General features: G+C 54.1%; 110 protein-coding genes, 2 pseudogenes and 2 riboswitches (1 of these 114 running past the window's edge). Of the genes and pseudogenes, 93 read left to right on the top strand and 19 right to left on the bottom strand.

Annotated features, from left to right (window positions below):
- On the top strand, positions 1–513 hold the end of the coding sequence (locus FHS18_RS23975) for a cohesin domain-containing protein (RefSeq protein ID WP_183602910.1). 780 nt of this gene lie to the left of the window's left edge; the window shows 513 of its 1,293 coding nt (coding positions 781–1,293); its start codon lies off the left edge, out of view; the stop codon is at positions 511–513.
- A gap of 100 nt (positions 514–613) precedes the next feature.
- Here the strand turns inward: FHS18_RS23975 and FHS18_RS23970 are convergent, their stop codons facing one another.
- Complete coding sequence (locus FHS18_RS23970) at positions 614–1,741, bottom strand: glycosyltransferase family 4 protein (protein ID WP_246427868.1); 1,128 nt, start codon at positions 1,739–1,741, stop codon at positions 614–616.
- A 239-nt stretch (positions 1,742–1,980) separates the two neighbouring features.
- On the opposite strand from FHS18_RS23970, the gene FHS18_RS23965 reads away from it, so the two are divergent.
- The 3 genes from FHS18_RS23965 to FHS18_RS23955 all read left to right on the top strand — a co-directional run bounded on the left by FHS18_RS23965 (position 1,981) and on the right by FHS18_RS23955 (position 4,927).
- Positions 1,981–3,246 (top strand): ATP-binding protein, encoded by a 1,266-nt coding sequence (locus FHS18_RS23965; RefSeq protein WP_183602908.1) that lies wholly within the window; start codon positions 1,981–1,983, stop codon positions 3,244–3,246.
- 179 nt (positions 3,247–3,425) lie between these two features.
- The gene (locus FHS18_RS23960) at positions 3,426–3,893 is read left to right on the top strand and encodes a DUF6376 family protein (protein WP_183602907.1); all 468 of its coding nucleotides are present in this window, start codon (positions 3,426–3,428) and stop codon (positions 3,891–3,893) included.
- Between the two features lie 176 nt (positions 3,894–4,069).
- A complete protein-coding gene (locus tag FHS18_RS23955) occupies positions 4,070–4,927 on the top strand; it encodes a class II fructose-bisphosphate aldolase (RefSeq protein ID WP_183602906.1) in 858 nt (285 codons plus the stop codon).
- Positions 4,928–5,036: 109 nt separating this feature from the next.
- Here the strand turns inward: FHS18_RS23955 and FHS18_RS23950 are convergent, their stop codons facing one another.
- Complete coding sequence (locus FHS18_RS23950; protein WP_183602905.1) at positions 5,037–5,381, bottom strand: DUF2512 family protein; 345 nt, start codon at positions 5,379–5,381, stop codon at positions 5,037–5,039.
- Positions 5,382–5,574: 193 nt separating this feature from the next.
- Between FHS18_RS23950 and FHS18_RS23945 the strand changes: the two genes are divergently transcribed.
- From FHS18_RS23945 to FHS18_RS23935, 3 genes are read left to right on the top strand one after another with little or no spacing between them, the layout of a single operon-like run.
- Positions 5,575–6,678, top strand: a complete 1,104-nt coding sequence (locus tag FHS18_RS23945; RefSeq protein WP_183602904.1) for a GerAB/ArcD/ProY family transporter — start codon at positions 5,575–5,577, stop codon at positions 6,676–6,678.
- A 42-nt stretch (positions 6,679–6,720) separates the two neighbouring features.
- Positions 6,721–8,289 (top strand): spore germination protein, encoded by a 1,569-nt coding sequence (locus FHS18_RS23940; protein ID WP_183602903.1) that lies wholly within the window; start codon positions 6,721–6,723, stop codon positions 8,287–8,289.
- The gene (locus FHS18_RS23935) at positions 8,289–9,464 is read left to right on the top strand and encodes a Ger(x)C family spore germination protein (RefSeq protein ID WP_183602902.1); all 1,176 of its coding nucleotides are present in this window, start codon (positions 8,289–8,291) and stop codon (positions 9,462–9,464) included. Before FHS18_RS23940 ends, FHS18_RS23935 begins: the two co-directional genes overlap by 1 nt.
- 33 nt (positions 9,465–9,497) lie before the next feature.
- Here the strand turns inward: FHS18_RS23935 and FHS18_RS23930 are convergent, their stop codons facing one another.
- The 3 genes from FHS18_RS23930 to FHS18_RS23920 form a co-directional block, all read right to left on the bottom strand.
- Complete coding sequence (locus FHS18_RS23930) at positions 9,498–9,725, bottom strand: YczF family membrane protein (RefSeq protein WP_183602901.1); 228 nt, start codon at positions 9,723–9,725, stop codon at positions 9,498–9,500.
- Positions 9,726–9,877: 152 nt separating this feature from the next.
- Entirely contained in the window at positions 9,878–10,492 is a 615-nt protein-coding gene (locus tag FHS18_RS23925) for a PH domain-containing protein (protein ID WP_183602900.1), read from the bottom strand.
- Between the two features lie 298 nt (positions 10,493–10,790).
- Positions 10,791–11,507: an AAA family ATPase gene (locus FHS18_RS23920; RefSeq protein WP_183602899.1), complete on the bottom strand. Its 717-nt coding sequence runs from the start codon at positions 11,505–11,507 to the stop codon at positions 10,791–10,793.
- A gap of 210 nt (positions 11,508–11,717) precedes the next feature.
- Here FHS18_RS23920 and FHS18_RS23915 point away from each other — a divergent pair, with 210 nt between their 5' ends.
- Both FHS18_RS23915 and FHS18_RS23910 read left to right on the top strand, forming a co-directional pair.
- Complete coding sequence (locus FHS18_RS23915; RefSeq protein ID WP_183602898.1) at positions 11,718–12,728, top strand: TIR domain-containing protein; 1,011 nt, start codon at positions 11,718–11,720, stop codon at positions 12,726–12,728.
- Positions 12,721–12,915, top strand: coding sequence for a hypothetical protein (locus FHS18_RS23910; RefSeq protein WP_183602897.1), 195 nt, complete (start codon positions 12,721–12,723; stop codon positions 12,913–12,915). Before FHS18_RS23915 ends, FHS18_RS23910 begins: the two co-directional genes overlap by 8 nt.
- 54 nt (positions 12,916–12,969) lie before the next feature.
- On the opposite strand, the gene FHS18_RS23905 is transcribed toward FHS18_RS23910, so the two are convergent.
- Positions 12,970–13,728, bottom strand: coding sequence for an MBL fold metallo-hydrolase (locus FHS18_RS23905; protein ID WP_183602896.1), 759 nt, complete (start codon positions 13,726–13,728; stop codon positions 12,970–12,972).
- Positions 13,729–13,889: 161 nt separating this feature from the next.
- Between FHS18_RS23905 and FHS18_RS23900 the strand changes: the two genes are divergently transcribed.
- The 11 genes and pseudogenes from FHS18_RS23900 (at position 13,890) to FHS18_RS23850 (ending at position 23,569) form a co-directional block, all read left to right on the top strand.
- Positions 13,890–14,489: a TetR/AcrR family transcriptional regulator gene (locus tag FHS18_RS23900; RefSeq protein ID WP_183602895.1), complete on the top strand. Its 600-nt coding sequence runs from the start codon at positions 13,890–13,892 to the stop codon at positions 14,487–14,489.
- 144 nt (positions 14,490–14,633) lie between these two features.
- Entirely contained in the window at positions 14,634–15,854 is a 1,221-nt protein-coding gene (locus FHS18_RS23895) for a copper amine oxidase N-terminal domain-containing protein (protein WP_183602894.1), read from the top strand.
- A 417-nt stretch (positions 15,855–16,271) separates the two neighbouring features.
- Positions 16,272–17,210 carry an aldo/keto reductase gene (locus FHS18_RS23890; RefSeq protein WP_183602893.1) on the top strand — a complete coding sequence of 313 codons (939 nt, stop codon included), beginning with the start codon at positions 16,272–16,274 and terminating at the stop codon, positions 17,208–17,210.
- Positions 17,211–17,250: 40 nt separating this feature from the next.
- Positions 17,251–18,099, top strand: a complete 849-nt coding sequence (locus tag FHS18_RS23885; RefSeq protein ID WP_183602892.1) for an NAD-dependent epimerase/dehydratase family protein — start codon at positions 17,251–17,253, stop codon at positions 18,097–18,099.
- 3 nt (positions 18,100–18,102) lie between these two features.
- Complete coding sequence (locus tag FHS18_RS23880; RefSeq protein WP_183602891.1) at positions 18,103–19,005, top strand: EamA family transporter; 903 nt, start codon at positions 18,103–18,105, stop codon at positions 19,003–19,005.
- Positions 19,006–19,214: 209 nt separating this feature from the next.
- Positions 19,215–19,703 carry a CBO0543 family protein gene (locus FHS18_RS23875; RefSeq protein WP_246427867.1) on the top strand — a complete coding sequence of 163 codons (489 nt, stop codon included), beginning with the start codon at positions 19,215–19,217 and terminating at the stop codon, positions 19,701–19,703.
- 33 nt (positions 19,704–19,736) lie between these two features.
- Positions 19,737–19,955, top strand: a pseudogene (locus tag FHS18_RS23870) (response regulator); the annotation flags it as partial.
- A 219-nt stretch (positions 19,956–20,174) separates the two neighbouring features.
- Positions 20,175–21,302 (top strand): thiolase C-terminal domain-containing protein, encoded by a 1,128-nt coding sequence (locus FHS18_RS23865; RefSeq protein WP_183602890.1) that lies wholly within the window; start codon positions 20,175–20,177, stop codon positions 21,300–21,302.
- Between the two features lie 15 nt (positions 21,303–21,317).
- Positions 21,318–21,623 carry a Zn-ribbon domain-containing OB-fold protein gene (locus FHS18_RS23860; RefSeq protein WP_183602889.1) on the top strand — a complete coding sequence of 102 codons (306 nt, stop codon included), beginning with the start codon at positions 21,318–21,320 and terminating at the stop codon, positions 21,621–21,623.
- Between the two features lie 297 nt (positions 21,624–21,920).
- Complete coding sequence (locus tag FHS18_RS23855; RefSeq protein WP_246427866.1) at positions 21,921–22,601, top strand: TerC family protein; 681 nt, start codon at positions 21,921–21,923, stop codon at positions 22,599–22,601.
- A 161-nt stretch (positions 22,602–22,762) separates the two neighbouring features.
- The gene (locus FHS18_RS23850; protein WP_183602887.1) at positions 22,763–23,569 is read left to right on the top strand and encodes a ChbG/HpnK family deacetylase; all 807 of its coding nucleotides are present in this window, start codon (positions 22,763–22,765) and stop codon (positions 23,567–23,569) included.
- Between the two features lie 94 nt (positions 23,570–23,663).
- Here FHS18_RS23850 and FHS18_RS23845 read toward each other — a convergent pair whose 3' ends face one another.
- Positions 23,664–24,527, bottom strand: coding sequence for a M15 family metallopeptidase (locus tag FHS18_RS23845; protein WP_343060653.1), 864 nt, complete (start codon positions 24,525–24,527; stop codon positions 23,664–23,666).
- A 263-nt stretch (positions 24,528–24,790) separates the two neighbouring features.
- On the opposite strand from FHS18_RS23845, the gene FHS18_RS23840 reads away from it, so the two are divergent.
- The 4 genes from FHS18_RS23840 to FHS18_RS23825 all read left to right on the top strand — a co-directional run bounded on the left by FHS18_RS23840 (position 24,791) and on the right by FHS18_RS23825 (position 26,703).
- Positions 24,791–25,318: a hypothetical protein gene (locus FHS18_RS23840; RefSeq protein ID WP_183602885.1), complete on the top strand. Its 528-nt coding sequence runs from the start codon at positions 24,791–24,793 to the stop codon at positions 25,316–25,318.
- A gap of 67 nt (positions 25,319–25,385) precedes the next feature.
- Positions 25,386–25,853, top strand: a complete 468-nt coding sequence (locus FHS18_RS23835) for an SDR family NAD(P)-dependent oxidoreductase (protein WP_183602884.1) — start codon at positions 25,386–25,388, stop codon at positions 25,851–25,853.
- Entirely contained in the window at positions 25,854–26,042 is a 189-nt protein-coding gene (locus tag FHS18_RS23830) for a Rossmann-fold NAD(P)-binding domain-containing protein (protein ID WP_183602883.1), read from the top strand.
- 13 nt (positions 26,043–26,055) lie between these two features.
- Positions 26,056–26,703: a ThuA domain-containing protein gene (locus FHS18_RS23825; RefSeq protein ID WP_183602882.1), complete on the top strand. Its 648-nt coding sequence runs from the start codon at positions 26,056–26,058 to the stop codon at positions 26,701–26,703.
- 91 nt (positions 26,704–26,794) lie between these two features.
- Here FHS18_RS23825 and FHS18_RS23820 read toward each other — a convergent pair whose 3' ends face one another.
- Positions 26,795–27,682 (bottom strand): LysR substrate-binding domain-containing protein, encoded by an 888-nt coding sequence (locus tag FHS18_RS23820; RefSeq protein ID WP_183602881.1) that lies wholly within the window; start codon positions 27,680–27,682, stop codon positions 26,795–26,797.
- Between the two features lie 125 nt (positions 27,683–27,807).
- Here FHS18_RS23820 and FHS18_RS23815 point away from each other — a divergent pair, with 125 nt between their 5' ends.
- The 17 genes from FHS18_RS23815 (at position 27,808) to FHS18_RS23735 (ending at position 47,656) form a co-directional block, all read left to right on the top strand.
- Entirely contained in the window at positions 27,808–29,295 is a 1,488-nt protein-coding gene (locus tag FHS18_RS23815; RefSeq protein WP_183602880.1) for a carboxylesterase family protein, read from the top strand.
- Positions 29,295–30,071 (top strand): sulfite exporter TauE/SafE family protein, encoded by a 777-nt coding sequence (locus FHS18_RS23810; RefSeq protein WP_409348566.1) that lies wholly within the window; start codon positions 29,295–29,297, stop codon positions 30,069–30,071. The genes FHS18_RS23815 and FHS18_RS23810 overlap by 1 nt, the downstream gene beginning before the upstream one ends.
- A 170-nt stretch (positions 30,072–30,241) precedes the next feature.
- Entirely contained in the window at positions 30,242–30,805 is a 564-nt protein-coding gene (locus tag FHS18_RS23805; protein ID WP_343060652.1) for a GNAT family N-acetyltransferase, read from the top strand.
- Positions 30,806–30,807: 2 nt separating this feature from the next.
- Positions 30,808–31,998: a phosphotransferase gene (locus FHS18_RS23800; RefSeq protein WP_183602877.1), complete on the top strand. Its 1,191-nt coding sequence runs from the start codon at positions 30,808–30,810 to the stop codon at positions 31,996–31,998.
- 207 nt (positions 31,999–32,205) lie between these two features.
- Complete coding sequence (locus tag FHS18_RS23795; protein WP_183602876.1) at positions 32,206–33,147, top strand: methylenetetrahydrofolate reductase; 942 nt, start codon at positions 32,206–32,208, stop codon at positions 33,145–33,147.
- A 138-nt stretch (positions 33,148–33,285) separates the two neighbouring features.
- A riboswitch (cobalamin riboswitch) is annotated at positions 33,286–33,482 on the top strand.
- 199 nt (positions 33,483–33,681) lie between these two features.
- Entirely contained in the window at positions 33,682–39,501 is a 5,820-nt protein-coding gene (locus FHS18_RS23790) for an S-layer homology domain-containing protein (protein WP_183602875.1), read from the top strand.
- Between the two features lie 90 nt (positions 39,502–39,591).
- Complete coding sequence (locus tag FHS18_RS23785; RefSeq protein ID WP_246427865.1) at positions 39,592–40,683, top strand: DUF4430 domain-containing protein; 1,092 nt, start codon at positions 39,592–39,594, stop codon at positions 40,681–40,683.
- Positions 40,683–41,576 carry an energy-coupling factor transporter transmembrane component T gene (locus FHS18_RS34610; RefSeq protein ID WP_183602874.1) on the top strand — a complete coding sequence of 298 codons (894 nt, stop codon included), beginning with the start codon at positions 40,683–40,685 and terminating at the stop codon, positions 41,574–41,576. The genes FHS18_RS23785 and FHS18_RS34610 overlap by 1 nt, the downstream gene beginning before the upstream one ends.
- Positions 41,549–43,237, top strand: a complete 1,689-nt coding sequence (locus tag FHS18_RS23775; RefSeq protein WP_183602873.1) for an energy-coupling factor transporter ATPase — start codon at positions 41,549–41,551, stop codon at positions 43,235–43,237. The genes FHS18_RS34610 and FHS18_RS23775 overlap by 28 nt, the downstream gene beginning before the upstream one ends.
- A 17-nt stretch (positions 43,238–43,254) precedes the next feature.
- Entirely contained in the window at positions 43,255–43,947 is a 693-nt protein-coding gene (locus FHS18_RS23770; RefSeq protein ID WP_246427864.1) for an ECF transporter S component, read from the top strand.
- A 43-nt stretch (positions 43,948–43,990) separates the two neighbouring features.
- Positions 43,991–44,254, top strand: coding sequence for a DUF2164 domain-containing protein (locus tag FHS18_RS23765; RefSeq protein WP_183602871.1), 264 nt, complete (start codon positions 43,991–43,993; stop codon positions 44,252–44,254).
- A gap of 128 nt (positions 44,255–44,382) precedes the next feature.
- A complete protein-coding gene (locus FHS18_RS23760) occupies positions 44,383–45,078 on the top strand; it encodes a hypothetical protein (RefSeq protein ID WP_183602870.1) in 696 nt (231 codons plus the stop codon).
- Between the two features lie 25 nt (positions 45,079–45,103).
- Positions 45,104–45,376 (top strand): hypothetical protein, encoded by a 273-nt coding sequence (locus FHS18_RS23755; RefSeq protein WP_183602869.1) that lies wholly within the window; start codon positions 45,104–45,106, stop codon positions 45,374–45,376.
- Between the two features lie 63 nt (positions 45,377–45,439).
- Positions 45,440–46,069 (top strand): hypothetical protein, encoded by a 630-nt coding sequence (locus FHS18_RS23750; RefSeq protein WP_183602868.1) that lies wholly within the window; start codon positions 45,440–45,442, stop codon positions 46,067–46,069.
- Between the two features lie 111 nt (positions 46,070–46,180).
- A complete protein-coding gene (locus FHS18_RS23745) occupies positions 46,181–46,606 on the top strand; it encodes a GNAT family N-acetyltransferase (RefSeq protein WP_183602867.1) in 426 nt (141 codons plus the stop codon).
- Positions 46,607–46,616: 10 nt separating this feature from the next.
- Positions 46,617–47,120, top strand: a complete 504-nt coding sequence (locus FHS18_RS23740) for a GNAT family N-acetyltransferase (protein ID WP_183602866.1) — start codon at positions 46,617–46,619, stop codon at positions 47,118–47,120.
- Between the two features lie 14 nt (positions 47,121–47,134).
- Positions 47,135–47,656, top strand: a complete 522-nt coding sequence (locus FHS18_RS23735) for a hypothetical protein (RefSeq protein ID WP_183602865.1) — start codon at positions 47,135–47,137, stop codon at positions 47,654–47,656.
- Between the two features lie 76 nt (positions 47,657–47,732).
- Here the strand turns inward: FHS18_RS23735 and FHS18_RS23730 are convergent, their stop codons facing one another.
- The 4 genes from FHS18_RS23730 to FHS18_RS23715 form a co-directional block, all read right to left on the bottom strand.
- The gene (locus tag FHS18_RS23730; protein WP_183602864.1) at positions 47,733–48,425 is read right to left on the bottom strand and encodes a hypothetical protein; all 693 of its coding nucleotides are present in this window, start codon (positions 48,423–48,425) and stop codon (positions 47,733–47,735) included.
- Positions 48,426–48,557: 132 nt separating this feature from the next.
- Positions 48,558–49,571 carry a bifunctional glycosyltransferase family 2/GtrA family protein gene (locus FHS18_RS23725; protein WP_246427863.1) on the bottom strand — a complete coding sequence of 338 codons (1,014 nt, stop codon included), beginning with the start codon at positions 49,569–49,571 and terminating at the stop codon, positions 48,558–48,560.
- Between the two features lie 34 nt (positions 49,572–49,605).
- Positions 49,606–50,634, bottom strand: a complete 1,029-nt coding sequence (locus tag FHS18_RS23720; protein WP_183602863.1) for a phosphodiester glycosidase family protein — start codon at positions 50,632–50,634, stop codon at positions 49,606–49,608.
- A gap of 215 nt (positions 50,635–50,849) precedes the next feature.
- Positions 50,850–50,990 carry a hypothetical protein gene (locus FHS18_RS23715; RefSeq protein ID WP_183602862.1) on the bottom strand — a complete coding sequence of 47 codons (141 nt, stop codon included), beginning with the start codon at positions 50,988–50,990 and terminating at the stop codon, positions 50,850–50,852.
- Positions 50,991–51,398: 408 nt separating this feature from the next.
- On the opposite strand from FHS18_RS23715, the gene cysC reads away from it, so the two are divergent.
- From cysC to FHS18_RS23700, 3 genes are all read left to right on the top strand, one after another.
- Positions 51,399–52,031 (top strand): adenylyl-sulfate kinase, encoded by a 633-nt coding sequence (gene cysC, locus FHS18_RS23710; protein WP_281378844.1) that lies wholly within the window; start codon positions 51,399–51,401, stop codon positions 52,029–52,031.
- A 25-nt stretch (positions 52,032–52,056) separates the two neighbouring features.
- Entirely contained in the window at positions 52,057–52,788 is a 732-nt protein-coding gene (locus FHS18_RS23705) for a Stf0 family sulfotransferase (protein ID WP_183602860.1), read from the top strand.
- Between the two features lie 116 nt (positions 52,789–52,904).
- Entirely contained in the window at positions 52,905–53,897 is a 993-nt protein-coding gene (locus tag FHS18_RS23700; RefSeq protein ID WP_183602859.1) for a phosphotransferase, read from the top strand.
- A gap of 212 nt (positions 53,898–54,109) precedes the next feature.
- On the opposite strand, the gene FHS18_RS23695 is transcribed toward FHS18_RS23700, so the two are convergent.
- Positions 54,110–54,562 carry a MarR family winged helix-turn-helix transcriptional regulator gene (locus FHS18_RS23695; RefSeq protein ID WP_183602858.1) on the bottom strand — a complete coding sequence of 151 codons (453 nt, stop codon included), beginning with the start codon at positions 54,560–54,562 and terminating at the stop codon, positions 54,110–54,112.
- 178 nt (positions 54,563–54,740) lie between these two features.
- Between FHS18_RS23695 and paiA the strand changes: the two genes are divergently transcribed.
- The 4 genes from paiA (at position 54,741) to FHS18_RS23675 (ending at position 57,577) form a co-directional block, all read left to right on the top strand.
- Positions 54,741–55,268, top strand: coding sequence for a spermidine/spermine N(1)-acetyltransferase (gene paiA, locus FHS18_RS23690; protein ID WP_183602857.1), 528 nt, complete (start codon positions 54,741–54,743; stop codon positions 55,266–55,268).
- Positions 55,269–55,469: 201 nt separating this feature from the next.
- Complete coding sequence (locus FHS18_RS23685; RefSeq protein WP_183602856.1) at positions 55,470–56,063, top strand: spore coat protein; 594 nt, start codon at positions 55,470–55,472, stop codon at positions 56,061–56,063.
- Positions 56,064–56,203: 140 nt separating this feature from the next.
- Complete coding sequence (locus FHS18_RS23680; protein WP_183602855.1) at positions 56,204–56,869, top strand: HAD family hydrolase; 666 nt, start codon at positions 56,204–56,206, stop codon at positions 56,867–56,869.
- A 237-nt stretch (positions 56,870–57,106) separates the two neighbouring features.
- Complete coding sequence (locus FHS18_RS23675; RefSeq protein ID WP_183602854.1) at positions 57,107–57,577, top strand: DinB family protein; 471 nt, start codon at positions 57,107–57,109, stop codon at positions 57,575–57,577.
- Positions 57,578–57,606: 29 nt separating this feature from the next.
- Here FHS18_RS23675 and FHS18_RS23670 read toward each other — a convergent pair whose 3' ends face one another.
- Complete coding sequence (locus tag FHS18_RS23670; RefSeq protein ID WP_183602853.1) at positions 57,607–58,023, bottom strand: DUF1284 domain-containing protein; 417 nt, start codon at positions 58,021–58,023, stop codon at positions 57,607–57,609.
- A gap of 338 nt (positions 58,024–58,361) precedes the next feature.
- Between FHS18_RS23670 and FHS18_RS23665 the strand changes: the two are divergent.
- From FHS18_RS23665 to FHS18_RS23655, 4 genes and pseudogenes are all read left to right on the top strand, one after another.
- Positions 58,362–60,662, top strand: a pseudogene (locus FHS18_RS23665) (rhamnogalacturonan lyase); the annotation flags it as partial.
- Positions 60,636–61,499 (top strand): cohesin domain-containing protein, encoded by an 864-nt coding sequence (locus tag FHS18_RS35265; protein ID WP_343060659.1) that lies wholly within the window; start codon positions 60,636–60,638, stop codon positions 61,497–61,499. The pseudogene FHS18_RS23665 and the gene FHS18_RS35265, both read left to right, overlap by 27 nt.
- A 279-nt stretch (positions 61,500–61,778) precedes the next feature.
- On the top strand, positions 61,779–62,339 hold the full coding sequence (locus tag FHS18_RS23660) for a hypothetical protein (protein ID WP_183602851.1): 561 nt from the start codon (positions 61,779–61,781) through the stop codon (positions 62,337–62,339).
- Between the two features lie 62 nt (positions 62,340–62,401).
- The gene (locus tag FHS18_RS23655; RefSeq protein WP_183602850.1) at positions 62,402–62,821 is read left to right on the top strand and encodes a DUF1801 domain-containing protein; all 420 of its coding nucleotides are present in this window, start codon (positions 62,402–62,404) and stop codon (positions 62,819–62,821) included.
- On the opposite strand, the gene FHS18_RS23650 is transcribed toward FHS18_RS23655, so the two are convergent.
- On the bottom strand, positions 62,818–63,840 hold the full coding sequence (locus FHS18_RS23650) for a GNAT family N-acetyltransferase (RefSeq protein WP_183602849.1): 1,023 nt from the start codon (positions 63,838–63,840) through the stop codon (positions 62,818–62,820). The genes FHS18_RS23655 and FHS18_RS23650 overlap by 4 nt on opposite strands.
- Positions 63,841–63,978: 138 nt before the next feature.
- Between FHS18_RS23650 and FHS18_RS23645 the strand changes: the two genes are divergently transcribed.
- From FHS18_RS23645 to FHS18_RS23605, 9 genes are all read left to right on the top strand, one after another.
- Positions 63,979–64,962 (top strand): BadF/BadG/BcrA/BcrD ATPase family protein, encoded by a 984-nt coding sequence (locus FHS18_RS23645; protein WP_343060651.1) that lies wholly within the window; start codon positions 63,979–63,981, stop codon positions 64,960–64,962.
- A 320-nt stretch (positions 64,963–65,282) separates the two neighbouring features.
- Positions 65,283–66,437 carry a serine hydrolase domain-containing protein gene (locus FHS18_RS23640; RefSeq protein WP_183602848.1) on the top strand — a complete coding sequence of 385 codons (1,155 nt, stop codon included), beginning with the start codon at positions 65,283–65,285 and terminating at the stop codon, positions 66,435–66,437.
- Positions 66,438–66,496: 59 nt separating this feature from the next.
- Positions 66,497–67,702, top strand: a complete 1,206-nt coding sequence (locus tag FHS18_RS23635; RefSeq protein WP_183602847.1) for a serine hydrolase domain-containing protein — start codon at positions 66,497–66,499, stop codon at positions 67,700–67,702.
- Entirely contained in the window at positions 67,699–68,511 is an 813-nt protein-coding gene (locus tag FHS18_RS23630) for an ABC transporter permease (protein ID WP_183602846.1), read from the top strand. The genes FHS18_RS23635 and FHS18_RS23630 overlap by 4 nt, the downstream gene beginning before the upstream one ends.
- Positions 68,508–69,290, top strand: a complete 783-nt coding sequence (locus tag FHS18_RS23625) for an ABC transporter permease (protein ID WP_183602845.1) — start codon at positions 68,508–68,510, stop codon at positions 69,288–69,290. Before FHS18_RS23630 ends, FHS18_RS23625 begins: the two co-directional genes overlap by 4 nt.
- 135 nt (positions 69,291–69,425) lie before the next feature.
- Positions 69,426–70,448, top strand: coding sequence for an ABC transporter ATP-binding protein (locus tag FHS18_RS23620; protein ID WP_183602844.1), 1,023 nt, complete (start codon positions 69,426–69,428; stop codon positions 70,446–70,448).
- Between the two features lie 272 nt (positions 70,449–70,720).
- Entirely contained in the window at positions 70,721–70,897 is a 177-nt protein-coding gene (locus tag FHS18_RS23615; protein ID WP_183602843.1) for a hypothetical protein, read from the top strand.
- Between the two features lie 109 nt (positions 70,898–71,006).
- Positions 71,007–71,243, top strand: a complete 237-nt coding sequence (locus FHS18_RS23610) for a hypothetical protein (protein WP_343060650.1) — start codon at positions 71,007–71,009, stop codon at positions 71,241–71,243.
- Positions 71,244–71,500: 257 nt separating this feature from the next.
- Entirely contained in the window at positions 71,501–71,779 is a 279-nt protein-coding gene (locus tag FHS18_RS23605; protein ID WP_183602842.1) for a hypothetical protein, read from the top strand.
- Positions 71,780–71,929: 150 nt separating this feature from the next.
- Here the strand turns inward: FHS18_RS23605 and FHS18_RS23600 are convergent, their stop codons facing one another.
- Positions 71,930–72,676, bottom strand: coding sequence for an alpha/beta hydrolase (locus tag FHS18_RS23600; protein WP_183602841.1), 747 nt, complete (start codon positions 72,674–72,676; stop codon positions 71,930–71,932).
- A 367-nt stretch (positions 72,677–73,043) separates the two neighbouring features.
- On the opposite strand from FHS18_RS23600, the gene FHS18_RS23595 reads away from it, so the two are divergent.
- Together FHS18_RS23595 and FHS18_RS23590 are read left to right on the top strand one after the other, a co-directional pair.
- Positions 73,044–73,286, top strand: coding sequence for a hypothetical protein (locus FHS18_RS23595; protein WP_246427862.1), 243 nt, complete (start codon positions 73,044–73,046; stop codon positions 73,284–73,286).
- Positions 73,287–73,493: 207 nt separating this feature from the next.
- A complete protein-coding gene (locus FHS18_RS23590) occupies positions 73,494–74,489 on the top strand; it encodes a sigma-70 family RNA polymerase sigma factor (protein WP_183602840.1) in 996 nt (331 codons plus the stop codon).
- A 77-nt stretch (positions 74,490–74,566) separates the two neighbouring features.
- On the opposite strand, the gene FHS18_RS23585 is transcribed toward FHS18_RS23590, so the two are convergent.
- Positions 74,567–75,397: a PPK2 family polyphosphate kinase gene (locus tag FHS18_RS23585; RefSeq protein ID WP_183602839.1), complete on the bottom strand. Its 831-nt coding sequence runs from the start codon at positions 75,395–75,397 to the stop codon at positions 74,567–74,569.
- Between the two features lie 194 nt (positions 75,398–75,591).
- Here FHS18_RS23585 and FHS18_RS23580 point away from each other — a divergent pair, with 194 nt between their 5' ends.
- Both FHS18_RS23580 and FHS18_RS23575 read left to right on the top strand, forming a co-directional pair.
- Positions 75,592–76,041, top strand: a complete 450-nt coding sequence (locus tag FHS18_RS23580) for a hypothetical protein (RefSeq protein ID WP_183602838.1) — start codon at positions 75,592–75,594, stop codon at positions 76,039–76,041.
- 214 nt (positions 76,042–76,255) lie between these two features.
- The gene (locus tag FHS18_RS23575; RefSeq protein ID WP_183602837.1) at positions 76,256–77,239 is read left to right on the top strand and encodes a diaminopimelate dehydrogenase; all 984 of its coding nucleotides are present in this window, start codon (positions 76,256–76,258) and stop codon (positions 77,237–77,239) included.
- 104 nt (positions 77,240–77,343) lie between these two features.
- Here FHS18_RS23575 and FHS18_RS23570 read toward each other — a convergent pair whose 3' ends face one another.
- Entirely contained in the window at positions 77,344–78,108 is a 765-nt protein-coding gene (locus FHS18_RS23570; protein ID WP_183602836.1) for an SDR family oxidoreductase, read from the bottom strand.
- Between the two features lie 342 nt (positions 78,109–78,450).
- Here FHS18_RS23570 and FHS18_RS23565 point away from each other — a divergent pair, with 342 nt between their 5' ends.
- The 11 genes from FHS18_RS23565 (at position 78,451) to FHS18_RS23515 (ending at position 93,309) form a co-directional block, all read left to right on the top strand.
- Positions 78,451–79,422 carry a bifunctional helix-turn-helix transcriptional regulator/GNAT family N-acetyltransferase gene (locus FHS18_RS23565; RefSeq protein WP_183602835.1) on the top strand — a complete coding sequence of 324 codons (972 nt, stop codon included), beginning with the start codon at positions 78,451–78,453 and terminating at the stop codon, positions 79,420–79,422.
- 143 nt (positions 79,423–79,565) lie between these two features.
- A complete protein-coding gene (locus tag FHS18_RS23560; RefSeq protein ID WP_183602834.1) occupies positions 79,566–80,636 on the top strand; it encodes an acyl-CoA dehydrogenase family protein in 1,071 nt (356 codons plus the stop codon).
- A 206-nt stretch (positions 80,637–80,842) separates the two neighbouring features.
- On the top strand, positions 80,843–83,458 hold the full coding sequence (ppsA, locus tag FHS18_RS23555; RefSeq protein ID WP_183602833.1) for a phosphoenolpyruvate synthase: 2,616 nt from the start codon (positions 80,843–80,845) through the stop codon (positions 83,456–83,458).
- Positions 83,459–83,689: 231 nt separating this feature from the next.
- Positions 83,690–83,777: riboswitch (cyclic di-GMP riboswitch) on the top strand.
- Between the two features lie 129 nt (positions 83,778–83,906).
- Complete coding sequence (locus FHS18_RS23550; RefSeq protein ID WP_183602832.1) at positions 83,907–87,752, top strand: RCC1-like domain-containing protein; 3,846 nt, start codon at positions 83,907–83,909, stop codon at positions 87,750–87,752.
- Between the two features lie 210 nt (positions 87,753–87,962).
- On the top strand, positions 87,963–88,877 hold the full coding sequence (locus FHS18_RS23545) for a DMT family transporter (protein WP_183602831.1): 915 nt from the start codon (positions 87,963–87,965) through the stop codon (positions 88,875–88,877).
- Between the two features lie 140 nt (positions 88,878–89,017).
- Entirely contained in the window at positions 89,018–89,407 is a 390-nt protein-coding gene (locus FHS18_RS23540) for a VOC family protein (protein WP_183602830.1), read from the top strand.
- Between the two features lie 53 nt (positions 89,408–89,460).
- Positions 89,461–89,949, top strand: a complete 489-nt coding sequence (locus FHS18_RS23535) for a GNAT family N-acetyltransferase (protein WP_183602829.1) — start codon at positions 89,461–89,463, stop codon at positions 89,947–89,949.
- 251 nt (positions 89,950–90,200) lie between these two features.
- Positions 90,201–90,701 (top strand): NUDIX domain-containing protein, encoded by a 501-nt coding sequence (locus FHS18_RS23530; protein ID WP_246427861.1) that lies wholly within the window; start codon positions 90,201–90,203, stop codon positions 90,699–90,701.
- 223 nt (positions 90,702–90,924) lie between these two features.
- Positions 90,925–91,608 carry an HAD family hydrolase gene (locus FHS18_RS23525; protein WP_281378845.1) on the top strand — a complete coding sequence of 228 codons (684 nt, stop codon included), beginning with the start codon at positions 90,925–90,927 and terminating at the stop codon, positions 91,606–91,608.
- 140 nt (positions 91,609–91,748) lie between these two features.
- Positions 91,749–92,687: a phosphotransferase enzyme family protein gene (locus FHS18_RS23520; RefSeq protein WP_183602827.1), complete on the top strand. Its 939-nt coding sequence runs from the start codon at positions 91,749–91,751 to the stop codon at positions 92,685–92,687.
- Between the two features lie 85 nt (positions 92,688–92,772).
- The gene (locus tag FHS18_RS23515; RefSeq protein ID WP_183602826.1) at positions 92,773–93,309 is read left to right on the top strand and encodes a P-loop nucleotide/nucleoside kinase family protein; all 537 of its coding nucleotides are present in this window, start codon (positions 92,773–92,775) and stop codon (positions 93,307–93,309) included.
- Positions 93,310–93,442: 133 nt separating this feature from the next.
- Here the strand turns inward: FHS18_RS23515 and FHS18_RS23510 are convergent, their stop codons facing one another.
- Positions 93,443–94,996, bottom strand: coding sequence for an SMI1/KNR4 family protein (locus tag FHS18_RS23510; protein WP_183602825.1), 1,554 nt, complete (start codon positions 94,994–94,996; stop codon positions 93,443–93,445).
- Between the two features lie 224 nt (positions 94,997–95,220).
- Between FHS18_RS23510 and FHS18_RS23505 the strand changes: the two genes are divergently transcribed.
- From FHS18_RS23505 to FHS18_RS23425, 17 genes are all read left to right on the top strand, one after another.
- Positions 95,221–96,000 (top strand): MerR family transcriptional regulator, encoded by a 780-nt coding sequence (locus FHS18_RS23505; protein ID WP_246427859.1) that lies wholly within the window; start codon positions 95,221–95,223, stop codon positions 95,998–96,000.
- On the top strand, positions 95,997–96,998 hold the full coding sequence (locus tag FHS18_RS23500; RefSeq protein WP_183602824.1) for an alpha/beta hydrolase family protein: 1,002 nt from the start codon (positions 95,997–95,999) through the stop codon (positions 96,996–96,998). Before FHS18_RS23505 ends, FHS18_RS23500 begins: the two co-directional genes overlap by 4 nt.
- 131 nt (positions 96,999–97,129) lie before the next feature.
- A complete protein-coding gene (locus tag FHS18_RS23495) occupies positions 97,130–97,315 on the top strand; it encodes a hypothetical protein (RefSeq protein ID WP_183602823.1) in 186 nt (61 codons plus the stop codon).
- Between the two features lie 207 nt (positions 97,316–97,522).
- Positions 97,523–98,086, top strand: a complete 564-nt coding sequence (locus tag FHS18_RS23490; protein ID WP_183602822.1) for a sigma-70 family RNA polymerase sigma factor — start codon at positions 97,523–97,525, stop codon at positions 98,084–98,086.
- A complete protein-coding gene (locus FHS18_RS23485; protein ID WP_183602821.1) occupies positions 98,067–98,759 on the top strand; it encodes a hypothetical protein in 693 nt (230 codons plus the stop codon). Before FHS18_RS23490 ends, FHS18_RS23485 begins: the two co-directional genes overlap by 20 nt.
- A gap of 203 nt (positions 98,760–98,962) precedes the next feature.
- Positions 98,963–100,096 carry a multiple monosaccharide ABC transporter substrate-binding protein gene (gene chvE / locus FHS18_RS23480; RefSeq protein WP_183602820.1) on the top strand — a complete coding sequence of 378 codons (1,134 nt, stop codon included), beginning with the start codon at positions 98,963–98,965 and terminating at the stop codon, positions 100,094–100,096.
- A gap of 102 nt (positions 100,097–100,198) precedes the next feature.
- Entirely contained in the window at positions 100,199–101,722 is a 1,524-nt protein-coding gene (gene mmsA, locus FHS18_RS23475; protein WP_183602819.1) for a multiple monosaccharide ABC transporter ATP-binding protein, read from the top strand.
- Between the two features lie 6 nt (positions 101,723–101,728).
- Positions 101,729–102,892, top strand: coding sequence for a multiple monosaccharide ABC transporter permease (gene mmsB / locus FHS18_RS23470; RefSeq protein ID WP_183602818.1), 1,164 nt, complete (start codon positions 101,729–101,731; stop codon positions 102,890–102,892).
- 206 nt (positions 102,893–103,098) lie between these two features.
- Positions 103,099–104,109: a substrate-binding domain-containing protein gene (locus FHS18_RS23465; protein WP_183602817.1), complete on the top strand. Its 1,011-nt coding sequence runs from the start codon at positions 103,099–103,101 to the stop codon at positions 104,107–104,109.
- Positions 104,110–104,145: 36 nt separating this feature from the next.
- Positions 104,146–105,990, top strand: a complete 1,845-nt coding sequence (locus FHS18_RS23460; RefSeq protein WP_183602816.1) for a cache domain-containing sensor histidine kinase — start codon at positions 104,146–104,148, stop codon at positions 105,988–105,990.
- On the top strand, positions 105,980–107,179 hold the full coding sequence (locus FHS18_RS23455; RefSeq protein WP_183602815.1) for a response regulator transcription factor: 1,200 nt from the start codon (positions 105,980–105,982) through the stop codon (positions 107,177–107,179). Before FHS18_RS23460 ends, FHS18_RS23455 begins: the two co-directional genes overlap by 11 nt.
- 174 nt (positions 107,180–107,353) lie before the next feature.
- On the top strand, positions 107,354–108,502 hold the full coding sequence (locus FHS18_RS23450; protein ID WP_183602814.1) for a GntR family transcriptional regulator: 1,149 nt from the start codon (positions 107,354–107,356) through the stop codon (positions 108,500–108,502).
- A 751-nt stretch (positions 108,503–109,253) separates the two neighbouring features.
- The gene (locus FHS18_RS23445; protein ID WP_183602959.1) at positions 109,254–110,507 is read left to right on the top strand and encodes a glycoside hydrolase family 125 protein; all 1,254 of its coding nucleotides are present in this window, start codon (positions 109,254–109,256) and stop codon (positions 110,505–110,507) included.
- Positions 110,508–110,735: 228 nt separating this feature from the next.
- Positions 110,736–112,052 carry an ABC transporter substrate-binding protein gene (locus tag FHS18_RS23440; protein ID WP_183602958.1) on the top strand — a complete coding sequence of 439 codons (1,317 nt, stop codon included), beginning with the start codon at positions 110,736–110,738 and terminating at the stop codon, positions 112,050–112,052.
- A gap of 71 nt (positions 112,053–112,123) precedes the next feature.
- The gene (locus FHS18_RS23435; protein WP_183602813.1) at positions 112,124–113,011 is read left to right on the top strand and encodes a carbohydrate ABC transporter permease; all 888 of its coding nucleotides are present in this window, start codon (positions 112,124–112,126) and stop codon (positions 113,009–113,011) included.
- 12 nt (positions 113,012–113,023) lie between these two features.
- Positions 113,024–113,947: a carbohydrate ABC transporter permease gene (locus FHS18_RS23430; protein ID WP_183602812.1), complete on the top strand. Its 924-nt coding sequence runs from the start codon at positions 113,024–113,026 to the stop codon at positions 113,945–113,947.
- Positions 113,948–114,102: 155 nt separating this feature from the next.
- Entirely contained in the window at positions 114,103–115,239 is a 1,137-nt protein-coding gene (locus FHS18_RS23425) for a glycoside hydrolase family 76 protein (RefSeq protein WP_221401433.1), read from the top strand.
- Positions 115,240–115,343 lie beyond the last annotated feature (104 nt).

The raw sequence follows: 115,343 nt of genomic DNA, 5'->3' as shown, positions 1-115,343 counted from the left end.
CTGGTCACATATGATCAGGAGGCTTTGACGTTCGTAGGCGCAGCGTCGCTTGATGAGGAACGGCTGCAGCTGCTCGATTACGAGGTGGCTGAAGCTGGCGTGCGGATAATTAGCGCCCATACGAATACGGAATATCCCGAGCCGAACGCACAGTATCTCAAACTGACGTTCAAGGTCAACAATCAAGCCTCGGCGAATCAGGTGACGGTCTTGATCGGATCGCTCCAAGTTGCGGACGGCAAAGGGAACGAGTCCGAGATCCAAGGCGCTTCGCACATCATTGAACTGTCGACCGACACGCCGTCCACTGGCGATATGAACGGCGATGAGCGGTACAGCATCGGCGACCTCGCGATGATTGCGGCGCATTATGGCGCAACATCGGCAGATCCGGAGTGGGCGGTCGCCAAGCCGGGCGATCTCAACAATGACGGCAAAATCGACCTGCTGGACTTGACGCTGTTGGCCTCGAAGATTCTGCAGCATGACAGCAGCGAGGCTCCAAGCCAATAACAGGCAAGGCCCGATACCGTGAGTGGTATCGGGCCTTTGTTGTATTCGGCCGCCAGTCGGCCTGGTCTCGTCTGGCCTGGCATGACCTGAGATATGCCGCCTAAAGTTTGCTTCGATAATAGGCTTTCAGATTAGCGACAGCCTTGTTCCAGCCGAAGCGGGAGACGACGCGCGAGCGGCCGCCGCCGGCCAGCCGCTTGGCCAAGGCGGGGTTCGTCAGGATTTGGCCGATTGCCTCGGCGAACGCCTTGGGGCTTTTGTAAGACTTAACAAGGAGACCGCTGCGCCGATGCTGCACGACTTCAAGGATTCCGCCGCGAGCCGAAGCGACCAACGGAATGCCGGATGCCATCGCTTCCGAATTCACGCAGGCGAAGCCTTCCTGGAACTGGGTAGGGCATACGAACACGTCGCCGAGGTGGTACATCTCGTGGACACGCTTCGGCGGCACATAGCCCATGAATCGGAGCGGTACGCCTAGCCGTTTGGCCAGCCGCCTCACTCTCTTCATATAAGGGCTTTCCCGCTTGACGCCCGGCCAAGAAGCACCGACGGCCACGACCGCTATACGTTTGTTCGTTCTTCTAAGAATGGCGGCCGCTTCAATTAGCGTGTGAAGCCCTTTCCTTGGGATGATGCGCCCGACAAACAACAAATTATAGCTGTCGTTCAGACGATACTTGGTGCGGATTCTTGCCTTGTAGGCACTGGATCTCGGCCGGAATTGAGCTGTGTCTACGCCGAGCAGCATCGGCCTGAATTTGCGTGCGTGCTGCGGATACATGTTCTTGAAGGTGCTTGTCAGCGACTTCACGACACAGGTGACGCCGTCCGCTTGGGCTAGCGCTGCACCCCCTTGCCGACGGGATAACCGCGATAGAAAATGCAGCGAGTGCAGCGATAGGATAATCGGGGTCGCCGGGAAGGCGCGGCGAATGGCCGGAACGAACGCCGGCCGGTTATCGACCTGGATGAGGTCGAAGTTTTGCTTGCTCAACGTATCCAGGGCGGCCTTGATGTAGGCCTGGCCGTTCCGGTACGGGAACCGGCGGATCGTCAGTTTGCCGGCTAGGCTGCGGTTCGGCAATGCCGGATGGGTGCAGCTGGCCATCGTAACGCGTTCCGTTCGAGCCAACCGGGAAAAGAACTGATACATGACGGTTTCAACCGATCCGCCCTTAATAGGAGGCAGCGGTAACCGATCAGGCGCAATCGCCAATATTTTCATGGGTCTCATCCTTTCGTCTTCTGTGCAGGTAGACGTTGTCATCATATGTATCCAACGGAAGGAAAGTTGAGGGCGCTTACCGCTGTACAACTGGTATACACCATGTACAATATAGCCGCTGAGAAGGGGGATTTGCAGTTGGCGTCGAATCAAATAGAGTAGATCGCGAAATTTAGGGGCAACGGATAAGTTGATTCCGGCTTTCGCAAGTCCCAACATGAGGTAGGTCATCTTGTACTATGGATGTTATTAAAGACTTTCTGCTGCAGATCGCACTTGTTGCCATGCCCGTGTTCGGCTTTCAATTGCCTTGGGAGAAGAACAAGAAGCTAATCATGGTCCTGTTATGGGGACTTACGCTGCTCATCTGCATGTCTTTCCCCATCTATTATGGCGAGGGATACCGGCTTGACCTGCGTGTCATTCCGCTTATGCTTGCCTTCCTGTACGGAGGAACGGGCAGCGGGGCTCTCTTGGCCGCGCTGTTGATCCTCTACCGACTATATATCGGGTTCGATGCCGGGTTCATCACGTCGATGCTGACCCTATTGACCGGCGTTCCTCCGATGATTCTGATGCGTAAGACGTTCAGTAAGGCGAACGCCGGCCGCCGCGTCGTGCTGGCTATCCTGCTCGCTGCCACCTACAGCGTCATGGGGATTGGCTGGACCGCACTCTTGCGGGGGAGCTATCTCGACGTCTTGTCCGTCCAGCTCATTCAACTGACCTGCGTGTTGATCATGACCGGCGTTGTCGTCCGCATGAACGAATTTATCTACCATATGCAATTCATGCGGCTGGAAGCCGAAAGGCTGCGCACGATCAGCGAGCTAACGAGCTTATTCGCCCATGAGATCCGCAACCCGATGCAGACGACGAGAGGATTCCTGCAGCTGCTGGACAGTCCCGAGCTGTCTTCCAAGAAGCGGCAGTTCATTAAGCTGTCCATCGACGAATTGGACCGCGCCAACTCGATTATTAGCGACTACCTCGCCGTGGGCAAACCCGCCTCGGAAGAACGGCAGCGGATTGAACTGGCTAGCGAGTTGAGCCGAGCGGCGAATGTCATCGAAGCCTACGCGGCCAATCAAGGGGTCAACATCAAGATCGAAGCCGTATCCGAATGCTGGATTAACGTGAACCCGCAGCAATTGCGCCAATTGCTCATTAACTTGCTCAAGAATGCGATTGAATCGATGCCGGACGGAGGCAGCATTCACACGAGCGTGATGAAGGAAACGGGCAACTATGCGATTCGGATCAAAGATGAAGGCGTCGGCATGACGCCCGAACAGGTGAACAAGCTGGGATCGCCGTTCTATTCGCTGAAGTCGACCGGCACAGGATTAGGGATGGTCGTGTGCTACCAGATCGTCAAACAATTCGGCGGCGATATGCTGGTGAGCAGCGAGCTGGGCAGCGGAACGGAGGTTATCGTTCAGTTGCCGAATTTTGAGTTCGCCGCGGAAGCCAGAGGCTGGAGGCGCCCGAGAGCGAACGGATAGCGCCAACGGATAGAAGAAGGGCCGGTTGCGCGCGCAGCCGGCTTTTTTGGGCATGGTGAAATTTCGTTTCTTCACGGCGTGCGAACTTCGGGCATAAGAAAAAGGAACCGCGCCATGCCTTGGGGAGTAATAGGAGGGTAGGAATGCAATTCGAATGAGGAATGGAGGCATGAATAACCATGAAAGTACGAAAGAAGCTGACACGCCCCGTCTTGCTGATGCTCCTGCTGGCCGGCGCATTGTTCACTGCCGGCTGCTCGCTGTGGAACACGATCGACAGCTCGCTGGATTACGTGAACGAGGCGACCTCGTATGTGAATGATGCGACCGCCTTTGCCCAAGGACTTCCTGACTTGGCCCAACAGGCTGTGCTCGATCCGGCTGCCCGCGATCAATTAGAACAATCCTTCGTGACGATGAAAGACAATATTACGGCATTCAACGGACTGACGGCGCCCGAGTTCGCCAGCGAAATCCATCAGAAACTGCTAAGCTACAACGAGACGCTGCTTGCCGAGATCAATACGTATCTGGAGCAGCTGAAGACGAACGTTATCGATCTGGAGGCTCTGCAGCAATCGCCGATGATGCAGACGCTGTCGAATATTACGGATACGTTAGGCCAGCTGAAAGAGCTTGGCCAATAACGAAAAATGTCCTTTTCGGGAATATTTCCTGTAATGAATGCGATTACAAGAAAAAAGATGCATTTTCTTACGTCAAACCTCGCTATAAGGGTTCGATATTGGACAAATATATGTGTATAATAAACTTTGCAAAGATCGAGTCTTAGCAGTAGTTATTTTGAGGGAGGATTTTTAAGATGGCATTAGTTTCGATGAAGGACATGCTCAACAAGGCTCTTAAGGAAGGTTATGCTGTTGGTCAATACAACATCAATAACCTGGAATGGACACAAGCGATCCTTGCTGCAGCAGAAGAAGAGAAGTCCCCGGTTATCCTGGGCGTTTCCGAAGGCGCAGCTCGTTATATGGGCGGCTTCACGGTTGTAACAGCAATCGTTAAGTCCCTGATCGAAGAAATGAAGATCACGGTTCCAGTTGCAATCCACCTGGACCATGGCTCCAGCTTCGAGAAATGTAAAGCAGCGATCGACGCAGGCTTCACGTCCGTTATGATCGACGCTTCGCACCATCCGTTCGAAGAGAACGTTGAAACAACTTCCAAAGTTGTTGCTTACGCTCACGAGCGCGGCGTTTCCGTTGAAGCCGAGCTGGGTACAGTCGGCGGCCAAGAAGACGACGTTGTAGCTGACGGCGTTATCTACGCAGATCCAGCTGAGTGTAAAGAGCTTGTTGAGCGCACAGGCATCGACTGCCTCGCGCCAGCGCTTGGCTCCGTTCACGGCCCTTACAAAGGCGAGCCGAAACTGGGCTTCAAAGAAATGGAAGAGATCTGCCAAACAATCAAACTTCCATTGGTTCTGCACGGCGGCACAGGTATTCCTACTGAGCACATCAAGAAATCCATTTCCCTGGGCACAGCAAAAATCAACGTGAACACAGAGAACCAAATCGCGTTCACGAAAGTCGCTCGCGAAATCCTGACGAAGGACCTTGAAGTTTACGATCCACGTAAATTCCTGACACCAGGCCGCGATGCAATCAAAGCAACCGTTGCTGGCAAAATGCGCGAGTTCGGTTCCGCAGGCAAAGCTTAATATTGTACACCGCAGCAAGAACCGGGCCCTTACGGGGGTCCGGTTCTTTTGTTGTTCGGACGCCGAAAACAGGCCATCCTATTGAATGGCCTGTTGCTTGTCGCTGCTGCTATGCGCGCTCGCGCTCGCTATGGTCGCTAAGCATAAAACGATGGAACACGAATTCGAATATTCCGAGCATCAAGCAAGTAAAGAAGAGCTCGTCGAGCGATAAACCCCAATCCAGAAAATCAGCTACAACATACAGATAGGCCGCGCTAAGACCGAAGTCCACGATCGTCGCGACAATATTGTTGGTCTTGCGCAGGATAAGCTGGTCCCCGATGATATAGGCGACAATCGTTAACCCCGTTGCTGCGATCGCGGCTTCAGTTAAGGTGGCTTCTGTATAATACATCATCAGCGAGATCACGATCGCGCCGTTAACCAGCCACTTGAATACGAATTTGGCCATATGTCCTCCCTTGAAGTCACTGTGATTTTTCTGCGCCAGAGGCTCACATTCGTTGTAACGATAGGTTGTCCGTTAATCTTCATGGTCATTCCGTACGGATGCGGACAGCTTCAGGGATAAGAATGCCCTTATTATGGAAAGCTATCATCAAGTTTGCAGCAGAAAATGAACCAGTCTGAAAGGTGATCGAGACATGTCCAAGTCGTCCGCGATCAGTCCGACTCAATTATTCGCCATGATCATTCTGTTCGAATTCGGAACCGCGCTCGTTCTGCCGATCGGCCTGACCTCCGCGCAGAATTCATGGCTATCCATCCTTCTTGCCATGCCTGCGGGCATGATTTTCTATTGGCTGCTGATGTATTTGCACAGGCGGTATCCGGCCTTAATTCTCAGTGCCTATATCCGGCAGATCGTCGGGCCTTACATCGGGCTGCCGATCGGTTTGATGTACGGCATTTATTTTATGTACATCTCCGCCCGGAATTTGCGCGAGGCCGGGGATCTATTGATCACCACCTCGTATGACCAGACGCCGATCGTAATCGTACATGCGGCGATGATCGCAACGGTCATCTATATCGTGCACAAAGGCGTCCAGGTCCTGTTCCGGCTCGGCGAAATCTACATCATCTTCATTATCGCTTTAGGCCTCCTGAGCGATATGGCCGTTCTGCTGTCCGGAACGATCGAAATCCGGGATCTGCTGCCGATCTGGGGGGAAGGCGTCGGGCCTACGCTTCGGAGCGCGTATCCGAATATCTTCTTGTTTCCTTTCGCGGAAGTGATTACGTTCGCAACGGTGCTGCCCCATCTGAAGCAGAATCAGGCTGCGGGCAAGATCGGCATGCTGGCTATACTGGCCAGTTCCGTCATGTTAAGTATGACCCATGCCATCGAGGTGTCCGTCATCGGCAAAGATATGTATTCGCGTTCGACCTTTCCCTTGTTTACGGCCATCACGACCGTTGAGGTCGCCGAGTTCGTCGAGCGGCTGGACGCGCTTGTCATTCTGGCGCTCATTATCGGGGTATTCTTCAAAATGACGATGTACGCGTATGCGGCAACCTCAATCGTAGCCGATGTTTTCCGAATAAAAGAGATGAAGCAGATGGCCTATCCGATCGGAAGCACCATCTTCCTGGTCTCCATCATGTCGGCTTGGAGCTTCCCTGAGCATGGCGCGGAGGGAACCAAAAGTTTCACGACCATACAGCCGATCTTCCTGATCTACATTCCGGTTCTTCTGTTCGTCGTACAGTTGGTTAGGCAGAAGTTCAGCCGTCCGTCTTCATGAGCGGCCATACGGACGGCTATTCCATGCGAGAAGGTGTAGCGGATGTTCTTCAACAACTCGAATCGGAGCCGCTCGACATTGGACGAGCATAAGGGGGATACCCAAGCTGCGCAGGCGCCTAAGCAGATCGCCGCAAGCCTGGAGAGCAACATCGCTTATATCGTTCAGATGCTGGGCGACAGCCCGGACATCGTAATCCGGCGTTTCGAGATCGGGGCAGACAAACGGCAAGTGGCTGCGATCTACACCGACGGCATAACGGATAAGCAAACGGTGAGCCAGTTTATTCTCCAGTCGTTAATGTCGGATGACTCGTTCGACCCGGCTCCCGGACAAAGCTTGCTCGATTACGTCCTTGCCCGTACGCTTGCGATTAGCGAGATCTGCGCCAAGTCGGATTGGGACGGCATTCTGCTTGCGCTGTTGTCCGGCGATACCATTATCTTCATCGAAGGGTGCACGGATGCGCTATGCGGGGATACCAAGGGCGGAGAGCAGCGAGCGGTCACGGAGCCTTCGACCCAGGTGGTCGTGCGCGGCCCGAAGGAAGCATTCACCGAATCGATCGGGACGAATGTAGCGCTTGTGCGCCGTAAGATAAAAAGTCCGAACATCCGGCTGGAGGCTTACAAGATCGGCTCGATCACGCAGACGAACGTGGCGATCATGTACCTGGAAGGAAAAGCCGACCCATCCTGCGTGAAGACGATTCGCGATCGGATTCATCGGTTGTCGGTCGAGACGCTGGAGGGCTCAGAGCATCTGGAGGAGCTCTTGTCCGATCAGCGGAAGACGGCATTCCCGACGATCATGAACACGGAACGGCCGGATATGGTTACCCGCAACTTGTTGGACGGGCGCATCACCATTTTCATCGACGGAACGCCTTTCACGCTGATCGCCCCGTTCACGTTCTTCAAGGGTTTGATATCGGCAGAGGATTATTACCAGCGTCCGGAGTCGGCATTTGCGGTGCAGGCATTGCGTTACGCGGCCTTGATCATCGCCTTGTTCGGCCCCTCGATCTATATTGCCGCGATTACGTTTCATCAGGAGATGATCCCGACGCCCTTGCTGCTCAGTCTCGCTTCCCAGCGGGAAAGCGTGCCATTCCCCGCGTTCCTGGAGGCGTTCCTGATGGAGGTGACCTTCGAGGTCATTCGCGAGGCGGGCATTCGCATGCCGCGGGCGATCGGACAGGCCGTATCGATCGTAGGCGCGCTGGTGCTCGGACAGGCGGCGGTGGAAGCCGGCATTATTTCCTCGGCCATGGTTATCGTGGTTGCGCTTACCGGTATCTCGAGCTTTGCCAACCCTTCGTATAACTTGGCAACGACCATCCGTATCATCCGGTTCACCATGATGGTGGCGGCTGCAATCTTCGGTTTCTATGGCATCGCGATCTTCAGCATATTCTTAATCGGGCACATGTGCGGGCTGCAATCGCTTGGCATCCCGTATATGTCGATTCGCTACCCATACGTTCCGGAAGAGGAACGATATACGTTATACGGGCTTCGTCTGGGAGCCGGCGGTACCCATGCGCAAGGACAGGCCGCTCCCCAATCTTCGGAAGCGCCGGGTAAGACAACAGATGGAAGTGATCCTTAATGCGAAAGACGATTGCGGTCCTCTTCGTCTTGCTCCTGGGAACGATGTTCCTTGCGGGCTGCTGGAATAGCAGGGAGCTTCGGAATCTGGCCATTGTGGTCGGGATCGGCATCGATAAAATCCCGAATTCCGAGCAGTATCGCGTGTCGTTCCAAATCGTCAATCCGCATGGGGCTTCAGAGGGCAAAGCCAGAGGCAGCAGTTCGGGCGAAGCCCCGCATATCGTTTATACCTCCGTCGATTATTCGATCTTCAGCGCCTTGCGCAAAACGACGCAGAAAGTGCCAAGGCAGCTGTTCTTCGCCCATGCGCAATTGCTGGTGATCGGCGAAGCGCTAGCCAAAGAGGGTATTCAGGAGCTGTTCGACTTCTATGAACGATCGCATGAACTGAGGCTCAATACATCGGTAGCGATCGCAAGAGGGACGAGCGCGGAGTCTGTCCTGAAAGTATTGACCCCATTGACCACGTCGGATGCGACGGCAATCTCGAGCAGGCTTAAGATCACTTCCGAAATATGGGCGCATAACGTCGATCAGGACATCAGCTCCATCATTAAGCAGCTGGCCGGCGGCGGCGAACCGGCGATAAGCGGGGTAAGGATCGTCGACAGCAATTCGACGCCGACTTCCAACCTGGAGCTCAAAGGCATTGCGCTGCTCTCGAAGGGCAAGCTTGCCGGGTGGATGGACGGCAGGACCGCGCGCGGCGCGGTGTGGGCGCTTAATCAGATGAAGAGCACCAATGTGAACCTCGATTGCGGCGAAATGAAGAATGGCATCTCTATCGAAGTGATCCGTTCGTCGACGAAGGTACGGGCGCATGTCGTCGAAGGCAAGCCAGCCTTTACGATCAAGGTGAAGGAGGAGGGAAGCTTAAGCGAAGCGCGCTGCTCGATCGATCCCGGATCGAAGGAAGCGATGCTTAAGCTGCAGCAGCAGCTGGCGGATGAGACGAAGCAGGAGATTGAGCTGGCGGTGCAGGCTGCTCAAGCGAAGAAGAGCGACAGCTTCAATCTATGGGCGGAATTGAAGCGGACGCAGCCTAAGCTGTGGGAACGAATTCAGAAAGAATGGCCGGACATCTTCGCGGGCTGTGAAGTCAAGGTGGAGGTCGAGGCTTTCATCCGGAGAACGGGAATGCGCGGCAAGACATTCACCCAGCCGCAGGATTGAATGGTTCCGATGAGGTGGAAGGCAGGCTGCCGGCTAGCGCTGGCGTTTGCGCTTGGCGCTCCATCGGGCCAAGAGGGGCATGTAGAGCGGTAAGCTGCATCCGAATATGACAACGACTCGTTCGAGGAGCGTCGTGACGTCGAACGATCGCAGCAAGGTGAGGAGCGCCTCTCTCGGGGTCTCACCGTTCAGAATGTCTGCCATCATGAGGAATAGCAGGCTGATGGCGAGGATTGTGATATAGGCAAGCGGGACTCTCATAGCAGGAACTCCTTCCGGTTTAAGGAGGTAGTGTGCATTAGCATTGCCAATTATGGGCAGCTCCATCCCATCATATCGGCGCTCTGCACCATGGAAGCGAATTACCCCCTTGGGCGGGTGGCCCAAGGGGGTAACGTTTACTTATGCTTGTTTTATTGGTTGATATAACGCTCGAATACGGAGGAGAAGTCCTTCACCTTGTATTGCTTCTGCGTATTGACGAGCCAGTCGAAGGCGGATTGGTTGATGGCGTTGAATTGCGCGGACAGGTTCATCTCTGCCTTATGCACTTGGCTGACGGTGTTAGCGGCCATATCCAAGCTCTGGCGGGCAAACCCGATCGCCAATTCATTCTCGTGCGTAATCTCCGCGATCCGGATCAGCGCTTTATATAAGTCCTTCACTTCTTCGATATGCTTCTTATGCACGTCGATCGAGAATGCCGCGCCGCCGATCGTGAATTTGATCTCGACGTCGAGGTCGACCGTGCCGGCCGTCTCGAGCGTAACGTTGGAGATGTGGTGCGTGCCGTACGTATAGCGGATGAGCGTCCGTTTCTTGCTCATGGCGCTCGTGCCGTTCAGATGGATGAGCGCGAGGTTCGTGAAGCAATATTCGTCGGATTTGGATTTAATGAGGAAGAAAATTTTCTCGTTGTCTTCATGGAAGACGTAATCGTCTGCGTCGACCTTATCGTAATTCTCCGGGCGAATAACGCTGCCTACATCGCTCAAACCGAGCACATCTGATGCTATTTTACCAAACAATGCGCGTTCCTCCTTATTTAAGCCTGCTAGAATTTCCCTGTTCCATTATAACACAGCGCCTTAGCGTTCCGGGCTTGGCAGCGCCATTCCTAACCAAATATTTAGGTTACGTTCCTTGTAAGTCACAATCGTTGCATTAGAAGTCACAAGCGTAGTAGTCGTCCGAAGCGAGTGCTTCTTACAATGAAGGGGAGGGGAAGAGCAGCAACTGAGGAGGCGACGACAAACAGCCAAACATGATAAACGGTCATGGTTGGCTGTTGTTTCATTATCGGCGCGCGTGACTTAGGACTTAGCGTCAATCGTCCTCGAACAGTTCGTCCAGCATGGCTTGTCGGTTCTCCAGAAATTTGCGCGTAACGACGTAATGAAGCGTGTCCTCATACCGGATCTCGGAGATCGGCTGCGTATCGAAATTGAAGATCTGGGCGCCCGGATAGCCGAGCAGGATAGGCGAGTGCGTCGCGATAATGAATTGCGCGTCCCGCTCCAGATCTTTGATGATCCGCAGCAGCGCCAGCTGCCTGGCTGGCGACAACGCCGCCTCGGGTTCGTCGAGCAGATAGATCGCTTTGCGCCCGAATCGGTGCTGGAAGAGGGAGAGGAACGCTTCGCCATGCGACTGCTCATGCAGCGATTTGCCGCCGTAAGCGGGCAAGCTGCCCGGCATGCTGTCGATATGGGAGGCGAACTGATAGAAGGTCTCCGCCCGCAGGAAGAATCCGTTCGTCACCTTCGGCAGCCATGACAGGCGGACGGCCTGACCCAACGCCGATTCGGCAGCGTCCACCTCGTAGGCATTGTTCCGGCCGCCGCCGGCCGTGTTGAATCCGCATTGATAAGCGATCGCCTCGAGCAGCGTCGACTTGCCCGAGCCGTTCTCCCCGACGAAGAACGAGACATGCGTCCGGAACGACAGTTCATCCAATGAACGGATGGACGGGATCGAGAACGGGTAGCGCTTGGATGTTGATGTGCCAGAGGGGCGCAGGACGGATAGATTTCGCAGGAACATGGGCTTTCAACTCCTGTTGGTGATCGAATGAATAGGGATAATAGTGTCCGCCCCATCTTATCATAACTCGACGTTCATCATGAATGGACCCCATAGCCGTGTACGAAAAAGATCACTTCAAGAAGCGAACGTACTTTCCCCTAAGATAGCGAGGTTGTATACTACTATTAATAGTGAAGGACATTCATTGTTAGAGGGGAAGAGTTCATCATGACAACCCATCGAAGACCGAATGTATTCATCGGTTGTTCGCGCGAAGCCATCCATTATGCTCGCGCAGTGAGCGCTCAGCTCGAGTATCATGCGCAAGTTAATCCGTGGTATGCCGGGACCTTTCAAGCGAACGATTTTACGATGGAGGCGTTAGAGCGGGAGCTGGACGCGAACGATTTTGCCGTGTTTATTTTCGCTGCCGACGATGTAGCGTTAATTCGGCAAAAGCCCGTATTCATAACACGGGATAATACGGTATTCGAAATGGGGCTATTCTGGGGAAGGCTTGGCAGAAAACGTGTTTTTGCAATCATCCCTCGAGATCTTCCAAGCAGAAGCGACCTCATTGCGAATACCGATGTGTCCGAGTTCCATGTGCTTTCGGATCTAGCGGGTTTGACCCTGCTTAGTTATGGGCAAAGGACAGATGGCAAATATGCGGCTGCCGTAGACAATGCTTGCGGGGAGATTTTATCCGCCATTCAAAAGGAAGAGCTGTTCAAGGATCCAAGAGTCGAACTCGAGCGAAAACAAAGCGTCCTGCATTTCTTCTGGGAGTATAATCGAAATTTGATCTTGGGCAAAGAGGTCGACCGTTACGCGGCGTTCGCCGAAGCTATCCGCAATTCCCTGTTAACCCCTTCAGGATTTCGGGTAACGGGCGCCGCAATATGGAAGCAAATCGGCAATCGCATTATGCAAGTCGGAGGGAATGTCGGCAGAGGCCGAACGTTCCGTATGGATGACAATGAGCGCAAGGGAAAAGAGGAGCAACGAATCTACCTTCTCGATGTTCTTAATGGTGAAAAATGGACGTTCTTTAAACGCAGAGAGATTGCCGAGGTATATGTGTTATGTTATCCTCTTAGTAACAAGCATGCTCTTTCCGTACATATTGCGGGTAATCGAACATTAAGTCATGAACACCTGACGACGCTTGTGGAAGTGCACAATGACGAGCTGCTGATGACCATCAATGATTTGGTAGGAGGGATTCGGAATGAATAAACGTCCTGTTAGCGGGTCTGACCGCTTCGGATCTTTGAATGGCCGCCATCGCATGACTGGTCACAAACGCGGAGAAGCTGTTGCGCAAGATATCTATATCGGTCCATCGGAAGATGGCGGCGATAAGGAATATATTAAAGTCGTAAGCGGCAAGATTAGCGTTAGAAAACCATCGTTTGCGCAATAAATAATGTATGTGATGTAAACAAGGCAGCCGGATTTTCAACCGGCTGCCTTGTTTTTATTCGAGGGTAAGCAATTCCCCGTCCTCCGGCACGTCAACCTTATGCGCTAGGAGACGCTCTTGCAGGAAAGCCCGGAGGTGCCGCCGCTTGAACGTGCAATGGCTGATCGCATCCATATGGACGGCGATGAGCCGCGTATTCGGTGCTAAGTCCGCGATCCGGACGATGTCTTCGGCTGTCATCGTGATGATGGTCCCGAGCAGCATCTGCGCGCGCGGCGTATTAAGGACGGCCACATTCGGCTGGTATTGCCGGAAGGTTTCCTCGATCGCAGGGGTGAGAATGCAGTCGCCGGCGATATAGATCGAACCTTCGTTCGGGGTGCTTAGCACATAGCCGGACACGGGACCGAGCAGCCGGGCGGCGAAGCCTGGCGCATGCCGGCCGGGAATCCGTTCGATGCGGATTCCGTTCCACTCGAGCGAGCTCGCGATGGGATGGATATGGACGAATCCGGCCGCACGCAAGAATGCTTCGTCCTCAGGCTGGCACAAGACGGGCATGGTTTTGTTCAGAACGGACAAGGCTTTCTTATCGAGATGGTCAAAATGGCGATGTGTTAGCAGCACGGCATCCATGTCGTCGAAGTATTGCAGCGGCACCGGGAGCGGAGTCAGCGGATTGCGGCGCAGCGTTCGCGTGAACGGAACCGGCGGGAGCTCGCCGACATCGCTTAACATCGGGTCGATCAAGAGCTTCTTGCCATTCAGGGTTAGAACCGATGTCGCGTTCCGAATATGTTGAAAAGACATCATCCTTCATCATCTCCCATTGTTAAAATAATACCGACCGGTCTGTTTTAAACTAGCATGGTAATTCGCGCAGATCAAGCATAATTTTCCAACGGGCGATTGAACGGGGTTCGCGAGTATGATAATTTAAGACCAATCGGTATTTTTTTGGAGAGGGGATCGGGATGAAAAAGGGGCAAGCGACCAAAGAACATATCATTCGTGAATCCGCCGCGCTGTTTAATACGAAAGGGTATGCCGGTACCTCGCTATCGGAGATTATTGAGCGGACTCATATTCGTAAAGGCGGCATCTATAACCACTTTGAAAGCAAGGACGATATTGCGCTTGGCGCGTTCGACTATATGGTGGCGCAGCTGAAAAGTCTGCTAGCAGAGGCGATGGCCGAGCAGCCCGAACCAGCGGCCAAAATCCAGGCGATCTGCGAGGTGTACATCCAACTGGTCGAGCGCAAGCTGTGGGAAGGCGGCTGCCCGATCATGAATACGGCCGTGGAAAGCGATGATGGTCATCCGTTGTTGAAACAAAGGGCGCAATCGGCCATGGGCGAGCTGATGTCCGGCTTAAAAGGAATCCTCGCGGATGGGATCGCGCGGAAGCAGTTTCGAAGCGACATCGATGCGGAGGCTGCGAGCAGCGTCATCATTGCCCTGATCGAAGGGGGTGTCATGCTCAGCAAACTGTACGACGACCCTGTCTATATTCGGCACTGCACGGCGCAAGTCCAGAGCTACATAGATAGGGAGTTGGCTGTTCAATCTTAGCAGAAGATAGGAAGCAAAAAGTAACAGACTTTGGTAAACACGCCAGAGTCTTTTTTGACTTCCGCCATTGACGATGCGGGCTTCTATACGTTAATCTAGCAACGATTGAGAGATTAACTATCCGATTTAAGAGGAGCTGTTCCCTTGAAAAAGTTCATGATGAAGCGTAGTTCCGCCCTGCTGCTAGGCGCCGCATTGACGTTGTCGTTCGCACAACCTACCCTGGCAGCCCAACCTTCCGCCACCCAAGTGCAAAAACCGATCAAGGTTGTGCTTAACGGCGAGGAATTACAGTTCAGAGTCGCGCCTGTCGTTCAGTCGCAGACGGTGTATGTCGAGTTCCGCAGCCTGTTCCAAGCGCTCGGCTACGAAGTCGGCTACGACGCGGCTACGAAGACGATCACAGGCATCTCGGACTCCACGCACATTCAAATGCAAATCGGAACGACGAATACGTTCGTGAACGGCCAAGCGCTTGCAACTGCGGTCAAGCCGATCGCAGTGAACGGCAGCACGCTGGTGCCGCTGCGCTTCGTCGGCGAAGCGTCGGGACTCGACGTAAAGTGGAACAGCAGCACGCGCGTCGTGGAGTTATCCTATCCGGAGCTATCCGAGCAAGATGCGGAGGCGCTCTCTGATCTGATCGGCCAACTGGAAACTGCCGCGTCCAATGAGGACGAAGCGGGCTATCTGGCGCAATTTGCTTCCAATTCGCCGCAATTGGCGGACCTGAAGGCGCAGTTCGAGGCGGATAGCGAAGGCGATATCCGTACGGACATCGTATTCGACAACATCGAGCTGCTTGATTACAATCGTTCTACGGCTGTATTATCCGTCGAAGCCATTACGACCAAAGAAGAGGGCGAATCGCGTTTCTACCTGGAGCAGAACGACTTGCTGACGATTACGGCTTCGCTGCAGGCAGACGGCTCGTGGAAAGTGTACGAGATCATTGTGGAAGACACGATCTATCCGGGTGCAGAGGAAGCCATTAAGCAGCAGCCGACGGTTCCGGATGCGGATAAGGCGGCGGTCCTCGCCGTGCTCGAGGCGAACGTCAAGGCGCTTAACGACGAGAATGTGGCGGATCTGGTGGCGACATACAGCCTGACATCGTGGGAGAAGGAGCAATTCGAAGCGTACTATACCGATTTCTTCGAGCAGTACGACGATAAATTCTCGCACAGCAATGTGACCATTTTCGCTTATGAAGATGGCGTTGCACATGTGTCCTTCCAAGAGGCAGAGGTGGGCGAAGACGCTCGTTACAACACGCACTATATTTATACGATCGAGAAGTCGGCGGACGGTAAGTGGCTGATTAATCCGGACGTGAAGGTGATTACCTCCGAACAGGTGGAATAACGTAACTTAGGCTGAAGCTGTTCATAACGCCCCATATGCAAGGACGAAAAAATGAGACCCGGCGATGATGTCGAGTCTCTTTTTCATGCTTCTTATTGAATGGTCAGGTTGAAGCCGCTCTGGAGGTAATACAGGCCCGGTACGCGACATTCTTCGTCGTAAGGTTGTTAAAGGTCGCCGCGCCGTTGCCCGTATACGTGAAGATGACTTGTACGAGAACGTGTTGTTTACGCCGGCAGGCGGTTTGTTACGGAGTCGTCGGGATGCGTCATGAAGGTACTATACCGGAGTATAGCTAGTACCCTTGCCATCAGATATTGAAAGTTTTTTCACTTCTTTCCATCCCTACGGAACTGCACTAGAATGAAGTTTGAGTCTGTGCTTATTCGAAATCATATCCATAGGGAGGAATGTTTCGTGAAGTATCGCAAATTAGGCGGGACAGGTCTGAAGGTTAGCGAGATCAGCTTGGGCAGCTGGCTTACATATGGCGGTTATGTGGAACGGGAGAATGCGATCAATGCGATCAAGACGGCGTACGAGCTTGGAATTAACTTCTTCGATACGGCGAATGTGTATGAGCGGGGCGCGGCAGAGGAGTTGGTCGGCGCAACGTTGAAAGCGTATCCGCGCAGCTCGTACGTGCTCGCGACCAAAGTATACGGCCAGATGGGCGACGGCCCGAACGACCGCGGGTTGTCCCGCAAACATGTCGTCGAGCAGGCGAACGCAAGCTTGCAGCGCCTTGGCCACGACTATATCGATCTGTACTATTGCCACCGTCACGATCCGGAGACGCCGATCGAAGAGACGCTGCGGGCGATCGACGATTTGGTACGTCAAGGCAAGGTGCTCTACGTGGGCGTCAGCGAATGGCAGGCTTCCCAGATGGCCGAGGCGCTGGGCGTCGCGGACCGTTACCTGCTGGACCGAATCGTCGTGAATCAGCCGATCTACAACATGTTCGAACGTTATATCGAGAAAGAAGTCATTCCGTTCAGCGCGCGGAACGGCATTGGGCAAGTGGTGTTCTCCCCGCTCGCTCAAGGGCTGCTGACCGGCAAATATACGTCCGCATCCGCGCTGCCGGAAGACAGCCGCGCGGCGAAGCTGGAGTGGGTTCGCAAAGGCATCACCGAAGAGCGCATCGCCAAGGTGAAGCAGCTCGAAGCCGTCGCCGCCGAGCTGGACCTGTCGGTCGGCAATCTGGCGCTCGCCTGGATTTTGCGCCAGCCGAACGTAGCTAGCGCCCTGGTCGGGGCAAGCCGTCCGGATCAAGTGACGGAGAACGCGAAGGCATCCGGAGTCGAACTGGATGCGGACGTGCTGAGCCGCATCGAAGAGATTTTGCAATAGTCATCATCCAACACAGTCCGCATACAAGGGAGAGCTCACAATGGCTAAAGTTGTCGTAACAGGAGGAAGCGGGATGCTCGGACGCTGGGTCGTCCGGCATTTCGTCGAGCAAGGATACGAGGTACTAAGCGTCGATAACCGCCAGCCGGAGGAAGCGCTATGTCCGACGCTGGTCATCGATCTGGAGGATCTGGGACAGACCTATGGCGCCCTGGCCGGGGCAGACGCGGTTGTCCATATGGCGGCGATTCCGCGCGCAGGCATGACCTCGCCGGAAGTCACGTTCCGCAATAACGTGATGTCGACGTACAATGTGCTCGAGGCTGCCGCAGGCCTCGGCATCCGCAAAGCCGTAATCGCCTCGAGCGAATCTTCGTACGGCATCTGTTTCGCGGTGCACCCGATCGGTCCGCAGTACGTGCCGATGGACGAGGCGCATCCGCAGCTGCCGCAGGATAGTTATGGCTTGTCCAAAATCGTGAACGAAGCGACCGCGGACATGTTTCACCGCCGCACGGGCATGCAGGTCGTATCGCTTCGGCTCGGGAATGTCATCCCGCCGGAATGGTATGAGCGCTTCCCGTCGTTCATTCACAATCCGGAGGAACGCGAGCGGATCCTGTGGAGCTATATCGATACCCGGGACGCTGCGGAGGCGTGCCGTCTGGCGATCGAAGCGGAAGGTCTGGGCTCGGTTGCGCTTAATCTGGCCTCGGACGAGACCAGCATGGACATCACGAGCCGCGAGCTGATGGCGGCCCGTTACCCGGGGGTGACCGACTTCCGCGCGCCGCTCGAAGGGCATGAGTCGCTGCTGAGCAGCGAGAAGGCCAAGCAGCTGCTCGGCTGGCAGCCGAAGCATTACTGGCGCGAACAGCTGGGCCGGTAGCAGGTGAGCTATGTATTGCTCCTGCTCGCGACGATCGCCTGGAGCTTCGTCGGCGTGCTCGTGAAGACGGCGTCTACGATGGTAGACAGTCCGATCATCACGTTCTCGCGATTCTTCTTCGGCGTCGTCTTTCTCGGTATCTTCCTGCTGCTGAAGGATCGCCGCATCCAGCTGCGGGCAGCGCTTGCTTGGATATGGATCGGCGCGATCGGGAAGTCGGCGAACTATATTTTCGAGAACATCGGGATCTCCATCGGGTACGCGTACGGCAATATTCTGGTGCAGCCGGTACAGACGATTACGCTGTTGTTCGCGGCGATGCTGTTGTTCCGCGAGCGCATCTCGGCGCGCGGCTGGATGGCGGCCTTGTTATGCGTGATCGGCGTCATCGTGGTCGGCTGGAACGGTCTGCCGCTCGACGCGCTGCTGGATGGCAGCGGTCTGACGACGCTTCTGTTCACGCTGGCCGGGATCGGCGCGGCGGTGCATGTACTCAGCCAACGGATGCTGATGCGGGATATGGATGCGGGCAATATGAATTTCTCGGTTTTCCTATGGAGCTCGATTCTGGTAGCCGTCCCTGTGCCATTCCAATCGGAGGGCTTTCACGGCGAGGTTACGCTTGCGGCGTGGATGGCGCTCATTCTGCTCGGCGTCATCACGGGGCTCAGCTTCCTCTGGTTCGCCAAGGCGATTCAGAAGGTGCCGTTCACGATCGTGGCCATCGTCGGCAACAGCTCGGTACTGTTTACGATTCTATGGTCGTATCTGTTCTTCCGCGAGCCGATTACGGGCTATGTCATCGGCGGAACCTGTATATTCGTGGCAGGTTTCCTGCTGCTTAATTTTCCCGTGCCTCGCAAGAAAACAACGTCTGACAAGGCCCAGATGCAAGGCGAAGGTTAGATCTTCGTGTTCTGCTAACCAAGCCCGCTCTTTATTCGAGAGCGGGCTTTTTGGCGTTTTTTATACGCGCCATCTGCTGTCGACATAATCTGCCGGTAAATGGGAAATTTAAAGCGGATTGGTTTGCATCTCCAACCAAAGTTGGAGATGCAGCATTCCGCTTAAGCGGATTGGTTATATTCCACTGTTTGCAGGAGGAGGTGACGTGGTTGTCGGAGATAGCGATGGATCGAGTGTTGCTCATCTCGATTAATTTGATTACAGCGGTGATCCTTGTATTCGCCGTGCCCAAGGACAAGCTGCGCGAGGCCATAGTCATTTTCCTCTTCAAACAGACGATGACGTGGAGCTTCGGCCTGCTTGTCGTGGAATGGGGACTCATCGAATATCCGATCCGCGAATTCGTCAAAGCCAGCGCGACCAGTTTTTCCTTCGAGTATTTTATTTATCCGTCGTTGTGCGTCCTGTTCAATCTTCATTATCCGAATCGCAATCGGTGGAAGAAGCTGGGGTGGATCCTCGTCTTTCCGACGGTCATGACAATTGTCGAGGTGATCATCGAGCGCAATACGGAGTTGATCCGGTACATTCACTGGAACTGGTACTGGTCGTGGATAACGTTATGGTTAACGTTCATGATATCGAGAGTCTATTTTGTATGGATGTACAAGCAAAGCGGAAAAGGCTACCGTTGGTAATCAATACGTGCGATACGGGGGTATGTGGACAATGAGTTGAAGCCCGATCTCGTAACGATGGACATTACGATGCCCGAGATGGACGGCATTGAAGCGGTGAAGCGGATCAGGGCGATGGATGGCAGCGCCCGAATCATTATGGTATCGGCAATGGGCCAGCAAGGTTTGGTGCTCGATGCGATCTCAGCCGGGTCCAAAGATTTCGTCGTCAAACCATTCCAACCGGACCGCGTTGTCCAATCGATCAAAAAGTGCTGTCTTAACCTGTCGGAAAGCAAAAATTATTGCCGAGGAAATAATTCTGCTTCACTAACAACCCCGGCATCTCTGCCAAGTTAGCGCCACCTCATCGCGAGGAGGTGCTTCTTGGCGTTCGCTCGCAGAACCGATAACTTCCCGAACAATTCCGGCATATATGCGCATCATTGCGATACATTGACAATAGAAACCCCTTATAAGGAGGTTGCCTTGATGAGAGCAGTGTCGGTTACAGGGACGGGGATGACGCGATTCGGCAGGCAGGGGGACACGTTGAAATCGCTGGCGTTAGCCGCATGCCGCGAAGCATTGCGTACGGCTGGTCATCCGAGGATTGGGGCGGTCTATGCCGGCAACTTTCTTGGCGGGCAGCTCGCGGGCCAAGAAATTATCGGCTCGATTCTGGCCAAGGAGCTGGGGCTCGGACCGATTCCAGCCGTAAAAATGGAGGGGGCCTGCGCTTCAGGCGGCATTGCTTTCCGTCAGGCTTATTTGATGATCGCGGCAGGCGTCTATGACACGGCGCTCGTCGTCGGCGTGGAGAAGATGACGCATGCTGCGGCCAGTATCGTCACCGAAGCGCTCAACTCAGCGATGGACAATGATTCTAGCGAAGGGATGTCCGGCCTTACGTTCCCCGGTTTCTTCGGCGTCGTCGCCAATCGGTACATGCATGAATTCGGGGCAGGGCGAGAGCATCTATCCATGGTCGCATTAAAGAATCGCAGCTATGCGCAGCACAATCCCCATGCCCAATTCCGCAAACCGGCTACCCTGGACGAGATTCAGCAGGCGCGGCTCATTACCGATCCGCTGGGCCTGTATCACTGCTCGCCGATCACGGATGGCGCAGCCGCGGTCGTGATTGCGGCAGGTGCCGGCGGCATTCGAGTATTGGCCTCCGGGCAAGCTTCGGGACCGCCGCTCATGCAGGATATTCCGGACTTGCTCACGATCGAGGCCATTCGGCAAGCGGCGCAGCAAGCTTATGCGCAAGCAGGAGCAGGGCCGGAGGATATCGATGTGGCGGAGGTGCACGACTGCTTCGCGATGACGGAGCTGCTCGCGGTGGAGGATTTGGGCTTCTTCGCCAAAGGGACGGCATGGCAGGCGATCGAGGCAGGCAAGCTTCAGCATGGCGGGGAGATTCCGGTCAATACGAGCGGCGGCTTGCTCTCGCGCGGACATCCGATCGGGGCGACGGGCGTGGCGCAGATTGTACAAATTGCGAAACAGCTGCAGGGTCAGGCCGTGAATCAGGTGGAAGGAGCGAGACTCGGCTTGGCGCAAAATCTCGGCGGTACAGGCGCGTACGCAACCGTTCATATTTTCGGGAAATGAGGAGGCAGGCTTACGATGGAGATGACACTATATGATTGTGAACAGTGCCAGACGAGGTCTGTCCCGCCCCGCTATGTCTGTCCGAAATGCGCCGGCAGCGGGCTGACCGCGATACAAGCCGATGGGGCAGGTACGATCTATTCCTGCACGACGATCTACGTCGCTCCCGAGCGGTTGGCGGCAGAAGCGCCGTACGCGATCATTCTCGTCGACCTTGACGAAGGCCCGCGCGTAACTGCGCGGCTCGCGCAGGGCATACCGAAGATCGGGCAACGGGTTGTTTTTAACCGGTACGAGGATGGCGTGTATTGGTTCGAGTAACTGGCGAGCGGTTAAACCGATAGCTAGACATGCGGCAGTGACTGTATGGATCTCATGACTCCAACAGCCATTGCCGTATTCGCGTGCGATCTTACGGCCAGGATCAGTCTAGGCGCAGCCGTCTTGTTGGGACAAGCATTCAACTACTGGAGAGTGGGTGCTTCTTCAATACACGAAAGAATAGATTCATCATGAAGCAGGAAATTTTTATTTTCTGTTTAATAAGTACAAGTGGTAGAATAAAAGACCGACATTAGTAGCAAGGGAAGGGGAACGAAGATTTTGGATTTTTTCTCAATGGAATTTTGGACAGCACTGATCACGATTGTGTTCATCGACCTTATCTTGGCGGGCGATAACGCGATTGTCATCGGGATGGCGGCGCGCAGCTTGCCAAAAGAACAACAGAAACAAGCGATTATCGGCGGAACGATCGGAGCGGTAGGCATCCGGATTCTGGCGACGGTGCTTGTGGTGTATTTGCTTATGATTCCTTGGCTGCTGCTTATCGGCGGCGTAATGCTGCTGTGGATTGCATATAAGCTGCTCGTACAGGAAGATTCCCACGGGGAACTCAAGGCCGGCAATACGATCTGGGCTTCGATCCGGACGATTATTATCGCCGATGCGGCGATGGGTCTGGATAATGTCATCGCGGTCGCAGGCGCGGCCCACGGCAACTTCCTCCTCGTCGTGCTGGGCTTGCTCATCAGTATTCCGATCGTCGTCTGGGGCAGCACCTTGTTCATCAAGCTGATCGAGAAGCTTCCTTGGATTATGTATGTCGGTTCCGGCGTCCTTGCCTACACGGCAGCCAAGATGGTCACGCATGAGCCGAAGATTGAAGGATGGTTCGACGAACGCGAGGCTGTAAGATGGGCGTTCCTGATCGTAATGGTCATCGTCGTCATTGCAGCAGGTCTGTTGACCAACAAGGTCAAAAAGAAAAAGGAATCCGCGCAGCATCAAGCGGCATAACTTTACTAAAAATAAGTCAGGAGAAACCGGAAGGCGATTGCCCTTCCGGTTTTTTCTATGTGTACTGCATCGGTGCGAATTATTGAAGTTCTGTGAGTCTGCCGTGTTGTTTTAACGATAGATGGAAATAATGTGGAAATAATGAACAGGGAGGCAAAAGGATGGCAGCAGACACCATACGCATCATTGCCCGCGGCGATGACGCGGGGAGTAGCGTGACGGCGAACAGAGCGATTCAGGAAGCGATCTCGTGCGGCTTCCTCCGGAATGTCTCCCTGATGGCGTGCTGCGGGGCGATTGAAGATGCAGCGGACCGATTCGCGCCTCATGCGGAGGTCTGTTTCGGTCTTCATGCCACATTGAATGCAGAATGGGACGATGTGAGGTGGGGGCCGGTCCTGCCGCCAGAACACGTGCCTTCCTTGGTTGACAGGGAAGGGATGTTCTTCCAGACCGTTGCCGCGTTAGCTGTCCATGGCCCCCAAGTGGAAGAGGTTATGGCTGAGCTGCAGGCGCAGTTGAACCGGCTTCGCGCGTTGGGCTTCCACATCTCTTATGCGGATATGCATATGGACTTCAGCAAGGCGATCCCCGGATTCGAGGCTGAGTTCGATGACTGGTGCTCGCGCGAGGGCTTGATTAATGCCATTCCTTACTACCGGAATTGGATCACGACGGTGTACGCCCATCTGACTCCTTATGCAATCGAGCGGAACGATGACCCGATCGGTGCGGTCATTCATGAGCTGGACCAACTGAAACCAGGTGAGTATCTGATTGTCGGTCATCCCGCTTACGATAACGCCGAGATGCGTAATCTCGGACATGCAGGTTACACTGGAGATCGGGTATCGTCTGGCCGCCATTGGGAGCGTCTGTTATTCACTGACCCGCGGATCCTCGCCTTCGTGCAGGCCAAAGGAATTGTCCCGATTCGTTATGACGAGGCGGAAGACGGATCACGTTAAGCGGAAAAAGACCTGTATAGCTGCAGACGGGAGCAATCCCGCTTACGGCGATACAGGTCTTACGTCTAATAATTGATTGTTACTTGCCTCATCTCTACCCGGCTATATTCGATGCCTCCAGGACGCCATCATACTCCTCCAGCGTCAGCTGCTGCTTGTAAATTGCCGTAGCTGCCACCACGCCTACATACCGCAGATGCCACGGCTCGTATTTATACCCGGTAATGACTTCTTTGCCTTTCGGATAACGAATAATGAAGCCGTACTCATGAGCATGATCGGCTAGCCAGCGCGCTTCGGACGTATCGCCGAAACAGTCGGTTGCGCTGCATTTGCCGTCCGCGCCGGTCACGTCGATCGCGAGCCCGGTTTCATGCTCGCTGGTCCCGGGATACGCGCTATAGGTGAGCGCCTTCTCCAATCCGTCCCGCTTGACATACGATTCGAATAATGTTTTCTGCCGAGCGTGCGAACGATACGCGGATACGCCTGCAAGCGGCTCGCCGTCTTCGATTGCTGCGGCGAACAGCTGCTCGATCGCATCGGCGGCTATTCGTGCCATCATGCGTTTTTCGACTTTCTCCTGGAAAGTGAATTTGATATCCGGATAGATCAGGTCGCTTGGCGAATAGTCCTCCGGCAGTCGATTGTTCTTATTGACGAGCACGGTAACGGAGGCAGCATTCGCTACGGTCTTAACGGCATCGGGCTTCTGCTCGGGTGTCTTCTGCGGCTTGTCCTCTGCCACAGGAGGTTTCGCGGTGCTAGCTGGGGTGCTGCCTGCGCTCCCCCCGCTGCTGCTTGGTTTAGCGGCTGCGCCGCTGCTCGTCGATTGGATCGGAAGCTGCTCGGCGGCGCTCTCCCCGGATTGGGAGGAAGGATTGATGTTCTCTAGACTGCACGCGCTGAGCGTAACCGTGGCAAGGATAAGAATAAGAAGTGCTGGGCGTTTGTACACGTTGAAGTTCTCCTTTACCATGATGCGAATGTCGAATTGTGTAAGTTCGGATGTTCTTCTTCAAGTGTAAAGGGTGCTTGTTTCAAAATAATGAACAATTGTAAACATCGTGAGGCAATATTGTGTCGAAAATGTAACATTCCTGCAAGGCGTCTCGTTATACCTTGTAAGAGAATTCCATTTTGTCCAATAGAGGAGGCATCCTATGGTTCAGAACCGCTGGAAGCAAGCAGCGGCGATTGAGAGGTGGTTGGATTGAAAGCATGAGCATCGTTCTGTTTGCTCTGCTCCTCATGACCGGCTGCAGTGAAGTGTCCCCGTCCCCGATAAGCGAATCCGTCGACGCCAAGGCGGAATTGGATTTGTCCCACGAAGAAGAATTAAGGTCGATCGCAAGGGAGTATATGCATTATCGGACGCAAGCCGTGCTGAACCGCGACATGTCGATTCTGTGGAGCAAGTATCCCGCCTTGCAGGAAGGGATGGATCGCAGCTTAGGCATCAATACGGAACGGGATCAAATGAAAGCCATGCAGCAGCTGGACCCGATTGACGCGAATTTTGATATTGAAAGTTATGGCCGGATTCAAGTAGAGTCTATAGATGAAAGCGAAATCATTATTCAGGTGCACGGCAGTATGACTTATCTGCGTTCGGATTTTATGGAGTCCGGCGGCGAGTATTTGATGAAGCTGCATGCGCAGCGGAAGGAAGACCGCTGGGTTGTCGTGAAGACGGACGAATATACGCTGCCCGAGTACAAGGAATGGCTGAAGAATAAGGAGAAGTAGGCGGACAAACTACGGACTCGCCTGCTGCGACGAGACAAGTTGACGAACTAGGGGAGAGTGAACTTGGATGGCCAAATATGCGGTTGTCACTGGCGCTGACCGGGGACTGGGGTTTGCGTTGACGCTTGAGTTGATCCAGGACGGCTATACCGTCTTCGCGGGCAGATTTATGCCGGAATGGGAAGCGCTTACCCAATTGCCCGAAGAAGTACAGGCGCGAATCATCGCGCTGCCGCTCGATGTGGCCAATGAATCGAGTGTTCAAGCTGCGGCGAAGGAAATTGCTTCCGTTACCGGACAGATCGATCTACTCGTGAACAATGCGGGGATTTGCGGCGATCAGGAAGGGAATATTCTCGGCGACATCGATTACGGGCTGCTGCACGAGATGTATGAGGTTAACGCGGTCGGACCGCTGCGGATGGCGCATGCGCTCCAATCCTTGCTGCTTGCCGGCGAGGAGAAACTCGTCGTGAACATTTCTTCCGAAGCGGGGCAAATCAATCAGGCGTGGCGCGAGGGATGGTACGGCTAGGTGCTGGTCGTCCACCCCGGCTGGATGAAAAGCTACATGAGCGGCGAATTCAACGAAGAAGCTGCCATTACGACCGAGCAAGCGGCTGCCGGCATCGCAAGCCTGATCCGGGACTACAAGGCCGAGACAACCGAACGCGAACATCCGGCATTCCGGGACTATTCCGGCTCCGAGATGAGCTGGACATAAGGAGGAGAATAAGATGGCACAATCCACTAATGCGCTGCTGTTAGGCGATATGACGAATCCGCAATATCACCCGCTGCAAGGCGCGATGGATGAGCTAAAGGAGATCTTCGGCGAAACGCTGGAGCTGACGGTGACGGAGGATTACGGGAAGCTGCGCGCCTCGGAGCTTGCGCCGTTCGACCTCGTTATCTCTTACTCGGACGCGTGGCAAATCAAGAAGACGCGCGAGGAAGTAGCCGGACTGCTGTCGTACGTAAGTAACGGTGGCGGCCTGCTGGTCATCCATAATGGAATATCGCTGCAATGCGACCCAGAGCTCGCTCAGTTGATCGGCGGACGTTTCACCGGACATCCCGCCTATACGGAACTGAGCTTCCACAAGGTTGCAGGCGCTGCAGGACATGAAATTATGCAGGGAATCGAAGGCTTCACGATGGAGGAGGAGCCTTACCGGTTCGACCTGGATCCGATCGGCGAGCGTACGCTGCTCATGGAATATGAGCATGAAGGCGAGCGCTGGCCGGCGGCGTGGGCGCATGACTTCGGGCTTGGCCGCGTGGCGTATCTGATGCCGGGCCATCACAACCCGTCGTTCAAGAACGAGACGTACCGCCGGTTGATCCGGCAAGCGGGACTATGGGCGATCCGGCGCGGAATATAGGCGATCGTGATACATCGTGTGTACATAGAGGTGGCCATTGCGGCCGCCTTTTTTCCATGCTTATGCATGCTGCTGCTCTTCTTGGCATCGGTCACGGCTTGCTGCGAGCGGCGAGTTTGGCGAAATATTGGACGGTGAAATCCCGGAACAACGCGGCCGCCTTCGTCATGTAACGATCCTGCGGCCAGGAGAGCGAGATCGAACGCCGGCAATAGTCTTCGGCTAGCGGAAGCTGCACGACGGCAGGTCCCGAAGAGCCGCCCCAAGTAATCGCAGGCAGGAAGGCAACTCCTTGTCCGGCGCGGATCAGACCACGGACGGTCGCCGGGTCATCGCTCTCGAACTGGATGAGCGGCGTAAAGCCGGCGAGCCGGCAAAGCGCATCCGTCGTTTCGCGCAGCGGCTTGCCCGGCGGAAGCATAATGAACCGTTCGCCCTGAAGCTCGGCCAGACTCACCCTGGACTTGGCGGCAAGCGGATGCTCGGCCGGAACGGCGACGACGATCTCCTCCTCCAGCAGCTGCAGGGAAGCTGTGCCCGCCGGGGGAGCCGCGCCGTCGGATAGGCAGAGATCGAAGTCCGCGGCGCTGCCATACGGGGAGCCATGCTGCAACAGATGAAACTGCGTATCCGGCCATGCTCGGCGATATTCCGCGAGCAGATCGGGGAGCAGATGCGAAGAGACGCGAACATCGAGCGTGACATGCGCCGCTTCCGAGCCGTCCGCATCGGCAAGCGCGCGTCTGCCGTCTTTGAGCGCTTGCAGCGCGAGGTCCACATAGTGCAGGAATTGCTCGCCCTGCGCGTTAAGCCGGATGGATTTGCTCGTGCGCTCGAATAGCCGCGTCCCGAGTTCGGCTTCGAGGGTGGCGATCATTTTGCTAAGTGCCGGCTGCGAGATGTGAAGACTGTGAGCCGCCTTCGTCAAGTGCTCCAACCGGGCAGCGGCCTGAAAATATCTCAGCTGCAGAAGTTCCATTCATTCGTCCGCCTTTCATCTTGCATAACCTAGAACTTATGATACCTATTGCTTAATATATATTAGAGCTTATGGACGGCGGAAGCTATAATGATCACAACAAGGCATGATGGGGGACGGTTAACGTGATTGTAACGACGACATTAGGCAAAGCGGAAGGCGTCTTGCTACCAGGGGCATTCGTGTTCCGCGGCATTCCGTACGGCGAGCCGCCAATAGGCCGTCTACGCTTCAAGCCGCCTCTTCCGGCCGCGGCTTGGGAAGGGGTTCGGCGTTGCGATCGGTTCGGACCGATCGCGCCTCAGCGGCATGATCCGCAAGGGTTCATGCCCGAGCTTGAGCAATCGGAAGATTGCTTGAATTTGAACGTATGGACACCGGGAGCCGATGGCCCGCTTCGTCCGGTGATGGTCTATATTCATGGCGGCGGCTTTACGTCAGGCAAGGGAGCGGAATGCGATGGCTTACGATATGCAGCCGAAGACGGCATCGTCTACGTGTCGATCAACTACCGTCTTGGCGCGCTAGGCTTCCTATACCTGGGAGAGGTGCTCGGAGAAGGATATAAGACATCCGGCAATAACGGCATGCTCGACATCGTGGAGGCTTTGCGCTGGGTGCAGGCGAATATTGTGGCTTTTGGCGGGGATCCGCAGCAGGTCACCGTCGTCGGCAATTCGGCCGGGGCCAAAATCACGTCCACGCTCTATGCGATGGAAACAGCTCAAGGACTATTCCATAGAGCGATCGCGCAGAGCGGCGCAACTCAGTCGATTCGCGGCAAGGAGACCGCGTCCGTCACGACATCCCGAATGCTCGAGCAGCTCGGGCTCTCGTTTGGCGAGGCGCGGCAGCTGCTGGAGCTGCCGCATGGGCAGCTGATCGAGGCCCAGCTGGCGGTCGGGCCGGATACGGCAAGGAATCTGCATATGTTCGGCCCGGTTGCCGACGGTATTATCATTCCGCTCGATCCGCTCGAATCGTTGGCGTTGCCTGGCAAGAGGCCGCCGCTGCTAATCGGATCCAACGAGGACGAAGCGGCGAGTTTCATCTATTGGGATCCGGGTCTGCAGGAACCGCAGCCGCTCACGCTGGAGCGGTTGTTCGGGCAAAATGCCGGCGCGATATGGGGAACGTATCGCCGCTACTCGTCGGACATGTCGGAGGCAGCGGCATGGTGCCGGACGTTAACCGAGCATCTGTATACGATCGGCGCCATTCAGCTTGCCGAATCGCTCGTTGCTTCCGGTACGCAAGTATGGATGTATCGGCTTAAGTACGGCGGTCCGCTCGGCGCTGTGCATGGCTACGAAGGCAGCCTTATTCATGCCACGGCCGAATCGGTCGTTACGACTGCAAGCTCTGGCAGCGCAAATCTAGCCGATCCGTACGCCGTCCGCGAAGAAGGCTACGCGCTTGCCCGCGCGATGCGGGCGGCATGGATGCATTTTGTCCGGCATGGCGATCCTAATGTAGAGGAACTTCCGCAATGGCCGGTCTATGGATCAGATGCCCAGACGATGGTGCTTGAATTGGCGTGTCATGTTCAAGCGCATCTGCCAGCTCCGGCCGGTATTGGAGTCAGCCATTCGGTATGGAGGACGTCGCCATGATGTTGGTGGAAGTCGCGATCGTCATGATTGCGTTAGGGCTTCTGCTCGGGTTCGTCGGCGCCGGCGGGTCAGGGTTTATTATCGCGATCCTGACCGTCGTCTTCGGCTACCCGATCCATACGGCGCTCGGCACCGCGCTAGCCGCGATGTTCTTCTCCTCGTTCTCCGGCTCGGTCAGCCATTACCGGGAAGGCAATATGGTGCTGAAGACGGGATTTATCGTCGGTGCTGCCGGCGCGGCGGGCGCCTGGATCAGCTCGGGCTGGTCGTCGTTCATTCCGGAGGATCGCCTCGGCTGGATGACGTCAGGGATGTTGTTCGCATCGGGACTTGCGCTCTGGTTCCGAATGGCGATCATCTCGCGGAAGAAGGCGACGACGCACGAGCCGGAGACGGTCGTGCAATCAACCGGCGGGTCAGGATGGACGTATTGGCTGCTGGCGCTGCTCATTGGCTTGATCACGGGCGGGCTGTCCGGCTTGTTCGGGATCGGCTCGACGCCGTTCATCCAGATCGGGCTCATGATGGTGCTCGGCATGCCGATGCGATACGCGGCGGGGACGACGATGCTCGTCATTATTCCGATCGCGCTTGCCGGAGGAGCAGGCTACTTTACGATCGGTTATCTGGATCTCCAGCTGCTGCTGGCCGTTGTGATCGGCACGATGATCGGCTCCTACATCGGGGCTAAGTTTACGAAGCGGGTACCGTCGGGCATACTGAAAACCTGCATGGTAATAACCCCGATGATTGGGGCTTCGATCCTGCTGCTATAATTGGGGATGCTCGCCTAACGGCGAAATTTAAGGCCGTTCATTTCCGTCCTAGACTGGACGGGGGTGAACGGTCTTTTTGGTATAGGCACGAACATTCCATGCGCTGGAGGATTATGGCAGCAATTCGGCGAATGGTACAGTCAGATAATATTTTGCCGATAAAGAGGTGCATGATGATGCAGCCAACCTTAGATACAGCACGATTGACGCTTCGACCATTCCAACTGTCAGATGCCAAGCGCGTGCAGGAGCTCGCCGGGAACATTGAGGTAGCGCGAACGACGCTCGGCATTCCGCATCCTTATCCCATTGAAGCGGCAGAGAGCTGGATTGAAGCGGCCTGGCAATTCGCGGAGCGCGGAGAGCGGTACGCTTGGGCAATGGCGGAGAAGGAGAACGATACGCTTCTCGGATGTATGAGCATAGGCGTAACGAAGGCACATCAGCGGGCCGAACTGGCCTACTGGGTCGGCCGGCCGTATTGGGGGCAAGGCTATGCGACGGAAGCCGCGAAGCGGGTGGTCGCATTCGGCTTCGAAGAGCTGGCGCTTAATCGGATCTTCGCCGCCGCGATGAGTAAGAATCCAGGCTCCTACACGGTCATGATCAAGCTCGGGATGAAGAAGGAAGGCGAGATGAAGCAGCATCTGCTGAAGTGGGAGACGTTCGAGGATCTCGTCTACTATGGGTTGCTACGGTCGGATTACGAGGCTGCCCGCGGGGAAGGTGTGTAGCGTTGCCTTATTCAGATTTGTTGCTGGACAATCGCACACCTCTTGCGCTTGCGGACAAACTGGAGCAGCTAGTGGATTGCGTGCGACAGAGTTTAGACGGCGTTGCTGGGGAGCTGGTGTCGGCGACATGCGAAACGCTGGGCTACGCGACGCCGAACTTCACGACAGCCGGCATCTACCGGCTGCATGGCCGCTGGCGCTCGGGACAAGCCTTGCTGTCTTGGTCCCTTATTCTGAAGATCGTTAAGCCCGATAGCGAGGAGAAAAATAACCCGGCCCATCACAATTATTGGCGCCGGGAACCGCTCGTCTTCGAGTCGCGGTTGCTCGAGACGCTCCCGCCTGTAATCGGGTCAGCCCGAAGTTATCTGGTCGAGCATCAGCCAGACGGTACCTTGTGGCTGTGGATGGAGCATGTGCAAGGGCGTTATCCCGAGGCACAGTGGGAATTCGATGCCATTGCCCGGCGGCTGGGAAGTATGGGCGGGGCGTATGCAGGCGGGAAACCTCTCCCAGAGGAGCCATGGATATGCCGGGAATGGCTCCGCTCTTGGGTTACGGCAAGCCGGAGGTACGCTCCACGGCCGGCTTCCTATCTGGAAGGACCGATGCCGGACGGTGAGCGGCGGATCCAGTCGTGGTTTGAATCTTTTTCACGGAAGCTGGACCTGCATCTGGAGACGATTCTACGACTCCCTCGCGTGCTCGCCCATCAGGATCTGAGTCAGATGAACATGCTGCTTCGGACGGATATGTCGGGAGACGAGCAACTGGTGCTGATCGATTGGCAATTCATGAGTTTGTCCGGGGTCGGCGAAGATCTGGGCAAGCTGTACGGCGTGAATATGAGTCTGGGCGTGATTCCGATCGAGCAGTTCGAGGCATTTGGCTCAAGCTTGTACCGCTCCTATATTGCGGGGTTGAGGGAGGCGGGTTGGCCAGGTGACGATCGGCTTGCCAGATACGGATTCTGCCTCAGTACAGCGGCACGCAGCGTATGGGAAGTCCCGCAATATTTTGCCTTGGCGGCACAAAGGCAGGAGGCCCCGCATGATTCAGTGGTTCTAGCGCGTATGGAGCGGCTCGCGCGAATCATCGAAGCGTATATGACACTTGCGAGAGAAGCGGAACGACTGCAGGTTGCGGTCGCTGGTCAGCTAGCGGATTCTGTTATAGCTAAAAGCTATAACTAGGCATGGAAAATTTCGATTATGCGATATCCTCACATTTATGATACCTTCATAATAAGAACAATCACTGTTAAGGCCCGCGTGGCGAATTATCGTGAACATTCGCCGATTGCATTGCGCGGGGGATTGGATTCAGCAAGTTAACGAACGACATACGATGAGGTTCGAATTATAGATAAGCATGCTAATAACGCCTGGGGATGGGATCATATGCTTAAAGAGTCAATTGAGAGCAAAAAAACGGGAATCATTACATACGGGATGACCCCGCCGAAGAAATCGCATACGCCTGAGAAGATTGCGGAGATCTCGCAGAAACAGGTTGAGCGGCTGAAAAAAGTGGATATTGACGCGCTGATTCTGTATGACGTGCAGGAAGAAGCCGATCGCATGGAAGAGGAGCGCCCATTCCCTTATATGGAGATGCTGGATCCCGAGACGTACAGCGAACAGTATCTGCATGAACTCGATATTCCGAAAATCATCTATCGCTGCGTCGGCAAATATTCGGGGCCGGAGTTGACGGATTGGATCAAGAAGAGCAGCGCCAAGGACCGGTTCAGCGTGTTTGTCGGCGCCTCCTCGAGCCAGCAGCAAGTGACGCTAGGTTTGCCAGAGGCGTACAATCTCTGCCAACAGCATAACGGCAATCTCACCTTCGGAGGCGTGGTCATTCCTGAGCGTCATATGAAGAAGAACGATGAGCATGTGCGCGTCGTGAACAAGATGAAGCAGGGCTGCAACTTTTTCGTCTCGCAAGCGACGTACAATATTGAAGCATCGAAGAACTTCCTGTCCGATTACTACCATTATTGCAACGAGAACGAGATTGAGATGGTTCCGATCCTGTTCAACCTTGCGCCTTGCGGGTCGACGAAGACGCTCGAGTTCATGAAGTGGTTGGGCATCAGCATTCCGCGCTGGCTGGAGAACGAACTGAAATATTCGACCGACGTCTTGGATAAGTCGATCCGATTGACGAACAAGATCTTCGAAGAGCTGTTGGATTTCGGTATCGAGAAGGGGATTCCGGTTGGCTGCAGCGTCGAGAGCGTATCGACCCGTAAGGTGGAGATCGAAGCTTCGATTCAGATGGTGAGCGATATCAAGGCGATGATCGAGAAAAGACGCCTTGTCGGAAGTGCGCGATAGTGCGTTTAATCATAGACAAATTCCGCATATCCTTATAGCGATAATGCGGATAATCATAGACAAATTCCGCATGTCCTTATAGCGATAATGCGGACAATCATAGACAAATTCTGCATATCGCTATATGATCGTAGTAATTGAATAGACTGATGTAAAGGTGCGTGTTCAGTTCGGCTGAACATGCTTAAAAGGGAAGACCGGTGTAAATCCGGAGCGGTCCCGCCACTGTAATTGAGGAGCGACTCTATTATAAACGCCACTGGCAGATTTGCCGGGAAGGCATAGAGAAGCGATGATTCATGAGCCAGGAGACCTGCCTTCACATGATTTTTTCTTCATTCTTCGGGGGGTGAGATTGAGAAAAGAACCTGTGGATACGCGCATACATGCCGTATCTGCGTGGATGAACGCATTTATTGAACATGCGGTTTGTTAGCGCATGTTTTTTTCACGAAAGCCGCCCTGGACAGGGCGGCTTTTTTTGCGCGTGCATTCATCCACTCCTACATATCAACATACGGGGAGAGTCATGCAATGAAACAACAATCAGGTTTACGGCGAAGTTCGGTAAGGTATCTGCTGACGCTGATCTTAACGTTCGCCGTGTTTATGTCAAACTTCGGTCAAGCTTATTCGGTCTATGCCGATGAGCCGGTCGAGCAAGCTGAAACGATCGCTTCGAATGAAGATGAATCCTCCGCTGCGGTCGAATCGGCGGAACAGACAGGCGCTGATCAAGCGGATTCGCAGCAAGCAGACGACAATGAAGCTGCTGCAGAGAGCGAAGAAACAAGCACGGAAGCTAACATGGACAACGAAGCTGTTGTCGAAGAAGAATCGGATATCCTGGCAGCTGCCAATGCGGACATCACCGCTGATCCACTGCTCGCAGAGGTACAAGCGGCGATCGAAGGCGCCGCTCAGAATATTCTGGGTCTGGCCAAGATCGGCGATTGGCAGGCGGTTGGACTATCGGGGGCGGACAAGCAGATCCCGAGCAACTATGTGGCAGGCCTGTATAAAACGCTCGTCAAGAATAAAGGGACATTCTCCCTTGTCACGGATTACGAACGTACCGTTATCGGCTTGACGGCAGCCCATCAGGACGCGACGAAATTCGCGGGCTATAATCTGGTCGAACAAATCTATAACAACACGAAGATGGAGAACCAAGGCCTGAACGGTTCGTTGTACGCTCTGATTGCGCTGGACAGCGGCCGGTATACGGTGCCGGAAGACGCCCTTTGGACGCGTGACAAACTGGTAGCGGCAGTCATTGCCAAGCAAAAGGCAGACGGCGGATTCGCGCTCTTCGGCACCACTAGCGACCCGGATATTACGGGCATGACGTTGACTGCGCTCGCGCCGTATACGTCACAAGCCGATGTTCAGGCCGCTGTCGATAAGGCGGTCAATTGGCTGTCCGTCAACCAGAAGGCGAACGGCGGATACTTGTCTTGGGGAACCGATGCGAGCGAGAGCGTCGCGCAAGCCATCATTGCGCTGGCCTCGCAAGGCATCGATCCAACGGAGAGCCGGTTCACGAAGAATGGCGTGAATCTCGTCCAGAAGCTGCTCTCCTTCCGCCAAGCGAACGGCACGTTCTCCCATACGCCGACCGGTACATCGAACAGCATTGCGACGGAGCAAGCGCTGCAGGCGCTGGTCGCTTATGAGTCGTATAAGACCGGCGGTAACCGGCTCTATGATTTCGGCACGCCTCAGAACTTCGGATGGCCGAGCCATTGGATTCTCGAATCGGGTTGGTCTGATACGGAATGGCAGGCTGTCGCGATTGCAAGGGCAGGCCTTGAAGTACCGGAGAGCTACTTAACCACCTTGCCTTCATTGGATTTCGTCAAGGAATATCCTGAGTATGCCTATGTGACGGATTATGAACGCATTGTCATCGCATTGTCCGCATTGCGGCAAGATGCGTCTGATTACGATGACTTCAATATCGTAGAGAACATCTATAACAGTGACAAAATGGAAGCGCAAGGCTTGAATGGTCTTGTGTTCGGTCTGATCGCGCTCGACAGCGGGGAATACACGACGCCGAACGATGCGAAGTGGAACCGCGATAAACTTCTAGCGGCGATCCTCGATAAGCAGAACGACGATGGCGGATTCACTCTGAGCACCGGAGCAAGCGATCCGGATATGACGGCAATGACGCTGACGGCGCTGGCGCCTTATATGACCCGCGCTGAAGTGAAGACGGCCGGCGAGCTTGCGGTGCAATGGCTGTCTGCTAACCAACAAGCGAACGGCGGATATCTATCCTGGGGAACAGATGCAAGCGAAAGCGTCGCCCAGGTCATTATTGCGCTGGCTTCGAACGGGATCGACCCGACAAGCGCGGCGTTCACCAAGAACGGCATTACGTTGCTCGATAAGCTGTTCGCCTTCTTCCAGCCGGACGGCGGGTTCTCGCATGTAGTAGATCCGCAAGCTGCGACCGACAACATGGCGACGGAGCAAGCGCAGCAGGCGCTAACCGCCTATGAGATGTATGTGAACGGCGACGGTCGTCTGTACCAAATGGGCAAGCCGATCCATCTGGTATCCCTGCAAGTCGAAGGACCTGAAGGACTGATTGCCGAGGGTAGTGTTGAGAGCACGAATGTGCTTGATGCCCTGGAGCAATTGCTGGGAGAGAATCAAATTCCGCTCACGGTTACGGATTCTGATTACGGCAAGTATGTCTCAGCTATCAACAATATTGCGGCAGGCAAATACGGCGGCTATGACGGATGGATGTTTGACGTATACCGCGACGGCAAGTGGAGCTTCCCTGCAGTCGGCATGGATGCTTTCGAACTGCAAAGTTCGGATAGAGTAGTTGTCTACTACACTGGCGACGATACGCAGCTGATCGAGTCGGTGCAGGTTACGCCTGCATCGCCGGAAGAAAATGAAGCCTTCACAGTCTCCGTACAGAAGACCGCTTCGATATGGAACGGAACGAGCAGTGAAATCGTCACCTCGGCAGCCGCTGGCGTCGTAGTCAAGATTGACGGCGTTACCGTAGAGACGAATGCCGAAGGCGTTGCTGCGTTCGCCAATGGCGTAGCGGAAGCCGGTACGTACACGATTGAAGTAACGGGGTATGAGACAGGCAAGGCCCCGCAAGTGGTACGAAGCACGAAGTCGCTGACTATCGCGCCTAGCGTTCCCGTCCAGGTATCGCTGCAGGTAGAAGGACCGGAAGGGCCGATCGCCGAGGGTAACGCGAACGGTGTGAACGCACTCGACGCGCTCGAGCAATTGCTCGCCGAGAATGAGATTCCGATCACCGTTACCGATTCCTCATTCGGTAAGTATGTCTCCGCCATTAATAACATTGCGGCAGGGAAATACGGCGGCTATGACGGATGGATGTTTAACGTCTACCGTGACGGACAATGGAGTTTCCCTGCGGTCGGCATGGATGCTTTTAAGCTGAAAGAAACGGATAAGATTGTCGTCTATTACACCGGCAGCGATACGCAATTAATCGAGTCGATTCAAGTTGCGCCAACTACGCCGAAAGAAGACGAAGCCTTCACGGTCTCCGTCCAGAAGATCGCTTCGGTATGGAATGGAACGAGCAGCGAGATCGTCACTTCCCCAGCCGCTGGCGTCGAAGTCAAGATTGACGGCGTTACCGTCGAGACGAATGCCGAAGGCGTTGCTACATTCGCAAATGGCGTAACAGAAGCCGGTACGTACAGCATCGAAGTAACCGACTATGAGACAGGCAAAGCTCCACATGTCGTGCGGACGACGAAGTCGCTCGCGATTGCCGAGAAACCTGCTACCAACCCGGGTAATGGCGGTGGCGGCACGACTACCGAAACCATCACGCTGTCGGTTACCGGCGATAGCCAGAAAGGCACGATCCTGGCTTCCAAGCAAGTCGTGCTCCAGGCTGGCGATACAGCGTATACGGTGCTGGCACGCGAGCTGCCAGGCAAAGTGCGCTCGGAAGGCTCCGGCTCAACGCTTTATGTTGAAGCGATCGATGATCTAGCTGAATTCGACCGTGGTGAGAAAAGCGGATGGATGTACTCGGTCAACGGGAAATTCCCGAACTATAGCGCCGGAGCTTATACGCTTAAAGCCAATGACATCGTAGCATGGCGGTATACACTGGATCTGGGGCTCGACTTAGGCGTAGATCCAAGCGATTGGGACACTTCCGGCGGCTCGTCATCCGGCGTAGGACAGTCGGTCACATCTGTGGTCAACGTCCCGCAAGATTTGAAGCAAGATTACGTCCAGAAGCTGAACGCGCAGCAGAAGGATACCGAGTTCACGCTGAATATTCCGAATGTGTCGCATAAGATCATCCTCAATGTCGAGGAGACTAAAGACGGTCTTCCTAAGCTGACCGCGAGCAAAGGAAATCTCATCTTTGCCATCGACAAAGGTACGAAGATCACATCCGGCGGCAACAGCATCGAGTTGTTCACCAGTCTGGATCGTGGGGATGAGAAGCTGCTTAGTCTCGTGAATGGCAGCTTGGCGGCTGGCGCGAACGTCGAAACGATCGGGCAAGCGTTCATCATGGGCGCTGCTGACCAATCATTCTTGTTCGACAAGACGCTGACGCTCACCATTAAAGGCGGCAAAGGTCAGGTAGCCGGATTCATCGAGGGCGGCGTCTTCACGCCAATCCAGCTGTATGCTTCTGATGAGGCAGGGAAGCAGGCCACCCAAGGCAGCGAAAAAATTACGTATGCTTACGTGGACGGCGACAATCTCATCATGAAGACGAACCACTTCACTTCGTTCGTTACCTATACGACAACGAATCAGCAAGAAACAGAGGACAGCTTCGATCTGAGTAAGCTGTACACTGATGCGGATCAAGTCTCCGCTTGGGCGAAAGACGCGATTGCGGAAGCATCGCAACAAGGATTCGTACAAGGCAGCGGCGGCAAGCTGAGTCCGAAAGCAGCCATTACGAGAGCCGAATTTACGAAGCTGATGGTCTCGGTGCTCGGTCTTCCTACGGCGTCTTCCACAAGCCGCTTCAAGGATGTACCGGCCAGCTCGTGGTTCGCTCCTTATGTGGAGGCCGCATATAAGGCTGGATTCATTACTGGCTATGACGGCCAATTCCAACCGAACGCTACGATTACCCGCGAACAAATGGCGGTCATGATCGTCCGTGCGCTTGGCCTTGATAAGGTTTCCGCAACTGGCGCAACTGTGGCGATCAGCGATCTGAAGGCGGTCTCGCCTTGGGCGCAAGCCGCTGTGCAGACGAGCGTTTCGCTTAAGTTGATGCTCGGCCAAGGGGACCGCTTCAATCCGGCTGGCGAGGTAACGCGCGAGATGGCAGCCGTCGTAGCCATGCGTTCTTACGCTTACGATGAACAGCAAGAGGCCTCGAACCCGTCTGCTCCAACGGATCAAACCGATGTTACCAAGCAGCAAACGGTACAAAAGCAAATCGCAGCAACCGCAGCTTACCTGCAAAAAACCGTTACGGCTCCAACCGTATCGACACTGGGAGGCGAATGGACCGTGCTAGGATTAGCGCGGTCTGGCCTTCAAATTCCGGATGCTTATTATGCAGCGTATTACGCGAACCTGGAGAAGACGTTGAAGGAGAGCGACGGCGTCCTGCACAGCGTGAAATACACGGAGTACGACCGTGCCATACTGGCACTCACGGCGATCGGCAAGAGCGTGACGAATGCAGCCGGGTACAATCTGCTCGAGCCGCTCGCGGATTTCGAAACGGTCACCAAGCAGGGCATTAACGGACCGATCTTCGCCCTTATCGCGCTCGACAGCAAACAATATGCGATCCCGACCGCTCTGGGAGTCAAGACGCAGACAACGCGAGAGCTGCTCATCGATTTTGTTCTGAAGCGTAAAATCGAAGCGGGCGGATGGGCGCTCGGCACGAATCCGGCAGCGGCGGATCCGGATGTAACGGCGATGGCGGTCCAAGCGCTTGCGCCTTACTACGGCACGAATCCATCCGTGAAGGCTGCTGTGGATGAAGCGCTGATCTGGCTGTCCGCCAACCAGCAAGCGGATGGCGGCTTCGTCAGCAACAAAGCGAACAATGCGGAGAGCGTTGCCCAAGTCGTGGTTGCGTTGACCAGCCTCGGGATTAACCCGCACACCGATGCCAGATTCGTGAAGAACGGGCATTCGGCCATCGATGCTTTGCTCGGCTTCGCCGCAACGGAAGGCGGATTCTATCATATCCAGGCAGGGGGAACCGACAACGGCGGTGCCGAACCTGGTACGGTTGACCTGATGGCAACGGATCAAGCGATGTATGCAATGGTCGCTTATGACCGCCTGTTGAATAAGCAGACTCGCCTGTATGACATGACAGACGTGTAAGGCACGATTGGCAAACGATCTTCATGCAAGGACAAACGGAACAAGGGCGGGAACTCCGCCCTTGTTTAGTCATATAAGGAGGTGTAACGCTTGAAGCTGACGGTCAAGCATTGGGTTGCCCTGCTTGGTATCGCGGTCGTGCTCGCGGTCGCCTTCTTCTTCGGCGGAGACAGCGGGCAAGGGCAGCGCGAATTGACGGCGACGCAGACGCAGACGGAACAAGCTGGCAGCGCGGAGAATGTTCCTGTCACATCTGAAGCGCAACAGGAACCAACAGATAAGACGAATGCAGCGAATACCCATCCAAGCCAAGCGAATACGCCTTCGGACGGAGCAGCGCAAGCGCAGGACGTACCGAATCCGGATACCAACTCGCCGACTGCAGAAGTGGGCGCGGCCCAATCTCAAGCGGATTCGACACCGGCAACGGATGGCAAGGCGCCGAAGACCGCCGGATCGAGTTCAGCGGCCAAGGATAGCAGCAAGCCAGCTAGCAAGCCGGCGACGACGGAATCGGGACCGCCGTCTGTGCCGTCTAAAGATTCGGCGAAACCAGAGGCAACGAAACCGGAACAACAGGCGACGCAACAGTCTTCGGGCGGGAAGACCGCTATCGGTTCAGGCAGCGCTTCAAGCGGCAGTCCGGACAAGGAACCGACTGTCTCAAAACCCGAGGATAAGGATAAATATCAAACGGAAGAGGTACCGGCAGGGAAACCGGAGCCGGTGGAGTGGCAGGATGCCGACGTCGACAAGAAAAAGGCGATCACCGTCACCTTAACGGTTACCTGTGCCGCGATTTTGAACAATCTGGATCAGTTCAACCCAGACAAATTGGAGGTCCTTCCTAAGGACGGCATTATCTACGCCACGCAGACCGTCACCGCTTATGAGGGAGAGAGCGTGTTCGACGTGCTGCTGCGCGAGATGAAGAAGAACAAAATTCATATGGAATTCGAGATGACTCCGCTCTATAACAGCAACTACATCGAAGGCATTAATAACATCTATGAATTCGACTGCGGCGAGCTGAGCGGGTGGATGTACAAGGTGAACGACTGGTTCCCCAATTATGGCGCCAGCCGTTACGAGCTTAAGGACGGCGATGTCATCTCGTGGATGTATACCTGCGATCTCGGCCGGGATATCGGCGGCGGACAGACGGCTGCGGAGGGAGAGTAGTGGGACGCGATTCTTTTTCCACCTATCACCCGGCCGTTAACTTCCTCTATTTCGCCGCGGTTCTTGGGTTCAGCATGTTCTTCATGCATCCGGTGCTTCAAGGCATCGCCCTATTCAGCGCAGCAGTATACTCGGTGACGCTAAGCGGCGGGAAAGCCGTTAAATTCAATGTCATCTACATGCTGCCCGCGCTGTTCATTCTGGCCGCGGTCAATCCGTTATTCAACCATGCGGGCATGACGATTCTGTTCTATCTGAAGAACGGAAATCCGGTTACGCTGGAGTCCATTGTCTATGGCATCGCGGCCGCGGCCATGCTGGTGACCGTGATGATCTGGTTCTCTTGTTACAACAAGGTGATGACGTCGGACAAATTCATCCATCTGTTCGGAAAAATAGTCCCGGCGTTATCGCTCATCTTCTCGATGGTGCTCCGCTTCGTCCCGCGATTCCGGCATCAGATTCAGGCGGTATCGCTTGCGCAGCGCAGTATCGGAAGGGATGTTACGCAAGGCAATGTGGTCCATCGCGCGCGCCATGGCCTGCGGATTCTGTCCATCATGGCAACATGGGCGATGGAGAACGCGATCGAGACCGCCGATTCCATGAAGGCGCGCGGCTACGGACTGCCCGGGCGGACGAGCTTCGCGATCTATCGTTTCGACCGAAGAGATCGGACCGTTCTTGTCCTCATGATCGTACTAATTGCGATCGTGCTTGCAGGCGCGGGGATGGGGGAGAATACGATGCGTTATTTTCCGTCCATGCGAATGAAGGAACAAACGTTGTTCAGTGGGGTTGTTTATGCGGCTTACTCCCTGTTGTGCATGCTTCCCGTTATTATTCAGCTGGTGGAGGAACTAAGGTGGAAATATATCGTATCGAGGACTTAAGCTTCGCCTTCCCCGGGAAGGAGAAGCAAGCCCTGGCGCATCTCGATCTGACGATTGCGGGCGGAGAGTTCGTCACGATCATCGGCCGGTCGGGCTGCGGCAAGAGCACGTTGCTTCGGCATCTCAAAACCGTGCTCACCCCGCACGGCGTTCGGAGCGGCGCAATCTGCTATATGGGACAGCCGCTAAGCGAGACCGATCAGCGGACGCAAGCTTCCGAGATCGGGTTCGTGCTGCAGAATCCGGACAATCAGGTCGTCACGGATAAAGTGTGGCATGAGCTGGCTTTTGGACTTGAAAGCCTGGGACTCGACCAGCAGACGATGAGGCTGCGGGTAGCCGAGATGGCGAGCTTCTTCGGCATTCAGACGTGGTTCCATAAGGAAGTGACCGAGCTGTCTGGCGGTCAGAAGCAGCTGCTGAACTTGGCTTCGATTATGGCGATGCACCCGGCTGTGCTCATTCTGGACGAACCAACCTCCCAGCTGGACCCGATTGCGGCGATGGAGTTCCTGGAGACCGTGAGCAAAATCAACCGCGAACTCGGTGTCACCGTCATTATGACCGAGCATCGGCTGGAGGAGGTGCTGCCCGTGTCGGATCGGCTGATCGTACTCGACGACGGAGCGATCATCGCCGACGGTAAGCCGCGCGAGGTAGGCGAGCAACTGCACGCGATGGGGCATTCCATGTTTGCTTCGATGCCCGCGCCGATGCGGATTTTCGCTGCAGCGCAGCATTATGACGGCAATATTCCATGCCCGCTGACGGTGAAGGAAGGCAGACAGTGGCTGGAAGATAAACGGAAGGTTACGGACATTGCCAAGGCTTCTTCGGATAAGCAGGCTAGCAGTACCGCCGAAGAGATAGCACCCGTTGTCGTCCAATTCAAGGACGTATGGTTAAAATACGAGAAGAATGGCCCAGACGTGATCAAGGATCTATCTTTCGAGGTTAGGAAGGGGCAATTCTATTGTATTGTCGGCGGCAACGGGACAGGCAAATCAACCACGCTGTCTCTGCTAAGCGGCATTCAGCGTCCTTATCGCGGTAAAGTGCTGATCGAAGGACGCAATCCATCGACGATGAAGGCGAAGGATCTCTTCCATAACCTTCTCGGCGTGCTGCCGCAAAATCCACAATCCTTATTCGTCCAGAAGACTGTCGAGTTGGACTTGCATGAAATGCTCTCGGAAACCAAGCTGACGAGCGAAGAGAAGCGAGCCAAGGTAGAGGCGGTGGCCGCCCTGGCCGAGCTAGAAAAGCTGCTTGCCATGCACCCCTACGATCTGAGCGGCGGCGAGCAGCAAAGGGCGGCGCTGGCGAAGGTGCTGCTGCTGGACCCGACGATCCTGGTGTTGGATGAACCGACCAAAGGATTGGACGGATCGTTCAAGGAAAAGCTGGGGCGTTTCCTGCAGGAGTTACAAGCCAGGGGCGTCACGATCATCATGGTATCCCATGATATTGAGTTTTGCGCAAGGTATGGGGAGGTGTGCGGGATGTTTTTCGATGGGAGCATGATCACCTCGAACGAGGCGAAGACGTTTTTCGCCGGCAATCATTTCTATACGACGTCAGCGAACCGGATGGCTCGCCGGATCTGGCCGGATGCCGTAACCGTGGAGAGTGTGATCGAACGATGCCGAAACAACCAATAACGGGTGGTCGCTTGTCCATGCGGACGCTGTTGGCGTCGCTGCTCATTCTTATCGTGATTCCGGCTACCATCGCGCTCGGCATCGTTGTCTTGGATGACCGCAACTATTATTTCATTAGCTTGCTCATTATCTTGTATACGATGATTCCGTTCGCCATGGTCTTCGAGAGCAGGAAGCCGCAGGCGAGGGAGCTCATCATTATTGCCGTCCTGACCGCGATTGCCGTCGCCGGACGTTCCGCCTTTTTCATGCTGCCGCAGTTCAAGCCGGTTCTCGCCATCGTCATCATCGCGGGCGTAAGTATGGGAGCGGAAGCCGGCTTTCTCGTCGGTGCGATGGCCGGATTCGTCTCTAACTTCTTTTTTGGGCAAGGGCCTTGGACGCCGTGGCAAATGTTCTCCTTCGGCATCATTGGTTTCCTGGCGGGCATTCTGTTCAAGAAAGGCTGGTTGAAGCGTTCGAAAGCTTTGCTGTGCGTATTCGGGGGCTTGTCTGCTATACTGATCTACGGCGGACTTATGAATCTGAGCTCGGTGACATTGTTCGCGTCCACTTTCAACAAGGAAGCGCTGCTGGCTGCCTATGCGTCCGGGATCTGGTTCGATCTGGTTCACGCAGCCGCCACCGTCATCTTCTTGTTCCTGCTCTCGCGTCCGATGCTGGAGAAGCTGGACCGGATTAAAACCAAGTATGGCCTCATTGAGCGATAGGCTGCATGCAAGTGAAGAAGACCAGGGAATGGAGTTGATCACGATGATGATGTTGAAGTTGCCGCGCGAGCAGAAGGACGTTCTGATCGAGAAGGTGCAGGCGTTTTTTCAGGAGGAGCGTTCGGAGGAGATCGGCGCTCTTGCGGCTGAGATGCTGCTCGATTACATGATTCAAGAGGTGGGGCCGACCATCTACAACCAGGCGATCCAGGATGCTTCGCGTCTCGTTAACGAGCGGATGGTCTCGATCGAGGAAGACTTACGCTCGCTGGAGAAGCGGGCGAGCTCAGCGAGATCGCGGCGATAATAGCAAGATTGGAAGAGGGGGACCGTGCTGCTGAAGGCACGGTTTTTTCTTTTTAATAGGGTGGTTGGAGACGTAGTAGATGGTATAATTTAGGGAGTTGGGCTTTGGAAAGGGGTTGGAGATTCGGATTGAGATGGTTTGCGATTCTTGTTGCTTCAGTCATCGGCATATTCGCTGCATTCTTCCTGACGAGCTTCCTTCCTTGGTCGCTTAGCATCCATGAAACGCAGAAGTCCGCCACAGATAGAAGCTATATGTTGTTCCGAGAGAGCTTCGGATTATCTCAAGACCCTGCTCATCTGCGTCTGGCGCAGGCCGAGAGTAAGTGTAACGATTCCATCGACCGGTATGCTGTACCGATGACGAGTGTAGAGATCCGACTCGTTCAGGCGCGTCAAATGTCAGTTCAGACGCTGAAGTCTCAGATGTCCAAACTGATGGAGCAATCTGATCTGCAGGCGGCATACGCGGGAACGTATGTGAATAACAAAATAGGCGGGCTGCACGTGGGGTTCGTGGATGATGAAGCTGGGACAATACGCAATAAAGTGAAGCTTGTGATTCCTTCCGAACGTCTCATGGTGTGGCAGGCGGATTACACGCTGGCAGAGCTGGAAGCCAAGGTAGAGTGGATGAATGAGCATCTTGACCAGTTGCGAGAAGAGGGATTCTCAATCAGCGGCTACAGTATTGATGTGAAATTGAACCGAATCGAGGTCACGGCACCGACGGAGAAAGAAAACGAACGTAACAAAAAGGTACTGAGTCGTTATTTAAGCGAGGATTATGTGGTGTATGGTTTGATGCCCAGGTTTTCACCATGAAGAAGTCTTGAAGGAGGGGAAGCATTTGAACAGAGTGATGTTCATACTCAAATTGTTCGCGAGAGAGCCGTTATGGTATCAAGTTCTCATCGTGGCTGCCTTGCTGGTCTCGATACTATTCAGCAGCTCTTTTTTCGCGGAGGGCTATTATCCAAGCCTATCCAAATTAGCGGCGGCCGTTTTCTTCGTTGCGGTAGGGTTCAAGCTGCGACAGAATAGAACGGTAGCCGGTGTGTTTCTAGTTGTCACGGTTCTCTGTTTATATCTGAGCTGGCAATCGTACGTGGAGGTAATGTAACTTTTCACCACCTAACAACGTCTGTAATAGATCTGGATAGCTAGCGGCGTTAGGAGGAATGACATGCGACGAATGCTAGGTTTGTTGATGATATTATGTTTGGCCTTAACCGGATGCGCGGATGAAGAGAATCAACCTGAGCCAGACAGCAAAGCGGAATCGGCCAAGATTACGCTTACCCCGGTCGACCCATTCGAAGGGGAAGCGGCTAAACTTAAAAATTTTCTCGGTACGATGACGGGAGGCTTCAAGCTGCGTTACGAAGGTGACGGCAAGCCTAATGCCACTCTGAATCTGGATCTCTGGGAGAACGGGAAGAAGGTCGGCTCGTTTGGTTCCATCATGGACGTATTTTTCGACCCGGGGGATCCGGACAATCGAGAGGTCGAGATCATCATGTCGATTGATTCGGTTCCAGCCGCAGCGCAAGGCGGGGTGGATTCGATAAAAGTCGGCATCGTACATGATTCGGGAACGGGCGTATCTACCTTTACTCGCCCTGTAGATCCCAAGCTGACCGCCCGAGGCTTAATCCATTATTCGGAGCCGGTCACCTTGACTGCGACTGGTGATGTTCCGGTCTGGGGCATGCACGCAACGAGTACGAACTCGATTCGGAGCGGCGATTTCACGCAGGAAGCGTTAAGCGGGATGGAATGGGGAATGATTGCGACGCTGCGCTTCGATGAGTAACGCGTTACCTTCAGGACGAACTGGTTTACTCTTTTCCGAACGAATTGGACCTTTTCAATTGTCGGCGCTTGGCCTACATTAGAGGAAAACCTGATCAGGGAGAGGCCCAAAATGAAATTATTACTTGCGAAGTCCGATGAAGAGATCCGCTCAACGTTTCCTATTATGAAACAGCTAAGACCGCATTTGTCCGAGGAGCATTACGTGAGCCGCATCAAGCATATGCAAGAACAGTATGGCTACCAGCTGCTCGTGCTCGTGGATGAGGCGCAAGTGAAAGCTTGCTCGGGCTACAAGATCGGCGAGTCATTGGCATGGGGCAAATATCTCTATGTGGACGATCTGATCACCGATCAGGAAAGTCGTTCCCGAGGCTATGCGAACCAACTGTTCGATTGGTTGGAGACGGAGGCGCAGCGGCAGGAATGCAACGGTCTGCATTTGGATTCCGGCGTTCAGCGTCACGATGCGCACCGTTTCTATCTCAAGCAGAAGATGAAGATCGCGGCTTACCATTTTGACAAAGCTTACGATTAGGAGGAACGGCATGCATATTCGCGTATTGAACGAGGACGATGCTGCGGCTTACCGGGCATTGCGGCTGGAGGCTTTAACCGTCAGTCCGGAAGCGTTCGGATCGACCTATGAACGGGAAGCGGCATTCGCCATCGAGACGTTCGCGGAGCGGGTAAAGCCAGCCGAAGGTAAAATCGCGTTAGGCGGGTTCAATGTGCAAGGCGAGTTGTCCGGTATTGTGACCTTGGTGCGGGAGAACGGTCCGAAGGCACTGCACAAAGCGAATATATATGGGATGTACGTTGCTCCTTCAACCCGAGGCACGGGTCTTGGCAAGTCGCTGCTGACAGAGCTGATCCATAGAGCCCGCCAGTTCGAGGGGCTGGAACGAATCAACCTTACGGTCGTCGTCGGCAACGAAGCCGCGAAGAGGCTGTATATGTCCCTTGGTTTCGAAGTGTACGGCTTGGAGCGCCATGCATTAAAGGTGAACGACGCGTATTATGATGAGGAGCTTATGGTGCTGCGACTGTAGTTTGGAGGAAGGACTTGCGGGTAAGCGTATTTTTGGAACAGAAGAGCTACAAGATCAGCGAATGGGAGGATGCGCCTCCGCTCGTCCGATCATTGATGGAGCGCGCGGTGATTACGGTTCAACCGGGACATAATCGGAATCATGCCGTCATTCAGCTCCACTACGGCCAATCCGGATCGATCCGGTTCCTGGTGCGGGATCTGCATCAAGAACGATCACCGCTGCTTCAGCCGATGGAGGAGAGCGTGATCAAGGATTACGATCAAGAGGGTTTTGATTATTGGGATCGCATCCCTCCCTTCGGAGTGGTGGAACTGTATAAGATCGAGCTTACGTACGGGACGCAGGTATCGACCGAGGAGCTGGAGTGGATGTTTCGACTCAGCACTAATTTTCTGATCGAGCAGTTCATGATGTTTGTGTTCGCCGAGCGCACGGCGGCCAATGTCGCACCGTATATGAAGCTTGCTCTATCGTACAATGCCCGGCAATTTACATACCAAGGCGAATGTTATTATCGTGATAAAAGTTTCTAACCTCATTCGATGAGCTGCTGTTTCCCGACAGTGACAAAGGCTGCCGATCCCGTAGGATCCGCAGCCTTTGCTCTACCTATTCCGATACTTCCTCCGCTGCCTCGACAACCGCATAATCCGCCGACGTATGCGCGAACAGCTCCTGAACCGGCTTGAAATACAGATGACCGTCCGGCCATGGTTGAAAATGGAGATCCATCCGGCTGTCGCTCCAATTCACAGGCGTGCTATTGGTCGCGAGCTTCTTCGGCAGTATCGGCTCTTCGACGACGGCGGGGAATTCCTGGTAGCCGAACAGCACATTCTCATGCATGGCGATGATCTCGTACTTGGGACCGAGGAACGCCCGCTCCTCCTGAAGCTGATAATGGTAATAAATATAACTGGCCGCCATCTCGGGCTTCAGATGGGCGACGCGTCCAGCCCGCCGTTCGACCGGCTGCTTCCGCTGCCAATGCGATATGGAGGCCGGATCATTGAAATGGAACACGTCGATCATCGGGATCCAGCTTCTCGGCTCCGCCTGTCCCGGCCATTCTGCCAGATATCCGGTTAACTCGGGAATCACTTGCTCGGGCGCCAGCACGTCATCTACGCATTCATAATAGAGAAAGACTTGTCTCTCCCACCGATAGCAGGCGATGACAAGCACAGCGCCTTGCTCGGCCAGAAGCCGCGGCGTTGCCGCCATCTGGGCTGCTTGTTCTCCCTCTAACATAGACGCCGCTCTTAGTTCACCGCGAGCCAATACTCGTATAATCTCCGGCATGATAGACGCTCCCCTCGATTGCAATTGTCAGCCCTATTATAAGCCGTAAGCAGGCAGGGGAGCGCGACCTGCGAACAAGACGCCGGATTTTTGCCGATTCTTCACGGATTTTCAAAAGCGTGGCGGCAAACGTTAGAAGATAAATTTGCGCTGCGACCAGAAGCTAAACACGAACAGGACGCCTTCGGTCAGCAGCTTCGCGATGACGAGCGGCATGCCGATGCTCTCGTGGAACAGGTACATCAGACCGTAGTTGAACATGAGGATCAGCACGACGAGCGCAAAATACTTCGGCGCGGACGAGAAGATCGTCGTCTTTTGCTGCTTGCCGAACACGAAGTTCCGATTCATCGTGTAGTTGAACAGCGAGCTTGCGACACGCGCGCCGAAGACGGAGAAGAGCAGGCTGCCGGTCATCATCTGCAGCAGCATGACCAACACGAAATCGAGCACGCCCGAGAGTAGCGACGAGGAGCAGAATTTCACGATCGGCGCATACACCTTGGCTGAATCCGCGATCGGGCGGAAATGCGACGATTTGTTATTCTCCAGATACACCGTATCGATCGGCACTTCATGGAGTTTATAGCCTTCATCTTGCGCATGGAGCAGCATGTTCATCTCATATTCGAAACGTTCGCCGGGGATCCGGCACAGCCAGTCCAGCATTTTCGACGAGAAGCCGCGAAGGCCGGTCTGCGTATCCTGTATGCGCCGTCCGGTCGTGACCGCATAGATCATTCGCGTGGCGCTGTTGCCGAATCGGCTCCGCAGCGGCACCTTGCCGGTGAAGTGCCGGCATCCGAGCACGATCCCGTCTTCATGAGACGCGACCGCATCGGCGATGCGCATAATATCCGTCGGCAGATGCTGGCCGTCGCTGTCCGCGCATACGACGCCATCTCTGTCGCCTTGTTCTTTGAGGTAGGTGAATCCGGTCTTAAGCGCGCGGCCCTTGCCGAGATTGGTAGTATGGGTAAGCACGGTGCAGCCGGCATCCCGGGCGGAGTTGAAGATATCGCGGTACGCCTCGCCGCTGCCGTCGTCGACAACGACGATCTTCGTGCTGCATGCCGCCTTGAGGTTGGCAATAAGCGAAAGCAGTCTGTGGTCAGGTTCATAAGCTGGAATCAATACGGTCATCATGTTCTGCCTCCTTGATTTTCATGTCGTATGCCGACTATTCGGCGATATAGATAATGTCGCTGACGCCGCGTTCTTGGCCTTTGCTGCCCGGGCTGTTGACGACGCGGCCGTTGAAATACATCGTGGACGATCCGCCGCCATCGAGATTGTACGCTTCCGTCGCGCCCAAGTCCTCGAACAGCTGAGCGAACTCGTTCAGCGTCATGCCTCGGCTGTAACCTTCCTGTCGCCCGTCCACGACGACGAATACGTAATGGTTCGGCGAGATGACGCCGATGCCCGTACGCGGATTGGCTTCGTCGATCGAGCGGTTGCCGAAGTTCGAATCAATACTGACGTTGTCAAAATTCGTAATCGCCACGCCGTCGTTCACGAGGATCGGTCCGAACGAGAATGTGTTCGTCACGCCTTGGGCGACTAATTCCTCTGTCGAAGTCTCTTCCTCGTTGTAGGACTCCATCGTGCCATCGTTGAACAAGGCAACCCCGTCGCGCGCCGGTTCGTCGCGATACACCGTGCCGTTGCGGATGACGACGCCGTCGCTGCGGAAGCCGTAATAGTCGCCGTTAATGGCGAAGATCGCGTTGTTCGCGGAGGCGATATCCGACGTATCTTCGGTAATATTGCGGCCGAAGGCATTGTCCGCGAAGGCCGTCAGCAGATTGGCCGCGCTTTGCAGCTGCACATCCGCGACATAGTAGGTGATCGTATCGTCGCCGCTTCCGGTCTGTACTTGCTGAATGGCGATCTTGACGCCGTCGCTCGAGTAATTCCAGTCATCGACGGTTGCGGTGCTCGACGTTCCGGCAGCGGCAGTAGTAGAGTCCGTGCTCGAAGCCGATGTTGAGGTGGCGCCGGTCGTCGACGTTGCAGCAGTCGAAGCCGAGCTTGTGGCGGTAGCCGCTGAGCTGAGCGCCGTAGTCGGCTGCTCCACGATGACTTCTACATGCTCGATCAAGTACCGGTCTGCCAACCCGTACAGGATGGCGCCGACGGTCGTAAGGGAAATCGTCAAGCCGATAATCAGCTTGCGGCGCGTTTTCTTTTTCTTCGGTTCGTTCATATGGGGTCACTCCTTATGTCGTTTGTTGGTGATAGCTATACAATAGGCGGTCTAACTTAAACGAAACTTAAATGGCCTGTTACGGTTGCTGAAAGTTAACTGAACGCGGGGACGCGGAGTGGATCCGAGGGGGGAAACAAAACAGGCCTCTCCCGGGATGGAGAAGCCTGTTCATGAATGATTTATCGTTCGCTCGAAACGTGGAGCAATCTCTTCTATCTGCCGCGGCGCTTGATACGCCCACCTCCGCCTTGAACGTCTGCCTGTTCTTCTTCCGACAGTTCTTGCTCAAGATCTTGAAGTTCGATTTCCTCTTCCTGCTGCTTGTCCTGCTCTGGATGCTGATTCTCGGCCATACCACACCTCCGTCAATGATTAGGTCCATTGTACGATGAACGCAAGAGCAAGTGAATCACCCGATTGGGGGATGAAGAGGATGAGCCTGGATTTTCGATTCAAGGCCGATTCGTAGTCATTGTTAATGGTGTTAAATGTAACGAATGGAAAAATATTGTTGACGTCTTGCGCGATGGCCTTATACAATTACGAATATGTGAAAGGCGGTGAAGGGAGGCATGTTCATGACGGCGATTAACGTATCCTTACGAATTGAATACGGCATGAACGGCATCAGTTGCGGGCAAACGGCAGGCTGGCGTTCATCATGCCAACGCTGCCATGAACATCCCCCTTCGCTACGGGCGCGCATCAAGGGCTGATGGCGTAATCTCATTACGCTGCCGCTCTTCATCGATAAGCCGTGGATGGACATTCGTTCATTCACGGCTTTTTGTGCGTCTTCGGGCCGCCATTCGTTCGCATGGAGAGGAGGTAAGACGGTGAAAGAACTTCGCATGGTAGACGCTGATGGTCATCGCGGCTGCGTCATGTGGTTAACCGGGCTGCCTGGCGCCGGCAAAACGACGATCTGTCGGCAAACGGAGCGGGAATTAGGTCGCTTAGGCATTCGGTCGGTTACTCTCGACGGCGATCAGCTTAGACAGGGGCTCTGCCGCGATCTTGGCTACTCCGAGCAGGATCGCCAAGAGAATCTTCGGCGTGCGGCAGAGGTGGCTGCAATGTTCGCGGCAGCGGGTTTTGTCGTGCTGGTGGCCATGATTTCGCCGATGCGGCAGGCGCGAGATCAAATCCGGCAGCGCTTACAGGATGACGGGTTCGCCGAGATCTACGTGGATTGCCCGCTTGCGTTATGTGAGCAGCGGGACCCCAAAGGGCTGTACCGGAAGGCTCGAAGCGGCGAAGTCCGCGATTTTACCGGCATCGACGCGGTCTATGAGCAGCCGCTTAACGCAGACCTGACGCTGAAGACCGGGCATCAATCGATCGAAGTTAGTACCGAAGAATTCGTGGCATTCGTTATTCGTCATCTTACGTAACCGAAGGAGAAAGCGAGGGATTGCAATGATACGACCTCAGCAAAGCTATATGATCTGGTTCGCTCAGCGGACGGGAAGCACCTTGTTCAATGAAGCGCTAGCCTCGACCGGGATAGCCGGCAATCCGAGCGAATGGCTGCATTACCAGCATAACGACCCGAAGACCTTCACGCGTGAAGATGTGGAGCGGATTTGGCAGAGCGGGACGACGCCCAACGGGGTATTCGGGCTGAAAATGAACTTCGAGCAGCGCTGGATCGACTGCTTCAGGCAACTGTTCGAATTGCCTCAGGAAGCGTCTCGTGCCGAAGTATGGAACCATGCGTTCCCGAACTGCACGAAACATATCTATATGACGCGCCGCAATAAAGTGCGGTTGGCCGTGTCCTGGTGGCGGGCGATCGTCTCAGGCGAATGGCACCGCCGCACGGGGGAGAAGCCGTCGGCAGCCGACCTTGCGGACCAATACCATTTCGACGCGATCAACCATCTGCTCGTGGACAGCAATATGTGCGAAGCGGCGATCGAAGACTTCCTGACCGAATCCGGGATCGTGCCGCTTACGATCGTCTATGAGGATTTTATTCAGGACTATGAGGGGACGGTTCGGAAGGCGCTCGCTTACTTGGGACTGCAAGGCGATCAGGTCCGTATTGCTCCGCCTGCCTTCGACCGGCTGGCCGATGAGGTCGCCGAACAGTGGGTGCAGCGGTTCCGGGAAGAACGCCAGCAAGGGTGGGAGTTTGTCAAATGGTAGACGGTAACGCTTGGCTGCGGCTGCATAAGGCGGAGAAGCAGCAAACGGTGTTCTACGACTCCACATAGCGCTCTTGCAAGGCGGTAATTACTATGGATGAAAAAGGAGATGGACCTATGTATACACAACCGGCCGCGCTGCGTTCTGTCCTGGATCCGAAGTATCTGGCGTATTGCCTAAGCGGCCAATATGGGATCGGGCCTTGGCAGGAATGCCTGTATTGGCTTCGAGGCCTCAATGATACGTATCGCGTGCGCACCGCCGAAGGCTTCTATATCTTGCGGATTTATCGTCTCGCCGTGAGGGAGAACGATGTTGCCTATGAACTGTCGCTCTTAACCCAGCTGAGCGTCATCTTGCGGGAATGCGGGATGGAGACGACCGTGTCGGCACCGATTCCGAGGCGGGACGGCGGCTTATATGCGGTTATCGATGCGCCTGAAGGACAACGCGTGGCCGCATTGTTCCGTTATATGGACGGGGCTGAGAATGTGCTTCAGGACGAAGAGAACTGCTTGTTGTTCGGGAAGTCTGCCGCCGAATTGCACAACGCGCTGGACCGTGTTAACCTGCGGCTGCCGAGGTACGAGCTGAACACGGACTTTCTGATCCGGCAGCCGCTTGAACGTATTGTCGATTACATCGGCGGGGACAACGCCGCATCGTCTTTCCTCCGTGAATATGCCGGCGCGTTAACGGAACAAGTGGCGGCTGCGGCTAATCAGGGTCTGGATTTTGGAATCTGCCATGGCGACATGCACGGCAATAACAATGCTTTTCGGACGGAGAGCTCTTTTACCCATCATGATTTTGAATGGGCGGCCCGGGGCTGGCGGGCGTACGATCTGGCGCAGGTCCGTGCACGCAAACGTCAAGCCGAGGACCGTAAGGAGGCACTGTGGCAGACGCTGATGTCAGGCTACCGGTCGGTCAGAAGCTTCTCCGAGCACGAAGAAGCGGCCATTGAGCTGTTCGTGGCGGTTCGCAGGTTCTGGATCATGAGCCTGGACGTGGCTTTTATCCATAGCGACTCCGGGGCGCTGGACTTCACGCAGGATTGGCTGGATAGCTTCGTGGAGGAGTTTAAGGGGACGGGAATCTTACGGTGAATCGGTAAGTATAATCGCGCTATGGCGGCGTACAATAACTACGATAATTACGGCGGTTATTCGCTTATTGGCGTGTCCAATTAGGGTCTGCCGTTGGACGTTGCGTGAGCAGCAGAACGATCGATGCCAGACCGTTAAGCTAGCTGAGAATAACACAAAGGCCTTGTTTCCAGTAGCGCTGGATACAAGGCCGCTTTTTGGCATATGCGGAGCTAATATTCCCGCTTCCCGCCTTTCTTGACGAGCTCCCAGTCCGATTCGACGTTCTTGCGAACCTTATGCAACAAGGCGTGCAAGGTTGCGATCTCCTCGTCGGATAGCCCCGCCAAGGCGACGCGGTCCGTATACTCGCCCTCCCGCTCGAGGAACGGGAAGACGGACTTGCCTTTGGCCGTCGGCACGAGCCGCTTGATCTTCTTGTTATCCGCGTCGTTCTCCTTCTCAATGAGACCTTGGGCCTCCAGCTTGGCAATCGCGCGCGCCGCAGTCGTTCGGTCCACCTTCAGCATCTCGGCCACCTTCTCCTGGATGATGCCGGGGTTCTCGCAGATCCGCACGAGGTACAGATATTGCCCTTTCGTCAAATCCACTTCCTTAAACTCGATATTGCTTATCGAATCCAACGCGCGGGCGATCATCCCGACTTCGCGGAGAATGTCTTTCATCGGAACCTCCTGGTTCTAATTTTGTTGTATTTACAACAAAATAAATGTTATTTATAATGATGACAAGACTATTAGCCTTCATTATGACGCGTCCGCTGGTAGAAAGCTAGCCGCGGAAGCCAGCGCGTTCGAGATTACGGAGTGCAGCAAGATCGATATAAGGAGTGTAAGGAATCGAATGAATATAACGATTGAACGATGTACAGCTGACGATTTGGAACGACTGCAGCAGTTAAGCCGCGAGACGTTCGATGAGACGTTTCGAGACCAGAATGATCCCCATGCGATAGATGCCTATATGGATAGAGCCTTTGCGACATCCAAGCTTGCGGCCGAACTTGAGAACCGCGACTCGGCCTTTTATTTCCTGCATGTGAATGGCGAGTTAGCCGGTTACTTGAAGGTGAACCGCGGAGAAGCGCAGTCGGATCGGATTGCGGATAACGCGCTGGAGATTGAGCGGATCTATATTCGCAGCCGTTATCAAGGGCAAGGACTGGGGCAGTATTTGATCGACAAAGGAATCGAGATAGCCCGCGCGCAGCAGAAGACCAGCGTCTGGCTCGGCGTCTGGGAGAAGAATGAACGTGCCATTCGTTTTTACCGCCGAATGGGATTCGTTCAAGTCGGCACGCACTGCTTCACTATGGGCGAGGAGAAGCAGACGGACTATGTGATGCAGCTCACTTTGGGCGAGAATGGCTAAAGGCAGGCTCATTGACCGCTCCCGATGCAAGCATGCATGCTGTATTTCCGGACTTACGACCGTGAACACAAACCAACCATTGGCGACCAGCTAAAGAAGTTTTAATCATGTGCATATTGAGCAGCCCTTGTTACCACAATACAACGGGTGATTCCACCGCTAACCCTTCAGCACGACCCACAACAAGGAGGAATTATAATAATGGCTGCTCAATACGGCGCGCACGAAGTAATGGAAATCCATGAGGTGCTTGCTACCGAGATCGACGCGATCAACACGTTCCAGCTGTACCGTCCGCATGTTCAAGATCCGCAGCTAGCGCAAATTCTGGACAATCAACTTCAGTTCATGACGAACGGTTACCACTCTTTCGTCCAGCTGCTGGGCGGGCAAGGCATGAACCAGGCAGTTCCGTACCGCGCGCCCAAAAATGTTGCTCCCGTCTATGGTCTTCGCCAACCGGCGCCGGTCGCGCCGAACACGTCGATGCAGCAAATGGATGACCGCGATGTCGCTTGCGCGATGCTGAACTGTCATAAGTCCGGCGCTTCCAAAAAAATGCTCGCCGCCTTGGAGTGCGCGGATCCGCAAATTCGCCGCACGCTTCAGGAGTGCGCCATCAACTGTTCGGAGCAGGCATACGAAGTGTGGCAATACATGAACCAGAAGGGCTACTATCAAGTGCCGACGATGAAGGAAGTAACGACGCAGACGATGCTGAATACGTTCACCGCGCCATTCATCGGTGAAGCGGGACAGCCTTCGAGCATGCGCCAACTGCCGCAGCGTTTCTAGAATCGGCGCTTATGGGAATGGTTTACATCCGCTGTTAACCTCCCTATAATAAGCTTCAACAGCCTTGCGAGTCATGCGGAATGATGAGTTATCCGCATGGCTTTTTCCATACACGGGCATGTTAGGAAGCGAGGGAGCACATGATTCGCGCCATCGTATTTGATTTTGACGGACTTATCTTCGATACCGAGACGCCGGAATTCCGTTCATTCCAGGAGATGTATACCGAGCATGGCCATACGCTGGACGTACAGATCTGGGGGCAGTGGGTCGGAACGGACGGCAGCGCGTTCAACCCGTACGATCATCTGGAGACATGTTGCGGCCGTTCCTTGGATCGTGAGGCGCTCCGCAGCATGCGCCGGGCGAAGTACGAGCAATTCGTCGCGGAGGAGCAGTTGCGTCCAGGCGTGGTCGAATATTTGCACGCGGCCAAGGAGATGGGGCTGAAGATTGGGCTTGCGTCCAGTTCGACTCGCGAGTGGGTCATGAAGTATCTGGACCGATTCGATCTGACAGGGCACTTCGATTGTATACGCGTGCGCGACGATGTGGCGAAGGTGAAACCGGACCCCGAGCTGTACCTGCAAGTGATCGAAGCGTTCGGCATTGCGCCGCATGAAGCGATCGCCTTCGAGGATTCGCCCAACGGTGCGCGCGCGGCCAAGCAAGCGGGCCTCTATTGCGTCACGATCCCCAATGACGTGACGAGGGAGCTTCCCTTCGGTCCCTATGACCTTCGTCTGCAATCGATGGCGGAGCGGCCGCTTGCCGAGGTGGTCGCGGAACTTGGTCGAGTGAAGTGATCGCTAGCGTTATGTATGTCTGCCAGGTTGGCTCCTTATAGCAATGCCCCACAAGAACAAGAGCGTACCGCTGCGAGGTACGCTCTTGTTCGTTCGGACGGAAAACGCTATTTTTCGTCTTCGATGACGGAATGATCTAGATTAATCTGTGCAGACGTTATATTATAGCTAAGTAGCGTTGGAACATATGTTCTTGTTTTGCGCATTGAAATGAAAACACGAAGGGAAGGTTCGGTCATGAATGCTGTAGACGCCATCGTATGGAACTTGGAAGAGGTTCGCCGCCGGAGCAGGCTCGTCTGGGAAAGCATCCCTGCCGAATATCTGGACTGGAAGCCTGATTCAGAGGCGATGAGTATAATAGAAATGATCCATCACGTATTAGACAGCGAACATTACTATCATCTTGCTTTATTGAATAGAGGCAGTCTGTCCGCGTATGAATCTCCTTATGAGAACCGTAATTTTGCAGACCTGCATGATGCGTTGCGTTTCGCTGAGCCCTATCGGAGCGCCTTTATGGATACGGTAAAATCTTACTCGCAAGAAGATTTGTCTACGATCAAGATAGATCGAAGCGACGTCGGGTACATTCGCACATTAGGCGATATGTTGTTAAGGGTAGCCTACCATGAATCCGTCCATACGGGACAGCTGTTGGATTACATGAGAACAGCCGGAGTAAACCGACCGAGGGTATGGGACTAGCAAAATACGTTATTGATGAGGGATTGATATTATATCGCGGGCAGCCTTTTGCCCGCCGCGACCAACCCGACGCCTTCTTGGCAGACCCCGTAAGGCAGCCATGGGCAGGTGGCGCAGATGGCGTTCAGATCCGCAGGTGCCACATTGTGTTTGACCCGCTCCAGAATGTCCTGCCACGATACGGTCTGTCCGACCGCAAGACCAAGCCGCGCCAAGATCGCAGCGTCCCGTTCGCTCACGGTGCGGCTCTCGCAGTGGTAGTCGCCGTCCGCGGGGAAGCACGCGCATAATTGGTCCGGTCCGCTGACCAGCGTGCAACTGGTGGAGGAGTCCTCCAGCAAACGACGGTAAACCTGCTTCATATTATGGACATACGCCTCGGAATAGCCCATCCCCCGAAACCCGAGCAGGCAGAGCAGATGATGTCCGCGCAGCCGAATAGCCATGTTGAATCCTCTCCTTATCTTCCTCCATTATAACGGCTTTTCAACAGCTTCGAATGAACAAGTGGATACAATTCAGATCGCGATCACGGTTTTTTCATGGAAGACACCTGTTTTTTGGGTATGGACTTCAGGCGGTACGCTTTACAATAGAGGTGTTTCTCGTGACATTGGCGAGAGCGCAATCCGTGTAATGGTAAAGGAGGGAAGACGGCACCAATCATTCCTTTTTATGAAAGCGCAACCATTGAGATACATTTCGTAACGGACGAGTTGGTTTGAGCGGCGATAGGCCGATCGGCATTCCAGCAAGCAAACTATTGGATAAAGGGTGATTCGAAGTGGGATTTCGTAAATCCGCGATACTGAAGAAGACCTGTACCATCGTCATCGGAACGACATTGGCACTCCCGACCGTTATTGGCACGGCGGCAGCAGACAGCGCGCCATCCGCCCAATCTGTAATTGCCGGTTACCAGATGGAGTATCTCGACAGGGGGCTGGTCGCCGCCTCCACTTCAGAGGGCGTATTCTTAAGCTGGCGCCTGCTGGGCAGCGAAGTGACGGGACACGGCGCGTCCGGCATGACCGGATCAACCTTCAATGTGTATCGGGACGGCGTGAAGATCGCCGAAGTCAGCGACAGCACCAACTACAAAGATACCGGCGGCACTAAAGATTCCAGCTATTACGTTGCGGCCGTCGTGAATGGCGAGGAAGTCGACAAGAGCGATGCCGTTACGCCGTGGCAGAACGCTTATTACGATCTGCCGCTCCAGAAACCGGCCGACGGCGTCACGCCTGCCGGCGAAGCCTATACATATTCGGCCAACGATATGAACGTGGGCGATGTCGATGGCGACGGTCAGTATGAATATTTCGTCAAATGGGACCCGTCCAACGCCAAGGACGTCTCGCAAAAAGGGTATACCGGCAACGTCTACATCGACGCCTATCGGCTCGACGGAACCTTGCTGTACCGCATCGACCTTGGCGTCAATATCCGCGCCGGCGCCCACTATACCCAGTTCCTCGTCTATGACTTTGACGGCGACGGCAAGTCGGAGATGATGTTCAAGACCGCGCCGGGCACGAAGGTAAGCCGTTATAACGATGAGGGTCAAGTCGTATCCGAGAATTATATTACGATGCCCAAGAAGGACATCGACGCTGGCTACAGCAATGCCGACGACTATCGGATGAGCCGTCAAGACTATTACGACTATGTCGTCGACATGTTCATGAGCTGGAAGGACCACGAGGAAGTCAAGAACGGCAATTGGCCGCAGACGCTCGAGGAAGCTTTGGGTATCGCGCCTCAGTATTCGTATCCGCTGAGCAAAGTGGACGCGCAGAAGCTGACGGACTACTTTATGGATGTGTATGCGCCGGCCCGCAGCAAAAATAACGTCCTGCGCGAGTTCGAAGGTTTCATTCTCGAAGGTCCGGAATACTTGACCGTATTCGACGGAGCCACCGGCGGCGAGCTGCAGACCGTCGACTACAAGCCGGGACGCCACGACGACGGCCTCATGTGGGGCGATTACGCCATGGCGCGCATTGAGCCGGGGAACCGGGTCGACCGATTCCTCGGTACCGTCGCATACCTGGACGGCAACAAGCCGTATGCGGTGTTCGCTCGCGGTTATTATACAAGATCGACGCTCGTGTCCTACAGCTGGGATGGCACCAAGCTGCAAGAGCACTGGTACGTGGACAGCGGCTGGACGCCGATGACCAATCCGTTCAATGACGGACCGCATGGACGGGATGGCACCGATCCGGAATTCGGCACGCTCACCACGCAAGGCGCCCATTCCTTAAGCTCGGCCGACGTCGATGGCGACGGCAAGCAGGAGATCGTCTATGGCAGCGCTACGATCGACGATGACGGCTTTCTCCTGTACAGCTCGATGGACACCATGCCGGAAGGCAGCGCTACGCCGGGCACGGTGGCAAGGCTTGGCCACGGCGATGCCATGCACGTGACGGACATCGATCCGAACCGGCCGGGGATGGAGATCTTCATGGTACATGAAGGCGGTACTTATGCGCCGTATGGTTACTCGCTCCGCGATGCGGCCACCGGCGAGATCATCTATGGCGGTTACACGGGGAAGGATACCGGTCGCGGTATGGTCGGCGACGTGGACACGACGCAACCGGGCATTGAGACATGGGCGGTCGGCCTGTGGACGGCAGACGGCGAGAAGATCAGCAATACCGCACCGGGCACGAATATGAGCATTAAGTGGGCGAGCGACATGACGACGCAGATCGTCAACGGCTCGGGCACTGCCACGCCGACGATCGATGACGCGAAGCGCGGCACGCTTGTTACGGCAACCGATACGCGCACGAACAACGGTACCAAGGGCAACCCTTCACTCGTGGCCGACATTTTCGGCGACTGGCGCGAAGAGATGCTCGTGCGTACGGCGGACAGCTCCGCCATCCGGATCTTCCTGAGCACGGAAGTGACGAACCGCAAATTGTATACGCTCATGCACGATCCGCAATACCGTGCCGAGATCGCTCGTCAGCAAACCACCTACAACCAACCGGCGTATACGAGTTTCTACCTAGCGTCGGACATCAACTGGGCGAATGTACCGATCCCGAACATCTGGACGCCGACAGCCAATGAGCAGACGGCGGGCGCCGCGCTCAGCGGAACTTCCCATGTCGCGCCTGGCCAAAGCTTCAGCCTCACTTACCGGTTGAACAAGGTGACAGGCGAGGTATTGGCACAAGATATTACGATTGACTACAACGCCGACCAACTGGAATTCGTCGGAGCGGAATCGGTTAACGAGAACAAATTCGTTATCGTGGACAGCGATGATTCCGTTGCAGGCAAAGCGCGGCTGCTCGCCGTTCATGTCGGGCAAGGTCAGCCGAACCCGAACGGAGCGCTCATGAAACTGAACTTCCGCGCCAAAGCGGACGCTGCGGCGGGCATCGCCCATATCGGGGCTTCGAATATCGTCGTTGCGAACAGCCAAGGCGTCGAGACGGCGCTCGGCAACGTCTCCCACGACGTCAAAGTCAGCGTCGTTGACCGCACCGCGCTCCAGGCACTTATTACCGAAGCGCAAGCTGCGCATGATGCTGCGGTAGAAGGCGGCTCCGCCGGCCAATATCCGGCTGGTTCGAAAGCTGCGCTGCAAGCGGCGATCACAAGCGCGAGCGGTGTTGCCGGCAATGCGAACGTAACGGATGCGCAGATCGAACAAGCGGCGGCTGCGCTCAGCTCGGCGCTACAGACGTTCCGCGATGCCGTCATCGTGAAGTCGCCTGGCGATTCCAACAACGACGGCAAAATCTCGATCGGCGATCTGGCCATTATCGCCAAGTCCTATGGCAAAACTTCGGCCGATCCGGATTGGGCGCAAGTGAAGAGCGGCGACCTCAATAACGACAACGAGATCGATATTCAGGACTTGGTCGTCCTTGCGCGGATGATTCTGAACAACTAAACCATCCGGCCATTTGTAATCCAATTGCAATATTACCTTCACACTGCGTTAATGAAAGAAGCCTATACTAAAGCTACCCCCTTAAAAATATAAACTTTTGGACTCGCGGCCCGTTGCTGCGAGTCCCTTTTTTTGTTCGAATGGACGCTTCCGCACCTAGCCCTGATCGCCGTGTCGCCCCGTCTGCAGTCGAGCATCGAACCATTCCCCAGAGCGATTCGGGAATCGGCTCCATCCCGTATCCTTAATAGCATAACGTTAGTGCTAGGGGAGAAAGGTATGGAAGAGAGCTTGAAGGTATACGTGCTGCTGACCGATACGGGGACGATCTTCACAAGGCTCATTAAGCTGTTCACCAAGGTCCCATTGAACCATGCTTCGATTGCGCTGGATCCATCGCTTGAGGAAGTGTACAGTTTCGGCCGCAAGTGTCCGAGGAATCCGTGGATCGGCGGTTTCGTTAAGGAAGATGTGCGTGGGGAACTGTTCGACGGGGCTACATGCGCCGTGTTCTATTGCAAGGTCGATAAGGATGCTTACGAACGGTTGAAGTCCCGAATCGAGGAGATCAAGCGCGATGAGCACCGTTACAAATATAATTTGCTCGGTCTGTTCGGCATTCTGTTGAAAAAGCGAATCAGACGCGAGCGCGCCTACTTCTGCACGCAGTTCGTCGCCGCCATGCTGGAGGAGAACGGGATTACCGTCAGCGCCAAACCGTCCGAGCTTACGACCCCGTACGATTTTGAGCAGACCAAGGCGCTCAGGACGATGTACCGAGGGTGTTTGCGTTCTTATATCGCCAGGCAGAAGGAGGATCTCCGCTGCGCCGCGAATTAATGTGCAGCAGAGCCGTGATAGCATGCGAACGCAACCACAATAGAAGGGGGACCTTTCGTGGCATGTACGAACTGAAGACCAAAGAAACGGACCATAGCGTCCTGGAGTTTATCGAGCAGATCGACCATGCAGGCAAGAAGGAGGATGCATACAAACTGCTCGATCTGTTCGCGGAGACATCCGGTTATGAGGCGAAGATGTGGGGGCCGAGCATAATCGGATTCGGATCTTATCATTACAAGTATGCTTCCGGCCACGAAGGCGATGCGGCGCTAGTCGGGTTCTCGCCGCGCAAAGCCAAGATCAGCCTCTACTTCGCGCCGGATATGGAAGCGCGAGAGAGGCTGCTAAGCGAGTTCGGCAAGCATACGACGGGAAAAGGCTGCGTGTACATCAATAAAGTAGCGGATATCAACGTGGACATTCTGCGGGAGCTCATCCGCGAATCGATCCGCTTGCTGCAGGAGCGGTATTCGAATTAAGAGCTAAGCAAGGACTCGGCGGCAGACGCATCGACCGTCTGCAGTTCCTTCACCATTTTGTAGCTGCCGGGTTCCGCGCGGAACCCGAGCAGATCCCGATTGACCCGCAGCATCGGGCCGTTCATGGAATCGTTGTGCGTCCGCAGGTAAGGCACCTGACAGGCGCGGGCCGTTCGAATGCCGAGCAGCTTCAGCGCCAGCGCGATGCGGCGGCCCCGGTATTCGGGCAGGACCCCGGTAAATTCATGATACATCGCCTTCGTCTGCTCGTTCTGATGCAGCGTGACGACGCCGACGTAACGATCGCCGTCCTTGGCGATGTGAATCCACTCGGGCCGTACGTTCGGCACGTCGACGGTCCATTTTTTCCACTCCTCGAACCAAGGGTAATCCCCGGTATAACCCGGAATGTCGGCATGGGCGACACGATAGAGCTCGTGCAGCTTCCGCTCGTTCTCTTCGCCCGGCTCCTCGGCCAGCGTAATGAATCGAATGCCCGCTTCCTCGGCAAGTCTGATTGCCGCTTCCAACTCTCCGCCGTCAAAAGCCGTTAAGTCCAACACGGACTCGAACGTTAGGCGCTCCTTGACATACCCGCGGCGTTCCGCAAAGGCAAGGGAATTCTCGTCGCTTTCGCGCATATAATCGATCAGCTTCGACGCTCGGACCGACCCGGCCCATTCGAGAATCGTCCCGTACATCGCGCTGCCGATCCCGCTTCCGCGTCTGCCCGGGTGCACGACAACCGTCTGATACAGCGCGCCGGGCTCCGTCCAAGGGGCGCGCGACACGATCGCATAAGCGATGATCTGCCCGTCCTCGTCTTCGGCGACCCACTTGGGACGATCCCAGCCCATCAGCTTGCCGTCTTCATCGTAATGGAGCTGCCCGGGCGGAATTTTATTCTCGTCCTCTTGGAGGCGCTCACCCGTTGTCGGCTCCGACCAGAGCGTATTGAGGATGAGGGCGACCGAAGGATAGTCTTCGGGCCGCAGTTTTCGAATCGTGTATGATGGCATAGCTAGCATTCCTCCCTAAGGGAAATCTTTGTCCCGTTCGTAATTATCCCATAATTTTCCTAGAAATTGTGGTACAGTTTGGGTATAGTCAAGATTTCTTCCATTACAAGCATGGATAATGAAAGCGGGGAAGCGTAAGTGGAGCAACGAACAGATAACGAAGGCATCGTAATCGGGATTGATGGCGGAGGCACGCATACGAGAGTCATGGCGGCGGACCTTAACGGGAACGTGTTGTCCTATGTGGAGAAAGGAGCCTCCTCGATCTACAAGGACGTCCATGCGAAGGAAAACGTGCGCTCGGCGATCGAGGAAGCGCTGCGCCTTGCGGGCAGTGAGGTTTCGGATGTGTTCGCGCTGGTTGCCGGCATCGCCGGTTATGATAGCGAAGCGGATAAGGAATGGGTGCTGCCTCTGACCGAAGTGGAAGGACTGGACTGCCCGAAGCGCCATGTCAATGATGCCGTCGTCGCCCATGCAGGCGCGCTGCTCACGGAACCGGGTATTGTCGTCATTGCCGGGACGGGCTCGATTATTTATGCGGTCAACGAGGATGGCCGAGCCATCCGCAATTATGATCTGCATCATTATGCAGCCACCGCGGCACGAACGATAGCCTATGAGACGGTCTATGAGATACTGGCTGGCAATATCGAATCGCAAGACCAGGCTTTGGTGCGGGAGACGCTGCAGTTCTGGGGCGCGGCCTCCATCCGGGAGCTGTCCGCTCTTGCTCTGCAAGGTTTCGTCCCTGATGAGCGGGAGCGCAATCGGCGATTCGCCCAGCTTGCGCCAATCATAACGCGGGCAGCGATGCAGCACAGCCCGCTCGCGCAGAAGGTTTGTGATCGGGCGATCCACCAGATCGAGGTAGGGGTGGAGTTGCTGGGGGCGTATTTTAACGCATCCGAAGTTTCGGTCGCGTTCATCGGCAGCGTCGTCGATAGCCGATATTATCGGCAGCAGCTGCGCAGGGGGCGCCAAAAGGCAGGCAATAACAAGGCCTATTGGTATATCGAGCCTGCCCTCTCGCCTGTGGCAGGAGCGGTTCTGCTAGCATGGAAAGCGCTTAAACTCCCGATCGCATCGGATATGTTGGTACAGTTAAGCCGACATCCCTAGGCTCGCTAATGTAATCTTCATGCAGTGAATGTTATAATCCGGATAAATAAGTTGGAGTCATTCGAGATTTGATCCAGACCGTACAAGGCCTGTTAACCGGGCCATGAACTTACGTAAGACCGCAGCAGAAGCTTAGCTTCCGAGGCGGTCTCTTTTTTGTGATTTGTTCACAAACTGCCTTTATATTTATTAACACAATTGTTAGAAAGTTACTATAAACGTTAATGTAGACAGTTTTAACGTGGTTACCTTAAACTGGAAAACACTAGAGCGCCAATTGCATACAAGCCGCATCAGAAACGTGTAGAGGAGGGGCTACCTTGCCAAAGATTCTTTCGGTTCATGACGGTTTTACCGATGCCAAGCCCGAAGAAGTGGGTTATGACGCGGCTGCCTTGGTCCGCTTGGACCGGCACTATGCGGAACTGATCGAGAAGGGGACGATTCAGGCGGCAGGTTATCTGCTCGCCAAGAACGGCCAGGTTATCGCGCATCGGACGATGGGGGCGTTAACGCCTGCCGACGATAGTCTTAGCCTAATGCCGGATTCGGTCCGGAAGGTCTATTCCATAACGAAGGTGTTCGTGGCGGTTGCAATCCACCAGCTTATCGACCGGGGACTGCTGCACAGCACGCAGCGGGTCAGCGACTTCATACCCGAGTTCGATACGGATACGCACCGCGCCATTACGATTACCCATCTATTGACGCACACCTCGGGCCTGCGCGGCGATCCGGGATTCTACCAGGAACCTTACGGTCTGCCGTGGTATGAATGGTGGTCCCGGGTCAATCATGAATATTGGGGACAGACTGAGTGGATTAAGCTGCTGCTCTCAGGCCCGCTGCAGAATGAGCCCGGCAAGGAATGGATCTACTGCTCGGCAGGCTTCGTCCTGCTGGCCGAGGTGGTGTCGCGCGTGTCCGGCAAGCCGTTCGAGCAATACGTTATCGACGAGATTACGGCGCCGCTTAACATGACGCGCACATGCTTCGAAGTGCCGACAGAACTCTATGACGAGGTGTGCTATGTCAGTGAGTGGGAGGGCCAATCGGTCCGCGATTCGCGCCCGTTCGAGGGCAGGCCGCCGCGCGGTGGCAATGGACTGTATTCCACGCTATCCGATCTATGGCGATTCGGCCAAATGATGCTGCAAGGCGGCACGTTCGAAGGCGTGCGCATCCAATCCAAGCGGGCGGTGGAGCTGCAGACGGCGAATCATCTGCACGGCGTCGTACACAACGGCTGGGGCAGCAAGCGCAAAGATTTTCCGCACGGACTTGGCTGGTCGCTTGACGCCGCGTTCGATCTGAGCTCGGACGGCACGTATTCGCACGAAGGCTACGGTCACAGCGGTCTCTATATCGATCCTGCCGAACAGCTCGTATTCGTCTTCTTCGTCCCGAGCACGCGGGGATATACGGACGAGTCCGTCGTCACGCCGCGCGCGATTGTCTGGTCAGGGATTCTGTAGCGGCTTGAAGCGAGCGAACGATAGCTTTGTAATCGGATACCGAAAGGGTGAAGCGCATAATGACGCAAGTTCTGCCTTTGAACCGGATCAGCCCGCAGGAAGCGCGTTACAACACGGAGACGCTTCAGGCACTGGAGGCGCATTTCAGGCGGCTCGTCGATTCGGACATCATTCAAGCGGGCTCGTATATGTTATCCCGCAAGGGCCAAGTGTTCGCGACAAGCGCATTCGGCAGGTTGAAAAATAACGAGGATAATCACGCACCGATGACGACGGACGCCATACGCCGGATTGCTTCCGTCTCGAAGCTGTTTTCGGCAGCGGCGATCTTCCAACTCGTCGAACAAGGACGGATCTTCCTGCGTCAGCCGGCGGCGCAATGGATCGAAGAGTTCAAGCATCCGCTCTACGAGAAGATTCAGATCTGGCATCTGCTCTCCCATACGTCAGGGCTTCACGCGGACGGCGGTTATTATACCGAGCCTTATCCGACCGGCATGTGGGAGGTTTTGTTCGCCTTCGACCCGGACCGTGCGCATGACGATGAATCGCGCAGCGAGGAGGAGCTCGCGAAGTTGCGCAAGACAGCCTGGATCAAGGCGATGTTGTCCGGCAAACCGCTGCATGAGCCAGGTGAGCGCTGGAGTTACTCGACCGGAGCTTACGGCGTTCTCGGCGAGATCGTCGCACGGGCATCTGGCATGGAATTCGAGGACTACATCCGTCTTCATATTATCGAGCCGCTGGGACTTAAGGACACCTTCTATACGGTGCCTGCTGCCGACCATGACAGAGTCTGTACCGTGCACGACAATGAGGAGCAGCGGCTGAAGGGGATCAAAAATCCGAAAGATCCGTATACGCATCTGACGATGCCGCCTCGCGGAGGTTTCGGATTGTATTCCACGCTGGAGGATTTGAGCCGCTTCGGCAATATGCTGATGAACAAAGGGACCTGGCAAGGCGTGCGCATACTGTCGCGCAAATCCGTCGAGCGCATGACTTCGCAGCCGTTGTCGCATCTGACGGCCTTCCACTGGAGCGACCGATTCACGGATATGGCGCACGCGCTCGGGCCTTGGAAGCCGCAGCCGCTGAATTACGTGCAAGAAGGCGTGTTCGGCCATGAAGGAGCGGGCCTGTGCAAGCTAATGATCGATCCGCATGAGGAAGCGGTCGTCGTCTTCATTGCCGCGCTTAAGAATGACTGGAAGGCAGATGCGGTGTTCCATACGAAGAACGTCATCTGGTCGGGCTGGGAATGAGGTCGTCCGTCATTCGATCCATGGGCGCCGTAGGTGCAGCCACCTACAAGGAATGGGCAGCCTACCGGTCGCATATGGCGGTGTCGCTGCTCGTCGGGCCGGTCTATTATCTCGTGCAATATTTTATTTGGCAGGCGGTCTATGAAGGGCGCGATACGCTCAACGGATTAACGCTTGATGAGATGCTCGCTTATTTCGGAATTGCCGCCGTCATTCATTATTTGATCTTCGATTTCGCCGACTGGAATTTGCAGATGCTGGTACGTACCGGCAAGTTCGTCACCTTCGCCATGCGGCCGATGCCGCATTGGCTGTTCGCCTTGTCGCAGAAGCTGGGCCACCGGACGCTCGGCTTCTGGATCGAGTTCGTGCCGATCGGCCTGTTGTTCCTGTTCGTATTCCAGGTCGATCTGATCCCGGCCCATCCGTGGCTGGCTGCCGCGTCGATCGCGCTCAGCTTCATGATGAATTTCCTCGTCAACTACTGCGTCGGGCTCACGGCATTCTGGCTCGTGCGGGCAGAAGGAATCCGGCGCGTCATCCTGCTGCTGAAGGACATTACGGCAGGGGTATTCGTGCCGCTCTCCTTCTTCCCGGAGGCGATGCAGAAGGTGCTGTTCTTCCTGCCTTTCCAGTTCATCACCTATGTGCCGACGCGGGTCATGCTCGGGGAATATGAGCTGGCAGGCATTACGTTAAGCGCGGGGGAAGCGGTCCTGATGCAGCTTGGGGCCGTCGCGTCGGCGTGGATCGTGATGCTGCTCGTCTATCGGCTGGCGCTTAAGCGGTTCACGGGGGTCGGCGTATGAAGGGGCTGCTTACCTGTTTCATCGCGGTGATGAAGACCAAGCTTGCCGAGCAGATGGCATACCGCAGCCATTTCTTCCTGAGCCTGGCGATGCTCATCGCAGGCGATCTGGTCGTGCCGCTCATCACGCTGCTCGTCTACCGGTCCGGCGCTTCGTTCCCGGGTTGGACGCTGCATGAGGCCATGCTCATCCAGGCGGTGTTCACGCTGGCAAAAGGCATCGCCTTCCCGTTCTTCTTCGGGATGGTCGGCAGCACCTTGGTCCATGTCAGGGAAGGGACGTTCGACCTGCTGCTTTTGAAGCCGCGCCCGGTGCTGTTCATGTCGATGCTGAGCGGATTCGATCCCGACGATTTCGGCCGGGTCGTCAGCGGCGGGGTGCTGCTGGCTTTTGCTCTGTCCGGGCTGCCCTCTCCCGCTGCGCTGGATTGGTTTATTTTCCTCCTGCTCTTCGCTGCCTCGGTGGCCGTCCTGGCTTCGTTCTCGTTCATAATGGCGGCGCTCTTGTTCCGGTGGGTCGGGAGCAGCCGGGTTTATGATATTTTCGACGCGGTAACAAGCTTCGGCATGTATCCGGGCACGATCTTCTCCAAAGCGTTCCAGCAGCTGTTTACGTACGTGCTGCCGATCGGGATGATCGCCTTCGTGCCGGCGCAGGCGCTGCTCGGCCAAGGGGAGTGGGGCACTGCGGTTATGGCGCTGGCGGCGGTGGTCTTCCTGCTGCTCGGCACGGTCTTCTGGCACCGGATGCTCCGCAGCTATACGAGCGCGGGCGGTTAAGCGCCTGCTCGCGCAGCAAGGTGAAACGGCTTTCGCCGTCTTTGAAGGCGCAGCGCGTTTCATTCCGGAGAAATACAAGATGATTGATAAGAGTGAAACTTATAAACGCTTGTATTTCAAGAAAGAGGAGATAGGATGATTGAAGTATGCGGATTAACGAAAACGTATCTGACGCATGAGCGCGGCCATACGCTGAAGGAGATGGCGGTCAATGTAATCAAGCGCCCGATGAAGGAGGTTCATGCCGTCAAGGACATCTCGTTCACGGTCGAGACGGGCGGCATGGTCGCGTTCCTCGGGCCGAACGGAGCCGGCAAGTCGACTACGCTGAAGATGCTTACCGGCGTCTTGCATCCGACCTCCGGCGAAGCGACCGCGCTCGGCTTTACGCCGTGGAAGAACCGCAGGGAGTACGTCCGGCGGATCGGCGCCGTGTTCGGGCAGAAGTCGCAGCTCCTATGGGACATTCCGCCGATCGATTCGTTCTATATGAACAAAGCCATCTATGGCGTCCCCGACCGGGCGTACAAGGAGACGCTGGACCATCTGACCGAACTGCTCGGCGTAACGACGCTCATTCGCAAGCCGACCCGCCAGTTGTCGCTTGGGGAACGGATGAAATGCGAGTTTATTATGGCGATGCTGCACCGGCCGGAGCTGGTATTCCTGGACGAGCCTACGATCGGGCTGGATGTCATTGCCAAAGAGAATATTCGCGACTTCATCCGCAGCATGAACCAGCAGGGCGTGACGTTTATTCTGACGACGCATGACTTGGATGACGTCGAGCTGCTCGCCCGGCGGGTCATCGTCATCAATCACGGCGAGCTCGTCTTCGACGACAGCATCTCCGCGCTTCGCGGCCAGCTTGGGATGCGCAAGGCGGTCCGGCTCAGCACTGAGCAGCCGGTCGCGGAGCTCCATCTGCCCGGCGTAACGCTGATTAAGCGCCATCATGACCGGGAGCTGGAGCTTGAGATCGACGTCGAGCTCTTCCCGCTGAAGTCGTTCATCAGCCATATCAACGAGCAGTACGGCATCCTCGATATGGCGATGGAGCCGCTGCCGATCGAGACGGTCATGAAGCAGCTGTACGCGAGCGAGCCGAGGCCCGGAAGCTTCGGGGCGGGGAGCCGGATTGCGGCGAGTTATCGGTAATACCGGGTGCATAGCTGGGAGAGCCATGTTTAAGCATGGCTCTTTTTGCGATGCGTATAATCAGCATCGGCTGGTTGTTAGGCGCATTATGGCATTCGATCATACGTTAGGGGATCATTGGCGAACAAAGGAGCGTAAATAGCGGCGAAATTTGCCGGTCGGAAGGAAATCCCATTCATGCTGCCGAATACGACAGTTTGAAGCCGGTTCAATTGTGCAAGGATGTAGATAAACACATAGATGGCGGCATTTTTCCGTGAAAGGAACTTGGCATGCTGGTACTCGTTATCGATTTGGTTGTAGCGTTGCTGCTCGTGTATCTCTTGGTCGAGGGGGAGCGTCAGGGCTGGTGGAACAAGTGGCGGATCTTCAGGCCGATTCTCGTCATCGGCATATCGCTGGCCTGCGTGGCGGGCGTATGGCTGTCGATGTCGCTGCTCGACGGATAGGCTGAGAGGTTGAAGTATAGCAGCTAGCAGATTGGGCAATGATAGAAACATAGAAGAGAGATGATAGATTCGAGAGCCATCATACATAAGTGATCGAAGGAGGATGAAGATGATGTTGAAGTGCATTAACTGCAGCTCGATTGACGTGGGCAAAATCGGCCCCAAGCAGTATTTCTGCTGGGATTGCTGCATTGAGATGACGATTACCGGGGATAAAATGGACGTGTATCAGGTCGAGCCGGACGGAACGGTCAGCTCGCTCAATGACCTGTTCGTCGATGAAGCACTGGTTGCGGCATCCGAGCACCCAGGTTCGGATCCTGCGGGCGATATAACGGTAGCGTGAATAATTGAGCGCGGTTCGAGCAAAACTTTCCTGTGAATCCAATGAATTGGATGAACCATTCATGCGATGAAGCAGGGGGGAGTGAACCAGGATGACACCGAACAATGACGTGGAAAAAGGCAAAAAGCCGAACACAAGCAACAACAAGGATTCTGAAGTAGCAGGCTCCAACAAGAAGTAAGGATACGTCCAATGAAGCTGCAGGTGCTCGTTCACCTGCGGCTTTTGCTATAAGCGAATAGACAGGGGGCGAAGAAATGGTCACGGCAACTGGAATCACGAACGAAACCGCGATCGAGCGGTTCAAACGGTTCTATGAGCAGTACCGGGCTACCTCCAATGTGGAGGCCAGCTTCGTGAATGCGAAGGAAGCGCTCCTGCTGACGCTGATGGAGGACATCAGCCGCTTGGCGCAGGAAGACAATACAGCTGCGATCCGCACCATCACGGCGCAGTGGGATGAGATCCGGTTCATGATGCAAGGCAGCAACGATGCGCTCAAGGAGCGGTTGGAGCGCGAATATAAGCAAGGTTGATGCACGGCGATAGTGCAAAAAAACAAGACCATGGCTGCGAGTCATGGTCTTGTTCGTATGCAGCTGATTAGCAGATGAGTCTTATCTTGGGAATTAACCTACGCCAGTAAGCATGCAAAAAAGCACCTCCCTTCGGAAGATGCTCATGTCTTATTCTACTGCAGCCTCGATCCAGCTCGTCATCGCTTCCACGGTCTTACGCCGCTGTTCTTCCGCGGATATCGCGGCCCTGCCATCGCCGTCCTGCTTGCCGTAGCTGCCGAATTGCGCATGGTTGCCGCCCGCGATCTCTTTGTAGCGGGTAAGCGGGGCAGGCAGATAGCGGCTTGCCCGCTTATAGGCTAACGGATCCACCTTGCCGTCCTTCGTGCCGAGGAGAGAGAGTACGGGCAGGCCGGTTCCGACCAGATCTGCTTGGGCATCGGGATAGGCGGCGAGGAAAAAGACGCCTTCCACCAGCTCGCGATGCTTCGAAGCGAAGCGGGCGGCCATCACGCCGCCTAGCGCGTGCCCGCCGATCACGAATTGCTCTTCCGGATGCGCGTCAATCACCTTTAAGGCCTCATCGATGCCGAGAATAGCCAGATCGAACGGCATTTTAATAATATACGTCGGATGTCCGGATTGAGCGAGCTCTGCCGCGAGCGGAGCATAACTCTCCGGCTTCACAAGTCTGCCGGGATAGAACAGAATACTGGGACTGCTCGGATGGGCGGGCACAAAAGATATCCAATCCTTCTGCTCGCTGACGATCACGTCAGGCGTCGTGTTCATGCTGGCGGCCGCAACCGCGTCAGGCGAATAGGGCTTAACATAAACCGCGGCGCAGATGGCCGCGGATAGGATGATCAGGGTTACGATAAGCTTCCATAGGCGGAAGCGCAATAGCGAGCTCATGTGAGGGAGCTGCCTCCTTAGCGTGGCATTCTTGGTGTGGGTAGGGCTATGAGCTTAAGTAAACAAGGAGGAGGGCCGCTCAAACCCCCGTTGTCAGGAATGGACGCAATTTGGGCGCAAGGATTTTCGACTCCTACACTCTTCGCAGACAGCTGTCCAATAGAGGGGGCAGCAAAAATTTGGCAGCTGCATGACGATCGTCACATGAGCATCTTCATGACCATCCGTGACTTCCGGGCGAAGCGGGCATGACTGCCGGATGACGACGGACACTACAGCGATCGCGCCACCTCTGGCAGAATAAAGGTAACGAAAGCCGCTGAACCACAGCGCTTCGAGAACGTTAAACCTATGGAGGGACTCTCTCATGACGAAAACGATGAGCAAACCATTCAAACTGGCATTGACTGCCGCGATCGCAGCGTTGCTGGTAGTACCGGGTGCGGCTAGCGCCGCCAAAGCGGAAGCGAAGCCGGAAGCGCGGACGACAGCAAAAGCCGAGGCCAAACCGGAAGCGAGTGCCAAAGCGGAAGCTAAACCGGAAGCATTCGCCAAAGCGGAAGCAAAGCCAGAGGCATCCGCCAAAGCGGAAGCGAAACCGGAGGCTTAATGCATACTTTATAGTCAGACGGGAGGGCTGCCCAGGTTTCGGCGGCCTTTTGCCGTTCATCTGAAGGGCGGCGAACGGCGGCAGGATCGCGCGGCGATGAAGTCGAATTAGGATGGGGATAGCTAGGATGTGATTCGAAAATTTTTTTATACCACCCGTATGAGTTGCGCGGCTACTGCCGTCTTACATAAGGAGAACCTTGAGAGGATGCTGCCCATGCCCCAATCCGGCTATGATTCGATTATGGATGAGACGCGTGCTTTACAGATCAAATTCGAGGAGTTAGTCATCCCCCACCGCCAGGCGCTCTGGAACTATTGCCGCTATTTGACGGGATCGCCTTGGGACGGTGAGGACTTGTTTCAAGAGACATTGATGAAGGCTTTTGCAACGCTGGCTCAAATCTGGCATCCCCTCGCGATCAAGTCGTACTTGTTCCGCATCGCGACGAATACGCGTATCGATGGCCTTCGCAAGAAACGGCTTCAGACGGAAAGTTATGATCCATCCGATTGGGAAGCATTGCACGAGGAGGCGGCGGTGGACCCTTCCCGGATGATCGAGGCGCTGGAAGTGCTGGCGCAGCATCTTCCGCCGCGGCAGATTGCGGTATTGCTGCTGATGGAGGTGTACGGATTCTCCGCTTCCGAGGTGGCCGGCATGGTCCGGTTAACGGAAGGTGCCGTCTATGCGGCGCTGCATCGCGCTAGAGCCAATGTCCGCAAGTCCCGCACCTTGCAGCAGGATGCGGAGGAAGCCAAGCGCGAAGCGGTTCACGCGCCGTTGCTCGATACGTTGCTGGAAGCATTGAGAGCGGACGATGTGAACGGCATACTGGGGTTGTTCGAGGACAGCATGCACAACGACGCCCGCCCCGGTTTCCAGGAATACTCCAAAGAACAGATGGAGGAAGGCTCCATGCGGCATCGCGGACCGGTCTTGCAGGTCTCCTTGCAGCTGCTATGGGGCAGGGAAGTATTCATCGTATTGGCCGAGACCGCGGAGCATGGACTTGCGCTCCACGATGTCCGCGAATTCGAGTTCGACGGCGACCGGATCGTCTATCATCGCGGCTATTATTTCTGCAAGGAGCTGCTGCTCGCAGCAGGGAGAACCCTCGGCATGCCGGTGCAGCTGCAGAAAGGGCCGAATCTCGATTGGCGCGAAGCTGCCGATTCTGGGGCAGATGGACGGGGCGAGTAATGCCGTTTGGAGAGGCAGCATAAATGAATGAAGCAGCTGATCGAAGCGATCAGCTGCTTGTTTTTTCGGTAGAGCATCTATTCGGTCTCGACCGTCTCGACTGCCTTAACGGGAACGTGAAGCGCCGGATTAATATCCACTTGGGGATAGCTTAAGTTAAGGTCTTTAAACTCTGCAACGAGGATGCGAAGGACGAGATAATCCCGGAACCAGCGATTGTTGGCGGGGACGATATACCAGGGGCTGCGCTTGCTTGCAGTGGCTTCGAAAGCCGCCTCATAGGCTTTGCGGTATTCGTCCCAATATCGGCGCTCTTCCAGGTCGGACGGGTCGAACTTCCAGAGCTTCTCGGGATTCTGCATCCGTTCCTGGATTTTGCTCAGCTGAAACTCCTCCGAGATGTGTAGGAAAATCTTGATGATGAGCGTACCGCTGTCGGTGAGATGTTTCTCGAAGCTGCGAATCGCTTTGAGCCGCTGCTCGGCCTCGTCCTTGTCGATCTGGCCGTGAACCCGCGTAATGAGCACTTCTTCGTAGTAAGAACGGTTGAAGGCGGTGATGAAACCTTTGGCCGGCGTCAGCCTGTGGGTGCGCCAAAGGAAATCATGCGAGGCCTCCTCGGCCGTCGGCTTCTTGAAGCTCTCCGCGCGGAAGCCTTGCGGGTTGAGCCCGGCCAGCACTTTCTTGATCACGCCATCCTTGCCGCTGCAGTCCATTCCTTGGAAAATAATCAGCACGCTATGGGACTTGCTCGCATACAGCTTCTCCTGCAGTTCCTGAAGCTGTTCCTTCAATCGGTCCATCTCCGAGGCAATTTCTTCTTTGCCTCCGAGCCCGGCCGTATCCTCCGGATCCACTTGCCGCAGGTAGAGGGGATGCTTGTCCGTATATCTGAACTGCTTAATCATGCGATTCACTCCTTCACGCCTTTGTACATATTTTCACCGCAATGGCGAGGGCGCAATCATTATAAAGGGTGATATAGATCAGCAGCGGGCAACCGGCAAGAAGCTTGAGCGGCTAGAACGATCTATGGCATAAAGGAAGATCTGCTGAGGCATAGTAAAGGATGGAAGGAATATCCAATATGGAGGCGGAATGTATGTTCATCCCTTACTCAGCGCTAATTGCGGCGACACTGGCAGCCGGATCGGGCGTGCCCGCTTCTAGCTCGGCCGACTCCTCGCATGGAGAGCATATGAAGGTCGAGAATTCCATTCATCTGAACGCGGAGGATGCGAAGGAAATCGCCGAGGTTACTCGCCAGTATTTTGAATATGCCAACGCGCATGATTTCAAGAAACTGAATACGACGCTCTATCCGAAGCTAGAAGTCGAGCAACCGGGCAGCCTCGCTCTCTATCCGTGGTTTGACGCCAAACAAAACAAGCTTACGCTTCAGAACCTGACGTTAACGTCGAGCTTCGTGAATAGTTACCGCCGGCAGGAAGTGATGGGCAGCATCGGGTATTTGAACGGATCGACGCCAGATGGCGGAAGCGTGGCCTATTTCAAAATGGACGATGGTTGGAAGATTATTTCGTTTGACTGACCGACGGCTCCTTGGTCGGAGGGAATTTCAGGATGATTACAGGAGAAAGTTCGTACTTGGAATATAACTAATTTAGCCTTAAAGCAGCCCGCTACCCGAATGGAATGGGGCTGTTTCTATTATGATGGGAAAATTTTGATGTACTCTTTGCACTTAACATGTTATGTTAGGTATGAAAGAGAAATAACCAAGCAGCGATGGAGGGTTTTAAGCAATGGTTCCTAAGTTGAAAATCGGTATTGTCGGTTACGGCAATCTCGGACAAGGCGTAAAAAAATCGATTATGCAGAACGAAGATATGGAGCTGATCGCCGTATTTACGAGGCGGGATCCTGCCGCGATGAAGGCGGAAGACGGGATTCGATTCGAGCATATTTCGGCTGCGGAAACGTATAAAGGTCAAATCGACGTCATGATTCTTTGTGGCGGATCGGCTACGGATCTGCCGGAGCAGACGCCTTACATGGCATCGATGTTTAATACAGTCGATAGCTTTGATACCCACGCCAAAATTCCAGAGTTCTTTAATACGGTGGATGCTGTGGCTTCTCAGGCCGGAGTGGTAAGCGTTATCTCGACAGGTTGGGATCCGGGGCTGTTCTCGATGAACAGAATGCTGGCAGAGGCCATTCTCCCAGTGGGCCAAAATTTCACGTTCTGGGGCAAAGGTGTCAGCCAAGGACACTCCGACGCGATTCGCCGCGTACCCGGCGTCAAAGCAGGGGTGCAATACACGATTCCAGTGGAAAGCGTTATCGAGCGAATTCGCGCCGGTGAAACGCCGCAGCTGGAAACGCGCGAGAAGCATAAACGCGATTGCTACGTGGTGGCCGAGGAAGGCGCAGACAAAGCCGAGATCGAAAAGGCAATCGTCACCATGCCGAACTATTTTGCCGACTATGATACGACGGTTGCCTTTATTACGGAAGAGCAGCTAAAAGCAGAGCACAGCGGTATGCCGCACGGCGGATTTGTTATCCGCAGCGGAATTACAGGCGAGAATACGAAGCAGATTATCGAATTCGGTCTGAAGCTGGAGAGCAATCCGGAATTTACGGCAAGCGTTCTCACCGCTTATGCGCGTGCCGCAGCCCGTTTATCGAAAGAAGGGGCTGTCGGCGCGAAAACGGTGTTCGATATCCCGCTTGCTTATCTGTCGCCGAAAAGCGGCGATCAGCTTCGCAAGGAACTGCTCTAAACTTAGTCCTTAGCATGCAAGAGATGATTTTTGTGCGAACAGAAGTCATCTCTTTTTTTGGCTTGATTCAAGCCTTCATGATGAAGCGGTTACCTCTTATCCGTTCAGTTCATAATAGAGCCGCAAGTCACGTTCAATACGGTCCCTGTAATGGCGCTAGCCCGATCGGAGGCAGCGAGGACGGCGGCATTGGCAAGCTCGTTTAAGGTCGGTAGACGTCCAAGGGCGGTACCATCCTCCATATACGTCTTTATTTCGCTCGCATCGGATGACCACGTCTCCGGGATCGCGTCTGATCGCAAGCATGCGACGCGAATGCCAAGCGGACCCAATTCGCCAGCCAGGCTGTAGGTGAGCCCCTCGATAGCCGTGCATGCGGTAGAGAATCCTCCGGTCCTATGGAATCTTCGGTCGCGTCCAGATAAGACGGACGAAGAGGCGGACAAGGTAAGGATGACGCCGGAGCGTTGCCTAGCCATATGCCGTGCTGCTGCCGTAGACGTCAGAAAGTGGGTCTGAACCCCGGTCAGCACGGGGAGCGTAAAATGTTCGCATGATATCTCGAGCAGCGGCGTACCTTGCAAATCGCCGCGAATCCAAGTGGCATTAAATGAAATATCGACGGTGCCGACCTGCCGCACAACCGATTCAAGATGACTTTCGATCATCTCGTGATCGAGTGCATCTAACTGCGCGAATTGAGCCGTTCCGCCCTCAGCGCGGATATGCTCCGCTACGAGCTCCAACTTCTCGATCGTGCGTCCAGCCAGAAAGACGTTCGCCCCTTCGCGTGCAAAAGCGCGGGCCACCGCACCCCCTATATGGCCGCCTGCGCCATAAACGACCGCATTCTTCCCCTTGAGCAGCACCGTTGTTCCTCCTTAGGCATTAAACTGATCTCATATTTGCTAGGCTTCCAGATCAACTTCGTCATTCGGTTAACGCTTCGTTAGGCAGGTGACCGGTCTTCACATTTCCTCGTCAAAAATCCCCGCCTCAAGCGTATTGATTCCACTTCTGCAGTACGGGAATACTTCCTCCTTCATATAGATTCAATCGGATTGTACCATATGGGATAACGAAAATTCATCCATATATTGGCAAGTGTTGCAAATACCATAGTTGACTGAGTCAATTAAAATTGATACACTGCCATATAGTTGACAAAGTCAAATAAACATCGCGGTTAATGGTACTTAGGAGGCTAGAACATGAGTTTGGAAACGTCATTAATTCCAATTATCCGGAAGTTTAACCGGTTTTACACGAATGTGCTCGGCTTGCTCGATAAACACTTGTTGGACAGCGATTTTTCGCTATCGGAAGTCCGGGTGCTATATGAAATCGGCCATGCGGATCGCTGCACGGCCAAAATGCTCATTGACCTGCTCAAGATCGATGCAGGCTATCTAAGTCGGATTCTGAAACGATTCGAAAAACTAGGATTAACCTACCGGGTTCAATCCGAAGCGGATGGCCGATCGTCTTTGCTGTACTTGTCGAAGCTTGGAGAGGAGACGCTGTCCACGATGAACGCGTTGTCCGATGTTCAGATCCGCCATATGATCGCCGGCTTGCCGGAGCGAAGCCAGAAGAGCATTGCCGCAAGCATGAGCACCATCGAGAGAGAGCTGTCGGATCATCCGTCCGGGCCGGACATCCGCATCCGATCCGAGCTGCAGCCAGGAGACGCGGGGATGCTGATTCATATGCATGGATGGATCTATGCGCAGGAATGCGGCTATAATCATGTTTTCGAAGGATACGTATGTAAGACGTTTTACGATGTGCTCCTTACCTACAGCCCGGACAGAGACCGGTTCTGGTTAGCGGAAGCGGATGGGCAAATCGTCGGCAGCATCGCGATTATCGGTCAGTCGGAAGGAAAAGCGCAGCTCAGGTGGTTTATGCTGCATCCGGATTACAGGGGGCTTGGACTTGGGAAGAAGCTTCTTCACGAGGCGATCAGCTACTGCAGAGCAAGAAACATCCGCCAACTATTCTTAGAAACGACCCAGGACCAAAAGACAGCTATAGGCATGTATGCGAAGGCAGGTTTTCAGAAGGTAGCGGAGCGAGAAAACCAGGCTTGGGGCATTCGTAACATCGAGGAGACCTATGAGCTTCATCTGCACGGCGGATCTCCACATGAAGCATCCGCCACCAATGCGGAGTTGACGTGAACGATCTTTGAAAAGGAATGAAACGCGCTGCGCCTCCAAAGACGGCGAAAGCCGTTTCACCTTGCATGGCAGGAGTGAAGGCTTACCTTGTAGAAGGTAAGATAAGTTCGACGGAATCTGAGAAATACGAGAGGTGTCAGACGATGGAACGGTTTCATTCCGAATTTGTCCGTACGTTAAGGGAAACTGCCTTTGAGATGGAGAAGGCAGGCGTGATTAGCGAGAGTGCATTGCAGTACATATACGAGCACGGATTGTTTAAGTTATTTCTGCCGGAAGAGGTCGGCGGAACAATGACCGCATTGCCGGAGGCTCTCCGAATCTTTGAACAGGCCTCGTGGATCAATGGAAGCTTCGGCTGGGCCATTACGATCGGATCCGGCGGGAATTACTTCTATTCCTGCTTCCCGGCTTCCATCTCGGCCGAGGTGTTCATGCGCAAGGAAGCCGTCATCGCTGGAAGCGGTCATCCGTCGGGTGTCGCTCGAAAAGTCGCGGGCGGTTATGTGTTGAACGGTTCGTGGAAATATAACAGCGGCTCGCCGTATGCCACGACCTTCACGACGACGTGCACGGTCGATGATCCCGGCAAGCCAGGCGAACAATCGATCCTTGCATTCGTCGTGCAGCCGGAGCAGGTTAGGATTGAGGAAGATTGGGACGCCTTTGGACTGCGCTCGACGGCGAGCCACACGACGATCGTTACGGATGCCTTCGTCCCGGAACATCTGGCTTTCGATGTGTCCCATAGCACCTTCCACAATCATCCTATCTATCGCTATCCGTTCCTGCCTTTCGCCGAGGCTTCATTCGCTGCCGTCGCCATCGGGATCGGCCGTCATTTCTTGGATGAAGTAAAGCTGCTATTAGACAAGCACAAGGGAATATGGGATCGTACCAATCCGTCTCGCTCGATGTTCTTGCACGGACAGCTAGAGGAGGCTGCCAGCCTCTTGGAGGAACAAAAGCTACTCTTCTATGACGTAATCGAAGCTTCATGGGCGCGCCACCAAGCCGGTGAACAATTAACCGAGGCCATATGGAGCGAGGTAGGCGCGCAATGCAAGAGAGCAGCGAAAACCGCATACACGGTGGCGCAGCAGCTTTTTCCTTACATGGGTCTTGGTGCAACGATGCAGCACACGCACATCAATCAAACTTGGCGCGACTTGCAGACCGTGTGCCACCATTCGATCTTGGTGGATTACGCTTAGAGCAAGCAGTGAAAATCAAAAAAGAACCTGGACGTTCTCGTCCAGGTTCTTCCTATTGCACATCGATAAACATCATGATAATATGGGAACACGACTGTGCGGACGTGTGTAATTGCGCAGTTAGCCTATCTTATAATTTTATTATAACATGCCGCTCAACGCTCGTCAAAATGTTTTTTCAATTGAATGGTTAGGAGAGATCTTGCATGCGTCCATTGGTTCTCGGTTTTCAGGAAACGGAAAAAACGCAGCTGGCGCTTGTTGGCGGTAAAGGGTTGAATTTAGGGATATTAGCGGCAATTCCGGGCATACAAGTGCCGGAAGGATTTTGCGTGACGACAGTGGCCTATCAAAAAGCCATCGCACACCACGAAACGTATCACGAGCTGCTCGATCGACTCGCCTTGCTAACGATAGAAGACCGGGATCAAATCGGCGAACTCAGCAGGAACATGCGGCAGTTTGTTATGGAAGCAGCAATCCCTAACGATGTAGCGGCGGAAGTTGCTCGCTTTCTCTCCCGGTTCGGGGAGGAACATGCGTATGCCGTGCGCTCTAGTGCGACTGCAGAAGATTTGCCGCATGCATCTTTTGCCGGGCAACAGGACACGTATCTGAATATCATCGGGATCGATGCGATTCTGCGGCACATTAGCCAATGCTGGGCTTCGTTATTTACGGATCGCGCGGTAATCTACCGGATGCAAAACGGTTTCGACCATAGTCAAGTTCATCTGTCGGTTATCGTTCAGAGAATGGTATTCCCGCAGGCTTCCGGAATCGTATTCACTGCGGATCCGATTACTTCCAACCGCAAGGTCTTATCCATCGATGCGAGTTATGGACTTGGCGAAGCGCTGGTCGCAGGCTTGGTATCTGCCGATAGTTATAAAGTACAGGAAGGGCAGATCGTCGAGAAGAGGATCTCCGCCAAGAAATTAGCGATCTATGGACGCCGAGAAGGCGGAACGGAGACCTTGCAAATCGATCCTGATTTGCAGCAGACGCAAACGCTTGACGAAGAACAAATTTTACAGTTAACACGTATTGCTAGACAGATCGAAGCTTATTTTGGTTACCCGCAAGATATTGAATGGTGTTGGGCTGACGATACTTTCTATATCGTCCAGAGCCGGCCGATCACGACGTTATATCCGATTCCGGAAGCGAATGATCAGGAGAATCGCGTCTACATCTCTGTCGGCCATCAACAAATGATGACGGATCCCATTAAGCCATTGGGATTGTCTTTTTACTTGTTAACGACACCTGCACCTATGCGGGTAGTTGGCGGAAGGTTGTTTGTGGATGCTACGCCTATGTTGGCCTCACCTGTTACGAGAGACACTCTGTTGACTACCATAGGACAGTCGGAACCGCTTATCAAGGACGCGCTTATGACAGTCGTCGAACGGGAAGATTTTATTAAACCGTTGCCTGCCGATCAACAAAAGCCCAGTCCGAGCCATGCCGGTAAAGGCAGGCCGCCTGCAGCTCCACTAGACCCAATCGACAGCGATCCGGCAATCGTGACGGAGTTGATTCAGCGCAGCCAAGCTTCGATCGAAGAAGTCAAACAGACCATTCGAACGAAATCAGGCTCGGAGTTGTTCGATTTTATAGTAGAAGATTTCGGGCAATTGAAGAAGATCTTATTCGATCCAAGGAGTACAGCCGTCTTCATGGCCGCTATGAATGCTTCCTTCTGGATCAATGAACATATGAAGGAGTGGCTGGGTGAAATCAACGCGGCAGATGTCCTATCTCAATCTGTGCCGAACAATATTACTTCGGAGATGGGATTGGCGCTATTGGATGTCGCGGACGCGATTCGCCCTTATCCGGAAGTTATCGAATATTTGCAGCATGCGCGAGAAGATCGCTTCTTGCATGAACTGGTTAAATTCGATGGCGGACAGGAAGCCTATGCCGCCATCCAAGCTTATCTGGTCAAATACGGCATGCGATGCGCCGGGGAAATCGATGTAACTCGAACGCGCTGGAGCGAGAAACCCCTTACGCTCGTCCCGTTAATTCTGGGCAACGTTAAACAGTTCAAGCCTCACGAAAGCAAACGCAAATTTGAGCAAGGGCGTCAGGAAGCTTTGAAAAAAGAAGAAGCGTTACTCGGCCGATTGCGGCAATTGCCGGATGGTGAGCAAAAGGCGAAAGAAACCAAACGTAGGATCGACCTTGTTCGGAATTACATCGGTTACCGGGAGTATCCCAAATACGGTATGGTTAGCCGCTATTTCGTGTATAAGCAGGCTCTGCTGCGAGAGGCCGAACAACTCGTGCAAGCAGGCGTTATGCAGGAAAAAGAAGATATGTATTACCTCACTTTCGAAGAACTGCGTGAAGTCGTGCGTACGAAGCAACTTGATCATTCGGTCATCAGCAAACGAAAAGACGAGTACAAATTATACGAGAAACTATCCCCGCCACGCGTGATTACGTCCGATGGCGAAATCATAACAGGCGCGTACAAACGCGAGAATCTGCCTGGTGGGGCTATTGCAGGTCTAGCCGTTTCTTCAGGAGTAATAGAGGGCCGAGCGCGCGTCATCTTAAATATGGAAGATGCTGATCTTGAAGAGGGAGACATTCTGGTTACCTCGTTCACTGACCCGAGCTGGACGCCGTTATTCGTCTCGATTAAGGGACTGGTCACCGAAGTTGGAGGTCTCATGACACATGGGGCCGTCATCGCTCGTGAATATGGATTGCCAGCCGTAGTCGCAGTCGAGAATGCGACGAAACGGATTAGAGACGGGCAACGCATTCGCGTGCATGGAACGGAAGGGTATATTGAGCTCTTGTAGGGGATGTCAAAAAGCATTTGGTCGCGGAACCAAATGCTTTTTGTTTTTGGAGTTCGAAGTTCCTTACCAAAGGTGAGTCAAAGGTCTCTGATAAGAATTGACTACAATGAGTATTAATTTGTTGAAATTTCGTGTATTTATGTGATGTAGTAAGTAGTTTCTAGTATTTACTACCTGAAATATATTAAAAATAGCTTGTTTTCATAGAATGATTTAGTACAATAGGATTATAAATCGAAAAGGCAAACTTCGGGAAACCGGAGGACGCAAAGCCAAGGGCCTTCGCCGCATCTATTGTGGTTGGCAGCCGGTTGCCGCATTGAACGTGACACGCGCGGGGAGCCTCTTTTCGATTACGTTTCGAATGAGGCTCTTTTTCTATGTTGCGCGTAACTGTCCAAAAAGCACAGCTTTGCAAGCCTTCACCATCTAAAAGTGAGGGAAAACAATGAGAAAAAGAAAAATGTTCACTTCCATCGCGCTTGTTGCAGCTATCGTATTCAACTTGCTCCCGATGGCGCCTGCCAATGCAGCCGTGAATGACGGCGGAGCTGCGGTGGCTGGGGGAACGAATCACAGCATGGCGGTTAAGGAAGACGGAACGGTTTATGCATGGGGCTACAACACTTCCGGCCAGCTCGGCAACGGAACAAAAGTATCAAGCGCCACCCGGATTCAAACGGGCATAACGGATATTGTTGCAATCAGTGCAGGAGCGACGCATTCCGTAGCGCTTAAGAATGACGGTACGGTATGGGCATGGGGGAACAACGGCAATGGTAAGCTGGGGGACGGAACGACAACGCTTCGTCTGACGCCCGTAGCAGTTAAAGGGCTGACCGGCGTAACTGAAATCGCGGCAGGTCTTAATCATACGCTGGCGCTCAAGAGCGATGGTACGGTATGGGCATGGGGCCAGAATTCCTACGGTAAGCTGGGAGATGGCACGACGACGTACAGCAAGGTGCCTTTGAAAGCCACGGGGCTTTCCGGCGCAGTTGCGATAGCGGGCGGAACGAACCATTCCCTTGCCGTAGACCGCACAGGTTATGTATGGGTATGGGGTTACAACTCTGCGGGACAGCTTGGCATGGGCGATACGACTAGCCGTTCGGTGCCGACCAAACTAAGAACGCTTAAAAATGTCATAGCAGTGGCAGCGGGTGCTACGCATAGCGTCGCACTGAAGAGCGACGGAACGGTATGGACTTGGGGCAACAACAGCAGCGGCAAGCTCGGCAACGGTACGACAACATCGAGTTTGATTCCGGTTCAAGTGACAGGCCTTACCGATATCGTCGCGATAGCTTCAGGCGCAAACCATACGGTTGCACTGAAATCCGATGGTACAGTATGGACATGGGGCCAGAATTCGTACGGCAAACTCGGCGATGGTACGACGACCTACCGTAAAACAGCCGTCCAAGTGACTACGCTTACCGGCGTAACGGCAATTGCGGCAGGTGCCAATCATACGCTTGCCGTTAAGGATGACGGCACGGTATGGGCATGGGGCCACAATACTTATGGTAAGCTTGGCGACGCAACGACAACAGCTCAGAAACGTCCTGTTCAAGTAAAAGGCCTGCTTGTAAATGCGGAAAACCCAGAGATTGAAGAAGATACAACACCGATTATCGTAGACGAAACGCCTACGACCGAAGAACCTTCGGAGGAAGATCCGACAGAAGAAACGGAAGAACCAACAGATCCGTCAGAACCTGTGGATCCAAGTGAGCCAGTAGATCCAAGCGAGCCAGTTGATCCGAGTGAACCGGTTGAGCCAGAGACGCCGGTTGACACGATTGCTCCAGTAACGACTGTGGAAGCTCCAACAGGTTGGCAAAATCAAGATGTATCGCTGGACTTCATTGCAGCTGACGAGGCAAGCGGTATTTTGGTGACGTTTTACGCTATCGATGGACAAGCATATCAGCAAGGCGAATCCGTTACGATCAATGAAGAAGGTATTCATAGCGTTCAATATTACAGTGTAGACCATGCAGGCAATATGGAAGAAGTCAAAGAAGTCACCGTAATGCTCGACAAGTCCGCGCCGGTAACGACAGCAGACTTTGACGGACAATGGATGAATCATAACGTGGAAGTCGTTCTAACAGCTAGTGACCTGTACAGCGGAGCGGCGCAAATGTATTATGCGGTAAATGGCGCCGAATTCGTGGAAGGCAGCAATCTGACTGTATCGGATAGCGGCATCACGGAGATTGCCTACTACAGCGTGGATGAAGTCGGCAATGTAGAGCCGGTGCAGACGATTTCGGTTACAGTAGACCGCGTAGCACCTGTTACGACAGCGACAGCGAGCACGGAGTGGACGGCTCAAGGCGCGAAGGTAGAACTTTCCGCTGTTGATGAAGCGAGCGGCGTTGCCCATACGTACTATGCAGTCAACGGTTCGAACTATACGGAAGGCAGCAGCCTGACCGTCGAAGAAAATGGCACAAGCGAAGTATCCTACTATAGCGTGGACCGTGCAGGTAACATCGAAGCGGTACAGACAATTACGGTTAAAGTCGACCGCGTGTCGCCTGAAACAACTGCAGAAGCTGCGCAAGCATGGTCTAAGGAAGGCGTGGATGTCGCACTTTCGGCCACCGATATTGGCAGTGGCGTTGCAGGTACGTATTACGCGGTCAATGGCGGCGAATATGTGGAAGGAACTAGCCTTCGCGTAACGGAAGAAGGCATCAGCAAAGTCGCGTTCTACAGCGTCGATACCGCTGGGAACACAGAGCAAATTAAGACGGTTACGGTCAAGGTCGACCGTACTTCGCCGGTAACGACGGCAGAAGCTGTACAATCCTGGACGAATCAGGATATGGTCGTCAGCCTGTCGGCAGTAGACGAAGCAAGCGGTGTGGCTCAAACCTTCTATTCGGTAAATGGCCAACCTTTCGCAGAAGGGATGAGCCTGTCGGTTTCGGAAGAAGGCGTGAACGATATCTCGTATTACAGCGTTGACCAGGCAGGTAACGTGGAAGACGTGAAGACGATCCAAGCGAAAATCGACCGTACGGCGCCTGTGACGGCGGCTCAGGCTAACCAAGCCTGGACGAACGGCGATGTGGAAGTCACATTGTCGGCTATCGATGGCGGCAGCAGTGTAGCGCAAACTTTCTATTCGGTAAACGGAGCGTCGTTTACGGAAGGAACGGCACTGTCGGTAACGGCAGAGGGCAAACATGAAATTGCGTACTATAGCGTAGACCAGGCTGGCAATATTGAAGCGGTTCAAACGATCGTAATCAGCATCGATAAAACGGCTCCAGTTACGACGGCTTCCGAGACCGAAGGCTGGTCGAAGGACGATATAGCGGTACAGTTTACGGCTTCCGACGAAGCAAGCGGCATTGCGAAGACTCTGTATGCGATTAATGGCGGAGCCTTCAAAGCAGGCAGCAGCGTGACCGTATCGGCTGAAGGCGTAAACGAAATTTCTTACTACAGCGTGGACAACGCGGGTAACGTGGAAGAAACGCATACGATTTACGTCAGCGTAGATAAAACGGCCCCTGTGACCTCCTCTAACGTACTGCCGGGTATTTACACCAAGGACGTTACCGTCGAATTGACGGCTGTTGACAACGCTAGCGGCGTGGCCAAAACCTACTACGCCATCGACGGTGTTGATTATCAGGAAGGCAGCAGCTTTATCGTCTCGGAAGGCAAACATAAAGTTACGTTCTTCAGTTTCGATTCGGCAGGCAATAAAGAAACGGTTAAATCTGTCGCGATTACAGTCGATAAGAGCGCACCGGTTATTACATGGAATCTTCAATCCGAATATCCGATGGGTTCGGTCATTCCGCTGAACTATGAATCGGCTGATGAAGTATCCGGTATCGGTTCTCAATCGCTCAAACTGACCTATAACGGCAAAACGATTCAAACAAGCGGAGATTCGGTGAAGCTGGTTATTCCGGGCACGTACAAAGCGGTAGTAACCGTAACGGACAAATCCGGCTGGACAACCACGCTGGAGAAAACGATCATTGTGTATATTCCTATCAACTTTGAAGTGACGCCTAAAGTCATCAACTTGAACAACGGTGTGTTTACCCTCCGTGTTTCGATGCCGACTGGCTATACTAACCTGGTCGACTTCGAGAACATTACGCTTAACGGCGTAAGCGGCACGAAAGTCGGTAACGGCCAAATCAAGTTTGAACGTGAAGACTTCAACTGGACAGCGGGCAAAGTGCAAGTCGAGTTCCGCGCGTGGGTGAAGGGATATCTCGTAATTGGTAAAGGAACAGTTGAAGTGAAGAAATAAAGCTTGAACAGAGCGGCTTCCGAAATGTAATGCTCCTCTTATAGTAGACAGGTGAAAGAATAAGACCTGCTATTGTAAGGGGAGTTTTTTCATCTGGCGGAAATGGCGCTATATCAAGTTTATTTCTCGTAAGCTAGGCGGATGTTTATGCTATAGTTGGGTTAGGTTCATTCATTTCTTAATACAAGACATCAAGGAGAACAAACTTTCATGCCTGATCGTACCGTACTGCTTAAATTATGGGGTGTCTCTTTGCTCTGGGGAGGCAACTATGTAGCGAGCGCGTACATGCTGCGCGAATTCTCGCCGATTTTTCTTTCATTTGCACGCTTGGTTGTCATGTCGCTGTTTCTCATTTCGGTAGCAGTCATCCATAAATCCATGCGGTGGCCGAAGAAAAGCGAGTGGGGCTTGCTGCTGATGGCTGGCATCACCGGCACGCTGATCAACCAGCTGTTCTATTTTACCGGACTGCAAGAATCTACGGCGGGCAACGCCGCACTGATAATCGCTCTGTCCCCGATCGCGACGACGCTGCTGTCGCGTATGTTCCTCAAGGAGCTTATCACCAAGCAGAAGCTGATCGGAGCAGTCGTTGCACTCATCGGAGTCGTCTGCATTGTCTTGTACGGCGGTAAGCAGCTAGGCATCTCCCATGGCGACATGTATTTGTTGGTGGCGATGCTCGGCATGTCGGTCAGCCTGCTCTTTATTCGTAAGCTGACGACGGCGATGACCTCGTATGAGGTGACCATCTACGCTACGGTAATCGGCACGCTCCTCATGTCACCGGCCGTTGCGGCAGAAGCATGGAGCGGGGATCTGCATATGAGCCATCGGGTGTTCACATGGGTGCTGCTCGTTTGCGTCGCCGTCATCGGCCAAGGGCTGGCGGGCTTCTGGTGGAATCAGGGCATCGCTGTCGCCGGTGCCTCCATGAGCGCCATGTTCATGAACATCCCGCCGTTTATCGCCATCATCGTCAGCCATTTTGTGCTAGGTGACCCCATCCTGCTGGCGCAGCTTGGCGGCGGGGTGCTGATCCTGGCCGGGGTCGCCATCACGAACATGAAGCAGCGGCTGCCGCGAAAGCCGAAAGCTGGATTGGATGCCAATGGCGCGTAAAGCCCCATGGCGGACCTTCAAGGAGTAACAGTAGTAAGCAATACTGGAGCAGTTGCCACGCAGCTGCTCTTTACAAACGAACATATATTCGCCACCATCTTAAATGGGCATAATTACCATATAAATGGGAGTGATCTTTAATGGAAAGTACCAAGGCAAAGGTTGAAAACTCTCTTACCGTTCTATTGGTCTCAAATTTAGTCGAGTCTCAGGCGTATTATGAAAAAGCTTTGGGCTGTGAAGTTAACGAGCACTGGGCCATTAGAGATGGCTTCGGATTAGGATTCAAACTCATCCAAGCGGCAGACCCATCGGATGTTAGACCTAACAAAGGTGCTTGGAATACGTATGCTTACGTAAGAACACATCAGGAACTTGACCTGCTATATGAAGAATTGAAGGCAAACGGAGCATTAGTGGCCGCAGAGCCATTCGTAACCGAACACGATTGGGGCGTCTGGAAAGAATTCTCGGTTAAAGATCCGGACGGCTATGTGATCGGTTTCGGATCGGGCAACAAAAATAACTAGTTACACTTTTGCTGGCATTATGCTAGTAGATAACGCAAAGGGCGGTAGGAGAGATGCAACTAATAGAAATATCAGAGCAGCACCTATCCAAAGTGCATTTTATTTACAACTATTATGTAACCCATACGACCGTTTCTTTTCACACAGAAGAACTGACATTAGATGAAATTCGGAACAATGTAATGAGTGGTAATAGTCGTTATAAGACGTATGTTATCGAAGAACAGGATTCCGTCATTGGATATGCCCTGCTTACCCAACTTAAAAATAAACAAGCCTATGATGTAACTGCTGAAGTGACGATTTACCTAGATCCTAACCACCTTGGCAGTGGAGTGGGGTCAAAAGCCATATCGTTCCTAGAAGTAAAAGCTAAAGAGTTAGGTTTTCATGTGCTTGTAGCAACGATCTGTACGGAGAATGAACGTAGTATTCGGTTGTTTGAACGGTTAGGTTACGAGCAATGTGCTCATTTTAAGGAAGTGGGATATAAATTCAACAGGAGATTGGATATCGCTAGCTACCAAAAAATCATTGGGTAGAGCGCACAATAAAAAGTGAGCAGCGCCTCGGCGGACTGCTCACTTTTTTTATTAAACTAAATCAAACTATTGTCCATATTGCTCGTTATGCGGGATGTGTTAGATCGAGACATTGAGGGGTAGTGTGCCGATGTAATAGACTGCCCCTCAGTCGTAAGCTATAGGTAGGAAGACATGGGAGGTGTTCCCATTTAATTTGGAGTAAGATAAAATGATAGATGACTAGACAAACGCTAATGGAGGGCAATTATTTGGAAGTCAGACAAATGGCAACAGCATTCCTGATACATCAAGAGCATGTATTAATGATGAAGAAAGCTAAAAGTAAGATTTTTAATTTTGAATTTTGGGGCGGAATTGGTGGGCACCTAGAGTATGAAGAATTAAATTATCCGATGAAAGCAAGTTATAGGGAGATTGAAGAGGAAACAGGCTTTAAAGAGATCGACATAAAGAATTTTGCACTTAAATACATTCTCATTGAAGATAGCAATGGTGAGATCAGGCAGCAATACGTTTATTTTGGAGAGACAACCCATAGAAACTTTATTCCTTCAGATGAAGGAGAGTTATTTTGGATTCATAAGAATGACCTATTGAACCTTAAAACTTCAAACGCTATCAGGTTTACAATTCAGCATTATCTTGAAAATCCCGTTCAGACCAATATTTGCGTAGGAGCTGTTACTGAAAGCGAGGAACAAGACCCACATGTACACTGGTCTGCTGTTAAACAAACCTCTGCCTTTTGACTGTGCTTCTGTTATCAATGACTTACAGCTTGAAATAGCTGAATAAACCTACGAAGGTAGCCGGTTATTCGATTAGCTGCTTGGTTGGGTCGAGGCTGATCAGTGCGTTCGAAGACTCCGTACGGCGCAGAGATTTGCGCAGTAATTAATAACAATAGAGGTGCGACTCATGACATACTCAAGCAGTAACTTCATACCCGATAGCCAACAGTCCGAGTGTAGATTGCGTCAAGTTCTGTTCGAGCAGGGACTGCCTGATAGGAAGGTTAGAGGAGCATTTATATTTGATATGGACGGTGTAATCCTTGATAGCGAGCCACTGCATTTCGAAGCAGACAGGTTGACTATGGCACGGTTTGGACATCATGTCGAGCAAGAAGATCTGGAAACTTTCGTTGGCATGACTAATCCTGAAATGTGGCGTGTTATACGACAATCATACGGTATGGAAGTTGAATTGGATAAAATCCTCGCATGTCAAAAAAGCATCAAGCTTGAGAAGCTCTTAAGTGAGGCTTGGGAACCAATTCAAGGAATTAAGGAACTGCTTGCATTACTGCAGGCTTCCCGCATTCCGATGGCAGTAGCGTCATCATCGCCACGGTGGTTTATAGAAGGTGTTCTTACTCAATTAAAAATTGAGAATTACTTCAAAATCATCCTAAGTGGAGAGGAAATGAAACAGGGTAAGCCTTCACCAGACATCTATTTGGAAACTGCCCGTCTACTCGGGGTGAAACCCGAACATTGCGTTGTGCTGGAGGACTCAAGGAATGGCGTAGCTGCCGCAAAGGCTGCAGGTATGACCTGTATTGGATTCGTTAACCTGAGTTCGGGTAAACAGGATCTAACACTCGCCGACTATACAGTCAGCGAAATCATGGAGGTATGCAATACATTACGATAATGAGGAACTTCAGTTCAACCATCCATGGAGTAGCTTGCCGCCGCGGCAGCTGCTCCTTTTGTTGTTTAAGGGCAGGATAAAGTAATTTACGTATCGAACATGTGCTATATGAGATGGAAAAAGTTAGGGTGGGATGTAACATGTCTTTCAATCATGAAGAGTTACTCCAAACCGGCATGCGAATGTATGGACTGGATCCGGGGGACTTACTCCGTCATCATGATTCCGAACACAGCATTATTGCTTCTTATAAAAAGGGAGACAGTGGCGTATTCCTGCGTTTGACGAGAGCTGCCCATAGATCAACCGACTTCATCCTGGGAGAGATCGACTGGATTGAGTTTCTATCAAGCAAAGGCTTACGAGTATCCCGGCCAGTTCGATCTGCTCAAGGGCAATTGGTAGAAGAAATACGAGTAGATGAAGAAAAATATACTGCGGTTTGCTTTGAGGCCGCACGTGGTCGGCGCATAACGGAGGTCGATTATAATGTAAGGTTGTTTCGCCATATGGGAGCCTACATGGGGAAAATGCATAAGGCCACGAAATATTATGAACAAACATCCATCAACTTTAAGAGGGCTGATTGGTCAGCGGAAGTGGATCTTATCGCAAATATTGAACTACCTGAGTCCGAAAGGTCAATCGTAGATCGATACACTGACTTGCGGGGATATATCTCCACGCTTTCGAAGTCCTGGGACAACTATGGGTTAATCCATGCTGATTTCCATCATGGAAACTTCTGCATGGAAGGGGATTCTATTTGCTTGTATGATTTTGATGCCTGCCGGTATTCGTGGTTCGCAGATGATATAGCCATCGCGGTCTTTTTCGCAACGGCGCTTGATCCTAAGGACGTTGAAAGGAAAAAATTCATAGACGGATTTCTTGAAGGATATAGCTTGGAACATGTTCTGGAAAAGAGCTGGTTAGACGAAATCCCAAATTTTATAGCCCTCAGAGAGATTGGGCGATATATCAAGCTTTATCATGCTAGCGATGGAAGGTTCGAACAACTTCACCCTTGGGGAAGAGCTTTTATGCAAAATCGCAAAGAACGGATATTGCGAACCTAAGACCGTCATTAAACATACACGAACCATGTAGGGGAGACATGATGCAGAGGTCCCGTAATGAAAATTCAAAGTCCGGAGGGTACATATGACTTTCGACAAAAATTCAGTAAACGTCTATCTTATTTCCGGCCCGCTCGGTGTCGGGAAATCTACCGTATCCAAAAATTTGGCGGGGGCGATGAAACAGGGTGTCTTGATTGAAGGCGATCTCCTTCTGCATGTGTACCGGGGAGAGACTGAACCGCCGTGGGAGGAAAGGCTCCGGCTGGCATGGCTTAATATCACTGCGGTGACGCGGAATTTTGTACTGAATGGGTTGGACGTGGTGATCGATTTCGTCGTTGAAGATGAGCTGGAATGGTTCTCTGAACAACTATCGGATCTCGAGGTTGTGCTCCGCTATGTCGTGCTGTACGCAGAACCGGACACGCTTGCCAATCGACTTCATCAGCGAGGCGACGCGCAGTACCTCCATCGCTCGCTCTTCCTTCGGAACAAGTTGATGGCTTCATCGACGAATGAACCCTACCTATTGGACACCGAGAATAGGAAGCCCGACGAACTTGCTGAAACAATTCTTACGAATTCCAAATTTCGGCTACAGGGTTCAATGCATGAATAACAATGGAGTGGAAGTCGTTGCATCAGGAATGAAAGGGCAGTTACGAACCGAATCGCACTGCCCGTTTTAATACTACCCAGGTTACGAATAACAAGTTAGTCCTACCTTAGTGTCTTGCTATAACCATCTACCTCTAACGAGACTTCCCTAGTCCACGAATAAAAAGCTTCACACGATCGATCAAACTGATCTTCCTTGGCAATCTCGCATCTCTCGCTTCATATGTGCTGCTTGCTGCATTGACGTAAGAACGCCAAGCCGCGCTCTGCTCATCCGTCATTTCACCAATAATCATAGAGAAGTTAATCGGCCTGTCGAAAACGTCCTTGAGCAGATCGAACTGTTCGTAGCTTCCGGAGAAAATGCGCAAGGATTGCGAGGCGCTTAGCGATGCAAGCGAACCAACCGGACTGCTGCGTAGTTCAAGGTCCTGGAGAGCGGGAAGCGCTCCAAGTGCGGAAGCATCTTTCACGGTGGTTTGGATAAGAATCAGGTTCTTGAGCGACGGACAGCCAAGCAAGAAATCCAGCGTATCCAGATTGGCTTGTTCAATTGTCAATTTTGTAACCCCGCTCAACTGGCCAATGGCAGTCAGATCAGTTGCACCTTTATCACCGGAGATGTTCAGGGTGCGCAGCCCAGTCAAGGTTCGCAGGGGTGACAAGTCTTCAATTGCTGCCGAAGTAATGTCGAGCTTTTTGAGTTTCATTAACCCCGCGAGCGGAGTCAAGTCGATCACTTGCTCAGAATGGAGACGTAACGTCTGCAGTTCAGCAGCATGACGAAGCGACTCTAACGATCGAACGGATCCCATGTTCACTGCCTTCAGATACGGGAGTTGTTGCAAAGGTCCGAGATCTTCGATTTGACCAACATGAACGGAAAGCTCGCGAAGATCCTTGCAATATCGTAGAGGTTCCATGTCTGTCAGGTCGTCACGACTCAATCGAAGGCTCCTGGCGAGCAGGAAGTTCTGCTCAATGGAAGGTCCGGCATCGGCGATGCAGTGCTGCCACGCCGGCGAAAGTGTTTTGTGCCATAATTCAATATCAGTGAGGCCATGTTCAACTTGTTGCGGGTTCGGATAAGGCAACGGCAACTTGCGGATGACGTCCAGAAAATGGGCGTCTGCTTGACTGCCATAACCCCACAATGTGTGGCCTTCCTCTTCTTCGACTGTATATTGCTTTTTCTGAAGGGTATGCAAAATAAAGAGCAGAAAATCCGTCATCGACTCCGCAATGACATACTTGGTTTCTTCATCCCTGCCGAAGTTAATGATTTGACCGAGCTTACCGCGCTCGCCGGGATCCAGATCGACCCCGAGATAATTCCCGCCATGATCATGTGCAATCGGGAGCCATCGAGGATTGCTATTATGCTCCTTAATCGCGCCGAAGGGGACGGAGAAACTAGGGTAATCGTCCAGGTATACCTTATCCTCGTCTCTTAGGTATCTCCAGTAGGGATAAAGCGGAATGAAATTCATGCCGAAAAACAGTCCAGGGCCATGTTCAGGCTGGCCATTATGCAGGCTATATAGCGTCCTAAGATCGGAGGGAAGCGGGAACCCCAAGTATGCTTCGAACTCCCGAAGGAGCGACTCGTCCGCTGGTCCATTCCATTTCAAATTAGGGACCGCTGATTTCAGCTGTTGTTGCAGTTCTAGAACAAGGTTTTGTACCAATGAAACAATCATCCTCTCAAAAAATGCCCATTATCGTTCGACAGTTACTGGCTATTAGCCGAATCGCATGACAAGTAAAGTAAGTATAGCAGCTCATCAGCCGCTTGTTGTAAAAACCTTTTATTCCAATATGCGCTTGTTAACCGGACTTAGCTTGACCTTAGGTCTGACCTAAGGTATATGCTTGATTCAAGCTAAAGTATTAGCGGAGAGGAGAGAATGGGTTGTTAAATACCGAAATTACGATTAGCGAACTCGCCCATTTGATGCAGGTATCCGTCCATCAGATTCGTTATTTTGAAGAGAAGGGAATCTTGTATCCTGCTTACACGGCCGACAATCAATATCGAATGTATGGCATCGATCAGATCTACCGCCTTTCTCATATATTGCTGATGCGTAAGATGGGGTTGTCCGTCCAAGCCATTCGGCAGTGGACCAATGAAGGGACGTCGGATCGCATGGAGCAGCTGCTTCGGCAATCTGCGACCAGGATAGAGGCCGAAATGGCGAGACTTCGATCGTTAACCGAATTCATTCATAAGGTGCTGGAAGAAAAGGCTTCTACCGAAACGGAAGCTTCTGCTTACCAGCGGGTGCAACGCGAAGTCTCCTATCTATCCAGTTGGTTCACTATCGACAAGGAGACGAAATTAGACGCCAGAATGCTTGCACAGCAAGGGGATACGATTCCAGAGCTGTTCAAGACAAACATCCACTACCTCTATGAGGAGGGCGGACCAATCAGGCTGTGTACAGAGGCACGCCAAGAGAACGGGGATATCGTCTTGCCGGAAGGCGAGTATCTAGTCTATCGCTTCTCTGCGAAGGGCGAGGAAGATATAGAACACCATTACGAACGGTTCGAGTCCTACGCCGAGCGCCATTCACTTCTGCTCACGGGCCCGCGAATGCTGGTGGAGAAATCCTACCTGTCCTTATTTTCGCAAGATGATATCCATTATGAATGGCTTGCACGGATCGACAGGACACTACAGCTATGAAAAAAGGATGGATGATCCTTTTGCTGCTTGTCCTGCTAGGGGGTGGAGCAATCATAACGATACTCGTTCAGAACGACTTCGCCATCAACGAGCAGGCCGTGACGATCAATACGCCGTCAGGCAGACTGACGGGCGTGCTGGCTTTGCCCGAGGAATATAGCGGCAAGCTTGGTCTCGTGCTGTTTATCCACGGAGACGGACCGATCGATGCGACGCATAATGACGGCTATAAGCCGCTCTGGGAGCGGTTGGCTTCGCTCGGCTATGCCTCGCTTTCGATGAATAAAAGAGGAATCGAAGGGTCGGAAGGCAGTTGGTTGGAACAGAGCATGGAAGACCGGGTGGAGGAAGCACAGCAAGCGATCGCTTGGTCAAGAACGCAGCCGATGATCGACGGGGACCGAATCGGCGTATGGGGGGCCAGCCAAGCGGGATGGGTCGTCCCTAAGTTAGCAGGTCAAGAGCCGCTGGCTTTCAGCATACTCGTGTCGCCGGCCATCAATTGGCTGAGTCAAGGGGAGTATTACACACGCAGCAGGATGGCGAAGGAAGGACGGTCACAAGCAGAGATTGGACAACAGATCGCTTATGAGAAAGGAATCAATGGCCTGCTTAGGCGAGAGGCATCTTATGAAGATTACGTAGCTAGCGCGAAATCGGACGAGGCGATGACCCGGGAGCGTTGGGCATTCGTAAGTAAGAATTATAGGTCAGACGCAACGGCCGATTTGCGCCATTTCCATTCTCCGGTGCTTCTACTGCTAGGGGCCGCAGATCGTAACGTCGATATCAAAGAGACCGAGCGAATCTATCGTCTAACCGTGCAGCCGTCAGATCTGTTGCATATACGCGTATTTAAGGAGACCGAGCACTCCATGTTGCCGCTTTCCACGGCCGATTCCCCCTTGCGGGCCTGGATGATCAGCTTGTTCGCTCCCAGGAGAATTACGGTGGACGGCTATATGGAGGAAATTGAGGATTTTCTGGTCCATCTATGACGATGGAAGAGGTAAGAATGGTTCCGATTTACGTTTATTAACAGGTTTGGTGGGCATACTATGGTTTGCTAGCGGGGTCTGAAATCAGGGCCAGGCAAATTTTCGAGAAACAGATAGGAGTCGCTAATTCAATGGCACAAAAAAAGAGCTATTATGCGTTCGAGGATCCATCCGGCACCAAATTCGAATTTCAAGCCACCAGCTTACAACAGGCCATGGTAATTAAGAAGAAGAAGGCTGAAAAGTTGGGTCTGGATAAAGACGCTTTCGGTCTCACGGGCATCGGCAATAAGGCGGGCCAGAACGAATCGAACTAAACTGTTCGCATCAAAATACAGAACCAAGTTGAAGCTGCCGGCGCGATCGGCGGCTTCATTGCGTTTACGGGCTTACCGCGTACTTCATCTCTATGTAGGGATGCAGGGCTGCTGGCATTCGGTCGAAAAGTTTTTTTGCAAAAGACCATTCCGCCATGCAGCGGATTCTCCATACGGACCGTCTAATAGGGTGGAGGTGATGATGCAGTGAAGCCGGCCGGCACGACGAAGAAGAACGATTTTTCGCAAGATCCCGCTCAAGCGCTTGAGCAGCTAATGGACCAATACGGCGCAATCGTTATGCGCACCGCTTATTTTTATACAGGTGATCGGCATCTTGCAGAGGATATCAGTCAGGAGGTGTTCCTGCGAGCTTATCGCAAATGGACTTCGTTCCGCGGGGACAGCAGCGTCAAGACCTGGCTTACGACGATTACGGTGAATGTGTGCAGAGACAAAATGGGGGTACGGATGTTCCAAGAGCAGCCGACCGACCCGAGTCGCATGGAACTGGGCCGAACGATCAGCGTTGAAGAAGAGGCGCTGCAACGGCTCACGAAGAGCGAAGTGCTGCAATATGTTCTCCGCTTGGCCTTGCCCTATCAGGAAGTGTTGTATTTGTACTACTATCTGGACCTCAGCACCAAGGAGATCGCCGAAGCGACAGCGGCACCCGAAGGGACCGTCCGTAACCGCCTGCACCGGGCGCGGGAAGCTTTGGCGCAGATCATGAACAAGGGGGAAATGAGCGATGGCCGATATGGATCGTAAGGTGCAAGAACAATTTCGCAAGGAGGCGGATGAGATGTTATTTTCGCGAATGGAATTGAGCAATCGTGTGAAGGACAATATTCGGCAGCAAGCGGCGGCAGAGAAGGTAACCCGTCGATCGGCCTTCCCGAAACGGTGGTACATGGCTGCCGGGGCATTGGCGGTAGCCGTCATGTTCGTCGCAGGTTACCCGCTCCTGGAGCAAGCGGCAGATCCCGCACCTGTAAGAAATGAGGCAGGCGGCGGACCTTCAGTCAATGAAGGCGGCACTAGCACAGGAACGGATCTGAGCGCTCTCATTACAACGCCGCTTGGATCTGCAGAAGAAGCGAAAACCGCATTCGGCTCGGACCTGCTGCTCCCTGGCGTAACTTTGGAGGGCTATTCGCTCTCGGAGATGGTGTCGGTCGGCATGGAGAACGAACCGGTCCGTGATATTATCTTCACCTATGTGTCCGGAGAGAAGGCTGTGACCTTCACGGCGAGCCGCATGGCAGCTGCATTCCCGCAGGAATTATTCTCCAAGACGCAAGTAAGCGGCGCAGAAGGTTTCGTGCTGGAACAAGAGACGTACACCGAACTGTTCTGGACCGTCGACGGCGTTCAGTACGGGATCAGCGGTCCGATTACGGGAGCTGAGGCGATGGCGCTAGCCGAATCGCTTACGAAGTAAGGAGGAGTGAAACTTAAGTTTCATACCCACGTTGTGGAGCAGCTGATCTTAAGATCGGCTGCTTTTTGCGTTGAACAGCAGTTGCCAATTAAAGTTAATTTTTTATAAAAATCAGGTGATTTATTGCAAAGACCGCTAAGGCCCCATCTTCTAAGATAGAGCTATCACGTTTCATCCACTAACGAAAGGGGACCACGCACAAGATGAGAAAAGCGCTTACACTCGTCATGATCACGATGCTCGTTCTTGTACTCGCAGCCTGCGGAAGCAATAACGGCGGCACGAACAACGGCAATTCAGGAGGCAACGCGGCAGCGGAAGGATCGACGAACGGCAATGCAAGCGGCGACAAAGGAAAAGTCGGCGTCTCGATGCCGACGAAGTCGTCCGAACGCTGGGTTGCTGACGGAGACAACATGAAGAAGGAATTCGAAGCGCTCGGTTACAGCGTTGACCTGCAGTATGCGGAAGACGTCATCGAGAACCAGGTCGCTCAAATCGAGAACATGATTACCAAGGGCGTGAAGGTGCTCGTTATCGCCTCGATCGACGGCGAGTCGCTGACCGATGTACTGCAGAAGGCAGCCGATCAAGACATTAAAGTCATCGCCTATGACCGTCTGATCAAGAATTCGGAGCATGTCAGCTACTATGCGACCTTCGACAATTTCAAAGTCGGCGTGCTTCAGGCTTCCTACCTGGAAGGGAAACTCGGCCTTAAGGATGGCAAAGGACCGTTCAACATCGAGCTGTTCGCCGGTTCGCCGGATGACAATAACGCCTACTTCTTCTTCGACGGCGCGATGTCCGTTCTGCAGCCGTACATCGACAGCGGCAAGCTTGTCGTGAAGAGCAAGCAGACGAGCATGGAGCAAGTGGCAACGCTTCGCTGGGACGGCGCGACGGCTCAATCCCGCATGGATAATCTGCTGAGCGCGAACTATTCGGATGATTCGGTGCATGCCGTATTATCCCCTTATGACGGCATCAGCATTGGCATTATCTCCTCCTTGAAAGGCGTCGGGTACGGCTCCGGCGACAAGCCGATGCCGGTAATCAGCGGGCAAGACGCCGAACTGGCTTCGATCAAGTCGATCATTGCCGGCGAGCAGACGTCGACCGTATTCAAGGATACCCGCGAGCTTGCGAAGGTTGCCGTGAAGATGGCAGAAGCGGTCATCGAGGGCAAGGAAGCGGAAGTCAACGATACGAAGACCTATGACAATGGCGTGAAGGTCGTGCCGTCGTTCCTGCTGGAGCCGGTATCCGTGGACCAGACCAACTACAAGCAAGTGCTCGTGGACTCGGGCTACTACACGGAAGATGAGCTGAAATAATCGTAAGGCATAACGAAAGCGGATCTTAAGATTTCGCGGCGGCCCTTCGCGGCGGCCGCGAAATCCTTCTTATTCTTTCGAGGGGCATGGTGATGGCTTAAGATGAATGTCTTGTTGGAAATGCGCAATATCACCAAAACCTTCCCTGGGGTGAAGGCGCTGGGGAATGTCAATTTGCAGGTGAAGGAAGGCGAGATCCATGCACTGATGGGGGAGAACGGCGCCGGCAAATCGACGCTGATGAAAGTGCTCTCCGGCGTGTATCCGCACGGCTCCTACGAAGGCGATATTTTGTTTAATGGAAAGGTGTGCGAATTCCGGTCGATCCGGCACAGCGAGGAGCTGGGGATCGTCATCATCCATCAGGAGCTTGCTCTGATTCCGCAGCTGTCCATTGCAGAAAATATCTTCCTTGGGAACGAGCAATCGGTAAGAGGCGTGATTAATTGGCATACGACCACAGTCCGGACGCGGGAGCTGCTCCAGAAGGTGGGATTGAACGAGAATCCGAATACGGAGGCCGGTTCGATCGGGGTTGGCAAGCAGCAGCTCGTCGAGATCGCCAAGGCGTTTTCGAAGAAAGTGAAGCTCCTCATTCTCGATGAACCGACGGCAGCTTTGAACGAAGAGGACAGCGAGAATCTGCTGAACCTGATGCTCGAATTCAAGAAACAGGGGATTACCTCGATTATCATTTCCCATAAGCTGAACGAGATTATGAAGGTGGCCGATTCGATTACCATTCTGCGTGATGGCAGGACGATCGAGACGCTGGACGTGCACGCGGATAACATCACCGAAGACCGGATCATCAAAGGCATGGTCGGACGCGATCTGACCCACCGTTATCCGGAACGCGAACCGAACATTGGAGCAGCGCTGTTCGAGGCGAAACGCTGGACCGTGTATCATCCGGCTCAGACCGACCGCAAAGTCGTCGATGACGTGAACTTCGACGTGAAGCGGGGGGAGATCGTCGGGATTGCCGGCCTGATGGGAGCTGGGCGAACCGAGCTTGCGATGAGCATCTTCGGACAATCGTACGGGAAGCGGATCAGCGGCCAATTGTTCAAGGATGGCCAGGAGCTGAAGCTGACGAACATCAGCAAAGCGATCGATGCCGGCATTGCTTACGTGACCGAGGATCGCAAAGAGTACGGGTTAATCTTGATGGATGACATCAAACGCAATACGACGCTGGCCAATCTCCGTCAGATCTCCAAGTGGTTCGTCGTCGATGACAATCGGGAAGTGGTCGAGGCGGAAGGCTTCCGCAAGAAGTTGAACATCAAGACGCCGAGCATCCATCAGAAGACCGGGAACCTCAGCGGCGGCAATCAGCAGAAGGTCGTCCTCAGCAAATGGATCTTCACTGGGCCCGATCTGCTTATTCTCGATGAGCCGACCCGCGGAATCGACGTGGGGGCCAAATATGAAATCTACACGATCATCAATCAGCTGGCGGATCAGGGAAAAGGCATTCTCATGATCTCCTCCGAGCTGCCGGAACTGCTCGGGATGTGCGATCGCATCTACGTGATGAACGAAGGGCGGTTCACGGGCGTCGTTCCGCGCGAGGAAGCAAGCCAGGAAGTATTGATGAAATATATGACAAGCAGGGGGTAGGACAGCATGGAAACCGCACTTCGCGCCATTCGAGGCAATGTTCGGCAATATGGCATGATCATCGCACTTATTTTTATCATGCTGCTGTTCCAAATTTTATCGGACGGCATACTGCTGAAGCCGCTTAACATTACGAATTTGATTCTTCAGAACAGCTACATTCTTATTCTGGCAATTGGCATGCTGCTCGTCATTATTACCGGGCATATCGACCTGTCGGTCGGTTCGGTCGCCGCTTTCGTCGGCGCCGTCTCCGCGATCATGATGGTCAATCATCAGATGCCGTTCCCAATCGCCATCGTGCTCTCCCTCCTAATCGGTGCAGCGGTAGGCGCGTGGCAAGGATTCTGGGTCGCCTATGTGCGCATCCCTTCCTTTATCGTAACGCTTGCCGGCATGCTGCTGTTCCGGGGACTGACGATGCTCGTCCTGGACGGGAAGTCCGTCGCCCCGTTCTCGGCCGGCTTCCTCTCCATCAGCACCGGATTTATTCCGGACCTGCCCGGGGAGCGGGATCTGCATATGGTGACGCTGCTTGCCGGCATCGTGTTCTCGCTGCTGTATATCTTCATGGAATGGCGCGCGAGACTCATTCAGCGGCAGTATCAGTTCGACGTGCTCCCGTTCCCGCTTTACTTGGCTCAATTGATCGGCATCGTGCTGGTCATCAATCTGTTCACGTACGTGCTTGCTTCGTATAAAGGGTTGCCCAATATTCTGATCATGCTGCTCGTATTGGTCACCGTCTACACCTTCGTGATGCGCAAAACGGTCATGGGCCGGCATATCTATGCGCTCGGGGGCAACGAGAAAGCGGCGAAGCTGTCCGGGGTGAAGACGAAGAAAGTCACCTTCTGGGTATTCGTCAACATGGGCGTCATGGCTGCGCTGGCAGGCCTTGTCTTCGCGGCCCGTCTGAACGCGGCAACCCCGAAGGCGGGCGTCAATTTCGAGCTCGACGCCATCGCCGCGGCCTTCATCGGAGGCGCATCGGCGAGTGGAGGCGTCGGCACGGTAATCGGCGCGATCATCGGCGGTCTGGTCATGGGCGTGATGAATAACGGCATGTCGCTGATCGGGCTTGGCATCGATTATCAGCAAGGGATCAAGGGACTTGTCCTGCTGCTTGCGGTCGCCTTTGATTTATATAACAAAAACAAAGCCTCTTAAGTTGGTAGAAGGCGCGGCCGAAGCGTGCATGTATGCGCGGATGCCGCGTTTTTTGCCGATTCTAAGCCTATCCGCCTGCGGGATACGGGTCCGAACAAGCGGATGTAAACGGACTTTGGCGCATAGAGAAGAACGTGCGTATGCGCTTTCAATACGCGATGATATAATGGAATGCGATTATATACTGCTTGCTTGGAGGGATTGGCTTGAAGAAGCTGCTGCTGCTCTATCTCGTGCTGATCGGCACTTTCGTGGCTTACCTCTTCACCGCCTATTTGCGTGATGGCGACGGAAACCTGAACGCCGTGACAGGTCTGCACGGCGAGCGGGACGAGAAATACGTGATGGTCAATTTTCTCACTGGGATCGATTATTGGAAGAATGCGCTCAAAGGCTTCGAGGATGCGGCGGAAGCGCTCGGGGTGTCCGTCGAGTACCGGGGCTCGACGCAGTATGACGTCCATGAGGAGGTCACGGTTCTGGAGCAGGTGATCGCCAGGAAACCGGCGGGCATCGCGATTACCGCCATTAACTCCGAAGCGCTCAATGCGGCGATTAACAAAGCGGTTGAGGCGGGGATCCCCGTTGTCATGTTCGACTCGGACGCGCCCGATAGCAAGGCTTACTCGTTCCTGGGCACGGACAATTACAATGCGGGCGTAACGGCTGCGCGCCAGATGGCCGAGCTCGTCGGCACGGAAGGGGAGCTTGGGATTATTACGCATCCGCACCAGCTCAATCACCAAGAGCGGACAAGGGGGTTCCAAGAGACGCTGCGCAAGGAATTCCCCGATCTTACGCTCGTGAGCATCGCGGACGGCAAAGGCGATCAGCTGGAGTCCGAACGCAAGGCGCTGGAGATGATGAAGCTGTATCCGGACCTTCGGGGGATCTTCGTCACCGAAGCGAACGGCGGCGTCGGCGCCGGCAACGCCGTTCTGAAGGAGGGCAAACTCCAACAGGTGAGGATCATTAGCTTCGATACCAATAAGGGGACGCTCGATATGGTGAAGAGCGGGACGATCTCCGCGACGCTTGCGCAGGGGACGTGGAACATGGGCTACTGGTCGCTCATGCAGCTCTTTCATGTGCATAATGAACGAATCGATCCCATACCGGACTGGCAGGAGACGGATGTGTCCCCGCTGCCGGCTTATGTGGATACCGGCATCACCGTCGTCACCCAAGCGAACGTTGACCACTATTACGCCAAATAACCGCCGAGACACATCGAAGAGGGAGGGGATACTTCCATGCCGCTCAAATGGCTTCAGCTTAATAACTGGTCGATCCGCAATAAATTGATTGTTCACTTTCTGCTGATCAGCACCCTTCCTGCTCTGTGTATCGGCATTCTCATCGCATGGGCAACGAACGGCACGATCGAGAAGCAAGTCAACAATCAGACCGAGCAGTTGATCGGCAATGTCAACAAGTCGCTCGATCACTACGCCGCCAATCTGCAGAGCATCACTTATTTTATCGCGATGAATCCGGAGATTCAGTCCTTCCTGACAGGAGGAACGGCTGCGCTTGCCGGGGACGAGACCCAGTACCGCACGTCCAAATTCCTCGAAGGATTCACGACGCTGTACAGCGAGGTCGCGGGAATCATGGTCGTCAACAGTGATGGCGAATACCTCAGCAACGACATGTATGCGCGCAACGACCGGAATTTGACGGAGGAGAGCTGGTATAAGGAGGCCGTCGCCGCCCAAGGCATTTTTCAATTGATCGGTCACCCTTCGGGCCGTAACGTCATCACCCATGCCAATTACAAGGACAGCGAGATCGTCTCCGGCGTCAGGGCGATTCTGGAGCCGGAGTCCCAGAAGACGGAAGGGGTCGTGCTGATCGACCTCAAGCTGCGCGTCATTGCAGAGACTCTTCGCGATGTGACGCTTGGCAAGTCCGGCTACTTGATGGTCGTCGATGACAAAGGCGAAAGTATCTATGCCCCGCGGAATTCCGTGGCCGGCCTGTTGGATGTCGGGAAGCTGAACATGACTTCGGGCACATTCGCGGAAGAAGTGAACGGTGCGGATTTGCAGTTCATTTATCAGCAGTCTTCCTTCACCAATTGGACGACCTTAGGCGTATTCTCCGTGGCGGATACCGTGCAAGAAATTAAGGATTTGAATCTCTACCTGGTCTCTTTCGTCTTCGTCGTCTGTATGCTCGGCATCGCGGCTTCCTATTATCTCTCTCATTCCATCTCTCGGCCGATCACCCAATTAGCTTCGTTCATGCGCAAGGTCGAGGAAGGCAATATGCATATTCGGATCCCGGGGTCCAGAACGGACGAGGTCGGCCTGCTCGGCCAAAGCTTCAATAAGATGCTGGCTCAGATCAACAGGCTGATCGGACAAGTCGGCCTGGAGCAGCGGCAGAAGCGGGAGGCGGAGCTGCGAAGCTTGCAGGCGCATATCCAGCCCCATTTTCTGTACAACACGCTGGATACGATCCAATGGCTGGCCCGCAAGGACGGTGCGCAGGAGGCGACCGAGATGGTCCAATCGCTGTCGAAGCTGTTCCGGATCGGCCTCAGCAAAGGACAAGAGATGATTGCGCTGGCCGAAGAACTCGAGCATATCCGAAGCTACCTGAACATTCAGCAGACGCGTTACAAAGAGAAGCTCCACTACCGGATTGAAGTGGATGAGGAAGCGATCGGGCGATTGCTAGTGCTGAAAGTCTTCCTGCAGCCGATCGTGGAGAATGCCATCTACCATGGAATCAAAGAGCGAAGGGGCCCCGGGATGATCACGATCCGCGCGAGCGTTACGGGCAGCTCAATACGGTTCACTGTCGAAGATAACGGGGCGGGCATGAGCGAATCGCGTTGCGCCGAGCTGCAGCAGATGCTTGCATGGAACGGCAAACAGCCGGCAGAGACGAAACCGGAAGGCGGCGAAGCGCGATCGGTTGAGTCGGCGGTCGGCAGCTATGGGCTGCGGAATGTACAGGAGCGCATTCAATTGAGTTTTGGCGATGGCTATGGTCTGACGATATCGAGCCAGCTTAAAGTTGGGACGACCGTAACCATCGATCATCCGATCATTCGGTCGAAGGAGGAGGGGCAACGTTATGGCGCCTAGATGGAAAGTGTTGATTGCCGATGATGAAACGATTATTCGCGAAGGGATCCGCGGTTCGGTTCCGTGGGACCGGCTCGGCATGGAGGTCGTGTGCGAAGCCGAAGACGGCGAAGAAGCTTTGGAGCTCGCGGTGCTCCATCGCGTTCATATCTTGCTGGTCGATCTCAGCATGCCGATTATGAACGGTTTGACGCTGATTCAGCATATTCGGGAACAGCTTCCGGCCTGCAAAGTGGTCATCATCACCGGGCACGACGAGTTCGCCTACGCCCACGAAGCGATCAAGCTGAATGTGGACGATTATATCCTCAAGCCGATTAATCCCGCTGCGCTCACCGATGTGCTGGATCGTGTCGTTACCCAATTGAATGCGTCGATCATCGAGGATGAACGGCTGCATATGGCTTCGAAGCAAATCGAGAAGAATTTCACGCTGCTGCGGGAACGCTTCTGTCTCGAGTGGATCAAAGGCGATCTGGCACGGGAGGAAATCGAGGAACAGCTCCTCTTCCTGCGGATGCCTCAAGAGGCGCCTCAGTTGGTTGGTGTGTTGCGCTGGCCGGAACAATCGAATGGAAGATCGTTCTATTCGGAGCGTGACCGCCAACTGCTGCTGTTCGCGATGGAGAATATTGTGGAAGAGTGCTTGGACGGATTAGTCTGCATCCATTGCCGGGACCAAAGCGGCCTTATCGTATTGTTCGTCTGGGGGGCGCCAAGCGAAGGGCAGCTGGAACGGATTCAGGGGAGCATCGCCGAATATTTGAAAATCCAGGTGCTTGCGAGTTACCACAAGACGGAAGGGGAAATGTTGCGCATTCCGGAGCTGTACGCCGAAGCAAGATCGGCTGTCCATCGGGAATCCCGTTTATCTCCGCTCGTGCGCAGGACGAAGGAACTGATCGAGACACGGTTCCATGAACCGCTGCTGTCGCTGGAAGGCGTGGCAAGCGATCTTTGCGTGTCGACCGTCTACTTGAGCCGGATATTCAAGCAGGAGACCGGGACATCCTTTGTCAGCATGCTCACCCATATGCGGATCAAGCAAGCGATCCTGTTGCTTAGCGAGACCGATCTGGCCATGCATGAGATTGCCCATCGAATCGGCTACGAAACCCAGCATTACTTCAGCACGGCATTCAAGAAGGCGGTTGGCGTGTCGCCAAACCAGTACCGGAAAAGCCGGTAAATGCATGAGGCTGTATGGACGATTATCTGCGTGCCGCGCTCCGAAAGGGGATTAATTCAACTCCGATGCAGTCAGCAGCCTGATATGTCAACTCAGCTTGGCAAAACTCATATATCATGATATATTATTATGTAATATTGCGACATTGGGTTGTTGGAAGACGGAGGGACGAACATGTCGAACGAAACATCGAAGCCGATGTATGAGAAAATTTTTGAAGCGCTGCGTGACGAAATTCTGGAGCGAAAATATGAGCCGGGCGATCGTGTTCCGTCCGAAAAAGAGCTCGGCGATATGTATAATGTGAGCCGCATTACGAGCAAGAAGGCGCTCGAACTCATGGCAAACGAAGGGTATATCGTCCGCCAGCCGGGGCGTGGGTCGTTCGTTGCCGAGCAACCGGCAGGTGCGACGAAGCCTGTTAGCGGCGGAGGGGCCGCGCACCAATCGCGTAAGGCAGACGGCAAGCTGCTCATCGGTCTGGTCATCACCGATTTTGCGGACAGCTACGGCAACGGCTTGATCTATGGCATGGAGGAAGCTTCGCGCCAGCAGAATTGCTACCTCGTGCTGCGCCGCACGTTCGGCATCCCGGCGTATGAAGAAGAAGCGATCAAAGGGCTGCTCGAGCTTGGGGTGGACGGCTTGATTATCTTCCCGGCGCAGGGCGAATACTTCAATGCCGAGATACTGAAGCTGGTCATCAATCAGTTCCCGTTCGTGCTGGTGGACCGCCACCTGAAGGGGATCTCGGCCGGTTCGATCGCGACGGACAATGCCGGTGCCGCGAAGGATGGCGTGAACCACCTGTTCGAGCTCGGGCACAAGTCGATCGCATTCCTGACGCCGCCGCCGACCGATACGACGGCGATCGAGGAACGGATCGAAGGCTTCATCCAGGCGCATGCGGAGAAAGGCATCGTCGTCGACCGCGAGCTCTGGCTGGAGCTGACCTCTACGCTGCCCAAAGCGAATACGGAAGAGAACCGCGAACAGGACATTCAGCGGGTCATGGCGCATCTGGAGCGGCATCCGCACATTACGGCGCTGTTCGGGACGGAGTACAATATTGCGCAATTAGCCGTTCAAGCGGTACATCGGCTAGGCAAATCCGTGCCGGAAGATCTCTCGATCGTCTGCTTCGATTGTCCGGAGACCAACGGCAAATTCCCGTTCACCCATCTGCGGCAAAATCAAACCGAAATGGGTCGCCTCGCCTTCGAGAATGTACTCAAACTTCGCGACGGCCAATCGGTTCCGAGCAAAATCCTGCTCGATGCGTCGTTGATTGTGAGCGACTCGACGGGGCCGGCGAGGTCATGATATGAAAAGACTGAGGTTAACTACAGCCACTGCGCAGTTGAATGTTCCTTCCATCGCTGTTGTTCCCGGATCCCTTGATTAGACTTTAAGGGGGGGGATCCGATCACAAAGGCGAACGCTGGCGCTTCTCCGGAATCATTCAACTGCTCCGTTCTTGGTTTACCTTATTAATGCTACATCCAAATAATACAAGTAAAATGCCCATCCGGTTTACCGGCATGGGCATTTATAATTAGAAAACGTAAAGCGTGTCCACAAAGTGGACGTCAAGCGAGGATCAGCTCGGAGCTTACATTGGTGCATCTGCGTATCGAGTCTGCTCCAAGAGGCACCAAAGCCGCAAACGAAGCTCGAACAAAAGCTTTGAACACCATAGCGATTGCACCCAGCAATCCGATATGGGGTTCAAAGCGAGCCCACCAAGAAAGGACAGATCGAAGACGGCCGCGTAACGAGTCACGCCATTTTCGGGTGTCCTCAGAGTTTTCCAGAGGAAAACTCACTTCGGAAGCATAAGCAGGGCCGGGGCCCTTGGGGTCCCCTCCTCAGGAGGGGATTTAGGGGAGGTGCCTTTAGGTTGGTATGAAAAGTTGATATACTTACTTTAAATTTACATATTGACATACCATATACATGTCAATATAATAACATTATGAAATGTAAGCGGTTTACTAGCAGCGATTACCTGACAAGGGGGAGGCAGGAAGGCGTGGCGCAATCAACGCAAAACCCGGCATCGATTCTACGATTGATGCAGCACATCCGAGCAACGTTGCCCGATAAGGAGCATCTTGCCGCGATTTTCGAGAATGGCTTCAGCAACACGCTGCATACGACGATCAAGCGTATGCCAGATGGCACGACATTTGTTATAACAGGTGATATACCAGCTATGTGGCTCCGCGATTCGGCGGCCCAAGTACGTCCCTATCTGGTACTGGCGGGCGAGGACGCCGATCTGGCGGATATGATCGAAGGCTTGGTACGCAGACAGCTCGCTTGCGTGCTGCTCGATCCTTATGCCAATGCGTTCAATCAATCGCCAACCGGAGGCGGCCATCAGCAAGATCTGACGGCGATGACGCCATGGCTGTGGGAGCGCAAATACGAGATCGATTCGCTCTGTTATCCGTTGCAGCTGAGCTACCTGCTCTGGAAGAACACCGGACGCACCTCACAATTCGATGAGACGTTCCGCCGGGCGGCAGCCGCGATCATCGAATTGTGGACGACGGAGCAGCACCATGAGACCGAATCGCCCTACAGCTTCGAGCGGCTCAATTGCCCGCCGACGGATACGCTTCCAAGAGACGGCAAGGGTTCGCTAACGGGATACACCGGTATGACCTGGAGCGGTTTCCGGCCGAGTGACGACGCCTGTACGTACGGCTATCTCATTCCGTCGAATATGTTCGCGGTCGTCGTGCTCCGTTACCTGGAGGAAATCGCGACAGAGGTGCTCGCAGATCCTGGCCTTGCGGAACAAGCGTCGTTATTGCGTGCAGAGATCGACCGCGGCATCCAGCATTACGGGATCATCGATCATCCGGAATACGGCCGAATCTATGCTTACGAGACGGATGGTCTTGGCAATCACAACCTGATGGATGATGCCAATGTGCCGAGCCTGCTGGCTATTCCTTATCTGGGTTATGTCGGCAAGGAAGATCCGGTCTATCAGAACACGCGCAGGTTCATCCTCAGCCGTGCGAATCCTTACTTTTTCGAAGGAGAGGCGGCTTCGGGAATCGGAAGTCCGCATACGCCTGACCGGTATATTTGGCACATCGCGCTGGCCATGCAGGGGCTTACGGCAACCGATAAGCAGGAACAAGAGCAGATGCTGGAGTTGCTCGCGGCTACGACTGCGGACACCGGGCTCATGCACGAAGGGTTCCATGCCGATGATCCGCAACAGTTTACCCGTCCGTGGTTCTCATGGGCGAACATGATGTACAGCGAGTTGCTGCTCGATTATTGCGGCATTGCAGTGCGAACGAATTAAAGCGGTTTCAAGAGCACTTATTCAAATACATGCGTTACTAAAGACGGCAGTACCGTTTCACCTTGAAATATAAGAAGGTATAAGTTTCACCTTATACTAAAGCTTCTATTTCTCCGGAATGAAACTTGTATCGCCATTAGTCACGGCAGTACCGTTTCACCTTGTTGCGAAGTATATAACTCGAACATATTAAGGGAGGCATGAATCGTGAAAAAACAGATCACCATCATGGCTTTGGCAGCAATTCTGGGCGTTACGGCAGCTGGCTGCAGCAATAACGGCAACGCGGGCACGGATGCGGGAACCAATTCCGGAAGCAATGCGGAGACGAACAGCGGATCGAAGAACGGAGATTCGGGATCGGGCAAGCCGGTGGAGCTTACGTTCTGGGGAGACTGGGGCGGCGAAGGCCAGAAGCAATTCGAGACGATGGTCGATGCGTTCAACAAATCCCAAGACAAGATTCGCGTCAAGTACGTGCTGCAACAGGACATGATTACGAAATTCCTGACGGCGTCCACTTCGGGCGGCGCGCCGGACGTTCTGTTCTGGGACAGATGGCGTACCTCGCTCTACGCGCCGAAGAACGTTCTTCATCCGATCGACGAGTTCCTGGCGGCGGACGGCATCAGCAAAGAGGATTTCTACGGCGAAGCGCTCAAGGAGCTGACTTACAACGAGAAGCTGTACGGACTGCCATTGACCGTTGACGCACGCGCCCTGTTCTATAACAAGAAGATTCTGGCCGATGCCGGCGTAGAGCCGCCGACGACGTGGGATGAACTGGAGCAGGCGGCGATCAAGACGACCAAGTGGAACGGAAGCAAGCTCGAAGTAGCAGGCTTCTCGCTCGGCGATCCGGGGCTGTTCAACATGTACCTCCAGCAGGCGGGCGGCCAGATGATGAGCGAAGACAACACGAAGACGAATTTTAATACCGACCAAGGCAAGTCGGTGCTCTCCTTCTGGGATCGCTTGCTGAACGAGGATAAAGTGTACAAAACCGGCTTCGAGCAAGGCCTCGGCGAAGGCACGGATGCATTCGTTACCGGCAAGCTGGCGATGCAGTACACCGGTCCATGGATGCTCAGCACGTACAAGAAATACGGCAAAGATCTCGACTTCGGCATCGTGCCTCCTCCAGTGGGACCGAATGGCGACAAGGGCAGCGTAATGGGCGGCTTCGGCCTCGTTATTCCGGAGGGCGGCAAGCATCAGAAGGAAGCATGGGAATTCATCAAGTGGTGGACGGCGAACAAGGACAACGCGCTCCTCTGGGCCAAAACAAGCTTGAATATCCCGGGCTACAAGCCTGCGCTCGAAGATCCGTTCTTCAAGGATGATCCGTTCTGGAAGCCGTTCCTCGACACGCTGGAATTCGCGAAGATCCGCCCGGCTCACCCTGGCTATTCCGTCATGGAGAACGATGCGGTCATTCCGAACCTGCAGCTGTTCCTTCAGAAAAAGCAGAGCATCGAGGACACGCTCGAGAAGTCTCAGAAACGCGGCGACCAGCTGCTGTTGGATAACGCGGACGTGAAATAGGTATCGGCAGCGGGGGACGTTCTAGCGTCCCCCGCGCTATAACCGATGGAAGGAAGAAAGGAGGAGTGCTGATGTCTTCAATGGGGAAATTGAATAAGCATCAGGCACGAACGGCGTATTTGTTCATCACGCCGACCATGCTGTTGTTTGCCGCGTTCACGATCATTCCGGTCATAATGGCGCTCTACTTAAGTTTTACGAACTATGACGTGGTAAGCCGGATGGATTTCGTCAAATTCGACAATTACAAGCGTCTGCTGCAGGACGATCTGTTCTGGACGACGTTCAAGAACGTCGCGTTCTATTCGGTCATCTTCATTCCGCTCAACATTCTGATTTCTCTGCTGCTGGCCATGCTGCTGAATTTCCGCCGATTCGGCGTAAAGCTGTTCCGGACGATGAACTACCTGCCGACGCTGACGTCAGCGGTCGCCGCGGCGACGGTCTGGATCTGGCTGCTGCACCCGGAGTTCGGTCTCGTCAACAATTTGCTCAGCTACGTAGGCATCACGGGACCGGCTTGGCTCGCGCAGACGGAGACGGCGATGTTCTCGATCATCATGGTAACGCTATGGCAGTCGGTCGGCTCGAACATGGTCATCTATATTGCGGGCCTGCAAGGGGTGCCGGATTATCTGTACGAATCCGCGAAGCTCGATGGCGCTACCGCCTTCGACCGCTTCCGTTACATTACATGGCCGCAGTTGCGTCCGACGACGTTCCTGGTGAGCACGATGTCGATCATCGGGGCGCTGCAATTGTTCGATCAGGCATTCGTCCTTACGCAAGGCGGCCCGGGCAATGTGACGAAGACGCCGGTGTACCTCATCTACCAGCAGGGCTTCAATCAGCTGCAGATGGGCTATGCTTCCGCGCAGGCATTCGTGCTGGCGCTGGCGATCCTTATTTTCTCGCTTATCAACATGCGCTTATCCAAATCCGAAGAGCCTATCGTATAAGGGGGAATGGACATGGCTCAGCAAACAATTTCCGCAGCTGCTGCACGCAGAACCAGGCCAGCCTCCGTTACGGCGAGGAAGGTGCTGGCAAGCGTGGTGTTCTATATTGTCACGATCGTGATCGCCGTTTGCATGTTTTTGCCTTTCTTCTGGAGTCTGATCACCTCCTTCAAGCCAAGCGACGAAATCTTCTCGGTGCCGATCAGCTGGCTGCCGTCTCGCATTACGTTCGAGCATTATAAAGCGGCGTTCACCACGGTGCCGTTCGGCCTTTATTTCTACAATTCTTTCGTGCTCGCGGCAGCGGGCGTGCTGTGCAATCTGTTCTTCGGGTCGCTCAGCGGGTATGCGTTCGCGAAGCTCGATTTCAAGTTGAATAAGCCGCTATTCCGCGTGCTGCTGGCCGCGATGATGATCCCGGGCATCGTGACGATGATCCCGAGCTTCTACGTGCTGAAGCATTTTCCGCTGATCGGGGGCAATGATCTGATGGGCGACGGGGGCAACGGCTTCCTGAACTCGTTCTGGGGCATCATTCTTCCCGGCGCTTCCGGCTCGTTCGCGGTATTCTTCATGCGCCAGTTCTTCCTGACGCTGCCCTCCGACATGATGGAGATGGCGCGGATCGAAGGCTGCCCGGAATTCCGCATCTTCTGGAACATCTACTTGCCGCTGACGAAGCCGGCGCTTGCGACGCTCAGCATTTTCACCTTCCAAGCCGGTTGGAACAGCTTCCTCTGGCCGATGATCATCCTGAACGATCCGGACAAAGCGACGATCCAGATGGGGCTGCAGGCGTTCTCGTACAATTACCAGACGGACTACGGGCCGATGATGGCCGGGGCGCTGATCGCGATCCTGCCGATCCTCATCTTGTTCCTGCTCTTGCAAAAATATTTCGTCCAAGGCATCGCTTTTACCGGCACGAAAGGGTAGTCCGCTTGTCCCGCGATGAAACGCGCTTCGCAATTATTTGAATCTGGATAAGATGTACGGCCTGTAAGGATTAAACGTTGGGTGGCGGGCCGCGTAGGGCTAGCATCGCCTGCGTCGTCCTCCTCCACTCCAAGTTCTCGAATGTGGTGATTCTATTGAAACGAAAGTATGTGCTCGGATTCGCTGCGGCGATCATAATCGTCGGCGTTGTGCTCGCCATCCTGCAAGCCGACCGGGTGAAGGAAGCGTTCTCGCCTGCGACAAGCGTCTGGCAAGATCGGGCTGATGAGGCGCAGGCGGAATTCACGAAGTCTTTTTGGGATGACAAACGGGGATTGTTCAACAATGCCGCGCCGTGCATCGCCCAGCTGTGCAGCGATCCGTTCAACTATTGGTGGCTCGCGCACGTAGTCGATGTGCTGGTGGATGGCTATGAACGAACCGAAGACAGCGCGTATACAGACCGGCTTGCCAAGCTGTATCAGGGTCTCCTGGACCGGAACGCCGGCGTGATGATCAACGATTATTACGACGATATGGAATGGATGGCGCTTGCCTGGCTGCGGGCGTATGACGCCACGAAGGATGAACGTTACAAGTCGGCCACGCTCGAATTGTGGACCGAGATCAAGACCGGCTGGAATGATGAAATGGGCGGCGGCATTGCTTGGCGGAAGGAACAGCTGGACTACAAGAATACGCCGGCGAATGCGCCAGCCGTCATTCTGGCCGCAAGATTGTACCGGCGATTCGGCGATGAGGCAGATCTCGCATGGGCGAAGAAAATCTACGACTGGCAGAAGAAGAACCTCGTCGACCCGAATACCGGCCTAGTGTGGGACGGCATGAACCGCATGGGCGATAGCGCAATCGATAAAGACTGGAAGTTCACCTATGGGCAAGGCGTCTACATCGGCGCAGGCGTCGAGTTGTATCATGCAACCAAAGAGGCCGGCTATCTGGATGACGCATGCCGGACGGCTGCGAATTTGAAGACGGACTTCTTGTCCCCGGCTACCGGGATGCTGCCTTCCGAAGGCGATGGCGACGGCGGATTGTTCAAGGGCGTGCTCGTGCGCTATCTCGGTGAACTCATCGAGGCCGACCCTGAACAGCAGGAGCTGATCGAGCTGCTCCAGACGAACGCGGACAGTCTGTGGGAATACGGCAAGTCCGCCGACAGCGCGCTATTGAGCAATTCCTGGGCGCAGACACCGGATGCGGTCGTGCAGATGAGCACGCAGCTGAGCGGCATGATGCTGCTCGAGCAGATGGCGAAGCTTGAGAAGTGAGAATGAGAGTTGAACACTCCCACCACCTAAAGAGGTGGGGGATTCTTGGATTGTCAAACCTATTGGTTTGAAGTTGTCCTGCTGGTGCAGAACCCCAAGAGAAG

Origin of the sequence: Paenibacillus phyllosphaerae, assembly GCF_014192105.1 — a bacterium.
In the GTDB taxonomy this organism is placed as follows: Bacteria; Bacillota; Bacilli; order Paenibacillales; family Paenibacillaceae; genus Paenibacillus_Z; species Paenibacillus_Z phyllosphaerae.
This window is presented reverse-complemented; position numbering and strand designations above follow the sequence as displayed.

What these genes read in the sequence shown, in the direction of transcription:
- FHS18_RS23970 (WP_246427868.1), bottom strand. Translation starts at nt 1,741, where the DNA reads ATGAAAATATTGGCGATTGCGCCTGATCGGTTACCGCTGCCTCCTATT.
- FHS18_RS23965 (WP_183602908.1), top strand. Translation starts at nt 1,981, where the DNA reads ATGGATGTTATTAAAGACTTTCTGCTGCAGATCGCACTTGTTGCCATG.
- FHS18_RS23960 (WP_183602907.1), top strand. Translation starts at nt 3,426, where the DNA reads ATGAAAGTACGAAAGAAGCTGACACGCCCCGTCTTGCTGATGCTCCTG.
- FHS18_RS23955 (WP_183602906.1), top strand. Translation starts at nt 4,070, where the DNA reads ATGGCATTAGTTTCGATGAAGGACATGCTCAACAAGGCTCTTAAGGAA.
- FHS18_RS23950 (WP_183602905.1), bottom strand. Translation starts at nt 5,381, where the DNA reads ATGGCCAAATTCGTATTCAAGTGGCTGGTTAACGGCGCGATCGTGATC.
- FHS18_RS23945 (WP_183602904.1), top strand. Translation starts at nt 5,575, where the DNA reads ATGTCCAAGTCGTCCGCGATCAGTCCGACTCAATTATTCGCCATGATC.
- FHS18_RS23940 (WP_183602903.1), top strand. Translation starts at nt 6,721, where the DNA reads ATGTTCTTCAACAACTCGAATCGGAGCCGCTCGACATTGGACGAGCAT.
- FHS18_RS23935 (WP_183602902.1), top strand. Translation starts at nt 8,289, where the DNA reads ATGCGAAAGACGATTGCGGTCCTCTTCGTCTTGCTCCTGGGAACGATG.
- FHS18_RS23930 (WP_183602901.1), bottom strand. Translation starts at nt 9,725, where the DNA reads ATGAGAGTCCCGCTTGCCTATATCACAATCCTCGCCATCAGCCTGCTA.
- FHS18_RS23920 (WP_183602899.1), bottom strand. Translation starts at nt 11,507, where the DNA reads ATGTTCCTGCGAAATCTATCCGTCCTGCGCCCCTCTGGCACATCAACA.
- FHS18_RS23915 (WP_183602898.1), top strand. Translation starts at nt 11,718, where the DNA reads ATGACAACCCATCGAAGACCGAATGTATTCATCGGTTGTTCGCGCGAA.
- FHS18_RS23910 (WP_183602897.1), top strand. Translation starts at nt 12,721, where the DNA reads ATGAATAAACGTCCTGTTAGCGGGTCTGACCGCTTCGGATCTTTGAAT.
- FHS18_RS23905 (WP_183602896.1), bottom strand. Translation starts at nt 13,728, where the DNA reads ATGATGTCTTTTCAACATATTCGGAACGCGACATCGGTTCTAACCCTG.
- FHS18_RS23900 (WP_183602895.1), top strand. Translation starts at nt 13,890, where the DNA reads ATGAAAAAGGGGCAAGCGACCAAAGAACATATCATTCGTGAATCCGCC.
- FHS18_RS23885 (WP_183602892.1), top strand. Translation starts at nt 17,251, where the DNA reads ATGGCTAAAGTTGTCGTAACAGGAGGAAGCGGGATGCTCGGACGCTGG.
- FHS18_RS23865 (WP_183602890.1), top strand. Translation starts at nt 20,175, where the DNA reads ATGAGAGCAGTGTCGGTTACAGGGACGGGGATGACGCGATTCGGCAGG.
- FHS18_RS23860 (WP_183602889.1), top strand. Translation starts at nt 21,318, where the DNA reads ATGGAGATGACACTATATGATTGTGAACAGTGCCAGACGAGGTCTGTC.
- FHS18_RS23855 (WP_246427866.1), top strand. Translation starts at nt 21,921, where the DNA reads ATGGAATTTTGGACAGCACTGATCACGATTGTGTTCATCGACCTTATC.
- FHS18_RS23850 (WP_183602887.1), top strand. Translation starts at nt 22,763, where the DNA reads ATGGCAGCAGACACCATACGCATCATTGCCCGCGGCGATGACGCGGGG.
- FHS18_RS23840 (WP_183602885.1), top strand. Translation starts at nt 24,791, where the DNA reads ATGAGCATCGTTCTGTTTGCTCTGCTCCTCATGACCGGCTGCAGTGAA.
- FHS18_RS23835 (WP_183602884.1), top strand. Translation starts at nt 25,386, where the DNA reads ATGGCCAAATATGCGGTTGTCACTGGCGCTGACCGGGGACTGGGGTTT.
- FHS18_RS23825 (WP_183602882.1), top strand. Translation starts at nt 26,056, where the DNA reads ATGGCACAATCCACTAATGCGCTGCTGTTAGGCGATATGACGAATCCG.
- FHS18_RS23820 (WP_183602881.1), bottom strand. Translation starts at nt 27,682, where the DNA reads ATGGAACTTCTGCAGCTGAGATATTTTCAGGCCGCTGCCCGGTTGGAG.
- FHS18_RS23810 (WP_409348566.1), top strand. Translation starts at nt 29,295, where the DNA reads ATGTTGGTGGAAGTCGCGATCGTCATGATTGCGTTAGGGCTTCTGCTC.
- FHS18_RS23805 (WP_343060652.1), top strand. Translation starts at nt 30,242, where the DNA reads ATGATGATGCAGCCAACCTTAGATACAGCACGATTGACGCTTCGACCA.
- FHS18_RS23795 (WP_183602876.1), top strand. Translation starts at nt 32,206, where the DNA reads ATGCTTAAAGAGTCAATTGAGAGCAAAAAAACGGGAATCATTACATAC.
- FHS18_RS23790 (WP_183602875.1), top strand. Translation starts at nt 33,682, where the DNA reads ATGAAACAACAATCAGGTTTACGGCGAAGTTCGGTAAGGTATCTGCTG.
- FHS18_RS23770 (WP_246427864.1), top strand. Translation starts at nt 43,255, where the DNA reads ATGCGGACGCTGTTGGCGTCGCTGCTCATTCTTATCGTGATTCCGGCT.
- FHS18_RS23765 (WP_183602871.1), top strand. Translation starts at nt 43,991, where the DNA reads ATGATGATGTTGAAGTTGCCGCGCGAGCAGAAGGACGTTCTGATCGAG.
- FHS18_RS23750 (WP_183602868.1), top strand. Translation starts at nt 45,440, where the DNA reads ATGCGACGAATGCTAGGTTTGTTGATGATATTATGTTTGGCCTTAACC.
- FHS18_RS23745 (WP_183602867.1), top strand. Translation starts at nt 46,181, where the DNA reads ATGAAATTATTACTTGCGAAGTCCGATGAAGAGATCCGCTCAACGTTT.
- FHS18_RS23740 (WP_183602866.1), top strand. Translation starts at nt 46,617, where the DNA reads ATGCATATTCGCGTATTGAACGAGGACGATGCTGCGGCTTACCGGGCA.
- FHS18_RS23730 (WP_183602864.1), bottom strand. Translation starts at nt 48,425, where the DNA reads ATGCCGGAGATTATACGAGTATTGGCTCGCGGTGAACTAAGAGCGGCG.
- FHS18_RS23725 (WP_246427863.1), bottom strand. Translation starts at nt 49,571, where the DNA reads ATGATGACCGTATTGATTCCAGCTTATGAACCTGACCACAGACTGCTT.
- FHS18_RS23720 (WP_183602863.1), bottom strand. Translation starts at nt 50,634, where the DNA reads ATGAACGAACCGAAGAAAAAGAAAACGCGCCGCAAGCTGATTATCGGC.
- FHS18_RS23715 (WP_183602862.1), bottom strand. Translation starts at nt 50,990, where the DNA reads ATGGCCGAGAATCAGCATCCAGAGCAGGACAAGCAGCAGGAAGAGGAA.
- cysC (WP_281378844.1), top strand. Translation starts at nt 51,399, where the DNA reads ATGGACATTCGTTCATTCACGGCTTTTTGTGCGTCTTCGGGCCGCCAT.
- FHS18_RS23705 (WP_183602860.1), top strand. Translation starts at nt 52,057, where the DNA reads ATGATACGACCTCAGCAAAGCTATATGATCTGGTTCGCTCAGCGGACG.
- FHS18_RS23700 (WP_183602859.1), top strand. Translation starts at nt 52,905, where the DNA reads ATGTATACACAACCGGCCGCGCTGCGTTCTGTCCTGGATCCGAAGTAT.
- FHS18_RS23695 (WP_183602858.1), bottom strand. Translation starts at nt 54,562, where the DNA reads ATGAAAGACATTCTCCGCGAAGTCGGGATGATCGCCCGCGCGTTGGAT.
- paiA (WP_183602857.1), top strand. Translation starts at nt 54,741, where the DNA reads ATGAATATAACGATTGAACGATGTACAGCTGACGATTTGGAACGACTG.
- FHS18_RS23685 (WP_183602856.1), top strand. Translation starts at nt 55,470, where the DNA reads ATGGCTGCTCAATACGGCGCGCACGAAGTAATGGAAATCCATGAGGTG.
- FHS18_RS23680 (WP_183602855.1), top strand. Translation starts at nt 56,204, where the DNA reads ATGATTCGCGCCATCGTATTTGATTTTGACGGACTTATCTTCGATACC.
- FHS18_RS23675 (WP_183602854.1), top strand. Translation starts at nt 57,107, where the DNA reads ATGAATGCTGTAGACGCCATCGTATGGAACTTGGAAGAGGTTCGCCGC.
- FHS18_RS23670 (WP_183602853.1), bottom strand. Translation starts at nt 58,023, where the DNA reads ATGGCTATTCGGCTGCGCGGACATCATCTGCTCTGCCTGCTCGGGTTT.
- FHS18_RS23660 (WP_183602851.1), top strand. Translation starts at nt 61,779, where the DNA reads ATGGAAGAGAGCTTGAAGGTATACGTGCTGCTGACCGATACGGGGACG.
- FHS18_RS23655 (WP_183602850.1), top strand. Translation starts at nt 62,402, where the DNA reads ATGTACGAACTGAAGACCAAAGAAACGGACCATAGCGTCCTGGAGTTT.
- FHS18_RS23650 (WP_183602849.1), bottom strand. Translation starts at nt 63,840, where the DNA reads ATGCCATCATACACGATTCGAAAACTGCGGCCCGAAGACTATCCTTCG.
- FHS18_RS23635 (WP_183602847.1), top strand. Translation starts at nt 66,497, where the DNA reads ATGACGCAAGTTCTGCCTTTGAACCGGATCAGCCCGCAGGAAGCGCGT.
- FHS18_RS23630 (WP_183602846.1), top strand. Translation starts at nt 67,699, where the DNA reads ATGAGGTCGTCCGTCATTCGATCCATGGGCGCCGTAGGTGCAGCCACC.
- FHS18_RS23625 (WP_183602845.1), top strand. Translation starts at nt 68,508, where the DNA reads ATGAAGGGGCTGCTTACCTGTTTCATCGCGGTGATGAAGACCAAGCTT.
- FHS18_RS23620 (WP_183602844.1), top strand. Translation starts at nt 69,426, where the DNA reads ATGATTGAAGTATGCGGATTAACGAAAACGTATCTGACGCATGAGCGC.
- FHS18_RS23615 (WP_183602843.1), top strand. Translation starts at nt 70,721, where the DNA reads ATGCTGGTACTCGTTATCGATTTGGTTGTAGCGTTGCTGCTCGTGTAT.
- FHS18_RS23610 (WP_343060650.1), top strand. Translation starts at nt 71,007, where the DNA reads ATGATGTTGAAGTGCATTAACTGCAGCTCGATTGACGTGGGCAAAATC.
- FHS18_RS23605 (WP_183602842.1), top strand. Translation starts at nt 71,501, where the DNA reads ATGGTCACGGCAACTGGAATCACGAACGAAACCGCGATCGAGCGGTTC.
- FHS18_RS23600 (WP_183602841.1), bottom strand. Translation starts at nt 72,676, where the DNA reads ATGAGCTCGCTATTGCGCTTCCGCCTATGGAAGCTTATCGTAACCCTG.
- FHS18_RS23595 (WP_246427862.1), top strand. Translation starts at nt 73,044, where the DNA reads ATGACGAAAACGATGAGCAAACCATTCAAACTGGCATTGACTGCCGCG.
- FHS18_RS23590 (WP_183602840.1), top strand. Translation starts at nt 73,494, where the DNA reads ATGCTGCCCATGCCCCAATCCGGCTATGATTCGATTATGGATGAGACG.
- FHS18_RS23585 (WP_183602839.1), bottom strand. Translation starts at nt 75,397, where the DNA reads ATGATTAAGCAGTTCAGATATACGGACAAGCATCCCCTCTACCTGCGG.
- FHS18_RS23580 (WP_183602838.1), top strand. Translation starts at nt 75,592, where the DNA reads ATGTTCATCCCTTACTCAGCGCTAATTGCGGCGACACTGGCAGCCGGA.
- FHS18_RS23575 (WP_183602837.1), top strand. Translation starts at nt 76,256, where the DNA reads ATGGTTCCTAAGTTGAAAATCGGTATTGTCGGTTACGGCAATCTCGGA.
- FHS18_RS23565 (WP_183602835.1), top strand. Translation starts at nt 78,451, where the DNA reads ATGAGTTTGGAAACGTCATTAATTCCAATTATCCGGAAGTTTAACCGG.
- FHS18_RS23560 (WP_183602834.1), top strand. Translation starts at nt 79,566, where the DNA reads ATGGAACGGTTTCATTCCGAATTTGTCCGTACGTTAAGGGAAACTGCC.
- ppsA (WP_183602833.1), top strand. Translation starts at nt 80,843, where the DNA reads ATGCGTCCATTGGTTCTCGGTTTTCAGGAAACGGAAAAAACGCAGCTG.
- FHS18_RS23550 (WP_183602832.1), top strand. Translation starts at nt 83,907, where the DNA reads ATGAGAAAAAGAAAAATGTTCACTTCCATCGCGCTTGTTGCAGCTATC.
- FHS18_RS23545 (WP_183602831.1), top strand. Translation starts at nt 87,963, where the DNA reads ATGCCTGATCGTACCGTACTGCTTAAATTATGGGGTGTCTCTTTGCTC.
- FHS18_RS23540 (WP_183602830.1), top strand. Translation starts at nt 89,018, where the DNA reads ATGGAAAGTACCAAGGCAAAGGTTGAAAACTCTCTTACCGTTCTATTG.
- FHS18_RS23535 (WP_183602829.1), top strand. Translation starts at nt 89,461, where the DNA reads ATGCAACTAATAGAAATATCAGAGCAGCACCTATCCAAAGTGCATTTT.
- FHS18_RS23520 (WP_183602827.1), top strand. Translation starts at nt 91,749, where the DNA reads ATGTCTTTCAATCATGAAGAGTTACTCCAAACCGGCATGCGAATGTAT.
- FHS18_RS23515 (WP_183602826.1), top strand. Translation starts at nt 92,773, where the DNA reads ATGACTTTCGACAAAAATTCAGTAAACGTCTATCTTATTTCCGGCCCG.
- FHS18_RS23500 (WP_183602824.1), top strand. Translation starts at nt 95,997, where the DNA reads ATGAAAAAAGGATGGATGATCCTTTTGCTGCTTGTCCTGCTAGGGGGT.
- FHS18_RS23495 (WP_183602823.1), top strand. Translation starts at nt 97,130, where the DNA reads ATGGCACAAAAAAAGAGCTATTATGCGTTCGAGGATCCATCCGGCACC.
- FHS18_RS23485 (WP_183602821.1), top strand. Translation starts at nt 98,067, where the DNA reads ATGGCCGATATGGATCGTAAGGTGCAAGAACAATTTCGCAAGGAGGCG.
- chvE (WP_183602820.1), top strand. Translation starts at nt 98,963, where the DNA reads ATGAGAAAAGCGCTTACACTCGTCATGATCACGATGCTCGTTCTTGTA.
- mmsA (WP_183602819.1), top strand. Translation starts at nt 100,199, where the DNA reads ATGAATGTCTTGTTGGAAATGCGCAATATCACCAAAACCTTCCCTGGG.
- mmsB (WP_183602818.1), top strand. Translation starts at nt 101,729, where the DNA reads ATGGAAACCGCACTTCGCGCCATTCGAGGCAATGTTCGGCAATATGGC.
- FHS18_RS23460 (WP_183602816.1), top strand. Translation starts at nt 104,146, where the DNA reads ATGCCGCTCAAATGGCTTCAGCTTAATAACTGGTCGATCCGCAATAAA.
- FHS18_RS23455 (WP_183602815.1), top strand. Translation starts at nt 105,980, where the DNA reads ATGGCGCCTAGATGGAAAGTGTTGATTGCCGATGATGAAACGATTATT.
- FHS18_RS23450 (WP_183602814.1), top strand. Translation starts at nt 107,354, where the DNA reads ATGTCGAACGAAACATCGAAGCCGATGTATGAGAAAATTTTTGAAGCG.
- FHS18_RS23445 (WP_183602959.1), top strand. Translation starts at nt 109,254, where the DNA reads ATGCAGCACATCCGAGCAACGTTGCCCGATAAGGAGCATCTTGCCGCG.
- FHS18_RS23440 (WP_183602958.1), top strand. Translation starts at nt 110,736, where the DNA reads ATGGCTTTGGCAGCAATTCTGGGCGTTACGGCAGCTGGCTGCAGCAAT.
- FHS18_RS23435 (WP_183602813.1), top strand. Translation starts at nt 112,124, where the DNA reads ATGTCTTCAATGGGGAAATTGAATAAGCATCAGGCACGAACGGCGTAT.
- FHS18_RS23430 (WP_183602812.1), top strand. Translation starts at nt 113,024, where the DNA reads ATGGCTCAGCAAACAATTTCCGCAGCTGCTGCACGCAGAACCAGGCCA.